Below are 109,473 nucleotides of genomic sequence, written 5' to 3'. Positions count from 1 at the left end.
CAGCGCTACGACCAGGCGCGGGTGATGATCGGCATCCTGCCGGCGGGCAGGGCGCGGGTCGGCGAGAAGGCGCGCGTCGCCTTCTTCTGGAGCCTGAGGGTCGCGGATGCGGACGCGGTGCGCATTGCCGGGCTTGAGCGCTGGAAGGCGCGTATCCTCGACTACTGGCCGGATTGTGCGCCCTTGCTCGATCAGGTCGCCGACTGGGAGCAACTGACGCTGGCGCGTTATGCGCATCGCACCATGCGCCCGCCCGTCTCCGGCCGTATCGCCTTCGTCGGCGACAGTGCCCATTCGACGAGCCCGCAGCTCGGGCAGGGGGCCAACATGGCGCTTCTCGACGTGGCGGCGCTGGCGCATGCGCTGGAGACCGCGCCGGATCTTGATTGCGCCCTTGCCACCTATGCTGCCGCGCGGCGCAATCATGTCGCGCTGTTCCAGCTTCTCTCGCTGGCCTTCACGCCGTTCTACCAGTCGGACTCGGCGCTGCTCGCCTGGCTGCGCGACCGGCTGGTCGCGACGATCGCCCGCACGCCGCCGATGCAGGCGCTGCTCGCCTCGATCGTCTCGGGCACGCTGATCGACCCCTTCGCGTCGGCCGGGCTTGCCGAATGCGATTGGCAGGCGTTGGGCGCGCGCCCGGACGGCCTGTTCCGGTCCGCCTCGGATGCGATTTCCGCCTGAGGCAGTCGGCGAATCCTGTAACGAGAGGGCCGGATGGAGGGATGGAGAAATTGCGATGACCGAAAGCGTGGCGGCCATACTGGTGCATGTTCCCGACACGGAAGCGGGACTCGCCTGGTATCAGCGTGCTTTCCCAACGGCCGAACGCCAATGGCTTCAGGCGTTCGACTTCGCCTATCTCAAGGTCGGCACGGTGGATCTCGAAATCGTTCAGGCGGACGAGAAGGTGGCGAGTGGTGCCGCAGGTTCCGTCGTCTACTGGGCGGTCGAGGACTTCGACCGGGCGCTTGCCCATTTCGAAGCGCTCGGCGCACCTCTCTATCGTGGACCGATGGCGATCCAGGAGGGGCTCTGGATGTGCCAGGTGCGCGATCCCTGGGGCAATTGCATCGGCCTTCGCGGTCCAAGATCTGGACACAAGGGAGAGGAAGCCTGATGCCGGATGGTCCCGTCACCTGTGAAATCCGCTACCGGCTCGCGCAGGGCCGGATGACGGAGTTCGATGCCTATGCCCAAACCTGGATGACGCTCATCGAGCGTCACGGCGGCACGCACCACGGCTATTTCATCCCGCGCGAAAAGCCCGAGGGCATCGGCACGAGCTTTCCGGGTGTCGGCGAGGAGGGCGCCGGCGATGTCGCCATCGCGCTCTTTACCCTTCCGGACGAGGCGGCTTACCGCCGCTATCGCCGTGACGTTGCCAGCGATCCGGACGGCATCGCTGCCAATACACGTTACGCGGACGATCCGCCGTTCATCAGCTACGAGCGCATCTTCCTGCAACCGCTGCCAAGAAAATGACTGGACGCAAAGCGGAGGGCGGATTGCCCGCCCTGCGTTTGCACCCGTTTCTCGGTTCTGTTCAGGCAGCCCGTGCCAGCGCGGCGTCCATCAGCGCGAACTCGACGGCGGCGTCCGCGTGGATCGCGGTGGAATCGAAGCCCGGCAGCGGCAGGGCCCTGGGGTCGAGGGTCAGGCAGATCTCGGTGCAGCCGAGGATGACGGCGTCCGCGCCTTCCGCCTCGGCCTTGTCGATCAGGTCGATCAACGCCCTGCGGGAAGAGCGCAGCACCTTGCCGGCGCAGAGTTCGTCAAAGATGACGTTGTGGACGAGCGTCCGGCCATCCGCGTCCGGCACCATGATGTCGATGCCGTGGCTCCGCATGCGCTCTGCGTAGAAGCCGTGCTCCATGGTATAGCGGGTGGCGAGCAGCAGCGGCTTGCGGCTGCCGGCGGCCTTGAGGCGAAGGGCCGTCTCGTCGATGATGTTGATCAGCGGGATGTCGACGGCCGCCTGCACCGCGTCTGCGATCAGGTGCATGGTGTTGGTGCAGATCAGCACGCAATCGGCGCCGGCCGCTTCCAGGCCGCGGGCGACATCGGCAAGCCGCTTGGCGGCATCATCCCAGCGGCCGGCCTTCTGCAGGTCGACGATCGACTGGAAGTCGACGGAGTGCAGCAGCACCTCGGCCGAATGCAGGGCGCCCAGACGCTCGCGAACGGCCTCGTTGACCATGCGATAATAGACTGCCGAGCTTTCGAAGCTCATGCCGCCGATAAGACCGATCTTGCGCATCGCCATTCCTCTTTCCCTTTATGGCGCGCCGGGGCACGCCGTTGTTCGATGGCCAGAACTATGCGGCCGAAGCCGCCGGAATGGTTCGCTTTGTTCGCGAGAGGAATGCCGTTCGGCGCGAAAAATTTGCGCATAGAGGTAAATTTGTGCAAATATATACGGCATTGAATCGCAATGGGTGGAGGGATCGGCGTGCTTGACGAGAGAGACAGGAAGCTGCTTGGGCTGTTGCAGCAGGATGCCAGCGTCGCGGTCGGCGAATTGGCAGAGCGGGTCAATCTTTCGCTTTCCGCCTGTTCGCGCCGCATCCAGCGGCTGGAGGAGGCAGGTTACATCGCCCGGCGCATCGTCGTGCTCGATCGCGAGCGCATGGGCGTGCCGACGACCGTCTTCGCGCTGATCAAGACGGCGCATCATTCGGACGAGTGGATCGAGACGTTCCGCCGCGCGATCAGCGATATCCCTGAAATCGTCGAGGCACATCGGTTGACGGGGAACTATGACTATATCGTCAAGGTCGTGCTGCCGCGCGTCGAGCACTACGACGTGGTCTACAAGCAGATCGTGCGAAAGGTGGAGCTCTTCGACGTTTCCGCCTCGATCTCGATGGAAATCCTGAAGAGCGGCACGGCGGTGCCGGTCGATTATGCGGAGTAAGAATCAATGACGGATGAGGCAAACGACGCGAGCATGGCGAACGAAGGCGACGTTGCCGATGCGCTTGTGGTGGTCGATGTTCAGCGCGCCTTCATCGCCGGACCGGAGGCGGTGCCCGGCCACGTCGACCTTCAGCGTGCCGTCGGTCTTCTGCTGAAAAAGGCTCGTGCGGCAGGCGTGCCGGTGATCTTCCTGCAGAATGACGGACCCGAGGGTGCCTCCGACGAGCCGGAGACCGACGGCTGGCAGCTCTTCTTTTCGGCGGAGGCGGAAGAGGCGGTGGTGCGCAAACTGAAGGACGACGGTTTCGATGGCACCGACCTTGAGGATCTGTTGCGGGAGCGAGAGATCGAAACGATCGCAATTTGCGGCATGCTCTCGGAGATGTGCCTGGCGGCGACGGCCCGCACGGCGATCGCCAAGGGCTTCACCGTGATCCTCGCCAACGACGCCCATGCCACCTATGACGTGCCGCCCGGTCCCGGCCGCTCGCCGATGGTGCCGGCGCGTCTGGCCGCGCGCGCGGCCGAATGGTCGCTCGGTGACGAGATCGTGCTGGTGGACGCGGCCGACGAGATCACCTTCGCGACAAGGCCTTGATCGCCGGCCGTTCTTGACTTTTTGCAAGGGTGACATGAGGTGGCTGCGCTTGTCCTTGCTGACCACAACCCCAATCTCGTGGCATGTCCAATAGAAGGCCGGCTGGGAGCCAGCTGGAAGCAAACATGCAGGACAGGCATCATGTGGTCGTCGTTGGCGGCGGGTTCGGCGGATTGCAGCTCGTCAAAGGGCTCGCCGGCGCGCCGGTTCGCATCACCCTCATCGACCGGCGTAACCACCATCTTTTCCAGCCCTTGCTCTATCAGGTGGCAACGACGCTGATCGCCACCTCGGAAATCGCCTGGCCGATCCGCAGCCTTTGGCGCGACCGGCCGGAGGTGACGACGCTGCTCGGCGAGGTGACGGATGTGGACGCGGCCGAAAAGGCGGTCGTTCTCAGGGACGGCAAGCGCATCGGCTACGATACGCTGGTGTTGGCGACCGGGGCGACGCATGCCTATTTCGGCCATGACGAATGGGAGCCCTTCGCCCCCGGCCTGAAGACGCTGGAGGACGCGACGACGATCCGCCGCCGCGTGCTGCTCGCCTTCGAGCGCGCCGAGCTGGAAGAGGATCCGGATGCCCGCGCAGCGCTCCTGACCTTCACCGTCATCGGTGCCGGCCCGACGGGCGTCGAGCTTGCCGGCATCATCGCCGAGATGGCGCATCGCACGCTTCCAGACGAATTTCGCCGCATCGATACGCGGCAAACGCGCGTGCTCCTGGTCGAGGCGGGTCCGCGCATTCTCGCTGCGTTCAGCGAGGATCTCTCGGCCTATGCGGTCAAGGAACTGGAGCGCCTCGGCGTCGAGGTTCGCACCGGCACGCCGGTGACATCCTGCACCGAAGAGGGCGTGATGATCGGCGAGGAATTCGTCGGCAGCCGCACGCTCGTCTGGGCCGCGGGCGTCCAGGCGTCACCCGCTGCCCGCTGGCTGGATATCACGGCTGACCGCGCCGGCCGGGCGATCGTCGGCGCCGATCTGACTGCGCCCGATCATCCCGATGTCTTCGTCATCGGCGACACGGCTTCGGTTACCTATGACGGCGGCAAGCCGGTGCCGGGCATTGCGCCCGCCGCCAAACAGCAGGGCGCCTATGTGGCCGACGTCATCCGCGCGCGGCTTGCCGGCGACAAACCGCCCGCCGATTTCCGCTACCGCCACCAGGGCAGCCTTGCCACCATCGGCCGCCGCGCCGCGATCATCGATTTCGGCCGGTTCAAGCTGAAGGGCGCGCTTGCCTGGTGGATCTGGGGCATCGCCCACATCTACTTCCTGATCGGCACGCGCAGCCGCTTCGCCGTCGCCTGGAGCTGGTTCTGGACCTATCTCAGCGGCCAGCACAGCGCCCGGCTGATCACCCAGAAGGAGACGCTGAAGGAGAAGGGGTAGGAGGGGGAAGCCAGCAAGTCGCTATGCTGGTGGCATACGGCTTTGACCCAGTATGCCCTCATGCGCTCGGCTATGGTCTTACTCTTCGCCAATGCGATCCAGGGCTTCCCCAATTATTTGGTTGGCTGGGTCCTGCTCGCTCCGCGTTTCCCAATGTAACGCCTGTTCCGGATCTTTCGGCATTCCCACGCCTTCGCGGTAGTGGCGTGCTAGAGACAATTGAGCGAGCGAGAACCCACCTTCTGCTGCCTTCTTAAGCCAGTGAACAGCGGCTTGGGTATCTTGCTCGATACCGAGACCGGTCTCGTACGATTGGGAAACGGCATATTGTGCGCTGGGATCACCTTGATCAGCTGCGCGTTTGAACCAGTGATACGCCTTGGAGTAGTCTTGTTCCACTCCGCGGCCATATGAGTATAGGGATCCCACCATGCTCTGTGCCGCAACATTGCCGCGCTCGGCCTCTGGCAGAGACTGGCGATATGCTTCTCGATATTCCGCTCGCCTGAACGCTTCGATCGCTTCTTTCATCCCAGCCGCCGCAAAGTCGCCACTACCCAGCCCCAGCCCGATGAGCGTCGCGACTGTTAGGAGCGCACTTGTCGCTGTCTTCCGGAAATTTTGCATGCGGATATCGTGCCTATGTTGAGCAAGGATTTTCAAATCAGCGCGAGACATTCTCGTCGCCCCGGAGGCGGCCAAGCGGCCGGCAACTCCGGCTGTGGACTACTTCTGCACCTTCACGATCAGGATCATCGGCCGGTCGACTTCTTCGGCAAGGGCGGGGATCTCCGCGATCTGCGCTTCCGTCGGCCGCCATTCCTGAACGTGGCGGATGGCAAAGCCCGTTGATATCAGCGTGTTGAGCGTCGTGCCTGTCGTGCGGTGGTGCTTGATCACGCCCTTCGCCAGCCAGTCGGTGGTGCGCGGTCCCTCGGCCGAATAGTGATCGACCGGCCAGGTGCGCTCGCCGTTCTCAAGCCGCCAGCCGGGATTGAGCGACGCCATATAGATCGGGTGCTCGATGGTGAAGACGAAATGCGCGCCGGGCACGAGCGCCCCATGGATGGTCGTGACGAGCCGGCCGAAATCCTCGACATAGTGGAAGACGAGCGAGCTATAGGCGAAGTCGAAGCTCTCTTCGGGGAGGTCGAGCTGGTCGAGGTCGGCGATCCGGTAGTCGATCGCCGGATCGGACGTATCGGTCCTGGCGCGGGCGATCATTTTTTCCGAGAGATCAAGTCCGAGCACCTGGGCCGCACCAGCCTCGCGGGCATAACGCGAAAACCAGCCGAAGCCGCAGCCGAGATCGACGACGCGTTTTCCCGACAGATCCGGCAATTGGGCGCGAATCGCCGGCCATTCGGCAGCGCCCGCAAGGCCATGCACCGAGCGTCCGAGCTGGCTGTAGCCTTCGAAGAATTCCGGCTTGTCGTAAATGTTCTGGGCCATATCGGTCTCCTTCGGGGCAATGGGCAAGAGCGCGGTCGTCTGCCGCGCGCGATAGGGCGAGCGGGCATCGTTTGCCGTTACCTTGGGAACAGCATGCCGGCAAGGATCCTGCTCGAAACCTCCGGCATTTCAAAGTGCTAGCGCGTTGATCTGATAGGGCGTCGAGCGCCGCAAGGTCAAGTTGCGGCTGAGGTGCAAGGTTTTACTTGTGTTTTTTGGGGGTGTGTTAATGTACGATTCTCTTGGTCCAGTCCGTTTTGTGGAGGCGTAATGTCCGAGGCCATCCATCCCACTGCAATCCATCATTTGCCGGCATTCATCACGGCGCCGGGACAAAGCGACGTCCTGTTCAACGTCGTCGTCGTCTTCATGATCCTGGCGATCTTCGCCCTCGGCACCTTCTATCTCAGGCTGCATTCGCTGCCGGAAACCATGGCGCACAAGAGCCACAAGGTTCAGTACGAGCTGGTGGCGGTGCTGGGGCTGATCTCGCTGCTCACGCACAACAACATCTTCTGGATCGCGGCGCTGATCCTGGCGCTGATCGACCTGCCGGACTTTTCGTCGCCGCTCTCGTCGATCTCCCGCTCCCTGGAGAGGATCGCCGGCAAGGTGGATGCATCAACTGAACCGGTGCCGGCCGAGCCCGAGCCGGTGGCGAGCCATCCGGCCGCGCCTGCAGATCAGCTGTCGGTGGAAGGGAAGGCCTGAGCCATGTTCGAATTCATGCTTTGCTCGATGCTGACGATCCTTCCTGACTATCTCTTCCGCCGCTATGTCCAGGGCAAGAGGTTCGGGCGGGAGATCACGCTCTATTCGGTGTGGTTCGAACTGCGCTGGGGCATCACCGCCTGCATCATCCTGACGATCTCGCTGATCACGCTGATCTTCTACTTCCACCCGTCGACGAAGAATGTCACCGCGGCGTTCCGCACGGTCGCAATCCTGCCGGAAGCCGGCGGGCGCGTTTCGGAGATCTATGCGACGCGCTTCGAGAAGGTGGAGGCCGGCCAGCCGTTGTTCAAGCTCGACAGCTCCGAACAGGAAGCCGCCGCTGAGGTTGCCCGCCGCCAGATTGCCGAAGTGGAAGCGGAGATCACCGTCGCTCGCACCGAGCTGGTCGCCGCCGATGGCGCGATCGTGGAAGCCCAGGCGGCCGTGCAACAGGCCCAGGACGAGTACGACACCCAGGTCGAACTCAACAAGCTGAACCCCAATGTCGTTGCACGGCGCGAGATCGAGCGCCGGCAGGTCAACCTCGAAGGGCGCAAGGGCGCACTCACCGCTGTCCTTTCCAACAAGCAGACGCTGGAGACGAAGCTCTCGTCGCTGCTGCCCTCGCAAAAGGCGAGCGCCGAGGCCGCCTTGAAGGAGGCGGAGATCGATATTAGCAAGACCACCGTGCGCGCCGGTGTGGCCGGCAGGGTGCAGCAGTTCGCACTCCGGGTCGGCGAGGTCGTCAATCCGCTTCTGCGGCCAGCAGGCGTTCTCGTCCCTGAAGACGCCGGCCGGGCGCGGCTGGTTGCCGGCTTCGGGCAGATCGAGGCGCAGGTGATGAAGGTCGGCATGATCGGCGAGGCAACCTGCATCGGCAAGCCCTTCACCATCATTCCCTTGGTCGTTACCGACGTGCAGGAGGTGATCGCCTCCGGCCAGGTGAGGGCGAGCGACCAGCTGATCGACGTCACCCAGATCTCGCAACCCGGTACACTGACTGTCGTCATGGAGCCGCTCTATCCCGGCGTGCTCGAGGACATTCCGCCCGGCAGCAGCTGCATCGCCAATGCCTATACCAACAGCCATGACGAGCTCGAGTCGCCCGATATCAGCACCGCCCGCTGGGCCTATCTGCACGTGGTCGACGCCGTGGGCCTCGTCCATGCGATGATCCTGCGCATGCAGGCTTTGATGCTGCCGGTGCAGACGCTGGTGCTCGGCGGGCATTGAGGGGGCGGCGTAGCCTCTGAGGTGCCCCTACGGCAGTCAATATAAGGGCCCCGACCGGAACTGGTCGGGGCCCTTTCTCTTTTCCTGTTCCTCAAATGAACTGAGCCTCCGCGGGGAACGGAGGCTCAGGCGCGCAATAAAAACAAATAAAGCAACTGCACGGCAATAAAAACGCAACCACACTACTCTTCCGGGGATTGTATGTTCGCGGTGTGCAATTACAGGTGCAGTGTGACAAAAGCGGGGTCTGAAATCAATCAAATTTAAGGAGCATTTGAGTAGTCAATTCGAGCTAGGCAGGGCCGCGCGGCGGCCTGCCCAAGCGGATTAGAAAGGCTTTGCCGGGGTTAGATGCCATTTTTGGGCCCCATGGCCAGGCTGATCGCTAGCTTTCGCCGCCATCCGCGGTGATCTCCACCGGCATCGTCCAGGGTTCCCAGATCGCGTCGTGGCTGCCGCCTTCGCGTCGGTAAAAACGCTTGGCGGCGTCGTTGGTCGCAAGCACGGTCCAGTTGATGCGCGGCGCGCCGATCCTGGCGGCGTGGCGCTTCAAAGCTGCGATCAATGCGGCGCCTCCGCCCGAGGAACGTGCTGTTTCATCAACGAAAAGTTCCTTCAGCACCAGGGTCGGCTTCAGATCGTAGGTCCACGGGATGACATAGTGTACGGCGATGCCGACTGCACGACCGCCGAGATCCGCGACGAGCACGCCGAAGCGCGGGTTATCGCCAAGCCCGTGTTCGATGAGATCCGCTTCGGTCACGAAAAATTTGTCGATGTAACCTTCGAAGATTGCAAGTCCGCGCATCAGCTCCAGCACATCAGTCACGTCGTGGCGTTCGAAGGGGCGGACGGTGAGGGGTGATGCGTTCATCTCGACATCTCGTGCAAGGGGGGTACCCGTTAGGTGTGGGTTACTGAAGGCCGGCGGGGACGCCGGCCTTGCTGCAGATTCTTTGGATAGCAACCCATTTAGGGACAATTATCCAGCGGTCCAAAGTGCGTAGCGATTTTGCGCTGACCGGCGCTCAGGCGGCGAGCAGGGCCTGCGCTTCGCCCGGTGCTGCCCCGGTGGCGAAGGCGAAGCCTTCATCTTCCCAGCCGGTGATGCCGCCGATCATGATCTTCACGGGGCGGCCGAGCCGCGCGAGCTTGAGCGCGGCCTGATCGGCGCCGTTGCAATGCGGGCCGGCGCAGTAGGCGACGAAGATGGTATCTTCGGGCCACTCGGCCATGCGCTCGGCGCTGATCTCGCGGTGGGGCAGGTGGATCGCGCCCGGCACGTGGCGGCGAGCGTAAGCCGCGTCCGAGCCGACCACATGCAAGAGCACGAAATCCTGCTGCCCGCTCCTCAGCGCATGGGCGACGTCGGCGCAGTCGGTCTCGACGCTGAGGCGCCCGGCGAAATGGGCAATGGCAATCTCGGGGGAAGCGGCGGGGGTTTCGGTGACGTAGCTCATCGGGGCTCTCCTTGGCTCGGTGCGTGTTGGCGAAGAGATATGTAGCAGCGCCTGAGGAGGGCTGGCAGTTGGCAACATTGCCATATATGCTCAAGATCATGCCAAAGTCGTTTTCCGCTACCCAATCGCTCCAAAATCCGCTCGTCGTGGCGCTCGCCTATGACGGGCTCTGCACCTTCGAGTTCGGCGTCGCCGTCGAGATGTTCGGCCTGCCGCGCCCGGAAATGGGCGAGGGCTGGTACCGCTTCGCCGTCGCCTCGGTCGATCCCGGCGAGCTCAGGGCAACCGGCGGCGTGCGCTTTGTGGCCGATGGCGGCATCGAGCTTCTGGCCGAGGCCGGCACGATCATCGTGCCCGGTTGGCGCGGAGCGGACCAACCTGTGCCGGAGGCAGTCTGCCAGGCGCTGCGGGATGCGCATGATCGTGGCGCGCGCGTCCTTTCCATCTGTTCCGGCGTCTTCGTGCTGGCGGCGGCAGGCCTGCTTTCGGGCCGGAGGGCGACGACCCACTGGCGCTATACCGACAAGCTTGGGGCGTTATATCCTGACATCGAGGTGGTGCCCGATGTGCTCTATGTCGATAGCGGGCAGGTGCTGACGTCTGCCGGCAGTGCCGCCGGCATCGACCTCTGCCTGCATCTGATCCGCCGCGATTTCGGCAGCGAGGCGGCCAACCGCGTGGCTCGCCGCCTGGTCGTGCCGCCGCACCGCGACGGCGGCCAGGCGCAGTTCATCGAGCGGGCGGTGCCTGATGTGCATGAGAGCGCCCGGCTCGGGCCCTTGCTCGATCGCATGCGCGAACGGTTGGGTGAAGACTTCTCGATCGCCGTGCTGGCAAAGGCGGCGGGCATGAGCGAGCGCACATTCCTTCGCCGCTTCGAGGCCGCGACCGGCACGACGCCGGCGCGCTGGCTTTTGAACGAGCGGCTTTCGCGCGCCCGGCAATTGCTGGAGGAAACCGCGCTCGGCATGGAGCAGGTGGCCGAAGCTTCCGGCTTCGGCTCGACCCAGACGCTGCGCCACCACTTCCGCCAGCAGCTTTCGACGACACCTGCCGCCTACCGCGCGGCGTTTGGGCGGATGGCGGGGCAGGCGGGTGTGCCTGCCGAGGTCGCCGCGGAGTGAACCGGACGCCTTCCCTGGCCGCTACGCTTCCGATAGGGCAGGTTCGGTACCGTCCCTGCGGAAGAAGGACCGGAAGAACACGGCGTCCGGGGCCGAGACGATGACCCGGGCGACGATGGCTGTTGCCGCAATGGCAAAGACGAGACGCCCGACGAAGACGCTGGTGAAATCCGCGCCCAGCGCGACGACGACCAGCGTGTCCTCGATGAGGCTGTGGCCGAAACCCATGAAGACGCAGGCGAGGAAGACCTGGCGTGGCTCCACCTTGGCCTCACGCGCCTCGCGGATCAGCAGCGCACCGCCGTAGGAGATCCCGAGGAGCACGCCGACGGCGGCAAACGGCACCGTCTCAGGCTTTATGCCGGCGAGACGGAAGAGCGGCGCCATGCCCCGGTTCAGCCAGCCGAGGATGCCGACGAGCTTGAGAATCTCGATCGTCCAGCTCAAGGCGAGCAGCACCACCAGCATGGTGGCGAGCGTCTTCAGCGTGCTCAAGCCGAAGGCGAGCCAGCCGGAGCCCTCGTTGACCGGTATCCATGTGGGATACAGCGGCGTGGCAAGCCATCCGGTTACCGCGAAGACCTGGTGCAGCAGTGCCGCGAAGACGAGCCCGCCGCCGATCCTGAGTGCGCCTGTGACGAGGAAGCTCGGCCCGGCCTTTTGGATGATGCGCTGCTCGATCGGGATGGCATGCGCCACCAGCATCAATGCCGAAAAGACGGTCATGTCGGCAGTCGTCAGCTCCGAGACCGGGACCAGCGCGAAGACGACGACGACGGCGCCCCAGATGCCGACAAGCAGGCCGGTCAGCCAGGCGAAGGCAAGCTCTGGCGGCAGGCCGACGAGCGTCATCAGCGGCTCGAAGGCGGGTGCGACCGCGCGGATGACGCCGAGTTCCTGCAGCACATGGGTAACGATCGTGACCGGCACGATGATGCGGACCAGGTCAAAGTAGACTTCGAGTGTGGCGAGCGTCTTGCGGTAGAAAATGATGTGAACGGCCATGACGGTGTCTCCTTGAATGTGTTGTCCAAGGACTAGCGCGAGGCCCTTCGCAGTTGTGGTCAAAATATGCACTTTCATGCAATAAAATTGCACGGCGCCACAAGTGGGAGGATTCGGCATGGACAAGATCGACAGCAAGCTTCTGAGGCTGCTGCAGGAGGATGCGTCGCGCACCAATGCCGAGCTTGCGGCTGAAGTTGGCCTGTCGCCGTCAAGCTGCCTGCGCCGCATAAGGCGACTTCATCAGGCCGGCGTCATCGACCGGATCGTCGCTGTCCTCAATCCGGCAAAGGCCGGCCGAACGATGAAGGCGATCATTACCGTGGAGCTCGAGCGTCACGGCGAACAATTCGTGCGCCGCTTCCTCGACACGGCCGCCAAGGAGCCGGCGGTCGTCCAGGCCTATAGCGTCAGCGGCGAGACCGACGCGCTTTTGATGCTGCGACTGAAGGACATGGATGAGCTCGACGCCCTGACCGAGCGGCTGTTTCGCGAAGAGAGCAACGTTGCGCGCTATTACACGGCGTTCGTGATCCGCACCGGCAAGGAGACGACGGAGATACCGCTGGGGTAGCGTCGCTTCGGGACACACGGTATCGCCGCGCGCTTGGTTCGCGCCGGGGCAACGTGCCCCGACGCACAAGACTGTCGCGACCGTCACTTCACCGCAGCATTGCCACCGTCGGCAAAGAGCGCCGCACCGGAGACGAAGCTTGCCATCGGGCCGGAGAGGAAGAGGGCGGCCTGGGCGATCTCTTCCGGCTGGGCAATGCGCTTCATCGCATGCAGGCCGGCGGCCCATTCCTTCTGCTCCTTGCTGCCGCCCGCCGGCGTATCGACTCCACCCGGGAGCAGGGCGTTGGCGCGGATGCCCTTTGCGCCATAGTCGGCGGTGATGCCCTTGACGAGGCCCATTAGTCCGGCCTTCGCTGCGCCATAGGCGGCCATGCCGGGAATGCCGACGCTGGTGCCGACGAAGGTGGAGGTGAAGACCAGCGATCCGCCATCACGCGCAAGCATCGCCGGGATCTGGTGGCGGGCGCCGAGAAAGGCGGAGGTGAGGTTGGTGGCAAGCGATTGCTGCCATTCCGACGTGGTGATCTCGGCGACCGGTTTCATGACGTTGACGGCGCCGGCATTGTTGACGGCGATGTCGAGGCCGCCGAACTGTTTCAGCGCCTCCTCCACCAGCCGGATATGGGTGGCTTCGTCGGTGACGTCGCCGCTGACGGCGATCGCTTCGCCGCCATCCTCGCGGATCGCTTCGACAACTGCCATAAGCTGCGCTTCGCCGCGGGCATTGGCGACGATCTTCGCACCCTCGGCGGCGAAGAGCTTGGCGACCGCCCGGCCGATGCCCGAGGAGGCACCGGTGACGATAACGATCTTGTCTTGCAGCATGGTCATGGTCTTATCCCTTCTCTTAGTTGAAGTGCGCCCTGACTACTGAAGGGGGGCGGCAGCGCCCACCCGATTTCCGCCCACTCAATTCGGAAGACGGTTGAGGGACGACGATTTTCAATCGGCGGGGCCGGTGGCATAGTCCGAGCCGACAAGAGAGCGGGGAGGAACGGGATGCTGAAGACCTATCGCGGGAGCTGCCATTGCGGCGCGGTGCGCATCGAGGCGGACATGGACATCAGCGCCGGCACCGGGAAATGCAATTGCACCATCTGCTTGAAGATGCGGCTCTGGTCGGTGGTGGTGAAGCCCGAGGCTTTCCGCCTGATCGCCGGCGAAGAGGCGTTGACGGACTATCGCGGGCGCAACCCGGTCGCCCATCATTTCTTCTGCAGCCAGTGCGGCGTGCGGCCGTTCGAGCGCATCGACGCGCCGAACATGACCGACGAGACCTACTACAACATCAACGTCGCCTGCCTCGATGGCGTCGACATCGACGAGTTGGTGGCAGCCCCCGTGACCTATTGCGATGGGCTCAACAACAACTGGGGTTCGACGCCGGCCGAGGTGCGGCATTTGTAGGGCTGGAATTGATTGATGGTGGAAAAGACGTTTCCTGAGGCTTTCCCGATCGCACTTCGCTGTCAGTCCATGAATGCTGTTTCGGCACTCAGGTTGAATTCCGACTATGTATCCGGCCAGTTTTCGGTCAACGTTCTCGGCGAGACCTTGCGCATACCCAACCGAGTTCATCTATCGGCAAGGCCGGAGTTCCCGGGACTGAGCCTGTTCGAGCGGCAGATGGCCCTTTGCTTGCTCACGCGCAGCACGGACGGCTTCCAACGCCAGGCCGCTCTGCGAGAAATCCTTCACATCAACAAGCCCTGGTCCATTCCGTTCGTCATCGCGCTGATCGGCGAATACGTCGTCGAAATCATCCGGGATATCCACGCGGCTCTGCCCGGCCTGGAGCGGGACGTCGTCTCGGCATTTATCAGGGCGAACCCGGTGTTTTATAAGCTCACGTGTGATCGGGTGATGAGCTATTGGGACTGCTACTACCGCTGGCAGTTTTCGCGCAGCGATTACGTGGGCTTCAAACTCTTGCGGGAACTGGATGCAATGCGTGATCTCGAATAGCGGGTTGCCGCCCGCGAGAGGCGGCATCGATAGGGGCTGGTAGGCCCTTGTGAAACTTCTCAAGGACGATGAAGCTAGTCTTCGTCCAGATCCGCCAGCGTCCTCAATGCGGCCAGCGTTTCGCGCAGCGCCCGGTCGAGCCGCTTGTCGCGGCGAAGCACCAGGGCGGAGCGGCGTGAGAAGGGCGGCGTAACCTGCCGCACCTCCAGCCGTTCGCGATCCCCGGCGCGCAGCGCGATCTCCGGAACGAGGGCAGCACCCAGGCCGGCGGCGACCATTTCCTTGATCGCATCGACGCTGCCGAACGACATCAGCGGTTTGACGTCAGTGCCGCCCGACGCCAGCCATTCATCGGTAATCCGACGGGTGTTGGCGCCCGGTTCGTAGAGGATCATCGGGTACTTCGCCAGGGTTTTTGCGGTCACGCTCTCAGGCAGATCGGTTCCCAGAGGGGCGATTGCGACGAAGCGTTCGTCGAAGAGCGGCGCGACATCGAAGATGCGGCCGGTGACGGGCAGGGTGACCAGCCCGATATCGAGCAGGTTTTCATCGACCGCCCGGACGATGTCGGCGCTGTTGCCGGTCGTCACCGTGATGTCGAGGTCGGGGAAGCGGCGCTTCAGGTCGGCGAGCAGCGGCGGCAGCAGGAAGGCGCAAGGGGTGGCGCCGGTGCCGAGCCGCACCCGGCCAAGAACGCCCTTGGCATGGCGCGCCACCGCTTCGATGGCCTGGCTGGTTGCAGCCTCGATGCGGCCGGCATGGGCAAGCAGTTCCTCGCCGGCGGCACTTGGCCTTGCCGTGCGGCCGACGCGCTCGACCAGGCGCACGCCAAGCTGCTTTTCCAGCACCCGCACCTGCAGGCTGACCGCCGGCTGCGTCAACCCCAGCCGCTCGGCGGCCGCCGAGAAGCTGCCGAGTTCGGCGACCAGCGCAAAGGTTTTGAGATAATCGAGATCGAGGGTGCCCATATCAAAGTTTCTCTTATGCTTTGAATATGAATGCTAAGCTTCTTTTATGCAATGTCGAGGCGCAGACTGTGCCCATGGTGAGAAACAAAACATGGGTATTCGACATGTTCCGGGAAATCGGCCTCTATCTCGTCGCCTCACCGCGCTCGCGGTACTGGCAATTGCAGCAACTGCGCGAGCTGGACGCGGAGCGGCTGGCCGACATCGGCATCACACAGGCCGAGGCGCAGCTTGGAAGGCGCAAGGCAGCGCCGGTATGGGCGCGAGAAAGCGCAATGCCCACACGGCATGCCGAAGCTGTGCGGGCAGCGGCGATGTAGGCGCTGCAGGTATGGGCGACCAATTCGCCTCTTGGGGCGGTGGGGCGAGGGGCGCCGGCCAAACGCGTGAAAGCCTTGGCTCAATCCGACGCTAATCCCAGCTTTTGATCGTGAGGCCCGGCCAAAGGGCGCGCCAGCGATTGACCTTCCGCTCGTATATCTCTTGTGTGATCTGGCTCCTGTTGGCCCGCACGATGGGGGCCAACAGATCATCAAGTCCGAAGGGTGCACATGCATCCAGCCCGTCGCCGGCCGGGCGAATGCCGACGGCGGTTGCCGTGGTCGGGAATGTCGCGATGGCCTCTTCCATCGAACTATAGGGCTTGATCGGGCTGCCGAATTTCTCCTGATACCAGAGGTGAACGCGCGCCTCGTTCTTGACATCGATCCGGACGGGCAAGTCAGTGAACAGGTTTCCGATCCGGGCGGCGTGCGCGGCCTCCGCCTCTTCGGAAAGGTCGTCACCGTCGAAATAGACGACGTCGATATCGCTGATGCCGTGCGTGGGCGGCAATCCGAAAGCGTGGTTCCAGACGGTTTGCGCGATTGCCCCGGCCACCAGCCAGCCATCCAGCAGGGCAATCTTCTCCCAGTTTGCGAGGATCGGGGAAAGCAGCGGACTCTTGAGGACGATGGCCCGCAGCTCCTCGCGCTCGCGCATCGGAGGTTGCCTTCGGTATGAGAGGATCTCAGGATCTGCCATGTCGCGCCGTGGATATCGAGAATCCGTCGAGCCTGATATCGCCCGTTGTCTGCACGGTTCCAGCGGCGATCCACACGGGATCTCCAAAACATTCGATCTGCCCGCCTGTGACGACGATGCCGTCGCCGTCGTTGCAGGCAACGATCGGCCGCGGCGTCGATGTGCTGTAGCGAATGAGCGTGGGCAGGTAGGTGTCGTCGTCGCTGAGATGCGGGAAGAACTCGAACGGCACGAGATCGAGCGCATCGCCGTCCGTGATCTCCTCGGGCCTCAGGCCAATGAAGAGCGCATCGGTTGCGATCGTCGGGGCCATGAGAATGGCGCCGGCGCTGACGCCGATCAGGATGCCGCCGGCGAGCGCCCAGTCGCGGAGCGGCCTGAGCATGCGGCTTTGCTTCAGCCGTTCGAGAAAGCCGCCGGTATGTCCGCCCGAAAGATGAATGGCATCTGAGGCGAAGAGTGCTGTGATGTCTTCTGCCGAATGCGGCCCGTCGAGATCGTAGAACAGCGCGAGATCGAGGCCGTATCGGCCGTAATAGGACCGGGCAGCAAGGAAGAAGCTGCGGTCCGGTTCCGGGCCGGAGGCCATATAGGCGATGCGGTTTGCACCGTTACGGGCCTTCAGCATCTCTGCGAGCCTGAGGTCGATCGCCGAGCAGTCGGGGGACAACTGATCGCTGTAGAGGACGAGGTTGAACATGTCTTTCCTGTCGTGACGAAGGGGTACAGCCCGTTTCCCTCGTGGTCTAACCCGCGACCGCCTTCATCCGGCGACCGTAACGCCAGACACCGAGCCAGCTGAAATAATTGACGAGAAGCGACAGGGAAAGCCAGAGCAGGCTGGTGAGATCATCGCTCCTTTCGAACCGGGCGACGAATTGCACCACGCTGATCAACGACAGGCCGCCGAGCAGGATGCCGAGAAGCCAGCTGTACGGTCGCCAGAGACCGAAGGGCGGGAGTTGCAGGTTGAAGGCATAGGCGACGAGGCCGATTGCCGCGAGCGTTGCGATGGCCGTGCTCACGCCGCCCAGGATCACAATGGCCAACGACATCTGCCCCCATGAACTCAGCAGCAGGTTGGCAGCGATTACCAGGCAGAAAACCAAGCCAAGCACATAAAGAACCGCAAACGCCTTCCACATCGCGAATCATCCCCGGTTTACGCTGGTTCTATCCTGGGTGGTGACAGGCGGCCTGTCCATCGTCCAGCGACGAGATGTGTCACAACGAGGTCAGGCGTGTCTGAGGTCGCCCTCCTTCGCCCGGATGCTGTCTTCTGTGGTGGCACTCGATTTGTCCACGGCCCCGCTGAGGGCTGCGCGCCGCGCTTTAGTCCGCACTGAGCGCCACCGCCGGCTGCAGCCGTGAGGCGTTGCGGGCGGGCAGGAAGCCGAAGGCGAGGCCGGTGAGGAAGGCGCAGGTAAACGCGAGCGCCACGGGTCCGAGGGTGAAGGAAACGGGCATGCCGAACTGGCCGGCAAGCGCGCCGGTGCCGAGCCCGAGGAGCACGCCGATCGCGCCGCCGATCGCCGAGACGACCAGGGCCTCGATGATGAACTGCAGCAGGATGTCGCGCTGGCGGGCGCCGGTCGCCATGCGCACGCCGATCTCGCGGGTGCGCTCGCTGACCGAGACGAGCATGATGTTCATGACGCCGATGCCTCCGACCAAGAGCGAGATCGCGGCGACGGAACCCAGGAACAGCTTCAGCGTGTTGGAGGTCTCGGTGAAGGCCTCGCGCACCGAGGACATGTTGGTGATCTGCGTGTCCTGGCGCTTGTGGCGCTGGTCGAGCAGCGCCTGGATCGTCTGCTGGGTTATGTCGATCGCCGAGCCGTCCTTCACCTGCACGGTGATGGTTCTGATGTTGCGCTGGCCGAAGAGGCGGATGCTGCCCGTCGTCAGCGGCACCAGCACGACGTCGTCCTGGTCGTTGCCGAACGACGTTGCGCCCATTTCCGCCATCACGCCGATCACCTGGAAGGGGATCTTGTTGACGAGCACATATTGGCCGATCGGATTGTCGCCATCGGGGAAGAGCGTTTTCACCACCGTCTGGCCGAGGACCGCGACCGGCGCATAGGTGTCCATGTCGTTCTGGTTGATGAACTCGCCGCTCGCCATTTTCCAGGATTTTGCCGTCGTGAACTGAGGCACGGTGCCGTTGGCGGTCGTCTGGTAGTCGATATTACCGTGGCGAAGCGTGACGGAGCTCGTCATCTCGGGCACGGCGAAGGCGACGTTCGGCACTTCGAGGATCGCATCGGCATCGGCCGGGACCAGCGTCACGTTGCTGCCGCCGGCGCTGCCGCGAAAATTCGCCATGCTGGGGCGTACCACCAGCAGGTCCGAGCCCATGGAAGAGATGCGGCTCAGCACCGAATCCTGCGCGCCGGTGCCGATCGCCAGCATTGCGACGACAGAACCGACGCCGATGACGATGCCGAGCAGCGTCAGGATGGTGCGGAAGAGATTGGCCTTCAGCGCCCGGAACGCCATCTTCACCGCTTCGGTGACATCGGCGATCGCCGCCGAACCCTCGCTGACATGGTGGGCAAGGGCTGCTGCGCCTTCGGCATTGCTGCGGCTCTTCTTGGCGCGGTCGGCGACGATGCGGCCGTCATGGATCTCGATCAGCCGGTCGGCCTGTTCAGCGACCTCGCGCGAGTGGGTGATGACGATGATCGTGTGGCCCTGGTTGTTCATGTCGCGCAAGAGCGCCATCACGTCCGAGCCGCTCTGGCTGTCGAGCGCGCCGGTCGGCTCGTCGGCGAGGATCACCCGGCCGCCGTTCATCAGGGCGCGGGCAATGGAGACGCGCTGCTGCTGGCCGCCGGAGAGCTGGTTCGGCCGATGGTCGAGCCGCTCGCCGAGCTTCAGCGCTTCGAGCAGCGCCTCGGCGCGGTCGTGCCGGTCGCGCGCCGACATGCCGGCATAGACGGCCGGCACCTGGACATTCTCCTTCGCGCTTGCCGTCGGGATGAGGTTGTAGCTCTGGAAGACGAAGCCGAAGGTGCGGCGGCGCAGGGCGGCCAACTCATCGGTATCGAGGTCGGCGACGCTCTCGCCGTCGATCAGATAGTCGCCGCCGGTCGGCTGATCGAGGCAGCCGAGAATGTTCATCAGCGTCGACTTGCCGGAGCCGGACTGGCCGACGATCGCCACGAACTCGCCCGCCTCGATATCGAGGGAGAGGCCGTGCAGGACCTCGACGGCGAGATCGCCGTTGAAATAGGTCCTGCTGACGTGCCTGAGCGAGATGAGCGGGGACATGGCCAACCTCAGAACATCGGCGGCATGCGCATGCCGCGCTGGCTGCGGCCGTCCCGGGCGTTGCCGCTACTGCCGGAGCCGGTGGTGACCACGATCTTCTCGCCCTCTTTAAGGCCGCTCCTGATCTCGGCGCTGACGCGGTTGCGGATACCCACTTCGACGTCTCGCGTTTCGAGCGCGCCGGAGGCGGCGACGACGGTGACCTGATCCTTGCGGCCTTCACCCCGTGCGCCGCCCGCCTGGCCATTGCCCTGGCCGTCGCGTCGGCCGTTGCCCTGGCCGGCCGCTTCGCCGGTACCCTTGGCGGGGTGGCTCAGCGCGGCACTCGGCACGATCAGCACGTCCTTGGCGGCGGCCTGCACGAAGAACACCTGCGCGCTCATCGACATCATCAACTCGCCGTCGGGATTGGGGACGTCGAAGAGGGCGTAATAGAGCACGACGTTGTTGGTGGTGTCGGGCATCGGCTGGATCTGCCGGAGCTTGCCGACGAAGCGTTTGCCCGGCTGGCCGAGCAGCGTGAAATAGGCATCCATGCCGACCTTCAGCCTGGTAACGTCGGCTTCCGAAACCTGTGCCTTCACCGTCATGGTCGAGAGGTCGGCAATGGTGACGATGGTCGGCGTCGTCTGGTTGGCGTTCAGCGTCTGGCCTTCTTTCGCCGGGTTGGCGACGATGGTGCCGGTCATCGGCGCATAGATCTTGGTGTAGCCGAGATCGACCTTGTCGCCGGCAAGCGTCGCCTGCTGCTTGCGGATCTGCGCCTCGATGGCGTTGACGTCGGCTTCAGCGGCAGCGAGATCGGCGATCGCCTGGTCGAGCGTCGATTGCGCCACGCTTTTGGTTTCGACGAGATTGCGCTGACGGTCGATATTGGCCTGTTTCAGCACCAGCTGCGCCTTCTTGGAAATCAGCTGCGCCTGGAGATTGGCGAGCTCCGCCTGGTCGATCTCGATGCGATTCTCGATCGTTGCCGGGTCGATTTCGGCGACCAGTTGATCTTGAGTGACCTTGTCGCCGATCTCGACATGCAGCGCCTTCAACTGGCCGGAGACCTGCGCGCCGGCATCGACGGATTTGACCGCATCGAGCGTGCCGACGGCTGTGACGCTGTTTTCGATGTCGCCGCGCGTCACCAAATCGGTCACCATGGCAGCCGTTGCCGGTTCCTCGCCGTAGCGCACCCAGCCGTAATAGCCGGCACCGGCAACGGCGAGCACGACCGGCAGCCACAGCCAGCGGCGCGTGCGGCGCTTGCGCTTCACCTTCTGCACCGCACCGGGAATGAAGGTGACGTTGGGGGTCGCGTCGTCGCGGGGCGTGGCGTCGGCTCGCGCCGTCTTGGCTGTCTTGTTCATCGCATGCGCCTAACCGGCATCGTCGATGCCAAAATGGATAGGTCAAAAATAGAAGCGAATGGACGCGGCGAAAAGCATTGAGATCATTATATTTTCGTAATCTTCGTCATCGGCCGTGCGGCAAAGGCGCCCATGACAGGTGGACGCCCTCGGGTTTCGATTGCGAAGGGCGGGTTTGTCAGCCGCACGGGCCAATCAATGCGGCGACATCCACGACGGCGCCGTGGTGATCGGCAAGGCCGGCGAGCTCGGCATCATGCAAGGCGCGCGCCGGGACGGTTCCGTTCGGCGAGGGCAGGTCGCGGGTGGTGCAGGCGTCGGCTGCAATGGTGATGCCGCAGCCCAGGTCCTTGGCGGCGCGGGCTGTCGAGGACACGCAATTGTGCGTCATGAAACCGGCGATGATAACAGGCGTGCCGGCCGGACCGACGATCTCGGCAAGGTCGGTACCCGAAAAGGCGTTGGGCCGCGGCTTCTCGACGACGGTTTCACCTGCAAGCGGCGCCAGCGCATCGACGATCGCGCCGCGATGCTGCGCCCGGTCGAACACGCCGCCGGCCGAACCCCGATGGGCGACATGGATGATCTTGGCGCCCGCGGCACGGGCTGCGAGCAAGAGCTCGCGCGCCTTCTCGACGGCGGCTTCCGGTTCGAAAAGCCGCAAGGGGCCGGCCAGGTATTCGTTCTGATAGTCGATCAGGATCAGCGTCGCATCACCCAGCGGCGGCGGGGTGAGCGTGACGCCGGCGAGCGTGAAGAGGGTTGCCGGGGCGGCGGGCGAAGGGGTGGCGGAATCGGACATGGGAAGGCTCCTTGGTTTGGTCGAAGTGGCCGTTGTGAACCGGGTCGTCAAAGCGGTCTGTCGATGGGCTTGATCTTAGCGACTGCATTGATGCAGAGTGACCCGAAGTTTTCGGAGGATGATCTGCATGAATGCAGGGACGTGGGCAGATCTCGAGCTGCTGGATCATCTGGTGCGCGGCGCGACGCTCAGCCAGGCCGCCCGTTCGCTCGGCGTCGACCAGACGACGGTTTCGCGCAGGCTCGCAGCGCTGGAGCGGCGGGTGGGGGCAGCACTCTTCGACCGCATCGACGGCCGGCTGACGCCGACGCCGGTGCTTGCCCCTGTTGTCGAGCGGTTGCGGACGATCTCCGAAGAAGCGTCGCTGGCGCTCGCGACGCTTTTGCGGCGGACGGCGGAATTGAAGGGCCAGGTACGGGTGACAAGCATCGGCTTCGTGCTGAGCGCCATCCTGGCGCCGTCGCTTGCGCGCCTTGAGCAGCGGCATCCGGGCCTCACCCTTGATCTCGTTGCCGACAACCAGATGCTGAGCATTGAGCGGCGCGAGGCCGATATCGCCATCCGCATGGCGCGCACGGGCGAGGATTCGGTGCGGGTGAAAAGCCTCGGCACGCTTCGCTTCCGGCTTTTCCGGCCAAAGGGGCTGGGGACGGGGCCTTGCCCGGTCGTGCGCTATGGTCCGGCGCTTGCCCACGTGCCGGAGATGCAGGCGCTTGACCGGCTGCGGCCGGATGCGCGCGTAGCGCTGACCGCCGACAAGCTGGAGATCCTGATGGAGGCGGCGCTTGCGCTCGGCACTGAGTTGATGTTGCCGGAGGTGTCGGCCTCACGTGATTCTCGCTTCGAGGCGGTGGACGAGCCCGGTGCGACAGCGGAGCGCCCGGTCTATCTGATGATGCATCCGGAGCGGGCGCGCGTGCCGAGCGTGGCCGCGGTGGCGGCCTTTATCGAGGAGGCGATGCGGGGCTGGAGGTAGGCGTTCGGCTTTGCCACCCTCTGCAACTCTTCCGAGCTAGGCTTGAAAGTTCTATGCCAAATGGGACAATGTCTTCAGTACGCGGCAAAGGAAGCGCCTGGACGGTACAGGCGATAATTGCTGCACAGCCCGGACACGGCAATGGATACCAACACCCCCAGCGGCCAGCTTGCTGCACTGTCTTTTCTGGTGTTCTGGGTGCTGTTCGCGATCCTGCTCTTTAGCGCTGTGCGTGCTGGACTCGGTGCGGGGCCCAGCGACGATGATCTGGCCCGCGCGCGGGACCGTTCCGGCGGACGAATAACCCGCTATATGAATGAAAATGCCCGGCAGGCTGGAGCCGCAGGTCGAGCCATCGAGGCGAGAGCCAGCTCCTATTTCGCGCGCCGCATCGGCAAGATCCACCTGGCAGCGCTGGCCTTTTTTGCCGTGACGACATTGTTTCTGACGATGTGGAATCTGCATGAGGCGAAGTTGAAACGGCCATCTCAGATCCAAGTCCCATTGCCGTCTCAGCGCGTTCAAATGACCGATTTGGCGGCGATTGCTACATAGTTCCGCTTTTGGGCCCGGACTTGTGGCCGCCCTTGTCCCCGCGGGCGGGGAGAAGATGCCGGCAGGCAGATGAGGGGCCTTTAGCTCTGACCGGCACCGTGCCCCAGTGACCGCCGACGGCCCAAGCGGCCATCACTCTTCGGCGATCAAGCCGCCGAAAACGCTTTCATCAACTTGTCAAGCGTTCCGGGTGCTGCGACATCGACACACCGGATGTTGGCCGCTTGGGCAGCCTCAAGCATGTCTCTATTTTCTCGGATCGAGCGCTCGATGAATTTCGCGATAATCGCGGCTGTCGCCTCGTCCGCATCTGAGTGTCCAGCTTCTTCCATCATCCGTCGACGCAGGAAATCCTCATCCGCGTAGAGGAACACGGCGGCAACGCTCCCCGGTTCGAGTTGAGCCACATATTCCGGTCTAAGCGCGGCGCCCTCCAGCACGAACGGCTTTGCCAGTTGGCGATGGCTTTCGATGATCTGGCGTATGCGCGGCCACATATTCTCATGGTGATCCTTCAGGAACCAATGAATGGTCTCGTCGGACAGGCTGGCATAATATTCGGCGACCTGCGGGCGGACCGATGGCCACGGCCTGCCGGGATGGCGCCCCAAATCGTCCGTCGAGATCAACTCGCGGCCGAGCGAACTTGCCAGAGCCCTAGCCAATGTCGACTTCCCGACATGCGAGCTTCCTGCAATCAAAATACCCAGGGGTGGCTGCTGCATGCGTTGAACTCCATCCATATCGAGTGGTTATCCGGTCAGCAGGCGTGGCATCTCTTTCGCCGCGGAAGTGCCGAAGGCCTTTGATGCATAAAGGCGCATAGCACGATCAGCACATAGCATTTTGATGTGGGGGCAAGTCGACCTCCCGCGGCGCCAATGGCCCTTGATAGCCCAAGGGCGATCCGATCGGATCTCACTACCTTGCGGTGTGGCCCCACTTCCGGCACGTTCCCGAACATGCAAACCGCCAGTCCGACTTGGCCCAACGAGATCAGTAAAAATGGCTTCGATCAACGACGCGCTTCCACAACCAAATTACAAACTGGCCAAGAAGCTTTCGAGGTCCCCGGCACTGAACAGGGCTATGTTGGCCGTCCTCTTTTCGCTCATTGCTTGCATGCGTCCGGCATCGGGAATGCAGCCATGCCCCAGCGAGAGCGAGTTGTTTTCACGGGCAAAGATTGTGGTCGAGGCGCGCGCAAAGTCGTTCTCAATCAGCGAGTCGGGTTTGCTGGTGGACGGTGAAATACCGACGAGAATGATAAGAACGGATTTGGAGATCAAGCGGGTCATCAAAGGCAGTTTTTCCGCCAAGGAGGCAACTCTATACGGGTCACCGCTTCTTCCCGGACCAGTAAGAGAATTGGCCGTTATGGCGACCATCTTCGGATTTGGTAACGAAGATACGTTCGAGATGGAGTTATCACGCCATCAATTGACTGATGGCTTCGCCGCATTCTCTCTAAGCGACTGCATTTATTACAAATTTGCAGATTTTGCCTCCGGGCGAAACTGAGCCGGCGCAAGCGCTCAACCCCAGGCAACATAGACGAAGCGGGCAAGAACAAGTGCCCCGCCAATGCCGGCGAGGCCGCAGCACCATGCGGCGATTGCGTCCCGTTCGTGCCGGAAATACCGGACACCCTTGATAGAGGCCGCGAGGAAGACGCACAGGGTCACCAGGATGTATGCCTTGTAAAATGGCGGCAAGGTCGACCTCTCTCCAAATCCGGGTCTTCAGCCTATGGGGTTCGGCTTTCGCCGTCACCGCCGAAATTTCGCCCCGTTGTGAGAATCGTCTTGACGCCTCCGGGGTGCTTCACTAGAAGAGTGCGAACCGTACCGTACGGTACTGATCGGGAGCGAGGCGACGTGCAGATGACTGCGGCGATAAGGGAGGCGAATGCCGGGGAGGGGCTGACGGAACGTCAGGGCGCCGTTCTCGAACAGGCATTGCGTCTTCTGGTCGACGGCGGCGAAAAGGCGCTGACGACGGCCGGCATCGCGCGGGCGGCCAATTGCTCCAAGGAAAGCCTCTACAAGTGGTTCGGCGATCGCGACGGGCTGATCTCGGCGATGATCGGTTTCCAGGCGAGCAAGGTGCGCACCCAGGACGTCGCCGCCAGGGCGCTCGACGCCGAGAGCCTTGAGCGTCATCTGATCGTGTTTGCCAAGGACCTGCTCGAGGTGCTCGCGGGCGACGTGTCGCTGGCGCTGAACCGGCTGGCGATCGGCCAGGCGAGCCGCGACGGCTCCAAGCTCGGCCACATGCTGCAGGAACGCGGGCGCCGGCAGATCGGCCGCCGCGCGGCGGCATTGCTTGAGGCCGGGCGCAAGGCGGGGCTGCTCACCTTCGACGATGCCGACGAGGCCTATGGTGCGCTCTACGGGCTTGTTGTCTCCGATTGGCATCTGAAGATGCTGCTCGGCGAAGAGGCCGGCGAGATGAAGAAGAGTTTCAGCCGCAAGGCGGAGCAGGCGGTTTCGTCCTTCCTCGCGCTTTACGGCACGAAAAGGTAACTGCAGCGCCGCGCTTCGCAAGAAGCGCAAAGGTCGCTGCAGCATAAGGAATGGCAGCGCCGCGCTTCGTAAGAAGCGCAAAGGTCGCCGCAGCATAAGGAATGGCAGCGCCGCGCTTCGTAAGAAGCGCAAAGGTCGCTGCAGCACAAGGAATTGCTGCATGGTTCCTGAGCCATGCAGCGGAGACAACTGACAACAACGGGAAGGACCACTAAAATGCGCGTCTATTACGATCGTGATGCCGATATCAACCTGATCAAGTCGAAGAAGGTCGCCATCGTCGGCTACGGCAGCCAGGGCCGCGCCCATGCGCTGAACCTGAAAGATTCTGGCGCCAAGGAAATCCGCATCGCGCTGAAGCCGGGTTCGGCAACGGCTGCCAAGGTCGAGGCCGACGGTCTCTCGGTTCTGTCGGTTGCGGAAGCCGCCAAGTGGGCCGACCTCATCATGATGGCAACGCCGGACGAACTGCAGGCCGAAATCTACAAGGCCGACATCGCCGGCAACATCCGCGACGGCGCTGCGATCGCTTTCGCCCACGGCCTCAACGTTCACTTCGGCCTGATCGAGCCGAAGGCTTCGCTCGACGTCGTCATGATCGCGCCGAAGGGCCCGGGCCACACGGTTCGCGGCGAATACCAGAAGGGCGGCGGCGTTCCCTGCCTCGTTGCCGTTCACCAGGACGCTTCGGGCAACGCCCTTGACCTCGCGCTCTCCTACGCCTGCGGCGTCGGCGGCGGCCGTTCGGGCATCATCGAAACCAACTTCAAGGAAGAGTGCGAAACCGACCTCTTCGGCGAACAGGTCGTTCTCTGCGGCGGTCTCGTCGAACTCATCCGCGCCGGCTTCGAAACGCTGGTTGAAGCCGGCTACGCTCCGGAAATGGCCTATTTCGAGTGCCTGCACGAAGTGAAGCTGATCGTCGACCTGATCTATGAAGGCGGCATCGCCAACATGAACTACTCGATCTCGAACACGGCCGAGTGGGGCGAATACGTCACCGGCCCGCGCATCATCACCGAAGAAACCAAGGCCGAAATGAAGCGCGTCCTCAAGGACATCCAGACCGGCAAGTTCACCTCCGAGTGGATGCAGGAGTACAAGTCGGGTGCCGCCCGCTTCAAGGGCATCCGCCGCGTCAACGACAGCCACCAGATCGAGGAAGTCGGCGCCAAGCTTCGCGGCATGATGCCCTGGATCGGCAAGAACAAGCTGGTCGACAAGGCGAAGAACTAAGCCTTATCGAACGATTGAATGAAGGAAGCCGGGGCAGTGCCCCGGCTTTTTTCGTGACGTGGGCAGGCCATTTGCAAAACCGCGTCATTGCTGCCGGATCGGCGCGAGATTGGTCGAGGCAGACGGGTGGCAGCCTGACGGCGTGCGGCGGCAAGATGCAAGCAGTCGGCCTGGAGCATCCTGCCTGAAGTGAAACCAGTTGAGACAGAAAGATGGGCTACTGCATGTTTCCTTTAATCGTGGCCGGTTAAAGGACAAAAACATGCAGCACTTCAAAGTGCTACAGCGACCTTTGCGCGTCTGATAAGACGCGCGGCGCTGTAGAACCAAAGCACTCGAGCGTGATTGGTGCGATCATCTGAACGCACGGCGCCCTAGACGACTTCCCAGAGAAACCGAAGCAGATCCAAACAGAGACTCCCAAGCAGATCCAGCCAAAAGCCAGGGAAGGCGACAAAGGCCGAACCGGCGCCGAAGCCGACCACGCCGAAACCGAGCGCTCCGTCCCAGCCGTGACCTTGCCAGCCGAGCAGGGCGCCGAAGGCGGTCGCCGCACAGACGACTGTGACCCGAACGATAAACAGGAACGTCTCGCGCATGCTTGCCTTCCTGGCTGAGAGCAGAACAATCTATGGTTCACTTCAGCATATAAGTTCGCGTATGCGTAATCGCCAGGGGCCAGGAGCGAGGAGGTCCGAAGAGAGGGCCGTTCCGTTTCGGCTACCGCATGTCTCCTTTAATCGGCTTCGATTAAGGGACAAAGACATGCAGCAAATCAAAGTGCTGCAGCGACCTTTGCGCGTCTGATAAGACGCGCGGCGCTGTACCTCGGGTGTCAGTCCCGCTGCGCCGCCAGGATGAGATCGCAGGCGGCCGTAATGTCGTCGACAACCGCCGAAGGCGCCGGCTGGAAACGCTGCTCATCGCCATCGCGATATTTGCCGCTGCGCACGAGGATCGCGGTGCCGATCCCGGCGGCAAGCGCACCGGCGGTATCGCTTTCGGCATCGTCGCCGATCATGGCCAAATCGGCCGGGTCAAGGCCCATGCTCGCTGCTGCTGCCAGGAAGAAATCGGCAGAGGGTTTGCCGAAGAGCTTCGCCTTGATACCGCTCGCATGTTCCAGCGCCTCGACAAAGGGGCCGGCATCGAGGCTCAGCTCGCCGTCGCGATCACGGAAGAACCGGTTGCGGGCGAGCGCCAGCAGCGGCGAGCCAGCCATCAGGGCGCGAAACGCGGCGTTGAGGCCCTCATAGCTGAGGCGCTCCGCGGCATCGCCAAGCACGACGGCGACGGGGCCGTCCATGCGGCAATCGGCGAAGTCTTCCTCAAGCGCGGGATGAATGAGCAGGTGCGGCTGGTGGCTGTTCGCCTTGAGCCAGGCGCGCGCGGCGGCAACCGGCGTGAACACCTCGTCGGCAGCGCAATCGAAGCCAAGGCGCTGCAGGTGAGCGACGATCTGGCGCTTCGACTGGCGGGTGGTGTTGGTCAGGAAGCGGACGGGGAGGCGAGCTGCGCGCAGCCGCTGCACCGCCGCGATGGCACCCGGCAACACGGTGTCGCCGTCATAGAGCACGCCGGAGAGATCGAGCAGCACGCCTCTTGCCATGGCAAGAGACTGCCTGAGCGCCAGACCATGGTCAACGTTGGGCGGCGGACGCCTCCCAATCGGTTCCCCTTTAGCGCTGGCACCTTGGGGACTGGTTGCTGTCTTCCCACGGCAGGCGAGCAGGGGCGGTGCCGCCTAAGGATCAGGCCTGCCAGGCCTGCAGCCGTTCGACGGTCGTCGTTGCGCCGCCGCAGACGATCATCAGCACGCGCTCGAAGCGCAGGAGTTGATCGGCGTGTTCGTAGGCGATGGCCAGGGCGGCGCCGCAGGCGGGTTCCACCAGCACGCGGTGGTCGTCGAGGAAGCGGGTGCAGGCGTCGACCGCCGACTGGTCGCTGACGACAACGCATTCGACCGGCCGGATCTGGCTGATCTCGAAGGCACGCTTGCAGACCTTTCGGGCGCCGAGCGAAGTGGCGACGCCGCTGATCGAGGGAAGCTCCACCAGCGCTCCCGCCTTGACGGAGGCGAGGTAGGACGCGGTGCCTTCGGTCTCTGCGGTGACAATAGGAATATCCCGTAGCCCGTTGCGCTCCAGTCCCTCGGCGACGCCCGACAGCAGCCCGCCGCCGCCGACAGAGAGCACGACCGCATCGAAGGCGAGGCCGGCCTTGACCACCTCGTCGATCATCGTCGCGTGCCCGGCCCACAGCAGCGGATCGTCGAAGGGATGGATGAAGGCGGTCTCGGCATCGGCGGATGCGAGCGCGCGGGCATTCGCTTCATCCCAAGCGGCGCCGTGGACGATCACCTCGGCGCCTTCCTGGCGGATAAGCGCCTTTGCCCGTTCGGTGGTCGTTTCGGGAACGAAGACGGAGACGGGGATCGAGAGCTGGCGGCCGGCATAGGCAACCGCCATGCCGGCATTGCCGCCGGAGGAGGAGACGAAACGCCGCTTGCCGTTTCGCGCATGGTGCTCGCAGGCAGCACCAACGCCGCGGATCTTGAACGAACCGGGCGGCTGCAGCGCCTCCATCTTCAGCCAGATGGAGCAATCGGATGCGAGGCTTAGCGGGCGGGATTCAAGGAGGGGAGTTTCGAGGTGAAGTGCCATGGGATGTTCCGTTGAGCGCGCGGTGCTGGAGGCCGGTTTGTTGCAATGGCTCCTGCGGGAGAATCTTGAAGCAATTTGCCCCTGATCGCTAGTTCAACGCAACACGGGAGGGGTACAGTCGCGGATGGCCGTGTCCTGTCGTGGGATACTATGGGTTTACGGCGCCCGTCACCAGAGAAGGCCGCTCAATGTCATGAGCGTGATGAAGAGAAGGGACAGGACGAGCGATGCCTTGATGGCTGCCAGAGTGTAGTCGTATCGGCGAAGTCTGTGTGTGAGCGTCTGGAACATGTGTTCGTCCAATCGTAAGGGATCTGCGGCTCCTCGCCGTTCGTTCAAGCGCAATGCGGCGCCCGTAGAATGTAGCGCCCGTAAATTGGCTGTGGCGAGAATGTCTGCTCAGCCCCCGAACACACCCGTTACACACCCGTTCGGCTCACGGTTGCCTCTCGCCTCCACGCAACGTCGCGGACGTACTGCTGTCGATAAAGGAGGAAATTGGCGGTCGGGAGCCCCCCACCGCGATATGCCAAGTCGGCCAGTGTCGATCGTCGAACCATGCGCCTCAAATGTGTCCAGCACAAGGGAGATCCCCTTCGAAGGGCATTCCTTCGACGTTCCGGCACTGATGGCCTGTCCGGATTTCGGGCCTATCAGGATTTCGGGGCCTTGCCGGATTTCGGGCGCTTGCCGGGACGGGGTGTCGGGTTCAGGGGCGATATCGCGCCCGGCCAGGGGAGGCGTCGGGCACCGGTGTAGCGGGTAATCGCGCTGGGTCTTTGCGGCGCGCCGCCGTCGTTTTCCCACTGTTCGAGATTTGCGGTTTCAATCTGCCGCGGGGTGCGCTGCCCATCCCGGTTCTGCAGTTCAGCAAGCAGGATATCCGCGGTGGTAACGCCCGCCTGGAACCTTCTGACAAGGAAGACGGCGGCAAGGCGAAGGCTGTCTTGATCGTCAAGGTCGACGCGCTGATGAAAGCCCGCGCGCCGCAACACGCCATCGAGCATTGCCAGGTCGGAGGGAGCCAATGGATGCCGCTGAGCGGGTGACATGAGCCACCTCCTGTTGACGGGAAACGTCGTTTTCGGAGCGTCCAGGGCGCCGTACGTTCATCTGAACGCACAAAGGACGCTCCGACAATTCTCTCCTACTGCATGTCTCCTTCAATCGATCTCGATTTAAGGACGAAGACATGCAGCAAGTCAAAGTCTACGGCGGCCTTTGCGCGTCTGATAAGACGCGCGGCGCTGTCGGTGCTTGCGCAAGGCCTTATGCCCATGTCCGGGCTTGCGCGTTCGGTTTCAGTCGATATTACGGCCGGCGCGATTTTCGGGATGGTTTGCTTGCGGGCACCTCCGCAGGCGGTTCGGCGGCGGCGCGCTCAAGGCGCTGGGCCTTGAGCTTCTCGGTCTTCTTGTCGCGGGCGATCTTTTCGGCAGCAACGATTGCTCTCGCCGTGTGATCGGTGGCGGAAGCCTTCTCGCTCGCGGAGGTCTTGGCCGGTTTAAATGCCGTGTTGGGGTGTGGCGTCATGACCTGTCTCCTGAAACGGGCGGATTTTTGCCGACCCCAAGCCTCAGCGCGATGGTCGCGCTGCCTTCTTGGGTCCCGGCAGCAGGCCTTCGCGCTGGAGCTTCTTGCGCTGCAGCTTGCGCTGGCGCCGTACCGCTTCTGCCTTTTCGCGGACGCGCTTTTCCGAAGGTTTCTCGTAGCTGCTGCGCGCCTTGAATTCACGGAACAGACCCTCGCGCTGCATCTTCTTCTTCAAGATGCGCAAGGCCTGGTCGATGTTATTGTCCCTAACGAGTACCTGCAAAAGATGTTCTCCTGTTGTCGGTCGCGGCTTTCCCTGCATCCGCAATTATCTGCCGGGTTTGGTGCTCAATTTTTTGAGCCAGGGCCCGGTGATGGCCGCCTGGGGGGCGTCCTCTTTCGAAGTCTCGGCATGCTCGATGTCAGTCTCCAGCACGCAGCGTTCGAACGTCTCGCCTTCGACCCTTACGCGAAAGCGCGCCTCGCCACGATCATTGGGCAAAAGGCCGACGATCAGACCAAGACGGCTGTTCAAGGTCGACTGGGCGGCACTCGCCCTCAGCGTGACCTTGTCGCCAATCTCATAGCTTTTGCGGCTCATGGTGGTCTCCTGAAAAGGGCCCTGAGACGCAAAAAGGCCGGGTTGTTCCCCGACCTCTTCCCGTCATTCAAGCGCCTCCCTGCCAGTACATCCGTGGTCAGAGGAGGGCGAATGACAAATTATTCGGCCCTGAGATTGTCGGCCGAGCTCTTGCCCGTTCTGCGGTCGGCAACAACGTCAAAGGTCACTTTCTGACCTTCGTTGAGCGAGCGCATGCCAGCGCGTTCGACTGCGGAGATGTGAACAAACACATCCGTGCTGCCGTCGTCGGGCTGAATGAAGCCGAAGCCCTTGGTGCCGTTGAACCATTTTACCGTGCCTGAAGCCATGACGATTTCCTTTCAATCGCTGAATTTACCAGAAATATTTCTCTGGCGGTGATCGATATTTGAGAGGAGATCTGGCCGCGCGGAAGCGCCGTGTCAAAGGTCACAAGCAATATTCGATGAGGTGATATATAGACGATACTTTTTGAAACTCAATGAAAATATTAAATTATTTGATTTTGAGCGATCGCGAAAACATCTGCAAAGGCCTGAAATGGCGGGTTTTCGTCCATTTATTTTTCTTGTTATTCAAGCTGATACGGCTTCTCGAGAGCCAGACGCTGTGCGCGTGAGCCACGCCGCGACCCGTCGTTGCGCGGTGCTCCGGACGCACAGCTGCTGAATGAAAAGGCAGGCGCTGCTTCGAGAGCGGGCGAGCGGATTCTTGGATGTTTCGGCAAGCGGGCTGTCGCTGGCCATTTCGACCAAAGCGGCCGGTCGCGACAGGAGGCGCGAGGGTAGAAGGCGGCGGCGCGCTGTCTTCGGCGCACCGCCCCCGCTTGTCAGGCGCTTGTAAAGGTCTGCGGCGAGACCTGCAATGCGGCGGCGATGCGCTGCAGCTTGGCGGGATCGGTATCGGCGCCAAGCTCGATCTTTGAGATTTCAATTTCCGTCAGGCCAGTCGTGACCGAGAGATCGTCGACCGTATAGCCGGCGGTTTCACGCGAATGCTTGATGGCGGCTCCGATATTGACGCGGGACAGAGATGCGCCGGGGGCCTTGGTTAGGTCTTTCTTAAAGGACATGAAGTGTCTCCTTCGTTGGTCCACCGACAAAGAACATTGTCGGTTGAAGGGGGCCCAAAACTGAAATGCGACTCGGACAGATGAGCGCGAACCTAGGGCGCCGCTAATATAAGCGAGAAGTTTCCGGGCGCAAGTTTGCGGCCGAAGTTTTGTGAAATGCCTATTTAAATCAATCGTTTGTCCTGTGATTTCCGCGCCCGGAGGCCGGTAAACCCCATGGGCCAGGGGCATCATCTCTACGACGCGCCGGTGCTCGACGCAGTGCAAAGCGGCACGGAAATTCACACGAGGCGAGCCTCGATCAGAAAGAGTCCACGCCGCGAGAGCGCGGCATCGAAGAGGGCGGCGAAGGCTTCGCAGGAGGTCGCGACGGCAGCTTCGACGCCGAAGCCGCGGGCGAGCGAAACCCAGTCGAGCGCAGGGTTGTCGAGGTTCAGCATGCGGCGCGCGTTGGTGCCGATCTCCTCGACGCCGACATTGCGCATTTCGGCATGCAGGATGGCGTAGGTGCGGTTGGAAAAGATGACGGTGACAATGTCGAGGTCTTCGCGCGCCTGCGTCCACAGGCCCTGAATATTGTACATGGCGCAGCCATCGGCCTGCAGGCAGATCACCTTGCGGTCGGGACAGGCGATCGCGGCACCGGTGGAAAGCGGGATGCCTTCGCCGATGGCGCCGCCGGTCTGCATGATGAAGTCGTGCGGCGCAGAGAAGGCCGAAAGGGCGAAGTAACGCCGGGCCGAAGTGGCCGCCTCGTCGCAGACGATCGCATTCTCCGGGACCTTATGGGCGACGATGAAGGCGATTGCGTCTTCCGTCAGCGCGCCCGAAGGTTCGCCTTCGTCTGTGGGGACGCTCGGTGTCGGCAGAGGGTGGGACGGGCTGATGCCGAGTTCGTCGCGCAGCGCTTCGAGCGTTCCCTTCAGGTCTTCACCGTGGCGGGCAAGCGTGACCACCGCGCAGCCTTCCGGCACCAGTCGGCCGGGCTTGCCCGGATAGGCGAAGAAAGCCACCGGTTCCGGTGCGCCGACAAGCAGCAAAACCTTGACGTCGCGCAGCGTTTCGAGCGCCATGTCGATCGGGTAGGGGATGCGCCGCGGCGCCACCCGCCCGCGGCCGCGCTGGGTGTGGGCGACAAGCACCTCGTTGAAAAGCTGGACGTTGCAGGCGGCCGCGATCCGCCCGGCGATGGCGAGGCTCTCGGCCTTTGCGGCGGCGCCGCTTACCACCATTGCCACGCCTTCCGGGTTTGCTCGGATGAGGCGGGCCACCTCGCGGACCGTCTCGGGGCTTGCCGGCGTCTCCGCTTCGACAAGCACCTTTTGCGCAGGCGCATCGGTGGAAAGCGCGCCCCAGGACGCGTCTGCCGGCAGGATCATGGTGGCAACGCCCGGTGGCGTCAGCGAAGCGCGATAGGCGGCCGCCGCCGTCGGTCCCACGTCGGAGGGGTTGTTCACCCGCCGCACCCAGTTCGACATCGGGCGGGCCAGTCCCTCGATGTCGCTCGTCAGCGGGGCATCGAGCGCAAGATGGTAGGAGGCATGGTCGCCGACAACGTTGATGACAGGCGTGCGGGCGCGCCGCGCATTGTGCAGGTTGGCAAGACTGTTGGCGAGGCCGGGGCCGGTGTGCAGCAGGGTCGACGCCGGCCGACCCGTCATGCGCGCATAGCCATCGGCCGCACCGGTGACGACGCCTTCGGAGAGGCCGAGAATACAGCGCATCTCCGGCTTGCGATCAAGGGCGGCGACGAAGTGCATTTCCGACGTGCCGGGATTGGCAAAACAGACATTCACGTCGTTTGCCAGAAGTGTATCGACGAGGATGTCCGCACCTGTGGTGCGAATAGGTTGGCCGCCTTCTCCCATGCGCGTGTCCCCCCGATGGCGTTCGCGCATGATAGCTGCAAGAGATGCGGGTGCAAGGTAGGCTTGCAGCGGCGCTCGATGCGCCGCCCAAGTGAGGTTACGTCCGCTGCCAGGCAAGATGGGCGCCGAGCCCGATCAGCACCGTGCCGCCGGCGCGCTGCAGCAGGCGCTGTGCCCGGGTGGAGCGGCGCATCCTGACGACGACGGCATCGGCGAGAAACACGCAGACGAGATCGGCGGAGGAGAACATCAGGTTGACGACGGTGCCGAGCAGCAGAAACTGCACCCACACCGGGAAGGCGGCGGAGGCATCGGTGAACTGCGGCAGGAAGGCGACGAAGAAGATCGCGGTCTTCGGGTTCAGAACCTCGACGGTGATGCTCTCGAAGAAGGCGCGGCGGGCCGATTTCGCCTCGACTGCGGGCAGGTGACCGTCGCCGCTCGCCTTGGCACGCATCAGCGTGAAGCCCAGCCAGACGAGATAGGCGGCACCGGCAAGCTTCACCACGAGATAGAGTGTCGGCACCGCATGAAACAGGATCGAAAGACCGGCGGCGGCCGCAAGGACATGCACGTAACCACCGAGATGGATGCCGAGCGAGGCCATCAGCCCGGCAAAACGGCCGCGCGCCATCGTCTGCGCAGCGGCGTAGAGCGTCGCCGGTCCCGGGATATAGGCGAAGATCGCCGTGGTGACGAAGAAGGTGAGGAGAATGTCGAGCGATGGCATGGGGTGCACCTCATCTGCTGATGCGAAGCCTCTTTCGAGAGTCGTTCTAAGGTCTTGCGCGGGAAAGTTGAAGGAAAATCGGAATGTCTCATCCATCGGGTGAGATGCTAGACGAGGCGCCCGTTGAGCGTCAGACCGGTATCTCCCCGGAGACGAGGCGATCCTCGGGCCGCGCGCTGGCTGCGAGCCCTGCGGCCACGCCCTGACGATCTTCAATGCTGCGGTTCTGACTGAACTTGCGCTTGCCGTCGAGGCGGTCGATCGGCAGCCGCAGACCGATGATGCCGCGAAGCTGGGCCTTGACGAAGGCGGGTGGTGCGTCGCTCACCTGCCAGGGTTCGGCACGCGCCGCCTCGTGACGATTGGTCAGGCGGGTGACGACATCGAGAAGCCGGTCCTCGTCGGTGAAGAACTCGACCTCGCCATAGGCATGCACGGCCGAATAGTTCCAGGTCGGCACGACCTTTCCGTGCTCGCGCTTGGAGGCATACCAGGAGGGGGTGACATAGGCATCCGGTCCCATGAAGGTCGCCATGGCTGCGCCGATCGGCGCGGTCGTCCCTTGCGGGTTGGCGCGGGCGAGGTGGCCGTAGAGTGTGCCATAAGGACCTTCGTCGCGATCGAGCAGCAGCGGCAGCGGCGTGGCCAGCAGGCCCTCGGCCGTTGCGTTGACGAAAGTGGAAAGCGATGCGGCCTCGATGATCGCGTGCAGCACGCTCAGTGTTTCCTCCTTGAAGGCCGGGGGTGTGTACATGACCTTGCTCCTTGTGCTTGTCCTGTCATAGATGCAAACTGGACCGGAACGAATATCCAGTTTTCGTATAAATGCGTGGGCCAGTTGGTGACGGAGAAGGACGAGGCGAGGGGCGGGACCACCCGGCGGATCTACGACGCGCTGAAGGCGCAGATCCTCGGCGGCACCTATGGCCCCGAAGATCGGCTGCCATCGACGCGGGCGCTGGCGGCCGAACTCGGCGTCTCGCGCACGACCGTGACTGCGGCCTATGAGCAGCTTCTTTCCGAGGGGTTTCTGGAGAGCCGGCAGGGTGCGCCTTCAAGGGTGGCGCTGCTGCATGCGCCAGAGGGTGCCAGGCCGCTTCCCGGCGGGACGGCTTCCCAGTCTGCGCCGAGACCGGCAGCCCCCGTTCGTCTGTCGCGCTTTGGAGCGGCCCTTGGCGACGGGCCGACCTGGGTGCCGCCGCAGTCCGGTGGGTTGATCGCCGATTTTCGCTATGGCGACCTGTCGGCCGCCGATTTTCCGGCGGAAGCCTGGCGGCGGTCGGTCAACGTCGCACTTCGGCGACGCCAGCCGCGGCTCGCCTATGACGACCCCGGCGGCTCGGCGGAGCTGCGGGCAGCCCTGCAGGCCTATCTCTGGCGGGCGCGCGGGCTCAGATGCGCGCCGGACCAGATCATCATCGTCAACGGTTCGCAGCAAGGACTGGATCTTGCCGCCCGCGTGCTCCTGGATCCCGGCGACCGCGTTGCGATCGAGGATCCCGGCTACGTTATGGCGCGCCGGGTGTTTGCGGCCGCCGGCGCTGAGGTGGTTCCGATTGCCGTCGACGAGGAGGGGCTGCAGACCGATGCGCTCGCGGGGCTCGACGCCGTCAGGCTTGCCTATGTCACGCCCTCGCATCAGTTTCCTCTCGGCGGCGTGCTCTCGGCCCGGCGCCGGCAGGAGCTTCTCGCCTGGTCGGACCGCAGCGGCGCCTTTGTGATCGAGGACGATTACGACGGCGAGTATCGCTATGACATCCGGCCGATCCCGCCGCTGCAGACCATGGCCCATGTGGAGAACGTCCTCTATCTCGGCACGATCTCGAAGAGCCTGTCGCCGATGTTGCGCCTTGGCTATCTCGTCGTGCCGCCGCCGCTTTACCCCGTCTTCGCCGCCGCCAAGCAGCTCGTCGACCGCCATTCGCCCAGCCTCGAGCAGGAGGCGCTGGCGGCGATGATTGCAAGCGGGGCCTATGAGCGCCACATCCGCCGGAGCCGGCGCAGCAATGGCCGCCGCCGCGAGGCGCTGCTCGCGGCGCTCAAGGCGGAACTCGGTAGCCGCGTGACGATATCGGGCGCCGATGCCGGATTGCACGTCGTCGTCTGGTTCGAGCGGCTGGACCGGACGCAGGAAGGTGAACTGATCGCGCGGGCGCGGGAAGCGGGCATCGGCCTTTATCCGATCTCGCCCCTCTACGGCGCCGATGAAGCCGTTCACCGGCCGGACCGCGCCGGCATCGTCATGGGCTACGCAAGCCTCGAAGTGCCGCAGATCGGTCAGGGTGTCGCGGCGCTCGCGAAGCTGCTGGGTGATTGGCTCGATTAGCACCGGCGGCACAAAACGCCATGCAGATCACCATTCGGCGTGGGCCGTTCGTCCACCTGTGATAGGGTGGGGCTATCTTCCGCCATCGCCCGGCTTCCGGGCGGGCGGCAATGGGAGCGAAAATCACGGGCAGGGACAGAGCGGCGCAGGGGCGTCGACTGGGGGAGCAGATGGCAGACCGGACAGTGCAGCCGTTGCAGCCGGGACAACCCGCACCCGCCTTCGAGCTTGCAAGCGCCAATCGGGACGGTCCGGTTTCGCTTGCGAGCCTTCGCGGCCGGCCGTTTCTGATCGGTCTGTTTCGCGGCCTGCACTGCCCGTTCTGCCGGCGCCAGATGCGGCAGTTTTCCTCCGTCGAGCCGGCATTGCGTGCCGTCGGCGTGGAAACGCTGGCGGTGGTCAACACCCCGGTCGAGCGGGCGCGCCTCTATTTCCGCTTCCAGCCGACGCCGGTCACGGTCCTTGCGGATCCGGACTGCCAGACGCACAGGGATTTCGGCGCGCCACAGGCCGCGCTGCTTCCGCCCGAAAGCACGGAGACGCCGGAATGGCCCCATCGCACACGGCCCGCCGATTTCGCCGCAGCGCGCATCAACCCGACAGGCGAGCTCGCCGAACCGATGCATCCGATGGAGGCCAATGAGCTGCTCAATGCACGCGAAGGCTTCGAGCCGGACGAGACCGATCTGCGCATCTTTGCCGAACACGGCACGCAACTGGTCGGCCACTTCCTGGTCGATGCAGCCGGCATCATCAGCTGGAGCGAGATCGAGGCGCGCTTCGGCCCCGACGAACTGGGCGTGTTCCCGAGCGCCGCGGAGATCATGACGGCCGTCAAGAGGGTCGCAACCTAGTACGGGCAACCGGCTTGCAAGCCGGGGCCTGCAAACAGGGTGCAGGCCAAGGTCGCAACCGGCCGCGCGTTACGGTTAGCCGCTTGCGCCCTGGCTGCGTCCGCTCACAGTGGCCAACTCTTCAGTATGGCGGTGTGGCCTTCATGAGATCTCTTCGCATCCATCCCCAGCTTCACGACGTGTTCGGCGAGGAGCAGCCGCCGGCCTATCTCGTGGTGATCCTCCTCTTCGGCGTTGGTGTCGCGGCCACCTTTGCCCTGTCGGCGGGGCCGATGCTGGTGGAGCTTGCCTGGTGGCGGGCGGCACTGGCGCTTGTCCTCGTCCTCGATATCGCCGCCGGCTGTGTCGCCAACTTCACGCCCTCGACCAATGGTTTTTATGCGGCGCGGCCGCGCAATCGCTGGATCTTCATCGCGATCCACTTCTATGTGGTCATCGTCGCGCTGCTCGTCGGCACCGGGGTCGGTGCTGCGGTCGCCGTCTGGGCCTATACGATCGCTGCGGCCGCGGTCGTCAATCTGCTTGCGGGACGCGCCGCACAGACCTTTGTCGGCGGGCTGCTGCTGGCGGTCGGCCTCACTGGCTTGCCGCTGTTGCCGGGCTTGACGCCGGCGATGGCGGCGGTGTCGGCCCTGTTCATGCTGAAGGTGCTTTTCAGCTTCGCGGTCGATCACTACCGCACTGTCGTTTCCAGCGGTGGGTAGCCGCGCTGGCATCCTTGCCTTGCAGGACCGCATTCAATAGCCTCGGAAGTGGCAAGCTCAGGGAGAGGCTCATGGCAGTTTCAGCGGCAGAGGCGGCATTGCGCCTTCCGACATTCGACGACGTGCAGGCGGCACGGGACCGCATCGCCGGCATGGCGCATCGAACGCCGGTGCTGACCTCGCGCACAGCCGATGCCGCCACCGGCGCGCGGCTTTTCTTCAAGGCGGAAAATTTCCAGCGCGCCGGCGCCTTCAAATTCCGCGGTGCCTACAACGCGATCGCCGCCTTGCAGGAAGGCGGCCAGAAGCGGGGCGTCGTCGCCTTCTCCTCCGGCAACCACGCGCAGGCGATTGCCTATGCCGCACGGCTGCAGGGTGTTGCCGCGACGATCGTGATGCCGAAGGATGCGCCCGAAATGAAGGTGGCGGCGACCCGCGGTTATGGCGCCGATGTCGTGTTCTATGACCGCTATACCGAGGACCGGTCGGCGATCAGCGCGAAGCTGGCGGCCGAGCGTGATGCTGTCCTCATCCCGCCCTTCGACCATCCTGATGTGATCGCCGGGCAGGGGACGGCGGTGCTGGAACTGATCGAGGAGGTGGGCGAACTCGACCTGATCGCCACGCCGCTCGGCGGCGGCGGCCTGCTCGCCGGTACGGCTCTCAGCGCCAAGGAGCGTTCGCCCGGCGCGGTCGTCGTCGGTGTCGAGCCGGAGGCTGGCAATGACGGCCAGCAGTCGCTCAGGAAGGGCGAGATCGTCCATATCCCGGTGCCGAAATCGATCGCCGACGGAGCGCTCACCAATCATATCGGCGAACACAATTTCCCGATCCTCAAGCGCGATGTCCGCGAAATCGTCACGGTGAGCGACGCCCAACTCGTGGAGACCATGCGCTTCTTTGCCGAGCGCATGAAGATGATCGTGGAGCCGACCGGATGCCTGGCGGCGGCGGCCGTGCTGCAGGGCGTGCTTCCCTGCGCCGGGCAACGAGTGGGCATCGTGATCAGCGGCGGCAATGTCGATCTCGCGACGTTCTGCGCCCTGCTGCGGTAGAGAGCGGCGGTCCCAGAGCAATTCCAGGAAAAGTGTGCAGCGGTTTTCCGTCCGGAATTGCGAAATTCCAAACCAGAACAACACGAAAGCGTGAATTGGGGGGGTGAATTTTTTGCGTGTATTTTGGTTGGGTTTCGTCATGCCGCTCAACCGCAATCCAGAGGGTTTGCTCATGAGAACGCTCATTCTTGCCATCGCCGCACTCGCGCTTACGGGCTCCAGCGCCTTCGCTGATCCAATTGCAGATCGCAAGGCTATCATGAAGGAGCGCGGTAGACTGGTCGGCACCGTCGCTCCCATGGTCAAGGGAGAAAAGCCGTTTGACGCTGCCGTTGCCATGACCGCCCTCAAGGGCCTTAGCGAGAACGCAGAAAAATTCGACGTGGACGTCTTGTTTCCCGCCGGCAGCGAAACCGGAGACACGGCCGCCTTGCCGGCAATTTGGCAAGATATGACCGCGTTCAAGGCGGCTGCCGAGAAATTCCGGGTGGCTGCGGCCGCTGCCGTCGCTGCCAATCCGCAGGATCTCGAAGCATTTAAGACGCAGTTCAACGCGGTAACCACGAATTGCGGCAGCTGTCACGAGAAATTCCGAATGAAGAAAGAGTAGCAGCGACAGGCATACGAGCCTGCTCAAGTCGCCCGTCGGATGCGAACCTTCCGGGATTGGCGGATGAAACCGGCGAGCGATGTCCGCATTGTCGAATTGCCAAGAATAAGATCAATGGCGCTTGGCGCGTCTGCACACGCGTGCAGCGGCGAGGCCGGCGTTGCGACAACATTTCGACGCGTGGCTGGCCTGCCGCGGCGACCGACGATCGATGATGCAAGCCTCGATCCGGCCGGTTGCAAGGCTGCGTCTTTCCGGTTGCCTTAAGCGGCAAAAGTGGCACACTGGACATCGCGCCTTGGCGCCGGGCTTCCCGGCGTGCTCCAGGGCTGCTGTAATGATTTGATTTTCTAAAGGAATTTTTCCTCCGGACGGTTGTCGCCGGAGCGTAAACAATGGACGAAAGCAGAGGATTGCAGCGGCCGTTGGGCGCCTTGCCGGACGCGGCGCTGTCAAGAAAATAGAGTGCTCCCATCGCGCCCGGCGGGCGCGGCGCTCACACACATTGGAGGGTATCGTGACGCTTGCAATCAATGACCTCGCACCGGACTTCGAGGTCGGAACGACCGATGGCACCATCCGGTTTCACGACTGGATCGGCGACTCCTGGGCGGTCCTGTTCTCGCACCCCAAGGACTACACGCCCGTCTGCACCACCGAGCTCGGCTACATGGCGCGCATCAAGCCGGAATTCGACCGGCGCGGCGTCAAGATCATCGGCCTCTCCGTCGATCCGCTCGACCGGCATGCCGGCTGGGCCGCCGACATCGAGGAAACGCAGGGCCATGCGCCGAACTTCCCGATGATCGCCGACGTCGACTACACCGTCTCGAAGCTCTACGGCATGCTGCCGGCGCCTGTTTCCGGCGACCCGACCAAGCGCACGCCAGCCGACAACCAGACGGTGCGCAACGTCTTCGTCATCGGTCCGGACAAGAAGATCAAACTCGTCCTCATCTATCCGATGACCACCGGCCGCAACTTTGACGAGGTGCTGCGCGTCATCGACTCGCTGCAGCTGACCGCCAAGCACAAGGTGGCGACGCCAGTGAACTGGAAGCAGGGCGACGACGTCATCATCGCCGGTTCGGTCAGCGACGAGGACGCCCGCAAGGTCTATCCGGAAGGCTGGCGCGCACCGAAGCCCTATATCCGCATCGTGCCGCAGCCGAAGGGCTGAGGCGTCGCATCGGCAAAGGGGTGAGGCAAGTGCCCCTCATCCGCGCGGTGAGGGGCAAACCTCCTCACCTGTGCGGATGAGAGGCGACCACCTCTCTTTGCCATCGCGCCCCGATTGGAAGCCGCGTTATCGTCAGCCAAGGAGCCGCCGATGATCTTCCGTCAATTGTTCGACAGCGTGTCCGGCACCTATACCTACCTGATCGCCAGCCGCCAGGGCGGCGAGGCGCTGATCATCGATCCGGTGCTGGAAAAGGTCGAGCGCTACCTGCAGCTCGTCCGCGAACTCGACCTCCGGCTGGTCAAGGCCGTGGACACCCATCTCCATGCCGATCACATCACCGGCCTCGGGGCGCTGCGCGACCAGACCCATTGCATCACCGTGATGGGCGAGCAGACGGCGGCCGACGTCGTTTCCATGCGGGTTGCGGAGGGCGACCGGGTGTCGATCGAGGGTCTAAGCCTCGACGTGCTCTATACGCCCGGCCATACCGACGATTCCTATTCCTTCCTGATGGGCGGTGACATGGGGCGGCGGGTCTTTACCGGCGACACGCTCTTGATCCGCGGCACCGGCCGCACCGATTTCCAGAACGGCGACCCGCGCCAGCAATATGACTCGATCTTCAACAAGCTCCTGAAGCTGCCGGACGAGACGCTCGTCTACCCGGCGCACGACTACAAGGGCGACACGGTTTCGACCATCGGCGAAGAGAAGCACTTCAATCCACGTCTCAGGGTGAAATCCGTCGACGAATATGTCGACCTGATGAACAACCTCAAGCTGCCGAACCCGAAGATGATGGATGTGGCGGTGCCGGCCAACGTCCACATCGGCCTGCACCAGGACGAGATCGCGCGGCGTGGCTGGGCGCTTTCGGCCAAGGAGGCGCTGGCGCTCTGCGGCCGGGCGAAGATCGCGCTGGTCGACCTGCGCGAGAAGGCCGAGCGGGAAAAGCACGGGGTCATTCCCGGCTCGCTGCACGCGCCCTATCCGGACCTCGAGCAGAACATCGCGACCGGCGGCGTGCTGCACGAACTGGCGGAGGCAACGGGCAAACGCATCGTCTTCTACTGCGCCTACGGCGAGCGCTCCGCCATGGCCGTGGAGGCCGCCCAGGCCGCCGGCCTCACCACCACCTGCCACATCGAGGGCGGCATCGCCGCCTGGAAGAAGGCGGATGGGCCCGTGACACATTGATGCCGACGCATTGACGCCGGGCGCGGGCGCGCCATCTCATAGGAGCGTTCAAAGAGCAGGGGTCGGCCATGCGCAAGTTTTCCGTCAGCGTTGTCAGGGAGTTCGAGGCCGATAGCGCCGAGGAAGCAGCACTTCTGATGTACCAGTATCTGACGCGCGAGCCGGCGCCGCTCACCTACGCCGTCACCGATGAGGCGAGGAACGCCACCAGCCAGACGCTCGACCGGGAAAAGGCCGACGAATTCGCCAGCATCGATCACAGTGCTGATCCGGGCAACTGGTAGCACCCGCTGGCAGCGGCGGCTGTGGGCAACAGCCACGAATCCGACATTTTCGGTTGCAAATCCTCAAGCATTCACGTCTCGACTGCGGGTGTGAAAGACGCGGTTCCGCGGGATTGCGCTTCAGGAGGAAACCTGCCTTGTTCATTGCCCATCTGCCGGCAGGCTATCTGCTGAGCCGCCCCTTTGCGCGTCGCAATCCCTCGCAGGCCCGCGCCATCTTCGGCATCGGGCTGCTCTGTTCCGTTCTGCCGGATTTCGATCTCGCCTATTTCTACCTGATCGACCAGCGCCGCACGCCGCATCACGACTACTGGGTGCATACGCCGGTCTTCTGGCTGGTGCTGGCGGCGGCGATCGCGCTTCTCCTCATCGCCACCGGGCGACGCAATCAGCTCGTCCTCGTCAGTGTCGGGCTCATCAGCGTGCTCCTGCATCTGGTGATGGATTCGATCGCGGCAGATATCCGCTGGCTCTTTCCCTTCGCCGATCTCCGGGTGAACCTGGTGCATGTGCAGGCGGTCTATAAGCCCTGGTATCTGAACTTCCTGCTGCACTGGACCTTTGCGCTTGAGCTGGCGATTTGGTTGGTTGCAGGCCAGTTCGCCCTGCGCGATTTCAGGGCGCGGCGCGCCATCGGGAAAGAGGCTGCCCGTGCGGCAGAGCCGTAGGCTCCACGAACTCCGGCATGCAATGCTTGCGGTCTCGCGCGGTGCTGCGACGTGAACGCCGATGAAGAGGCCCTCCCCATGCAACGTGCGGTGTAGCCGGATCGTTGACGAAGGCCGTCGTTCTATGCATCCTGCCGGCCAAGAAACGAAGATGCCGGCAGACGGCACAGGGAACACTGCAGCGCCGCGGTCTTACCGGACCCGCAAAGGTCGCTGTATCACTTTGATAGCATTCGCATAGCCGTGGCGCGCGCCTCGTGTTGCCCCGGAACTTGGACGCATTCCTGATACGCATTCACGACGTCATTCGCATCGATTAATCGAGGCCGGAGGGGACTGTGAAGGGAAAGTCGAGGTATCTGCCAGCGGCGCTGGCTGTCATGCTTGCCGCATCCGTGACCGTGCCGGCCACTGCCGCCGACCTGGTGATCGCCATGCCGAACTGGCCGTCGGGCCAGGCGACGGCCAATATCCTGAAGGTCGGCATCGCCAAGAAGTTCGGCCTCGATGCCGAGGTCAAGGAGCTCGGCACGCTCAATGCCTTCGTCGGCTTCGAGACGGGCACGGTCGATATCCAGCCCGAAGTCTGGCGGCCGAATTTCGAGGATGTCGTGCGCAAATACGTGACCGACAAGGGTGTCGGTCAGCTGACGGAACGCAGCGTGCCGGCCTGGCAGGGGCTTTGCGCCACGCCGGAAGCCGCCGCGACGATCAAGACGGTCGCCGATCTCAGCGACCCCGAGAAAACCAAGATCCTCGACACTGACGGCGACGGCAAGGGCGAGATGTGGATCGGTGCTGCGACCTGGCTTTCGACCGGTATCGAACGGGCGCGGGCGGCGGGCTACGGCTATGGCGAAACCCTGACGCTGTTCGAGGCGGAAGAGGAAGTGGCGATGGCGGCGGTGGACGCGGCGGTCGCGACCGGGCGGCCGATGGTGTTTTACTGCTACGCGCCGCACCATGTGTTCGAGCTGCACCAGATTGCCAGGCTCGAAGAGCCGCCGCACGATGCCGCCAAGTGGAAGATCGTGCCGCCGAGCGACCCGCTCTGGGTGTCGAAATCCAGCGCCTCGACCGCCTGGGAGGCGGCGCATTTCCAGATCGCCTATGCCACCGCCTTCGGCAAGAAGCACCCTGACATTGCGAAGTTCCTGGAGAAGGTGGATTTCTCGCCGGAGGAAGTGACGAAGATGAGCTACGCGCTGGAGGTCGAGCGGCAGGCGCCGGCCGACTATGCGAAGAAATGGGCCGAGGACAACGCAGCGCGCATCGACGGGTGGGCCAAGCCATGACCGCGACATCCGACCATAACCGTCCTGTCAGCAAGGATCAGCCGGCATGGACGCGGCGCAAGCTCGGTGCTGCCGTTCTTGCCGCTGCGCTCTGCCTCGGTCCGCTGGCCGCACTGGCACAGACGCAGATCTATGATGCCCGCACCAAGAAGTGGGTGAATTACGACAAGAAGAAAGCGCGGCAATACTTCGCCCGCAACAACCAGCTGCCGGAAGCCTTCCGCCGCCAGGTGGTGCCGTTCCGCACGGCGGAGCAACCCGGCACCATCATCATCGACGGCAACCAGCATTTCCTCTACCTGGTGCAGCCGGGCGGCCAGGCGATCCGCTACGGCATCGGCGTCGGCCGCGAGGGCTTCGGCTGGGCCGGAATCGTGCGCGTCGGACGCACGGCGGAATGGCCGACCTGGACACCGCCGGCCGAGATGGTGGCCCGCGACCCGAACGCCGCCAAATGGGCGGCCGGCATGCCCGGCGGGCCGGACAATCCGCTCGGCGCCCGCGCGCTTTATCTCTACGAGGGCGACCAGGACACGATCTACCGCATCCACGGCACGGTCGAGCCCTGGACGATCGGGCTCGACGTTTCGTCCGGCTGCATCCGCATGAACAATGACGACGTCACCGACCTGCATTCCCGCATCGAGATCGGCGCCAAGGTGATCGTGCTGATGCAGGGGGCAGCACTCTACAAGGGGGTATGACGTCGCTCGAACAGGGGTGGCGAGTGCTTTTAATTGGCCGCAGGGTCAGGCGTGGCCAATCCGTCCCGCAGGACCCAGTGACAGGCAAATACTCAAAGGGGAGAACAGATAGTGAGCGAGGGGATGTTGCGTTCGAAGGGGTTTGTTCCCGTGGCTTTGGCGCTGGCCATAATCGGTGGCTGCCAGTCAGCGCCCAAACCTGAGGATATGGCGCGCACGAGCCTGCAGACGGCGCCGGCCGACCTGCAGCTGATCTGCGCCAACGCGGTCGCGGGCACGGCGAAGCTCGAAAGCACCAAGGTGCTACCGACGAGCTCCCGGGCGCTCGACGCGACAAGCTACCGCGTCGATCTCGACGCAGGCGGCCGCAAATACAACTGCGTCGTCGATAGTACCGGCAGCGTGAAATCCGTGACGCCGGTTTAGGCGGGCAAGCGCCCGCGCTTGCGCGACCTTCGCTGATAATCAATCTCCAAGGCTGAACAGCGTCGCAGGGTCGGCGACGACCGGCGGTGCATAGAAGGTCAGCCGCGCGGCATCCATGAGAAGAAGCGGCTGGACCATTTCGCCGGCGAGCCTGGTGATCCAGTCCTGAAGTTCGCGCAGCTTGTCGCCGTTCTCTGCCGAGAGATCCTTCGTCTCGGACGGGTCGGCGGCGATGTCGAAAAGCTCCAGCCTGGAGGGCAGGGCTGCCTTCCAGACGAGCTTCCAATTGTCCTTGCGCACAGCACCAGCGGATCGACATTGTAGACGAGCTCCCCGCGCGGCGAAGGTTTGCCTTCACTCAAGGCCGGCCAGAGGTTCATGCCGTCGAGCGGCTTGTTCTTGCCGAGCGGCGCACCGGCGATGGCTGCGAGCGTCGGGTACATGTCGACGACATGGACCATGCCGCCGACCTTGCCCGGCTTGATCCTTCCCGGCCAGTTGGCAAGCGCTGCGACGCGGGTGCCGCCTTCGTAGAGCGTGCCCTTGCCGTCGCGGTAGGGGCCGTTGTTCGCCGGCAATCCGCCGCTGACCTTGTTGTCGCCGGCAAAGAGCGAGCTTGTCACGCCGCCATTGTCGCTGTGAAAGACAATCAGCGTGTTGTCGCGCATGCCGCGCTTTTCGAGTGCCGTCAGCAGCTTGCCGATGCCATCGTCAAGCACGGAAATCATCGCCGCGTAGGCGCGGCGGTTTTCATCCGCGATGTGCTTGTAGCGGTCGAGATAATCCTCAGGCGCCTGGAACGGCGTGTGCGGCGCGGTAAACGCGAGGTAGAGGAACAGGGGAGCAGCGGGATCGTGCCCTTCCACCACCCGCGCCGCCTCGTCGCCGAGGAGCGTGTTGTCGAAACCGCTTTCCTCGAGCGGCTTGTTGTCCCGGTACCAGTCCTTCACGCCGTGGGAGGAATGCTTGAAGTGATCGATTTCGCCGACCAGCGCGCCGTAGAACGTGTCGAAGCCGCGCTGCTTCGGCCAGTATGCCACCTTGGCGTGGCCGAGATGCCACTTGCCGACAAGCGCGGTTCTGTAGCCGGCTTCCTTCATCGCCTGAGGCAGCAGATATTCGTCGAGCGCCAGCCCGTAGGAGCCGGGCGAGGGGATGACCCCGGTCTGCAGTCCGTAGCGCAAGGGGTAGCGGCCGGTGAGGAAGGCGGCGCGCGTCGGCGTGCACATGGGCTGGGCGTAGAATTCGTCGAAGGTCACGCCGGTTTCGGCGAGCTTGTCGAGATTGGGCGTCCTGATGTCGGAGCCATGGAAGCCGACATCGGCCCAGCCGAGATCGTCGGCGATGATGTAAACGATGTTCGGCGGCGTCGTGCCATTGGCAAGGGCCGGGTTTGCGGAGAAGGCGGCAAGGCCGGCCGGCATGCCGGCGGCAACGGCAAACGCCGCGCCGCTCATGAGCGCCTCGCGCCGCGTCAAGCCGCTTTTGTCCTTGTCGGCGACAGCCGTTTCGCCGCCGCCCGCGCGGGCGTTGTTCGCTTGCAGGTCAGACATGCGCACCCCCTGGAAAATAGACCCGCCAGCCGGCGGATCTTTTTATTCGATATTACTAATATCTACATCTTCCGGTAGCGCCGTCAATCGGTTTGCCGCGCCGCCGGCGCTGGGCTTTTTCCTCAGAGCCGTTCGTCAACGAAGGCGACTGAAGGCCGCCACGGGCAGGACTGGCGTCACCTCCAAGCGGGCTGGCGCGTCTCGGGCAGTTTGAAGGAAATCAAGTCGTTCGGCACTCCGATCGAGAGCCGAATCTTCAAGTTGTGCCGGGTCTCGATGTTGAAGTCGCTATTGTGCGGTGCCGAAATAAATTTGCTGCGGAGCAATAATAATGCCGAGTAATATCAATTGAACGTCAGTATAGCCCGGTATTCTTCTTCCAAACCGTGGAAATATGTGCTCTCATAGGTTTAGTTGGAAGGAGGAAATGCCATGCTCTCGTTCTTCGAGCATTTTGCACTTTTCGACGCCTTGATCGTTGCAGCGATCTGCACGCTTTTGATCCTGAGTTACTTTAGCAGCGAGGCCTGAGGCGGCAAGCAGGTGAGCGGACCTGCCGGTCCGGGTGGGCCGCAGGGCAATGCCCGCGAGCGACGGGGCGCTTCAGGCTGAGCGGACTGCCGCCACATGCAGCCAGCGCGTCGGCTCGCCGTCGTAACCGCCGCCGTCCGCTTCGCGCATCTGGATGTCCGACCAGCCGGCATCTTCGAAACGGTCGCGCAGCCATTCTGCCGAAGGATAGTTGTAGTAGCGGCCGAAACGGTCGTGGCCTTCCACTTTGCCCGCCTTGAAGCTCGCTTGCAGAAAACCGCCCGGCCGGAGCGCCTGGCGAATGCGGGCAAGCACATCGGCAAGTTCGGCGCGCGGCACATGCAATAGCGATGCTTCCGCCCAGATGCCGTCGAAGCGCTCCTGCCAATCAATCTCCTGAAACCTGACGACCTCGACCTTGCGGTCGATCCGGTGTTCCGCTTCACGCGCCAGTTCCGCCGAGCCGTCACAGGCGGTGACGTCGAGACCGTGCCCCAGCATGGCAAGGCTGTCGTGCCCGCCGCCGCAGCCGAGGTCGAGCACGGCGGCACCCGGCGGAAGTTTGCGCATGAAGGCGTCGAGCCGGGCGGTCGGCGGTTTGCGTTCGCGCGCCGCATAGGTCGCGGCATTGTCGCGGTAGAAGGCAAGGGTATCGTCGGTGTCGGGTTTTGTCATGAATGTTCCCGGCTGTCGGTGCTGGGTCTGAGGTGAAGAGTGGGAGGGAGCAGCGACCTGAAACGGTAGAAGGGTTGCGTCGCCGCTTCGGCTAAGCTTTCCCGCCGATCAGCGGCAGCGCCCGCAGCATGTTGCGGATGGCGATCGCGTCCCAGGGCAGGTGTTCGGTGATGCCGAGCCCGACGACCTCTGCTTCGGCTGCCACGTCGTTCAGCAGGCGAACGACCTCGGGGATCGTCATCCGCCCCTGAGGGATGCCGGCGAAGGCGCCGGGGGCAGCATCCGGCCGTGAAAAGTAAAGCGAACGGAGACCGGTCGGGTCGAGGACATCAAGGTCGAAATGGATGGCCACATGCCGCGCGCCGGTGGCGTGGAGCCAGTCGAGCACCGGCTTGCTCGACCCGATCAGTTCGGACGGTGTCGCGATGTTGAGCCCCAGGCGGTCGACGGGTGCGCGTTCGGCCGGCGACATGTCGTAGAGGCCGGCATACATCACCCTTTCGGGTTTTATCGGTCTCGTGACCCTTTTCGTAAAATCCGGGTCGCCTTCGCCCATCAGTTGGGCGAGCACCATGGTATGCGCATGCGTGCTTTGATCGGGCGTCCTGATATCCGGATGGGCGTCGACCCAGAGAACCGCAAGCTCGCCTTCATAGCGTTCGTTGAGATAGGCGAAGGGTGCAAGGTCGACTGCGCAATCGCCGCCGAGGACGACGATCTTGTCCGGCGCTTCTTTCTTCAGGATCTCTTCAGCCGCATCGAGCTGACGGAGGAGGGCAGTGCGGGCGACGATGCCGTCCTCCACGGCAAGCTCGGTGCCATCCGGTTCCGGCACCTCGACGGTTGCCACCGGCCCGGTGGCGGCGGGCGCCAGAAAGGCGAGCAGTTGCGCGCCAAAGTGATAGGCTTCCAGTGTTCCGCCCTGCCATTGCGGGATCTGCAGGCGCAATGTCTTGCCGCTCAAGGCTGCCTCCTGTGCTTTGTCCGGGCCTTTCCACCACCCTAGGTCGTTCAAGTCTATCGCGCAAATCGACATATCCGCCGGTTCCGCGTAAGCATTCCGCATTCACATCCGGAACGCCCATGGCCGATATTGCTGTTCTCCTCACCTTCGTCGCTGCGCTGTTCGTTCTCGAAATCACGCCCGGTCCGGACATGATGCTGGTTCTTGCGCGCGGGATCGGGCAGGGGCGTCGGGTTGCGCTCTTGACGGTCGTCGGCATGGTCTTCGTTGCCGGCGTGGTGCAGGTGGGCCTGCTGGTGCTCGGCGTCGCCTCGCTGCTCAGCGCCTATCCGGCCGGGCTCATGGTGCTGCAATGGGCCGGTGCCGGCTATATGCTCTATCTCGGCGCGCGGATGGTCTGGTCGAGCTTCGGCGACCGGAAAAAGAAGAAGCTTGCGGCGGCCTATGTTTCCGATTGGACCGCAGTCCGCCAGGGAACGATCAACAGCCTGACCAATCCCAAGTCGCTGCTCTTCATGTTTGCCTGCCTGCCGCAGTTCGTCGATCCGTCCGCCGGCCCCGTTTGGCTGCAGCTTGCCGTGCTCGGCACCGTCCAGAAGCTTGCGGGCATCCTGTCGCTCGGGTCCGTGGCGCTCGCCTCGGGAACGGTTGGGCAGATGCTCTATCGCGCGCCGCGCCTGCTCGTCTGGCAGGAGCGTTTCACCGGCGCCGTCATGCTCGGGCTCGGTTTCCGGCTCCTGTTCTCGGGCAGCGGCGGCGCGCCGGCGGTCAGAACATAAAGCGTCCTTGCCCCGCTTGTGGCGAGGTTCGCGCGCTCGACTTGCCGCAATGGGCAGAGTGCGCCGGGCCGGGGCCGGGGCTCTGTCTCGTCGTGTCGATCGTGGCCGTGTGCGAGACCGGCTCCTTAACGTCTCACTTGGCGGCTTGGGTGGCGCCGAGGACGTAGCCTCCGTCCCAGTGCCAGATCTGCTTGTCGTCGACCGTGACCTTCACGATCGCCTGGAAACCGGCGAGCGTGCCGCTGCCCGCATGAAACGCACAGGTTCCAAGCGGCGGACTGGCCGATTCGTAGACGATGCAGTATCCGAGCGCCGAGTCGCCGTTTCCGACGGCGATGACCGCGTTGCTGCTGGAAAAGAGCGGATTGGTGATCACCGGTCCGTAGTAGAGGATCTTGGTGCCCGCCGGGATCGCCTCAAGGTTCGATTCCGTGATGGTGCAGAAGCTCGGCGTGTCGCCGGTGAACTGGCTGCACTCCTTGGAGATCTTCAGGGGTTGCGTCGCGGGCGCCGTGGGTGCCGCAAAGGCTGCGGATGCCAGCGCCAGGGTGGCGCCAGCCGACAGGATAAACAGTCTCATGGCCTAGTCCCTCCGGTCGAATGAAGGGCGAAATTCTACTCTTCAGCTCCTCTGTCCGCAATTTCGTTCCTTTGAACTCTCCGGCAACGGGTGCGGCTTCTTCCGCCGCCGCCATCCCGCAGAGGCTGCCCTGCGAGATGGAAGCGGCGAGGGGCATCATGCCTATTGTTTGCCGCCGGTCGAGAGCTTGTCCATCACCTCGTCGAGATTGAAGCTTGCCGGCTTCTGGCGGATCGGGAACTCCCTGAAGCTTTCCAGCCACTTGGCGACCAGCGCCTGCGAGGGCACGAGGATGAAGGCGCGCTCTGCCATCCAGCGGTCGTATTCGAAGGATTCCGGGCCGCGCTCGAAGGGGTCGGCGCGGATGTTGATGATCCAGGGGACGCGAAGGCTGGTGAATTCGCGCTGCCAGACGCCGATGCCGGTGTGTTCCTGGATCTTGAAGTTGACCTTCCAGTCCTGCACCCGGATCGCCACCAGTTCGCCGTCGTCGTTCCAGTAGAGGAATTCGCGCCGGGGCGAATCCATCACTTCGCCGCGGAAGAAGGGCATCAGGTTGAAGCCGTCGAGGTGGACCTTGAAGGTCTTGCTGCCGGCCTCATAGCCGGTGAGGCACTTCGCCACGATATCCGGCTCGCCCGCGGCGGCGCAGAAGGTCGGGATCAGGTCGTAATGCGAGAACATGTCATTATAGACCGTGTTCGGCTTGATGACGCCCGGCCAGCGGATCAGCATCGGAACGCGATATCCCCCTTCCCAGTTGGTGGCCTTCTCGCCACGGAAGGGTGTCGTACCGCCATCCGGCCAGCTCATCACTTCGGCGCCGTTGTCGGTCGTGTAGATGACGATGGTGTTTTCGAGAACGCCAAGATCCTCGAGCTTCTTGAGCAGCTCGCCGACATGGCCGTCATGCTCCACCATGCCGTCGGGGTAGAGACCCTTGCCGGTCTTGCCTTGAGACTCTGCCTTCAGGTGCGTGAAGATATGCATGCGGGTCGAGTTGAAATAGCAGAACCACGGCTTCTGGGCATTGTGCTGGCGGTCGATGAAATCGAGGGCGGCCGCCAGGAACTCGCTGTCGACCGTTTCCATGCGCTTCTTCGTCAGCGCGCCGGTATCCTCGATCCGGCCATCGGCATAGGAGTGGATGACGCCGCGCGGGCCGAAGCGCTTGGCAAATTCCGGGCTCTTCGGATAATCGGGATTTTCCGGCTCCTCCTCGGCATTGAGGTGGTAAAGGTTGCCGAAGAACTCGTCGAAGCCGTGGGCGGTCGGCAGGAACTCGTCCTTGTCGCCCAGGTGGTTCTTGCCGAACTGGCCGGTGGCATAGCCCTGCGCCTTGAGCAGTTCGGCAACGGTCGGGTCTTCCGGCTGCAGGCCGAGATCGGCGCCGGGCAGGCCGACTTTCGTCAGGCCGGTGCGGATCGGCGACTGGCCGGTGATGAAGGCGGCGCGCCCGGCGGTGCAGCTCTGCTCGCCATACCAATCGGTGAAGAGAGCACCCTCATTGCCGATGCGATCGATGTTGGGCGTGCGATAGCCCATCATGCCGCGGTGATAGATGCTCGGATTGAGCCAGCCGATATCGTCGCCCATAATCATCAGGATGTTCGGCTTGCCGCCGCCGGCGGCAGGCGCTGCTGATTGCTGCGCGTGCGCTGCGGGGGCGGAGACGGTCAGCGCCGCTGCGGTCAATGCACTGCCACCAAGCAGCAGGTCGCGGCGGCTGACACTCAAAAGCGGTTCGTTCTGAGGCTGTCCGTTCTGTTCGGGTTGATCGGATATTGGATGCTTGCTCATGGCATGTCGCTCCATATCGCCAGTGGATCGGGACCTTTGTGCCGCGTCATTGCTGCGATCGGGCCTGCGATCGGATCGAGCCGAGGGCAAATCATGCGGCACGTGAAAGCGCTGCAGCGGCCGTTGACGTCCGTCCGGACAGACGGCGCTGCCATGAAACACAATCGGTGGACGCATGACTGTGCGCCCGGCAGAGGCAGGCGGCAAGAGCGTAACAGTTACGCAGTGGCTTGCTTTGCCCGGGGCCGCGTGGCATTCGGCTTGGACTGACGTAACGTCAGGCCCCGGACGCAACGTGCAAAGAGCCCAAAAAGCCCGAAAAACGCACGGATTTAGGTCAATAATATTGACATAAATTAGCCATCGTGGTCCTGTCGCTTCGCCGTCCAGAGCGTCGCGCTCTCAAGTGGGATCGCTTGAAGTGGAAAGATGCTCTAGAACGAAAATGCCCGAGCGTCCTTTGTGCGTTCACCTGAAAGCACGGCGCTCTACAACGACGCGGGAGAAAGCGGAGAACCGCTTTCCGCACCAATAATCTCTGAGGAAACACCCCATGCTGGATTGGGAACACATCTTCGCGACGCGCTCGAGCCGGATGCGCGCCTCGGAAATCCGCGAACTTTTGAAGCTGCTCGATCGTCCTGACATCATCTCGTTTGCCGGCGGCATTCCCGACCCCGCGCTGTTTCCGGATGCGGAATTCAAGGACGCCTATGCGGAGATCTTCGCAGGCCCGGCCGTTGGCGCGGCGCTGCAGTATTCGGTCAGCGAAGGCTACAAGCCACTGCGCGAATGGCTCGCCAAGCAGATGGAAAAAATCGGCATTCCCGCAGGCGCCGACAACATCTTCATCACTTCGGGTTCGCAGCAAGGCCTCGATTATCTCGGCAAGCTGTTCCTGTCGCCGAACGATACCGCACTCGTCACCTGGCCGACCTATCTCGGTGCGCTGCAGGCCTTCAACGCCTATGAGCCGACCTACGACCAGCTGAACCCGAACGGCAACCGCACGCCGGAAGCCTACCGCCAGGCGGCAGGCGAAGCGGGCGGCCGCGTCAAGTTCGCCTATCTGTCGGCCGATTTCGCCAACCCCACCGGCGAGACCGTCGACCGGGCCGGCCGCGAGCGCGTGCTGGCGCTTGCCGAAGACCTCGACATCGCCGTCATCGAAGACGCGGCCTACCAGTCGCTGCGCTACGACGGCGAGCCGGTGCCGCCGATCCTGGCGCTCGAAATCGCGCGCAAGGGCGACATCAACAACACCCGCACGATCTATTGCGGCTCGTTCTCGAAGACGCTGGCCCCGGGCCTTCGCGTCGGCTGGGTCTGCGCCTCGGAAAAGGTGATCCGCAAACTGGTGCTTCTGAAGCAGGCGGCCGATCTCCATTCCTCGACGATCAACCAGATGGCGATCTGCACGGTTGCCGAGCGCGGCTTCGACCAGCAGGTGGCCAAGATCCACCGGGTCTACAAGCAGCGCCGCAACGCCATGCTGGGGGCGCTCGAAAAGTACATGCCCGAGGGTGTTTCCTGGACGAAGCCGGAAGGTGGCATGTTCGTCTGGGTGACGCTGCCGAAGGGCATGGATGGTGCGGCACTGCTGGCGAAATCGATCGAGACGGTGAAGGTCGCCTTCGTGCCCGGCCGCGCCTTCTTTGCCGACGGCTCGGGCGAAAATACGCTGCGCGTCTCCTTCTCCTGCGCCAACGACCAGATGATCGACGAGGGCATTCGCCGCCTCGGCGATCTCGTCCGCGGCGAAGCGGCGGCGCTGGCTGCCTAAGACGCCAAGCTTCCGGTCCAGAAAAAGAACGCGTCCGCTTCGGCGGGCGCGTTTTTCTTTTGGCTGGAAAACCTTCGTGTTTTGGTCAAGATGACGCATTGATCGAAGCGGCGTCCTCCGATAGACAGAAAGCGTGACATGACCGGGCGTATCCCGGCCACGTAAGCGTTAACGTCACTCAACGCGTATGATCGAACGGCTTGAAGCGGCTTCGATCTGCGCGACTGTGTCCTGCGGATCGAGGTTTTCGAGCCCCCTAAGGGATGCAAATGGACAATCCTCTCAACTATTCCAACCTTGCTGCGCCGCGCATCGAGCGTGTTCGCCATGAGCTCAGGCGGCGGTCTCTCGTCGTCTCCGGCATCGAGCGTATTACGCCCGGCATGCTCAGGATCACGCTTTCCGGCGAAGATCTCGCGGACTTCGTCAGCCTCGGGGCGGACGACCACATCAAGATCTTCGTGCCCGGAGTCGACGGCACCGTGGAACACCGGGACTATACGCCCCGGCGCTACGACAACGACGCACGCATCCTGGCGCTCGATTTCGCGCTGCACGAGGCGGGGCCCGTGACCGCCTGGGCGATGAATGCTGCGGTCGGCGATCACCTCGAAATCGGCGGGCCGCGCGGTTCGGCCGTCGTCTCGGGAGATTTCCGGCGCTGGCTGCTGATCGGCGACGAAACGGCGCTGCCGGCCATCGGGCGGCGGATCGAAGAGACGCCTGATGGCCACGAGATCACCAGTATCGCGGCTGTCACCGGGCCGGACGAACGCCAGGCCTTCCGCACCGAAGCGGCGCTCACGACCCATTGGGCCTATCGTCCGCTCGATAGGGCGAGCGACCCTTCGGCGCTGCTCTCGGTCGTGCGTTCGGTGAAGCTCGAGCCCGGCACCTTCGTGTGGATTGCGGCTGAGGCCGCGGTGACACGGGCGATCCGCAGCCATTTCGTCGAGGAGCGTGGCCTGCCGCTCACCTGGCTCAAGGCCTCCGGCTACTGGGTGAAGGGTAAGGCGGACAGCACCGAGAAGTTCGACTAGCGACCGCGAGAACGGAGGGCCACCGGTTCGAAAGATCCGCGCGGCCCTTCCGTCGCGGCGCCCTCATGCCCGCGCCCGCCTTTCGGTGCGCTCGCCGCCATTCCAACGGAACAACGCCCGCGAAAACTGTGAGCCGGGTTGGCTGCGGAATTGCCTTGTCCGGGAGAGTCAGGTCATTTCGCATTTCGATGCGGCGCTGGTCCGATCCCTCGGATCGCGATCGGCTGTTGCTGACTGTGGTCACTACGAGGGTAGGGCAGGCTTGAACCTCAACGACGAGACAGAGCAATCGGATCAGCCGACGCCACGCATGTATGCCTGGGCGCGCAATTCCGCGGCCTATCGGCTTCACCGCCAGATGCTGACGGAGAAGCAGCTTTTCGATGCGATCGCGCGCAAGGCGCGGGAGAAGTTCGAGGATATCAGCACCACCCAGGTAGAGTTACTGGCCGCTGCCGCCGTGACCTTCGCCTATGACAACGGCGCGCTCAACGATCAGGCCTATGCCGAGATCAAGACCCGCTCGGGCATGCGCGGCGGCAAGTCGAAGCGGGCGATCGCGCAGAAACTGTCGCAGAAGGGCATCGCGAAAACCGATGTCGCAGCGGCGGTTGCGGAGGCCGACGATCTTTATGCCGCCGTCGTTCTTGCGCGGAAGCGCGCTTTCGGCCCGTTTCGCAAGATCGATCTCGACGAGAAGCGCACGATGAAGGAGCTTTCCGCCTTTGCGAGGGGCGGTTTCAGTTTCGAGCTGGGCAAGCGGGTTTTCGCAATGTCCTTTGACGAGGCCGAGGAAATCCTGATCGCAGGCCGCTTGCTCTGACGGCAGGGCAAAGCCCGGTCGTTACCCGCGCTTCAGCGCGGGGTCGTCGAGGGCGGGATTGTAGAAGAGGGAAAGCGTCAGGCTGCGGGCAATACGCTCGGCCGTCGCCATGAACCAGGCCTTGGCCTCCTGGTTGGGCGCGATGTCGTCGAGGGTGGTGGAGAAGAGTTCCAGCCATTTCGGGAAGAGATCCGGCGTCAGTTTGGCGACGCCGACATGGGCCTGCACCGGCTTGCCGCCATAGGCGCCGTTGCGGAAGGCGACGGCCGACCAGAAGCTCTTCATCTTTTCCATATGCTCCGGCCAGCGGCCCGAAAGCCTGGCGTCGAAGACGGGCCCAAGCTCCGGATGGGCGAGCACGCGCCCGTAGAACGTATCGACCAGATGACCGATGAAAGTCTCGTCGACGCCGATCGCCTTCATCTCGGCTTCCGCCCGTTCGCGGATCGCCGCGACATGGACGGCGCGGCCCTGCAGTTCGTCGTTCATCCTATTACCCCGGCTTCGGCCCTCGGCTTTGCCGGCCTCATATAGGCGCTGTTGCGCCGGCGCCAAAGACCGAACCGCCGATTGCGGCAATCTGTCGTCAATGCGGGGGCGAGTGTTTGCGGTTTGGACGGGACCGCAGGAAGCCATCGTTCAGCGCGGCACGAATTCGACCAGCAGCGACTTCAGCTCGATTTCGCGGACACGGCGCGCCGCTTCGTCGGGACTGACCCAGGCGAGAACGCGCTCGCCGCGCTCCTTGAAATCATCCGCGATTTCATCGACTTCGATCTGAAAGATATCGACCACGCAGGGCACGACGTCGCCGTCATCGAGCGATTTCAGATAGGTGTAGCTGCCGACCGGCTTTTTCCGGACCTTGCCGCGTACGCCGGCCTCCTGCCAGGCCTCGATTTCCGCCGCCTCGTATGGCTTCTTGCGCTTCATCGGCCATCCCTTGGGAATGACCCAGCGACCGCTCTCACGCGAAGTGACCACCAGGATTTCGATGCCGCTGCCATTTTTCGTTGGGCGGAAGCAAAGCGCGGCGATTTGCTGGCGAAACGACCCTGAAAACAGCTTCTCGGGCGATCTTGCAAGTTGTTGCAAGAGCGTTCCGGCCTTGCCGGTCTTTTGCCCGCTGTCCTTCTTGGTCGATTTCATGCGTCCCTTTTCTGTCGCGCCCTTGTTGCGAGCGCCGGCAGTTTCGCGGCGAGATACTAATGGCAACCGCTTGTTACGCGGAAGCGGTGGCGGATGGCAATCCGATGATCGGGCGTGCTTCATCCACCGAATATTTGCCGCCGCGAGGCGCGCAACTGCGCGCGCCAAGCGTCCCACTTCGTAACCGTTACGTACAACTGTCGCCGCGCTAAGGCGCCATCCCCGCCGCCGGCGACCGCTGGCGGCGGGGATGGCGCCCTTTTGGGGCCCGCATTCCATCGTCATTGCGTGGATCGCTCAATCGCCGTAGGTTCCCGCGAAAATTGCGGAACCGGGCCATGCGAATTCGACCTGCGGTCAAGGATGACCATCCGGCGCTCTGTGCGATCGACACCGTTGCGGCGGGCGACCCAACACGATGCGCTGATATCGCCGGCTGGCTGGAAAATGGCTGCTGCCATCTGGTCCAGATCGATGGCGAGGTTGCGGCCTATGGCGTGCTGACCCGCCACTTCTTTGGTCACGCCTTCATCGAGATGCTGATGGTCGGAGCCTCCCATCGCCGGCGTGGTCTCGGCGCGGCGTTGATCGGGCATTTCCAGGCGATGTGCGCCGGCTCAAAACTCTTTACCTCGACCAACATGTCCAACCGCGTCATGCAGGATCTGCTGATCAGGGCCGGTTTTCGGCCGAGTGGCTATATCGACAATCTGGACGAGAACGACCCGGAGATCGTTTTCTACAGCCCTCTCAAGCCGATCGCGAGTTAAGGAAGCGGGACACAGGCAGGACCTATGCGGCTTCGCCGAGCTGCGTAAGGTGGCCGGCAAAATCGATGCCTTTGCCGCCGGCGTTGATCGTGTCGAAATACTCATGCCAGCCGGATTGCGCGATACCCGAAACGAGCGCTTCCAGCGCCGTCGCATCCGGACAGCGCCACACCGCGAAGAAGGTCTGCGAGGCCGCGTGCAGCTTGGACTGGTCGACCTTGCCGAAGGTGATCAGCTCCACGCCGAGCGCCGTCAGCGCCGGCATGGCGGAGCCGATCGCGGTGAAGAACTGCTGGCGTCCCTGCCTTGAAAGGGCAAGCCACGCCGGCTTGGCGCTGTAAAGTTCGGTCAGGTAGTGAGGCATAGTCTGCTTTCGTGTCTGCTTGTCAGTCTGAAATCGGAGTGTTCGGTCGGAGAGCCGTTTCATGCTCCTGCAATTTCAGAGTCAACACGTTGCCTGTTGTTGGCTGTGGATGGAGATCCCGGTCGTTGACTGAAGCGGCGCGCCTGCAACCGCGCTGATGGCGCATAGCGCCGCGTGCCTTAGCTGGCGCACCTGGCCCTCCGTCATGCTCGGGCTTGACCCGAGCATCCAGAACTGTGGCCTGAGTGTTTTACGTTGCGCGCATGGATCCTCGGGTCGAGCCCGAGGATGACGGGTGGGGATGTGGCGGACTAGAGCATCCTGCCTCCAAGCCGCATCACTTGAGGGCAGAAGGACGCTCCACGGCAACAGGGCAGCAAGATTGTGTCTACCGTCCGATCATCCGCTCCTGCATCTCCTCGCCGATGAAGCAATTGTAGCCGCTGCCGGCCTGAACCGGCCGCACGGTGGCCGGCTCCATGCGACTTACCTCCAGGCCGGAGATCTCGGTGATCAGCTTGCGCAGGATGGCGCTGGCGAACTCGCCGCTATCGGACACCTTCACCAGAAACGCACCGTCGCCGCCGATCACGCATTCGCGGTAATAGGCGTCGAGGTCGGGGATGGAGGCTGAGTCCGAGGCTGCGTGTGTTTTCAGCATGATCGGCAGGCCATCGATGACGATGCCGCGGGCGACGGTGGAATTGCGGGCGACCGGCGCCGGGACGCCGGAATTGTTGGGGCCGTCGCCGGAGATATCGATGACGCGGCGGCTGCCCTCGAAGGGGCTGAAATCGAACAGCCGTCGCGTGAACGCAAGGGTGTTGGAGATCGAGGTGAAGGCGATCCGCCGGATCGGTTGCCGACGCAGGAGCTCGGAATATTGCGCCGCCGTGCCGCGACCGTCGATCAGCGTCCAGGGGGTGACCTGCACCGCCGAGCCGCCCCACTCGACATAGGTGACGGCGATGCGGCCGAGCGGGCCGTTCTCGATGGCCTCGATTAGCTCGGGCTCGAGAAAGGCGGCGACATAACCCTGCCGCTGCAGCCGCTGCTCGTCGAGGTCCATGGAGTAGGAGACGTCGACGGCGAGCACCAGTTCGAGATCGACCGATAGCGGCTTGGCGGAGGCGCTTCCGCCGAGCAGACAGGCGCAGGCAAGAAGGACCGATCTGAGCGTCATTGCAGCCGATACCGAACGCAAGCAGGAGGATCATGCTACGCCCAAACCGGCTGTCCGCAATGAGGAGCGTTGGCAGCCTGCCGAGGGCGAGGTCAGCGGCGCAGCTTTTGCAGAAGCGGTTCCAGTGCCTCGATCAACGGTTCAGGCGTCACCGGTTCGCCGCCCTCCGACCAGGCGTTCTGAAACTCTGCGATCTCCAAGCCGACGACTTTGCTCTTGGCAAGGACTTCGCAGGCCGCGCGCAAGTCGTCGAGCGACAGCCCGTCGTCATGCTGATAATCGGTCGGGACGATGCCAGGGTTCAGCACGTCGCAGTCGAGATGGATATAGACAGGCCTGCCGGCGACGGCCTCGGCAAGCTTCTGCGCAAGGTCGGCGCCGGGGCGGATATGCGGGATGTGCCCCACAGCGATGAGGCTAACTTCGAACAGATCGAGGTCGCGCTGCCCGACCAGGACGACATTGCGAACGGAGACACCGTGCCCAAGGCCGGATTTCCAGAGGCCGCACGGCCCCGAAAGCGCCAGCCCGCCGAGATAGCCGGTGCTGCTGGTATCAGGTGTGTTCAGATCGCCATGCGCGTCGAACCAGACGACGACGGCATCGTCATGGTGCCTGGCGACGGCAGGCAGGGTTGCTAGCGACACCGCGCAACGGCTCGTCGCCGCCAGCGAGAACGATCCTTCGGCGTAAACCGCGTCGAAGCGATCCTGCATGCGCCGGAGTGCCGGCATCGCGGCTTCGAGCTCGACCGTCCAATGGCCGTTCAGCGCCGGTTCCGGCTCTCCGATCACGACGGTTTCAAGACCGAGCCTTCGAGCGAGATGGGAGGCGATCGATCGGGCGCCCGGAATGGCCAGGTCATTGTGGTCGCCGGCGCGACCCTGGAAGCAGGTGAGGGCTATTGCCATCGATCACTCCAACTTACGTTCGGACCGAACGAAGCACAGGGGCAGTCGATTTGACAAGGCTGGAAGCCGAACGACGCAGGGCGGATGCGTCCGTTCGGCTTCCACCGCAGGCCCTGCGGTGGCTGCTCTCTATCCGAAAACCAGCGAGCGGTGCAGTTGCGCCCCGGCCCAGGCGCCGTCGCCGACGGCGAGCGAGACGGAGTGGGGAACGCGGCCGACGTCGCCGCAGGCATAGGCGCCGGGAATGGTCGTTTCCTTGGCGGCCGTGGCCCGGATTTGCAGCCCCATCGGTGTTTCCTCGATCTCGCAGCCGAAGCGTTCGGCGATGTCGCTGGCGGGCGTCGTGCGGGTGGCGACGAAGAGGCCGGAGAAGGGCAGGCGGCGGCCGTCTGTCAGCACCACTTCCGCGAGGCCTTCGAGCCTGACGATCGGGGTTTCGTCGATGGTGACACCGCGTTTGACGAGGTCGGCGCGGCCCTCCTTGTCGAGCGCGATGGCGCCATTGGTGAAGAAGGTCACCTTGCCCCATTCGGGAATGAGCTGCGCCTGGTGGATCGACATCGGGCTTGCCGCGATGACCGCGATCTCGCCCTCGTTGAGCTCGTAGCCGTGGCAATAGGGGCAATGGAAGGCGCTTCTGCCCCAGCGCTCGGCCAGCCCCTCGATGTCAGGCAGGCCGTCCTTGACGCCGGTTGCAAAGAGCAGGCGTCGGCCCTCGAAGGACGCACCGTCGGCGGTGGTGACGACGAAGGCGTCCTGCTTGCCGCTGGCGGTCACGGCGCGGCCCTCGATCCAGGTGAGCGTCGGATAGGCGGAGAGCTGCGCCCGCGCGGTTGCGGCGATCTCGCCGGGCGCGATGCCGTCCTGGCCGAGGAAGCCATGGGAGTGGCTGGCAAACCGGTTGCGGCGAATGCCCTCGTCGATGATAGCCACGCGCCGGCGGGCGCGCAGAAGCTGGAGGGCGGCGGCCATGCCGGCATAGCTGCCGCCTATGATGATGACGTCCTGTTGCATCGTTCAAGTCCTTTCGGTTGCGCGCGGACCAGCCCACCGGTTCACGGAACCAGCGCCTCGACCCGAGCCTTTGGGCAATAGAATTCCGGCCGGAAAACCGCGTTTTAAGCGGTTCCGGGAGCCGCTAAATGCGGTTCCGGGAATGCCGGATGTATCGGGATCGATCACGTCATAACGTGGATCGATCGGCTGCTGTCATTGCGATCGAAGCCGGTGCCGCCTTGCGAAATCCTCGGCGAGATCGGCGAGTGTCACATGCGCGAAGCGCTCGAGCAGCAGTGCCTCGGCCTCGGCAAAGGCAGTGTCGAGGGCGGCATTGACCGCCTGCTCGACGAGACATTCCGGCATTTCCTGCCGGTTGCCGATGGCAAAGATCGCGGGTTCGCCGAGCGTCTCATGCAGTTGCCGGAGCGTCACGGTCTTGAGATCGGCGGTGATCGCCCAGCCGCCCGCATGGCCGCGGGCGGAGGAAACGATGCCGGCGTCACGCAGGAAGCCCATGGTGCGGCGGACGACCACCGGATTGGTGCGCATGCAGAGCGCAAGCTCGTCCGAGGTCAAAGGTTCGCCGCGCTCGGCCATGTGGAGAAGCGCGTGCAGAACGGAGGAAAGGCGGCTGTCTTTTTTCATGTAACTTCAATTATTACGAATCGAAGCGTGATGCAAGGGGGGTGTGACGGGCAGCGGGCCTGACGGTGTGGCAAGGCGTTTCTCCAGTCCTCATTCCTGTGCTTGTCACAGGAATCCAGCCGCGCCGCGTCCGCGACGCGAGGGACTTCTTCCCACAAAGCTAGAAGGCATCGCGCCGGGACCGCCTATTACGCCGCGCCGACGCACGGCTGCTGGATCTCTGTGACGAGCACAGAGATGAGGGTGGGTGGGGCTCCCTCACTCCAAACAGCCAGAGAAACTTTGGACGCAACTGACGCCAACAACACCTCCCTCATTCCTGTGCTTGTCACAGGAATCCAGTAGCGCCGCGTTCGCGGCGCTAGGGGCTTCTCCACAAATGTGGGAGTCAGCGCCGGGGTCACATCTCGCGCCGTGCCGACGCACGGCTGCTGGATCTCTGTGACGAGCACCGAGATGAGGGTGGGTGGGGGTCTCTCGTGGCAAGCAGACAGGGCAGCGATGGGGACCATGCTGACCCCAGGCTAAGGCGCCAGATGGATGGCGCCATAGGGGTTGTATTTGAACTCGTCCTCGTCATAGGCATCCACGGGCAGCAGTTTGGCGCCACGGCGCGCCACGACCTTTTCGACACCCTCGGCGAAAACCTCCTCGGCAACGCTGTCGATGATCGCGCTCAGCGCCAGTTCGTCGTCGGACAGGCTTCTTGGCGCGTAGACGTCGGGGATGCCGACCAGATGGAAGCCGATGCTGTAGAGGTATTCGGCGGTGCCGACCGGCCGCTTGCCGAAGGCGAGGCGGCAGGGGCGGGCGAGGGCGGCACCCGTCCAGCCTTCCGCGTCGCGGGCAAGCTGCTGCCATCTGGCAACACCGTGCGCGACGCCGGCGCTCTCGCCCTTGGCGGCCACGATGCCGTTTTCGAGCGTATGAACGACCAGCCGAAGCGCCACGGCCGAAGTCTTGACCGTATCCTCCGCCGTCATCGGCGGGCCGAGCACATAGATGACAGAGCGATGGTCGCCGACAGCCTCTTCGTCGTCTTTAGTCCACGCACCCTTCTGCACGCGATCCCAGCAGACCTCGAAGGACATCGGCATGCGGTCATCCGGCGCGTCCTCGGAAAACGTATAGTCGATCTCGAAGCCGCGGGCGAAACTGTCGATCGCCGACTGGATCATGCCGCACAGCTCGGAGAAGGGCCGCTCTCCGCCGAGCAGGCAGAGCACGTGACGTGGTTTGACTTCGGAAAAGCTCATGGACGTGACCGCTGCCCTGATTGTTTGGTGGAGAGCTTTCGCAAGGACCACCGCAAGATGCAAGCCGTCCTGTCAGCCGAGAACCGGCCGTTGTGCCCGTGCGACGATGATGATGCCGAGAAGCGAGACGGTGAGCCCGGCGGCCATGGCCCAGGAGAGAGGCTCGGCGAACATGACGAAGGCCCAGATCATCGTCACGGGTGGGCTCAGATAGAGGATCGCGGTGACGCGGGCGGGCGAGGACTTCTTGAGCGCCAGGTAATAGAGGCTCCAGGCGCCGAAGGTGGCGATGAAGACCAGCCAGAGGATGCCGCCGACGAAACCCGGATCGAGAACAGGCAGCACGCCGCCTTCGTGCCAGGCGAAAAGGGCAAAGATCGCGGCAGCCGACAGGCACTGGATGCAAAGGCTCTGGTGCACCGGCATGGCGCCTGCCGGGCTGCGTTTCTGCAGAAGTGTGGCCAGCGCCAGCGACAGGGTGCCGAGAACAGGCAGGCCATAGGCCCAGAGCGGAACTTTGCCGAGATCGAGCGACCAGCCGGAGGCGATGAGCACGCCGGTCAGGCCGATGAGGGAGCCGAGCCATTGGCGGGCGTTGAGCGCCTGGCCGAGAATGGGCCAGGAGAGGATCGCGACCGCCAGCGGCAGCATGTCGGCGATCAGCGCCACGAGGCCGGTCGGCACGCCGTAGGAGATGGCGAGCGCAAAGCCGGCGAGATAGCCGGACATGGCGAGTGCGCCGAAGAGCATCTGCGGCGCCGCATTCTTCAGCCGGATTTTCGGCCCGATCGTCAGCGCGAAGGGCAGCAGCAACAGGCCGGAGACGAGGCTGCGCCAGAGCAGGATCAGGAAGATCGGCGCATGGTCGATGGCAAATCGGATGCCGACGAAGCCGGCGCTCCAGGAGACCACCAGCGCCGCTTCGAGCAAGATCAGAATGACGATCGCGGAGAACCGGTTTGCCTGGCGTTGGGGCAGCGCAGCAACGTCGCTCATCTCAAGGCTTCCGGCTTCAGCGGGTGTGGAGCGCCGCGTCGATCGCGGCATCGGATCGCTCAGGCTTGGCGCGGCGATGCCGCCCCGGCACCGGAACGGTCAGGACGAAGAGCGAGCCGACGATCAGGCCGATACCCACCCAGCCCTCGGCCGGCAGGCGCTCGCCGACGATGACGACCGCAAGCACGGCGGCAATGACCGGTTCGAGCAGCGACAGCGTGGTCGCCATGGTGGCCGACACGCGGGCGAGACCATAGGCGAAGAGCACATAGGCGACGAGCACCGGCACGAGCGCCATGTAGACGCCGACGGCGATGTTCGTCCACGACGCGAGCAGCGGCGCGCCGGTGAAGGCGAGCACCGGCAGGAGAGCCACGCCGCCGACGCCGAAGATCGAGCCCATGGCGGCGCGCGGCGGGATGCCCGCCTGCATCAGCCGGCGCGCTACCCAGGAATAGAGCGCATAGAGCAGGCCGGAGACGAGGCCGAGCAGAACGCCGTAAAGGACCGCCGCCGCGTCCTGAGCGTTTCCGCCGCCGTGGCCGGCGCTTTCGGAAAAAGTGAGAAGCACGGCGCCAGCAAGGCCGGCGGCAGCGCCCAGTAGCCAGCGGGTCGTGAGCTTCTGGCCGTCGAAGATGCGCTCGATCAGCGAGGCTGCCAGCGGCGCCGAGCCGATGGAGATGACGGTGCCGATGGCGACGCCGCGAGGTGCATGGAACTGTAGAAGGCGAGTGGATAGATCGCGACCGAGAGCGAACCGAGGACCAGCATCGGCCATTGTGCAGCGATCCGGCTGCTGCTCTTGACGATCGAGTGCAGCGCCGTCAGCGCCAGGAGCAGGCCGCCGAAACCCATGGCGACGGCGCCGATGCCGAGCGGGCTGACACCTGCGGCAAAGGTGGCAGTGGTGCCGGTCGTGCCCCAGAGGGCGGAGGCGATCAGCACGCAGGCAAAGCCGACGAAAGAAACGGAATTCTGGGAGGTCATAGCTGGTCCATGATGGAGATGGCGATCCTGCGCGCGGATTTCAGCCTGATGTCGTTGCCGTCAAGGCCGGCGCGGGACATCGCGCCTTCGAGCAAGAAGGAGAGATGCTCTGCGGTTTCGTCGATCGCGGCCCCGGCGTCGGGCCGCATCTCGCTGAGATACTGCTTGAACAGCGTTTCGACCTCGTCCTTCTGCAGGGCGACGATGGCGCGGGCGGGGTCACCGACGGAAAGCTCGGCTGCGGCATTCAGCAGCCCGCAGCCGCGGAAGCCCCAGGAGTAAGCCATCTCGGCGTGGTCGACATAGCTATCGAAGATCGCCAGCACCCGGTCTCGCGGCGTTGCCGCGTGTGCCAGGCGCTCACGGTAAAGCTCCTGCCATTCCTTGTGCCGGGCCTCGATATAGGCATTCACCAGATCGGTCTTGGACGAGAAGTTGTTGTAGAGGCTCATCTTGGCGACGCCCGCATGCGCGGTGATTGCATCGATGCCGGTGGCACCGACCCCATCTCGATAGAACAATTCGGCCGCGGCCTTCAGCAGGCGCTCGCGCGCCGGCGCTTTCTCGCTCATCGCTTTCTCCAAAACGTTAGGTAGACCGATCTACCTAATTTGTCCTGATGTCAAGGGCCGGATGTAAGGGGCCGGATGCCAAGGGCGCTATGCCAAGGGCTCAATGCCAAGGCAGTGTCCGGTCTGAGGAGGAGCCGGCGATCACGGGCCTGGTTTTCTGATTTAGGTAACTGTTACGTACTTCCGCGGCGAAAAGGCGGGAGGTCTACTTCCCAGCGGTTCATCGCGGTGGAAAGATGCGGCCTGGCGTCACGCCGCATTGCGTTTCGCGCTTCAGATGGACATTGCCGAAAGTGAGGATCCACATGCTTCGGGTTGCCTTTACAGCGCTTGCGCTCCTTGCCGGAACGGCGAGTGTCGTCGCACAGGACGTTTCGCCGGAAAGTCTTCAGCGCCGCGCCGTCGAGCGCCGGGCGACGGAGGCGGTCATCTGGGGCATGCCGGCGGTCAACGCCGACCTGATGCTGCAGGAGGCGCTTTCGAAGACCAAGGCCAAGGTCAACGAGATCGTCTACTGGTCGCGGCCGGTCAACTGGAAGAACCAGACGCTGACGCCGAACCCGGACGCGATCTACTTCATGTCGTTCTGGAACGTGAAGGACGGACCCATCGTCATCGAAATCCCGCCGGCAGAAGGCGGATCGATCGCCGGCAACATCGTCAATGCCTGGCAGATGCCGCTTGAGGATGCCGGGCCGGAGGGAGCGGACAAGGGCAAGGGCGGCAAGTACCTGATCCTGCCGCCGGACTACATGGGCGAGGTGCCGGAGGGCTTCATTCCGCTTCGCTCGGACACCTTCACAGGTTTTGCGCTGCTGCGCTCTAACCTGAAGAGCCATGCCGACGCCGATATCGAAAAATCGGTCGCCTATGGCAAGAAGATCAAGATCTACCCGATGCCGGTGACCGACAAGCCGCCGGAAACGGTCTTTACAGACGCCTATGATGTGCTGTTCGACAGCACCATCCGCTACGATGCGAGATTCTTCGACAACCTGAACCGCGTCGTGCAGACGGAGCCCTGGCTCGAACGCGACCGGGTGATGATCGATCATCTGAAAACGCTCGGGATCGAGAAGGGCAAGCCCTACCAGCCAAGCGACGAGACGAAGAAGCTTCTCGACGCGGCGGCCGCCGAGGCCAAGGCCGAGCTTTCCGCACGCTATGACGCTGGCTTCCCTGTGATCAACGAGGGCATCCGCTGGTTTCCGGCCGGCCTGCCGGACATGGTGGCGGCCGCCACGGACGCCTATGCCGACCCGAACAGCTATCCGGTCGACGCCCGCGGCGTGACCTACACGCTCGGCTTCACCGGCATCAAGCATATCGGCACGGCGCAGTTCTACCTGACGGCCAACAAGGACAAGGACGGCAACGCCTTCGACGGCAGCGCCAATTATCGCCTCGTCGTGCCGAAGGATGCGCCGGTCAAGCAATACTGGTCGGTGACGGCCTATGACCGCGAGACCCATGCTCTGATCCGCAACATGGACAAGGCAAGTGTCGCCTCGATCGGGTCAGGCGTTCAGAAGAACGCCGACGGCTCGGTCGAGGTCTTCTTCGGCGCCAAGGCGCCAGCGGGCAAGGAGGCCAACTGGGTGCCGGTCGATCCGAGCCGCAAGTTCGAGCTGCTCTTCAGGCTCTACGGCCCGGAAAAGCCGCTGTTCGAAAAGAGCTGGAAGCTGCCCGATGTCGAGAAGATGAAGTGACGCGCTAGAAGAGGGCGCTGGCGCCAAACTTCTTGGAGCCCGGAGAGGGCCATGGGCTACGGCCGTTGACCCGGAGCGGCCGGGCTATACCTTTTGCCTGCGGCTCCGGCGCCTGTTGAATGCGCAAAGCCGATGCTGCCGTTCGTTTTGCCGCCGGTTCCAGAGGAGCGATCATGTGCGGACGCGTCTATCTGAAGACCAATCTCGAGGGATTGCTGCGCGCCTTCGGCTTTGCGACGCGCGGCGGCGTCGAAGCGCTCGCCAACCAGTTTCCGCGCTATAACGGCGCGCCGACGCTGATCTATCCAATCATCATCCGCGACGTGATCCGCGATCCCGATCTCTTCGGCCCGGTCTTCGTTTCGGCGCGCTGGGGGCTGATCCCGAGCTGGACGAAGGATCCGAAGGCAGGGCGGCCGCTCGTCAACGTGCGCAGCGACACGATCGCGACGAAGTTCCGTTCGTCCTATCAGCGGCGCCGCTGCCTGGTGCCGATCGACGGCTTCTTCGAGTGGAAGGACATTCACGGCACCGGCAAGGACAAGCAGCCCTATGCCATCGCCATGAAATCGGGCGAACCCTTCTGCCTTGCCGGCATCTGGGAGACATGGCGCGACCCGGCAACCGACGAAGATATCCGCACCTTCGCGATCGTCACCACCGATGCCAACGCCATGATCGCCGATATCCACGACCGCATGCCGGTGATCCTTCACCCTGAGGACTACGAGCGCTGGCTTTCGCCAGAGCCGGAAGCCCCTGACCTGATGAAACCGTTTCCGCCTGATCTGATGACCATGTGGAAGATCGGCAGCAAGGTGGGCTCGCCGAAGAACGATACGCCGGATATTCTCGATCCGGTGGAGTGAGAGAATCATCTTGCTGAAGAACGAAGACCCCGTTTACGTACTGTACTTGGTCGTACCTGTACTCGCCGCATTTCTGATCCGGGAAACCTATTGGTTCATCTGGTCATTGCGCTTTTACAAAGGCAATGGCTGGGATTTTACCGTCGATTTCGGGCCGAAGATGTACAAGGGAGATTCGACCGATCCTGACTTTGAGATGTCGCCTCGGGAAAAATTACTCTATGGCTATCCTATGGGCATACTTATTTGGGCTACCTTGTTAGCCGGTTTCTCCATCCCTTTGTTCTGAGCGAAACTCCGGTGGACCGAACCAACGCTTCCCTTTCAAAGTCGGCTGTGCCGACCGTGATCTACCTTCTGCGCCACGGCGAGACCGTCTGGAACACCCTTGGCCGCTTCCAGGGGCAGCAGGATTCGCCACTAACCGGACGCGGGCTTGAGCAGGCGGATTTCGTTGCGCGGCTGCTATTGGAGGAAATGACGGACGATCCGCATACTGTCGAGTTGCACGTCAGTCCCCTCGGCAGAACACGGGAAACAGCGGAGCGGGTGCAGCGCGTGCTGCCGCTGGCGCGTCGCGAGGACGCACGCCTGATGGAGGTTTCCGTCGGTTCCTGGGACGGTCTGACGATGTTCGAGATCGACAACGAGTTTCCGGGCGTGCTCGACGGTTCCGACGCCTTCGACTGGTACTTTCGATCGCCGGATGGAGAGAGCTTCGACGCAGCCTGCGCCCGGGCAAAGAGCTGGCTCGCCGATATCAAGGGGCCGACGGTCGCGATATCCCACGGGCTCTTTGGCCGGCTGGTGCGCGGCGTCTATGCCGGCCTCTCGCGGCGGGAAATGCTGGAACTGCCGGTTCCGCAGAACGGATTCTACCGCCTCTGTGACGGGACGTTCAGCCTCGTCAGCGGCTCGCCGGTGCGTGCCCCATCACTGCAAACGCAGTAAACGGGTGCGCCCGGCGGGACGACATGGCCTTCGGCCTTCTGTCGCGTGCAAGCCGCCGGCAAGATCCTCACAGATCGCGTGCCCACGTCTGGCCGGTAAGATCCTTGCCGAAACTGTGGTGCTGCTCTTCCTCGATCAGCGCGAAACCGGCCTTCTCATAGATGTGGCGGGCAGCGTCGAGGCCGGCATTGGTCCACAGCACCATGCGCCTGTAGCCCTGAAGGCGGGCGTGTCGCATGCATTCCTCGACCAGGCGGCGGCCGATACCGAGGCCCCGCGCGCTCGGCTCGACATAGAGTAGCCGGAGCTTTGCCGTCGTTGCGTCGTGCCGGACGAGAAACACCGAGCCGACCACCTTGCCATCCTTTTCAGCGATCCAGCACCGGTCCGAAGCGGGGTCGTAGTCGCGCATGTATTTGACGATGATTTCCGCGACCAGGGCCTCGAACTCGGTGCTCCAGCCGTATTCCTGCGCATAGAGCGCGCCCTGGCGATGGATGATCCAGCCCATGTCGCCCGGTTGCGGATCGCGCAGGATATAGCCTGGCGTCCGCTCGTCCCGCAGCAGGCTCTCGATCTCGCCCATCGCGGCGACCAGTTGCCGCTGTTCCGGCACCGAGAGCTTTTCCAGCATGGCGACGACTTCGCGCTGGGAGGCATCCTCCAGCGGCTGGAACGTCGCGCGCCCCGCTTCCGTCAGTTCCAGCTGTGCGACCCGGCCGTCCGCCGGCGAGCGTGTCTTTTCGACCAGTCCCTTCTTCTCGAAGCCGGCGATGACCCGGCTCAGATAGCCGGCATCGAGGCCAAGTTCGCGGCAGAGGTCGGTTGCCGTCAGCGCCGGCCGGTGCGCCAGTTCATAGAGAATGCGAACCTCCGTCAGCGAGAAGGCGCTGGCGAGCAGGTGCTCGTGCAGCAGGCCGATCAGGCGGGTGTAAAACCGGTTGAAGCGCCGCACCGTCTGGGCGCGGTCGTCGATTTGTTGCGGAGACATGCGGTGACGCCTTCATAAAGTTGCCGTGAGCATATAAATAGTTGCCTAAGTCAATTAATGTCAAGTGGAGACGGCACCGTAGGCCCCAAGGCTCGACGACCTGAACGGGAATCTGCTCTGACCCAGGCTTGCTTCGCGAGCAGCTTTCGAGAAGCCTCGACCGCCTGGTTCGTCGCTCGATGCCGCAATCGAATGATGCGCAGCGCCGGGTTGCTTCCGGACACTTGCTCCCTCTTGATTTGGTGAGTGCTAATTTAGGTAGGCGATCGCGTCGCCGTACGATAGTATTCTGCGGTGATCTCCTTGGTCCGGAAGCCCGGAACGGGCCGCTTTTCAAAGTGTTTGGCAAGCCCATGGAGCAGAGACTCGCCGCAGTGCTGGCGGCCGACATGGCCGGCTACAGTCGGTTGATGGAGGCCGACGAAGCGGGCACGCTTGCGCGGCTCAGAACCCACCGCATCGAGCTCATCGATCCGGCGATCGCCAAGAACAAGGGCCGGCTGATCAAGACCACCGGCGACGGAATGCTGGTCGAGTTCCAGAGCGTGACCGATGCGGTCAAATGCGCGGTCGAGATCCAGCAGCGCATGAAGCGGCGCAACAGCGACGTGCCGGAGGACCGGCGGATCGAATTCCGCATCGGCATCAATCTCGGCGACATCATCTTCGAGGACGACGACATCTTCGGTGACGGCGTCAACATCGCCGCGCGCATCGAGCAACTGGCCGATGTCGGCGGCATCTGCGTGACCGCCGCGGTGGCGACACAGGTGGCCGACCGCCTCGAACTGCCGATCGAAGACCTTGGCGAGAAGATACTGAAGAACATCAGCCGCCCCGTGCATCTCTATCGCATCGGGCCCGAAGGCGTGATCCTGCCGGCTTCGCCCGACGAGGCCGATGCGAAAAGGGCCGTCTGCAAGCCGACGATCGTGGTGCTGCCGTTCGACAACATGAGCGGCGACCCGGATCAGGAGTTCTTCGCCGATGGCCTGACCGAAGACATCATCACTGCGCTGTCGCGCCGCCATGAGCTCTTCGTCATCTCGCGCAATTCGAGCTTCGTCTACAAGAACCAGCCGGTCAACGCGCGCGAGGTGGCCGCACGGCTCGGGGCGCAATACCTGGTGGAAGGCAGCGTTCGCAAGATCGGCGAGAGGGTGCGCGTCACCGTCCAGCTCATCGACGCGCTCAACGACGCCCATATCTGGGCCGACAAATACGACCGGCAGCTGGACGACATCTTCGCCATTCAGGACGAGGTGACGGCGGCGATCGCCGCCACCTTGCCGGGCCGCGTCGAGGCCGCCCAGCGCGACCAGCTCTCCCGCACGAAGCCGGCCAACATGGCGGCCTATGAATGCGCGCTCGCCGCCAAGGTGCTGCACCATCGCAGCACCGTCGCCGACAACAGCCAAGCCCAATCGCTGATCGACCGGGCGGTGGCACTCGACCCCGGCTATGCCCATGCCCATGCCTGGCGGGCCTGCATCCTCGGGCAGGCCTGGGTCTACGGATGGTGCGCCGACAAGGACGCGACCTGGGTGGAGGTCAACGCCGAACTGGAACGGGCGCTGGCGCTCGACGACAACGACGCCGACGTGCACCGCATCCTTGCGGCCGTCAACGTCAACAACAACGAGCTGACGATGGCGCGCTATCACCAGGAGCGGGCGCTCTTCCTCAACCCCAACTACGACCTTGTCGTGGTGCAGCAGGGCGAACTCCTGACCTGGCTCGGACGGCCCGAAGAGGGGGTGGAATGGATCCTGAAGGCCATGCGCCTCAACCCGCATCATCCGGAGCGGTTCTGGAGCCACCTCGGCAAGGCCCATTTCGCCGCCCGCCAATATGGCGAGGCGATCGAGGCCTTCATGCATCTTACGAGCATGGACGAGACGCAACACGCCTTCGTCGCCGCCTGCCACGGCTGGCTCGGCGACAACATTGCGGCGAACGCGCATATGGAGAAGGTTCGGACGCTGGCGCCGACGTTTGGGATCGAGACGTTTCTTTCGACGCTGCATTATGCGCAGGAGAGCGATGCGCAGCATTTGCGTGAGGGGCTCACCAAGGCTGGGGCGGGGTGAGCTGTCTCGACGCCAGGCGACGGGCATTGCGCGATGACGGTCGCCCTGGTGGCGCCCGGAAAAACGACTGTAGCTCGCCACGATTTTCTGGAATTTTGACCGCCAAAGCCGGAAAAACTGCAATTCCAGTTAGCGACGCTGGTCGCGTTTCTAGCGACCAGCCCCAGTTTCAGAGGCCGCTCAAATGGGCAGCCTTGAGAATTCGCCACGGATCAGCCTGCGTTGCTCGGTATCGGCGTGTTGAGCAGTTGTTGCTCCCACAGGAACGCGATGCCGCTACCAGCGGCATGATGCTTGAGCACGTCCGTCAGCTCGGCGGCATGCTGGGTGCGGGCCCAGTCGCGCTGCCATTCGGACGCCAGCGCCAGCCAGGTCATCATGTTCGCACCGGCCGCGATCATCCGTTGGATAGCGACCTCGTGAGCCTCGACCGAAGTCCCTCCCGAAGCGTCGGTGATGACCGTCACGTCCCAGCCTTCGCCGAGGGCCTGGATCACCGGCATCGCGACGCAGATCTCGGTCCACAGGCCGGCGATGATCAACTGCTTGCGGCCCGTCGCCTTGACCGCATCCACCACCTTCCGGTCCTCCCAGGTGTTGATGAACGTCCGGTCGATCACTTCCTGGCCCGGGAACACATTGGTGATTTGCGGGAAGATGAGACCGCCACGCTCAGCGATCACGCTGGTCAGGATGGTCGGTACGCCGAAGGCCTTGGCGGCCTTCGCCAGAGCCGTCGAATTGTTGACCACCATCTGCGGATCGTGGCTGTTTAGGTTTGCGAGCTGGTAGGGCTGATGGTCAATCAGAACGAGTACGGAATCCTCCGGGCGAAGAAGCGAAGCAAGGCCGTTACGAAAGGTCATGAATACATCCTCTGCTGGCGTTTTGTGTGAGGTCGGCTTACCGGCAGACATGCGCTGACAGCGGCGCTGCCTACGAAACGGACACTGCCATTCCCATTTTTGATACGGTAGCCTTCGTTTGTGCCAAGCTGTGTCGCGAAATGGGGAACGCCAAAGTGGATATCGAAGATCTGCGGACATTCGTGGAAGTGGCTGATGCTGGGGGCGTTTCGCCCGCCGCGCGGCGGCTGGGCGTCTCCAAGTCAATGGTCAGCCGGCGGCTCGTCCGACTTGAAGCGGAACTTGGCGTGCAACTTCTTGCACGAACAACCCGCGGCGCAGCTCTCACAGAAGCCGGGATCACGTTTCGGGACCATGCAGCCAGAGTCTGTGCCGAGATCGACATGGCAAGGGAAACGATCCTACCCGCCGGTGACCTTTGCGGCCGCTTGAGAGTTGCTGTGCCGCTTTCTTTCGGCCCGACCCACTTCGCGCCCGTACTCGCGCAAATGGCGCAACGCCACCCGCAGCTCCATATCCATGCCGCCTACAGTGATCGCTTCGTCGATCTCATCGCGGAGGGCTTTGATTGCGCGATCCGGGTTGGGTATCTCCAGGACTCTAACCTGGTCGCAAGACGCGTCGGGCCGATCTACGGGAAGTTGGTCGCGAGCCCGGACTATGTCAAAACGCATGGTTCCCCCGAGACGCTGGAGGAACTCGTCGCCCATCAGGCCCTCATGCAAGGAACGGAGGGCTGGCAATTTATGGATGGCGACAAGATCATTACGGTTTATCCGCGGGGGCGCTTCAAGGCCGACAACGCCCTAGCTCTCGCCGCCGCTGCATTGACAGGACTCGGCATCGCGTGGCTCCCCGATGGCGTCACCCATGAATATATAGCCTCCGGCGCGCTGGTTCCGGTCATGACACGCCATCCGCCACCTCCGGCAGGTGTATATGTTATCCGTCCGCCGGGGCAGCATCCCGCAAGGAAGGTACGTGTCCTCACCGAAATGCTGATCGAGTGTTTCGAACAAACTCCGGACCCTGCGGGCGTCGGTCTCTAAGACACGACCGGTGCGCAGCCCCGGCCGATCTCAATCGATGTCAGGATGCGGGGATGATCGGTCGTGGCGAATGTCCACGTTGGTTTGGGGGCACTACGGCGCCGCGTTTTTTATCAGACGCCCAAAGGTCGCTGTAGCGCTTTGATTTGCTGCACGTCTTTGTCCTTAGATCGAGGTCGATTTAAGGAGACATGCAGTAGGGATAGCGCGGGATCTTCCGCTGACGATTCATCATCGCTGGCTCGACCTATTCCGCATCCGTTAGTCTGACGTGACCTAATTCCTCGAACATGCAAGTGATACGTCCATTGGTCAGGTGAGATCAGCCGCGGATCCCTCCAGCTCCACCCCCACACACCTCCCGCACACACAACCTTAACCACCGGTGCGCTGGATCCGCGTCGAGGCGGGGGTGCCAGATCAGCGAGATGGTGATCTCGGGCAGGGTGACCGGCAGGGGGAAGGTGAAGAGGTTTTCGCGGAGTGTTCCGGTGTAGCGTTCGGGGACGCTGGCGATGAGGTCGGTGGCGCGGGCGAGCGCTAAGGCCTCGGAGAAGCTGCCGACGGATGTGGCGATCTCGCGTTTGAGGCCGAGGGGCTGAAGGGCGGCGTCGATCGGGCCGGTGTCGTTGCCGCGTCGGGAGACGTGGACGTGGCGGCCTCTGGCGTAGCGGGCGGCGGTGATCTCGCCGCTCGAAAACGAGTGGCCTGATCGCACCACGCCGACGAAGCGGTCGTGGAAGAGGGCCTGCGCCCGAAGCTCCGGGCCTGTCGCTTCCCCAATCACGCCGGTTTCGAGGTCGACGCTGCCTTCGCGCAACGGGCTGCTTTCCCGGTCGAGTTTCTGCACGAAGCGAAGGCGCACGCCGGGGGCTTGCCTGGCTACGCGGGCAATCAGCGCCGGGCCGAAATTCTCGACGAAACCCTCGCGGTTCCTGAGCGTGAAGGTGCGGGTAAGCGTCTTCAGGTCCAGGCTTTCGGCGGGGCGGAGGCAGGCTTCGGCCGCTTCGACCAGCGGGCCGACGCGGGCTGCGAGTTCGAGGGCCCTTGGCGTGGGCACGAGGCCACGGCCGGCGCGCACCAGCAGCGGATCGCCGGTCGCCTCGCGCAGCCGGGCCAGCGCCCGGCTCATGGCGGATGGGCTGAGCTGCAGGCGCCTGGCGGCGCGGGCGACGCTGCCTTCCGAAAGCAGCACATCAAGGGTCACGAGCAGGTTGAGGTCGGGTCTGGTCATGGCCTTTCATAGCATGAGTTCGACCATGATGTGGCGTCAAACGCACGAATGAAGTGCAAATGCTGCGCCTTCCGCCCTATGTTTCAGGAGATTAGGTTCTCGGGGAACCGAATTTGGAGGGTTTCCCGATGCTTACACGCCGACTGGCGCCCATGGCCCTTGGCCGTTTTCCGATGTCCCCGATGCCCCGGTCCAATCGCATGGGATTGCCGCATAAACAGAGTCACGAAGTTGCTCTAACTCTTTATTTTCAAGGGATTTTCTGTGCGAGAACTGCGCGTCGCGAAGCCTTGTGCGCGGGAGGTGGCCGATGACCTCGACAGACACCACCATGCCCCCGGCCGCTCTAGCGCCTTCCGTTCGCTGGGTGCTCGCCAGCCTCTCGCTTTCCATGCTGCTCTCCTCGCTTGGCACCAGCAGCGCCAATGTCGCCCTGCCGGCGCTGGCGGACGCTTTCGGCGCGTCCTTTCAGGCGGTGCAATGGGTGGTGCTTACCTATCTGCTGGCGATCACCACGCTGATCGTCAGCGTCGGGCGGCTTGGCGATATCGTCGGCCGGCGGCGGCTGCTTATTGCCGGTATCGCGCTCTTTACCGCGGCTTCCGTCCTTTGCGGCCTCACGCCAGGCTTTGCACTACTGATTGCGGCGCGGGGGGTGCAGGGGATCGGCGCCGCTATCATGATGGCGCTGACCATGGCCTTTGTCGGCGAGGCGGTGCCGAAGGCGAGGACCGGCAGCGCCATGGGCCTGCTCGGCACCATGTCGGCGGTCGGCACAGCACTCGGGCCCTCGCTTGGCGGTGCGCTGATTGCCGGTCCGGGCTGGCGGGCGATCTTTCTCGTCAACGTGTCGCTTGGTCTCGTGGCGCTCTTTCTCGTCCGTCGGCATCTGCCGGCCGACCGGAAGACTGAGGGCGGGCAGCGCCCGCGCTTCGATGTGCCGGGCACGCTGCTGCTGGCGTTTTCGCTCGGCGCCTATGCGCTGGCGATGACGCTGGGGCGCGGCAGTTTCGGCGTGCTCAATGTCGTGCTGCTCTCGGCCGCGGCTCTCGGGCTTGGGCTGTTCCTGCTGGTCGAAACGAAGGTCGCCTCGCCGCTCGTCCGGCCGTCGATGTTTCGCGACCCCGCTTTAAGCGTCGGGCTTTCGACCAACGTGCTGGTCTCGACGGTGATGATGGCGACGCTGGTGGTCGGGCCGTTCTATCTCTCCCGCGGGCTCGGGCTCGATGCGGCGACGGTCGGGCTCGTCATGTCGGTCGGGCCGGTCATCTCGGCCTTCGGCGGCGTGGTCGCCGGCCGGATTGTCGATCGGCTGGGGGCGCGATCGGTGGTGACGGCCGGTCTCGTGGCAATGGTCGCGGGGTGTGCTGCTCTTGCGCTGCTACCGGATCTCCTTGGCGTCGCCGGCTATATCGCGGCGATCGCGATGCTGACGCCCGGCTACCAGCTGTTCCAGGCGGCCAACAACACGGCCGTCATGGCCGACGTCGGCCCGGACCAGCGCGGCGTCGTTTCCGGCCTGCTCAACCTTTCGCGCAATCTCGGTCTGGTCACCGGTGCATCGGTCATGGGCGCGGTCTTCGCCTTGGCCGTGGCCGCAAGCGATATCGCCAAAGCCGCGCCGGAGGCGGTCGCGGGTGGCATGCGGGTGACCTTTGTGGTCGCGGGTGTGCTGACCGTGATCGCACTGGCGATCGCGGCCGGGAGCCGGGTGTTGGGCGGAGCGAGCATGGGCTCTCGTAACGCCTCGTGACAAGGGACGGATGCGGGATCACGATGGTTTGGTCGTGCCAAACCACGTGCTCGTTCTCCTATCCCTTGCCGGCCCGGGATCAGGCGACCGGCGCGCTCGCAAGCCTGGCGCTGAGCGTCTCGAAATCCGGGACGAACCAGATGGAATTTCCCTTGTTCGTCTCGCGCACGAAATCGGTCAGCGCCTTGCTGCCTTCGAGCCTGGCGCTGATATCGCCGACGATGGCGAGCCGCATGCGGTAGTTGACGAACTTCTGGAACACGTCGCCGGCAATACGGGTCGAAAGATCGAGGAAATCGGCCCCAAGCCGTTCCACAGGGATCGCCACCAGGGTGGCCTCATGCGCCCAGGCGTCGCCGAGAAAATCATTGGCGTCGCCCGGCACCTTGAGAAGGGGGCCATCATTTGCGCATTTCAGCACGCGCGCGGTTCCGATTTCGAGAAGCTGTGTCATGCGTTCGGGATAGGGGATAAAGCCCTGGGTTGCAAGAGGGGTCGTGTCAGGCGCTGCGGCCGAGCAAGCGCCGCGTTCACCGTCCGTGAAATTCGCCCGACGTTTGCGCTGTTTGACTGGCTCGGGCGATCGGTCCTGAATCGATGTATTCTTTTAAACATAACGAATCTCGTAAAATTGTTTGTTCTTCGCGAGTTATTTCGGCGCGCGATCCGAGAGTTTCGGACGATTTTCCCGTTGGAATCCTGTTGTTTTGACCCAGATCAATGACCCGCTCAGTTCGCTATCTATTCTGCAACAGGATACATTCTTGTCATCTGCCGGTTACGGGATTGATTTTTATTTCGGGTGGCGCATCTTACCTTAGATTGTGTTGGGGGACGCAGAAATGCCAGAACTCGTTCAGCCACAGCCGATCGAAAGGCCGCCGCGCTCGCGGCGTGCGGAGCTGCTCACCTTCCTGGTGCTCGCCTTCGGCATCTGGCCGATCGTCGCCGTCGGCATCGTCGGCGGCTATGGCTTCCTCGTCTGGATGCTGCAGATCATCTTCGGGCCGCCTGGTCCTCCGGGACATTGAGGTTGGCCATGGGCATCGAACCTCTTTCCCGCCGTGAACTCTTTACCGGCCGCGCCGCCGCAAAGCCCGCCCGCATCCGGCCGCCCGGTGTTTCGGAGGCAAGCCTTGCGGCCTGCACCGGCTGCGGCGCCTGCGGGGAACGATGTCCCACCGGCATAATCCGTCTCGCAGACGGTCTCCCCTTCGTCGACTTTTCGCGCGGCGAATGCACCTTTTGCGGCGCCTGCGAGGAAGCCTGTCCTCAGCCGGTGTTCGAGGCAAAGGACGTGCGGCGCTTCCCCCATGTCGCCGCGATCACCGATACGTGCCTGGCGCGCCGCAACGTCGCCTGCCAGTCCTGCGGCGAAAGCTGTTCGGAGCAGGCGATCCGCTTTCGCCCGCGCATCGGCGGGCCGTTCCTGCCTGAGATCAACGAGGCCAAATGCACCGGTTGCGGCGCCTGCCTCTCGGGCTGCCCGGTCAGCGCGATCGCGGTCAAGGCAATGGAAGCGGAGGTGGCTCATGTCTGAGGCCGCAACGGCAAAGGCGGGCACGCCCTATCACATTTCGAGCGCCGTGGTCGCCACGATGCCTGACAGCACCGAGAGCATCCTTCAGACGCTGCAAGGAATGGAAAACGTCGAAATCCACGGCCACGGCGGCGGCAAGATCGTCGTCGTCATCGAAGGCAGAAGCACGGGCCAGCTCGGCGAGTGCCTGACGAAGATCTCGCTGCTTGATGGGGTGATCTCGGCCAACATGGTTTTCGAGCATGTCGAAATGGAAGAGGAAAGGCAGGAGCCATGAGCGGACAACTGACGCGGCGTGACATTCTGAAAGCCCACGCAGCCGGCATCGCCGCCGCCACGGCCGGCATAACGCTGCCTGCCGCCGCACAGCCGGTGCCGGGCGGTGTAAACGCGCTGGAGATCAAATGGTCCAAGGCGCCGTGCCGCTTCTGCGGCACGGGCTGCGGCGTGATGGTGGGGGTGAAGGAGGGCCAGGTCGTCGCCACCCACGGCGACATGCAGGCGGAGGTCAACCGCGGCCTCAACTGCATCAAGGGCTATTTCCTCTCCAAGATCATGTATGGCAACGACCGGCTGACGACGCCGCTCCTGCGCAAGCGCGGCGGCGCCTACGCCAAGGACGGCGAGTTCGAGCAGGTGAGCTGGGACGAGGCCTTCAACGTGATGGCCGAGCAGGCGAAGAAGGTGCTGAAGGAGAAGGGGCCGACGGCGGTCGGCATGTTCGGCTCCGGCCAGTGGACGATCTTCGAGGGCTATGCCGCGACGAAGCTGATGCGGGCGGGCTTCCGCTCCAACAACCTCGACCCCAATGCCCGCCACTGCATGGCCTCTGCCGCCGTCGCCTTCATGCGCACCTTCGGCATGGACGAGCCGATGGGCTGCTACGACGATTTCGAGAACGCCGATGCCTTCGTGCTCTGGGGCTCGAACATGGCGGAGATGCACCCGATCCTCTGGACGCGCGTCGCCGATCGTCGCCTCGGACAGCCGCATGTGCGGGTCGCCGTGCTTTCGACCTTCACCCATCGCAGCATGGACCTGGCCGACATCCCGATCGTCTTCAAGCCAGGCACGGATCTGGCGATCCTCAACTATATCGCCAACCACATCATCGAGACTGGCCGCGTCAACGAGGACTTCGTCAGCAAGCACACCAAGTTTGCCCGCGGCGTCACCGACATTGGCTATGGCCTGAGGCCCGACAATCCGGTCGAGGTCAATGCCGCCAACTCCAAGGACCCGGGCAAGACCGAGCCGATGGATTTCGAGGCGTTCAAGGAATTCGTTTCGGAATACACGCTGGAAAAGACCGTCGAACTGACCGGCGTCGAGCCGGAATTCCTGAAGCAGCTTGCCGAGCTCTATGCCGACCCCAGCCGCAAGGTCATGTCGCTCTGGACCATGGGCTTCAACCAGCATGTGCGCGGCGTCTGGGCCAACCAGATGGTCTATAACCTGCACCTTCTGACCGGCAAGATCTCCGAGCCCGGCAACAGCCCGTTCTCGCTGACCGGCCAGCCTTCGGCCTGCGGCACGGCGCGCGAGGTCGGCACCTTCGCGCACCGCCTGCCGGCGGACATGGTGGTGACCAATCCCGAGCACCGCAAGCATGCGGAGGAGATCTGGCGCATCCCGCACGGCATCATCCCGGAAAAGCCCGGCTATCACGCCGTGCAGCAGGACCGGATGCTGAAGGACGGCAAGCTCAACTTCTACTGGGTGCAGGTCAACAACAACGTCCAGGCGGGACCCAATACCGCCAACGAGACCTGGCAGGGCTATCGCAATCCGGACAACTTCATCGTCGTTTCCGATGCCTATCCGACGATCACGGCGATGAGCGCCGACCTGATCCTGCCCGCGGCCATGTGGGTGGAGAAGGAAGGGGCCTACGGCAATGCCGAGCGGCGCACTCATGTCTGGCACCAGCTCGTCCAGGCGCCCGGCGAGGCGCGCTCGGATCTCTGGCAGATGGTGGAATTCTCCAAGCGCTTCGTAACCGACGAGGTGTGGCCGAAGGAAATCCTCGACGCCAGCCCCGAATATCGCGGCAAGACGCTGTTCGAAGTCCTGTTCAAGAACGGCGAGGTCGACCGCTATCCGATCACCGACGTCAGCGCCGAGTACGACAACAACGAGGCGAAGGACTTCGGCTTCTACATCCAGAAGGGCCTGTTCGAGGAATATGCCACCTTCGGCCGCGGCCACGGCCATGACCTGGCGCCCTACGACACCTATCACGAGGTGCGTGGGCTTCGCTGGCCCGTCGTCAACGGCCAGGAGACGAAGTGGCGCTACCGCGAGGGCTTCGACCCTTACGTGAAGGCGGGCGAGGGCGTGAAGTTTTATGGCAACAAGGACGGCAAGGCGATCATCCTCGCCGTGCCCTACGAGCCGCCGGCCGAATCCCCCGACGAGGAGTACGACACCTGGCTGGTGACCGGCCGGGTGCTCGAACACTGGCACTCGGGCTCGATGACCATGCGGGTGCCGGAACTCTACAAGGCGTTTCCGGGCGCGCGCGTCTTCATGAATGCCGAGGACGCGCGCAAGCGCGGCATCAACCAGGGCATGGAAGTGCGCATCGTCTCGCGGCGCGGCGAAATCCGCTCGCGCGTCGATATCCGCGGCCGCAACCGCATGCCGCCTGGCGTCATCTTCGTTCCCTGGTTCGACGCGAGCCAGCTCATCAACAAGGTCACTCTCGACGCCACCGATCCCATCTCCAAACAGACGGATTTCAAAAAATGCGCGGTCAAGATCGTTCCCGTCACCCTCTAGGGTTTTCTCGGCTGAAGCGGATTTGCGGAAACGTCCTGTCTCTTTGTTTCGGGGCAGTTCCTCAGGCAAGTCCGCTTCGCACCTTTGCTGGCCCGAAGCGGCCCGTCTGGATGGCGATGGCCGCCGGGCTGATGGTGTTCGTCACCACCGCCGCCGTGGCTCAAGTTGCGGAAAAGCTGGTGCCGCAGCTCGAAGGCCCGACGCCGCAGATGGCCACCGAAGCCGCGGCACCGCTGCCGAAATGGGTGGTCGACGACAAGCGCAAGATGCGCGCCTATCCCGACCAGCCGCCGGTCATCCCGCATTCGATCGAGGGCTACGAGCTTTCGGTCAATGCCAACCGCTGCCTTTCCTGCCACAAGCGCGAATTCACCCAGGATTCGGGCGCGCCGATGATCAGCGTCACCCATTACATGACGCGCGACGGGCAGATGATCGCCGACGTTTCGCCGCGGCGCTATTTCTGCACGGCCTGCCATGTGCCGCAGGCGGACACCAGCCCGCTGGTGCCGAGCACTTTCAAGGATATGAGCGAGTTGGGTTTCAAGCCGGCCGGAAGCGAGTGACATCATGATCGCATGGATCAGGAAACTTATCCTCTGGGCCTGGCACATCATGGCGACGCCGGCCGGCACGCTGGGCTTGGGCTTCCTCACGCTCGGCGGCTTCATCGGCGGCGTGATGTTCTGGGGCGCCTTCAATACCGCGCTGGAGATCACCAACACCGAGAAGTTCTGCACCTCCTGTCACGAGATGCACGACAACGTCTACCAGGAGCTGACGCGCACCATCCACTTCTCCAACCGCTCCGGCGTGCGCGCCACCTGTCCGGATTGCCACGTGCCGCACCAGTGGACCGACAAGATCGCCCGCAAGATGCAGGCGTCGAAGGAGGTCTGGGGCAAGATCTTCGGCACCATCAACACAAGGTCGAAATTCCTCGAAAAACGGCTGGAGCTGGCGCAGCACGAATGGGCGCGCATGAAGGCCAACGACAGCCTGGAATGCCGCAACTGCCATTCCTCCGTCGCCATGGACCTGCAGAAGCAGACGCAGCGGGCGGCCGAGATCCATACCCGCTATCTGCTCTCGGGCAAGGCCACCTGCATCGACTGCCACAAGGGCATCGCGCATGAGCTGCCCAATATGGAAGGCATCGACCCCGGCTGGAAGATGCCGCCGGAGCTGGAAGGCAAGAAGATGGCGAACCAGACGCCGATCGACGATCTGAGGCAGGCGCTGGCGGAGCTGCATCAGCAGGTGCAGTAGGGTGCTGTGGCCGAGGTTTTCGGTCGGAGAGAACGCACGATGACAGGGGCCATGCTGGCGCGGCGTGGCCCTTGTTCGTTCATTGGGCAGTGGGACGCCCATCAAGGCCTCCTCATTCCTGTGCCTGTCACAGGAATCCAGCCGCGCCGCGTCGGCGGCGCGAGAGATCTTCCAAATGTCGAGTGTTGGCACTCCATCTCCCGCCGTGCCGACGCACGGCGGCTGGATCTCTGTGACGAGCACAGAGATGAGGGTGGAGGGTGCTGCGACCGCCGAGCCTACGGAGCCTACGAGGACGGGCGGCAATGGACAGGCTGGCCTTGGCTTTCCGTTCGCCTCCCTCCACATCATCATTTTTCCTGAAAAATTTCGCCAGCGATGTCGGACCCATCGTTGCCCGTTCGTCATTTAGCCAGGGAGGCCAATCTGGCTTCCTCCACCGGAGCGGGATAGGAAAAAAATCCGCGCGGGCCTTTCGCCCGCAAACCGCTCTCACTATCTGGGTTTCACCGCGCCGATACCCCCAGGGGTCGCAACGACCGGGACCGGCGTGACAGAGGAGATTGGACGATGCGCGTAGTGGTTTTTGTAAAGGCGACCGAGGACAGCGAAGCGGGCAAGATGCCGACGACCGAGCTTCTCGAAGCCATGGGCAAGTACAATGAGGAACTGGTCAATGCCGGCATCATGCAGGCGGGCGAAGGCTTGCATCCTTCCTCCAAGGGCGCCCGCGTCGCCTTCGACGGGCCCAATCGACTGGTCATCGACGGCCCCTTCGCCGAGACCAAGGAACTGGTCGCCGGCTTCTGGATCTGGACGGTCAAGGACATGGACGAGGCGATCGCCTGGGTGAAGCGCTGCCCGAACCCGATGCCGGGCCCGAGCGAAATCGAAATCCGCCCGGTCTTCGAGGCCGCCGATTTCGGCGACGCACTGACGCCCGAGATCGCCGCACAGGACGAGCGCCTGCGCGAGAAGATCGCCAAGCAGTAGGGACGTCACTCTGCTGACGGTTAAGGGTGGGCTTGCCCCTCTCCTCGGGTTTAACCCGAGGACTAACCCTCTCCCTGCCAAGCGGGGAGAGGGGACGAGCCCGGTTCGCGGCGTTTTCGAACGCGGCCGCAGTCAGGGTCAAACGGGGTTTAGTCGGGGGCAAACCAATTAGCCCGGAGTGAAACTGTGGCGCTTGTTGTCGAGGCGAGCGGGCGCCACGCGTGCCCTTCTCCCCGCGCGGGGAGAAGGTGGCCGGCAGGCCGGATGAGGGGCAAGCCCTCACCGGGCGGATGAGGGGCAGCCGCAAGTGTTGGGCGGTGAGCGGGAAGAAAGCAGCCCGCATGCCGGATGAGCGGCTACCACAGTGTCCGAACCGTGGCGCCGTTAGCGGTCCCCGCTCGGTCGGTTTCCCGTAGAGATTGTATTAACCATATTTGCTTACCTGTTCTCAGGGGTTTTAACCGGAGTGGGGCAATGGTCAGGGCGAGCGGTTTCGTCATTTTTCTTCTTTCAAGCGTTCAGCTCGCGGCGGCTGCCGATATCGACGGTCCGCTGGTCGGGACGCAGGACGCCTATGAAGTGCCGGTGGAGCAAGCATCCGGCGGCATCGTCGGCTACATCGAGGGCTCCTATGGAGCCGGCGTCGATACACCCGGTGATATCGATACGGATGCATGGGACCTGCGCGGCGCCGTGAACTTCGATGCCGGTGCCGGCCTGAACCTGCAGGTCGATCTCGGCTACACGCGCGCGTCCTATGAAGACGTCGATACCAACAGCTATGACGGCGCGCTGCACGGCTACTACCGCAACGATCTCTATGCGGCCGGCGTCTTCGTGCAAGGCGCACGCCTCGACCCGGGCATTGGCGTCGATCTCAACGATTACATGGGTGGCGTCGAAGGGGCCTATTTCCTCGATACCTGGACGCTGCATGGCGCGGTCGGCTACGGCCAGGCGAGCGTGGAAGACTTCGACGACATCGACGCCGATCATTATATGGGCTCGCTCGGTGCCCGCATTTACGCGACCGACAACCTGCGCTTCGACGTCGACGGCTCGCTTCATCGCATGAGCGAAAACGACCTGGATTACGATCTGCGCAGCCTGAAGCTGACGGCCAACTACCGGCTGGACGCTTTCCCGGTCACGCTCTTTGCCGGCTACAAATACACCAACGAGGAGCTGTCGGGGCTGAGCGCATCGGTCTCCGGTGACACCAGCACCATCTTCGGGGGCCTGCGCTTCTCCTACGGTTCCGCGACGCTTAAGGAAGAAGAGCGCCTCGGCCCGGTCTGGTCCAACAACCGCCTGTCGTTCTGATCGGCTGTTTCGCAGTCTTGGGTATCCATTGCTGCTACGGCATCCGGGGCAGCCGCCGCTCGGATAAAACGACCTTCATCCGAGCGAGCTTGTGGGCGCAGCGACAAAGGGGGCCCTCGAAGCCATGCCTTTGAAGTCATGTTCAGGGTGGCCTTGCCGCTCAACCCCAACGCTTCCCCGCGCCAAGCGGGGAAAGCGAAACCTCCGCATTATTCGCCGGGCAAACGGGTCCTTCGAGCCTCACCGCAAGCTCCTCAGATAATCGGCCCGATCGAAGGGGTTGCTGCCCAATCGGGGGTGGGACGGCTGCGCGCCTGAGATCGGCGCGTAGTGATCGAACGTGCTTTCAAGCACGCCGGCTCCGCTCGTGAGCCCCGGCAATTGTCGCTGGACGCTCTGGACGATTACCGATGGCACGATCCCCGTCAGCCTGGCGATACCGCCATCGATCACCGCATCCGTCGTCGATGCGCCAGACTTTGCGAGGAGCGCATGGATGGCCGTCAAGGTCGATGCGGGCGCTTCGAGGTGGAAGCGGTCGATCGGCTCGCAGACGACCGTGCCGGCGGATGATAGCGCCGCGGCGAGGACCAGGGGCGTCAACCTGCGAAAATCGACGGCGGTGCTGGCGGGCGATGTCTGGCGCGCAGCCGTCATGGCGACGTGGCAATCGATCACCTGCCAGCCGAAGAGGCCTGCCTTCAGCGTCTCTGTAACGGCCTCCTCGACGGCCCTGTAAAAGCTCGCCGGCATCTGGCCCACGTCGACTTCCAGCGCGAAGCTGTTGCCCGCTGCTGCCGGCCGCGGTTCGATCCTGAGCCCGACCGTGGCAAGGAAAGGGTTCGGCTCCCGGAAGATGATCTCGATGCCGCTTCCGGTTCCGACTGGTCTTTCGACGCGGATGACGGTGCTTTCCTCAAAGATGACGCCGAGGCCGAAATCGACGGACAGGGTGGCCTCAATCACCTCTTTCTGCACCTCACCATAGAGCGAGACGAACATTTCGCTGGCATCGTCGTTGGTGCGCAGGTTGATGAACGGGTCCTGTTCGGCCAGCTGCTGCAGGGCAAGCCACAGCGCCGTGTTGTCAGAGGGGCGCGTCGGCCGCACGAGGGTTTCGAGCGTCGGCGGCGCGAAGTGAAACCCGCCGGAGGTGCTTGTGCCGGTCCCGACCTGATCGCCGATGCGGGGCTGGGCGAGCCCACCGATCTTGGCAATGCGGCCGGCCGTGAACTGATCGACCTTTTGCAAGCGGCCCTGATCGAAGAGCTGGATGCTCGTGACCTTCGCCGCACCGGCGGGAAGGGCGAGATAGTCGCGCGCAACCACCGTGCCCGACGTCAGGTTGAGGAAGGCGAGTTTTTCACCGCCCCAGCCGCGCTCGATCTTGAAGATCCTGCCCGCGACCGGCGCATCCGACGCCGGCTGCTTGCTCGGCAGAAGCGTCTCGATCGCGGCGATCAGGTCCTTCACACCGACGCCGGTCATGGCGATGCCGCAATAGACCGGATGCAGAAGGCCGGCGGCAAGCTGCGCGGCGAGCGCCGTCCTCAGCCGCTCGACGGTCAGGCGCTCGGGCGCCAGCACATAGTCGTCGAGCAAGGTCTCGTCGTTGGCGGCAAGCGCTTCTGAGAGCGCGGAGAAATATGGCTCCTCTTCAAAGTCGATTGCCTCCGCTCTCGCGTTCCGGCTGCCGGCGTCGATCGCCACCGACATCGCGACAGGGCGGACCGCGAGCTGGCTAGCGATCTCGTCGATGACCTCGGCGGGACGCGCCCCGAGGCGGTCGATCTTGTTGACGAAGAACAGGAAAGGGACGCCAAGCCGACGCAAGGCGCGCACCAGCACGCGCGTCTGCGCCTGCACGCCTTCCACCGCCGAGACGACCACCACGGCGGCATCGAGTGTTTGCAGCACCCGCTCGACTTCGGCGATGAAATCCGGGTGTCCGGGGGTGTCGATAAGGTTGACGACCAGGTCGCCAAGGTTGAACGACACGACGGAGGCGGCAATCGTTATGCCGCGCTGTCGTTCCAGTTCAAGGCTGTCGGTCTGGGTGTTGCCGCTATCGACGCTGCCGAGCTTGTCGATCGCGCCGGTATCAAAAAGCAGTCGTTCCGTAAGGCTAGTCTTTCCTGCATCTACATGGGCGAGGATGCCCAGATTCAATGTGCGCATAATCCATCAGCTTCTCAAAAATTCGGATCTGGGTTTCTTGAGAAGTGACTCGGTGCATTGGGACCTCCAGCTTCGGCTTCTTTCCGGTACCGCGCCCTTTAATCGGCGAGGAGTACGCGTCGAATCTAATGACGCGCGGCTGCAGGCGTCAAGCGCTGCCGGCCAACTCTGAATTGGTGTTGCAGATTTGCGAGGGGGCGTGGAGGACGGAGGCACCAGGCATGACGTCGGGCTCGGACGCGGCCTGTACACTTGAAAGCGGTAGCCCCCAACGAAGGCTTCGCTTCAGCTCATCGAGCACTCTGCGCACCGCAAACCCGGTGCACATGTCGCGAAATACAATGCCTAGTAGCATTATTTAGTATGTGCTAACCTCTCGTCGCCATGAGGGCAAGAGGGAGGCGAATATGGACATGACACGCCGTGCCGTCGCTTTGGGAGGCGCTGGCCTGCTCGCAACGGTTTCAACTTTACCTGCGAATGCTCTGGAATCTCCGCTGATCGATCCGGTCGAGGCGGCTGACGAATTCTGGTTGGCGGTGGAAGCCTATATCTACGGCTATCCGCTGGTGACGACGGAAATGACCCGCCGCGTCGTCACCAATGTGGCACAGCCTGAGGGCAGCAAGGGGCCGATGGGGCATATCATCAAGCTTAGGGAGTATCCGAACGCTTCCTTCAAGGACGTGACCGCGCCGAACGCCGATACGCTTTATACGACGGCCTTCGTCGACGTCAGCAAGGAGCCCTGGGTGCTGTCGATCCCGGACATGAAGGATCGCTACTTCCTGTTCCCGATGCTCGACGGCTGGACGACGGTGTTTCAGGTGCCGGGCAAGCGGACGACCGGCAACGGGGCGCAGTCCTACGCGATCACCGGGCCCGGCTGGCAGGGCACCATTCCCGACGGCGTGACCGAATACAAGTCGGCAACGAGCGTCGTCTGGATCCTCGGTCGCATCTATTGCGATGGCTCGCCCGAGGACTATGCGGCGGTTCACGCGCTGCAGGATCAGTGCAAGCTCTCGCCGCTCAGCGCCTATGGCAAGGACTGGACGCCACCGGCGGGCAAGATCGACCCGACCATCGACATGAAGACGGCGGTGCGCGAACAGGTCAACCGCATGGACGCGGTCGAGTACTTCACATTGCTCTGCGAACTGATGAAGACCAATCCGCCGACGGCTGCGGATGCGGAAGCGGTCGCCAAGTTCGCCGAGATCGGCATCGTGCCCGGCAAGGATTTCGACAAGAGCAAGCTGGATGCCGCTTTCATCTCGCGCATTCCCGCCATGGCGTTCCATCGCATCATGCTGCATTTCAAGTTCAGCGATGGCGACGTCCAGGACATCAATGGCTGGGGCTTTACCACCAAGACCGGCATTTACGGCACGGGCTACCTGCAGCGTGCACTGATCACGGCGATCGGTCTCGGCGCCAATCGTCCTCAGGATGCGATCTATCCGACGTCGCTGAAATCCAAGGACGGCCTTTTCTCCCGCGCCTACCATGGCGCCAACAAATACGTCATCACCTTCCCGAAGGGGCAATTGCCGCCGGTGCGCGGTTTCTGGTCGATCACCATGTATGACGAGGACTATTTCTTCGTCGACAATCCGCTCAATCGCTATTCGATCAGCGCACGCGTCAGCCCCAAGGCCAATGCCGACGGGTCGACGGAGATCTACATCCAGAACGAAACGCCCGGAGCTGACAAGGAGAACAACTGGCTGCCCGCGCCGAAGGGCAAGTTCATCCTGATGATGCGGCTCTACTGGCGCGACGACAGCCCGCCGTCCATTCTCGATGGCTCATGGGTCATCCCGCCGGTGAAGAAGGCGGGATGATAGAGGCGCTATAGCACTTTGAATTGCTGCATGTTTTTGTCCTTTAATCGGGTACGATTAAAGGAAACATGCAGTAGCGCCGCGCGTCTTGTCAGACGCGCAAAGGTCGCTGTAGCACTTTGAATTGCTGCATGTTTTTGTCCTTTAACCGGGTACGGCTAAGGGAAACATGCAGCAGCGATCAGGCCACGGATACGCGCTTCGGCAGGACGAGATCGCCGACCGAGTAGGTGTGAAACTCGCTCCGGGAGACCTCGTCCAGCTTCCGGAACTTCTCCACGAACACCGGGTCGGAGAAGAACTCACCGACATTTCCGGTTCCCTGGATTGCCTCGACATTGACGACCGTCTGTCCGTCCGTGCTCTTCGCCAAGGTGCTCCACAAAAAGCCTTCCTTCCGTTCGGCGACGTAGTGCACGACGTCCTGGATGATCGCGAAGGCTTCCTCCTGCTTGCCGGGGTGAGCGTGGATGACGTTGACGACAAAGGTCGTCGGAGCGGGGGAAGCTGAGAAAGTGGGGGTAAGGCTCGTATTCATGGGGCTCTCCATTTGAACGTCGCAGCGCATCGACCGCGACGACATCTGGATATCGACGGAGAAATAGCGGATAAACGAGCGGGTATTCTCATCACTTCGGAAATTAATTCCGCAATCGGCAGACGATGGACAAGCTCGGAACGCTCAGCATTTTCATTCAGGTCGCAGAGGCAGGCAGCTTCGTGGCCGCCGGCCATCGGCTCGGCCTTTCGGGTTCTGCGGTCGGCAAGGCCATCGCGCGGCTCGAAGACGAGATGGGCGTGCGTCTCTTCAATCGGTCGACGAGAAGCATGGCGCTGACCGAGGACGGGAGCTTCTTTCTCGATACCTGTCGCCGCATCCAATCCGAATTCGAGGCAGCCCAGGCGCAGCTGTCGCGGTCGCACGCGACACCGCGCGGCCAGCTTCGTGTCAGCCTGCCCTTGGCCGGCATGCTCCTGATGCCGACCATATCGGATTTCATGCGAGCCTACCCATTGATCAACCTCGACCTCGATTTCACCGATCGGCTGGTCGACGTCATCGAGGAGGGCTTCGATGCCGTCATCCGAACAGGCGAGGTCAAGGATACGCGGCTCATGAGCCGCAAGCTCGGGACGTTCCGGCACAGGATCGTCGCGGCTCCGGAGTATCTCGCCGCGCACGGTCGGCCGAAGGTGCCGGAAGACCTGCTCGGGCATCGCTGCCTCCATCACCGGTACGCGAACTCCGGCCGCCTCGAACCCTGGCCGCTCTTTCGTCACGGGCACGAGGTCAAGCTCGATCTGCCCGTGACCACGGTTGCGAGCACACTCGAGCCCCTGATCTTCCTGGCGGAGCGATCCTTCGGCATCACCTGTCTGCCCCCGTTCGCCGTGTCGTCGGAACTGGCGGAAGGCAAGCTGGTATCGCTGCTGGAGGATTGCCTTCGCGAAACGGGCACATTCCGCGTGCTGTGGCCGACCAATCGATATCTCTCGCCAAAGGTCCGTGCCTTCGTCGACTTCATGGCCGCGAACCTGTTTGCCGAGTGACGGCCGGGCCGCACGGCAGGCGCCTTGTGTTATTCCAGCCGTTGCTAAAGCGCGACAAATGGCAGAAGCTCCGTCTACGCCCCTTTGGCCATGTGAGCCGGAGATGCAGACCATGACCGAAGCCTCTACCATGCAGCCGGCCAATCGCGGCGACGCCAGGATCTGCCGCGGATGCTGGGACCAGATGCACATGCCGATCCCCATTCGCGGGCCGCTGGCGCTGCCGTTTCGTGCCTTCGGCATCACCCGCAGCAAGATGAACCCGAACATCTGCACGATCTGCGAACGCTCCTTCCGTTACGTCAAGAAGCAGAGTCACGTTGCGGCAAGCGCGACCATTCTTTTTGCCGACATCCGCGGCTTCACCCATTTGTCCGAGCGCATCGAGCGCATCCGGCTCAGCGAAATCGTCAGCCTGTTTCAGGACCGCTGCGCCCAGGCGATCTGGGCGCATGACGGCATCGTCAACAAGCAGATGGGCGACGGGCTGATGGCGATCTTCAATTTTCCCATTATCAGGAAGGATCACGCGGAAGCCGCGATCCGGGCCGGGAGGGACATCCAGCGGCTCTGCGCGGCGGCACTTGGCAGCCTGCAGTTCGACGACCTCAAGGGAGAGACGCTCGGCGTCGGTGTCGGCATCCACTCGGGCGAGGTCGAGATCGGCGAGTTCTCGAGCTTCCGCAGCGATTTCACCGCGATCGGCGGCACGGTCAACCTGGCCTCAAGGCTCGAATCCCAGGCCGAGGCGGGCGAGATCCTGATCTCACCCGAGACCGCCGCCGAGGCGGCAGCGCTCACGATGGGCGCCGGAACCCGGCTGCTTGTCCTCAAGGGCATCGACCAACCGGTGGAGGCGCGGGTGCTGGCGGCGCACTGATCCGGCGCACCGTTGCAACTGGAGGGAGCCCACTCGCCGAAATGGTGTGTAGAGGGAGATTACACTGAGGCGATAGGGGTGGGCCCGGAGCAAGCTGCCAGCAGTTGGCGCGGATTTGCGCGACAACGTCCTTTGTGCCGCTGCCGCTGCGCCCTTGGGTGTCTCGTCGGGAAGGGAGCGCCTCGATGACCATTGCACACCATCAAGGCCCGGAACAGATGAAGGCCGAGCTGGAAGACAGCGAGCGGCTGCAGGCCATCAGCCTCGAACTGATCAAGGACGGGCGACCGCAGGCCGTCTACGAGACCATTTTGGATGGTGCGGCCGCCATCATGCGCTCGCAATTCGCCAGCCTGCAGATGCTGGATGCCGACCGGGGCGCCGCTGGAGAGCTACGCCTGCTTTCCCATCGCGGCTTCAGCGACGAGGCCGCGCAATTCTGGCATTGGGTCAGCATGGACCGGGCTTCCACCTGCGCGCTCGCCCTGCGCACCGGGCGGCGCGTCGTCGTTTCGGATGTCGAAACCGCTGCGTTCATGCAGGGTACGGCGGATCTGGCCCATTACCGGCAGAGCGGGATACGCGCCGTGCAGACCACGCCGCTCCATTCCCGCGTCGGAACGCTCATCGGGATGTTGTCGACCCATTGGGCGCATGTGCACCGACCGAAGGAGCGGGAACTGCGTCTCCTCGACGTGCTGGCACGACAGGCGGCCGACCTGATCGAGCGCGAGAAGACGGAGACGGCGCTTCGGGCGAGCGAGGAACGGTTGCGGACGGCGGTGGAGGTCGGCGGTCTGGGGCTCTGGGACTGGAATGTCCTAACCGGAGAGGTGCATTGGAGCGACGAGTATTTTCGCATGCTGGGTTACGGGGTGGACGAGGTGACGCCCAGCTATGAAAACTGGTCCGCGCGCATCCACCCGGATGACCGGGCGGAGACCGAGGCCTTGCTGCAGCACGCGCGGGAGGCCCGCACAGAGTTCGTCACGGAGTTTCGCACCCTGCATCCGAATGGCGCCGTTCGCTGGCTGCACGGCCGCGGCCGTTTCTTCTACGATCAAGGCGGGCAGGCGATCCGCATGGTGGGCGCGATGACCGACACCACCGAGCGGCGGCAATGGGAAGACCGCCAGAAGGCGCTGGTTGCCGAGCTGCAGCATCGCACCCGAAACCTCATGGCGGTTGTCCGGGCCGTTGCCGAAACCACCGCCCGCAGAGCCAAGGACCTGCCGGATTTCAGCGCGCATTTTCGCAGCCGCCTGTCGGCGCTGGCCAGGGTCCAGGGCCTGTTGTCGCGCCTGGCCAACCAGCAGCGGGTCACCTTCGATGAGCTGCTCCGGGCAGAACTGGCGGCGGTGGATGCGGATATGGGGCGTGTGCGGCTGGACGGTCCCAGCGGCGTGAAGCTGCGTTCGTCGACGGTGCAAACGCTGACCATGGCCCTTCATGAACTGGCCAACAATGCCGTCAAGTACGGTGCCTTGGGTCAGGCCGGTGCAGCACTTTCCGTTCGCTGGCATGTCGAGGCCGGGCAGGATCAAAAGCTCTGGCTTCACATCGACTGGCACGAAAGCGGCGTGCGCATGCCGCCGGCAACCGGTGCCGGCGAGGGCATCGGGCACGGGCGCGAACTGATCGAGCGGGCGCTGCCCTACCAGCTTGAGGCGAGAACGAGCTTCGCCCTTGGGCCGAATGGCCTGCGCTGCACCATCTCCATGCCGGTCTCCGAGCTCAACATGGCTCGATGAGGCAGGCTTCGACACTGTTCTGCAACCTTGCTCTGCCACTGCGAAGACACATCGCGAGGGGGGACGCGACTACCCGGCCAGAGGGGCTTCCATGAAGATGAGATGGTTGCGCAGTTCGGGAGGTGCTTTGTAGTAGGGTGCGATCTCCTGGAATCCCAGGGAGCGGTAGAGGCTCAACGCCTCATCGTGGTTGCGGCCGGTATCCAGCCGCATGGCGGCATAGCCCCGCTCGGCAGCCACGCGCACGGGGGCCTCGGCGAGACGGCGGCCCAGCCCCAAGCCTCGGCCCTCCGGGCTGATGAACATTCGCTTCATCTCGCATGTACGTTCGTCGATCCGCTGCATCATCACACAGCCGACCACCTTTCCGTTCAGGCGGGCAACAAGAATCTCCCCATCTGGAGCCGAATGGATTTTCGGCAGGCTGTCCAGGAGTGCGGCCCATTGTTCCGGCGTGTAGTACCGGTCGACGAACCAGGCGTTTTCGCCATAGCGCGATCGGCACCAGTCGAGGAAGCCGTTGCACAAGGATCGAATGGCAGGAAAGTCGTCAGCTTCGGCCGGGCCGATCTCGGAGTTCTGTTCCATCGCTGCGCTCCACTCACGAATTCTGCATCGGAAAGCGGGCGCTCCGTCCCGAGTTCCGCGGCCACCGAAAGGGAGGCCACAGTCGGGCCGGGCTCAAGGACTTGTCCGCTCTGACGAATGTCGTGGTTTCTGCCGCAACTGTAGTCGAAAAAGGCCCTGTTGACCATTTGCCGGTGCTGAGCGCGGCGCGCTTCTGCTTCCGCAAAAACGTGGGGCTTGCCGCGTCCCGCCATCCGGTGTTAATTGCATGCCATCGCGAAAAGCGACTGCTTCCCTTGATCCGCTCAGTGGCGGAGTAAACAGGTGGACGAATCCACGTCCAGGCAGTCAAGCACACGCCATCCCTGCCGTTTGAGCACGGATCGGCCAGCGTTTCCCAAAACCTATCGCCTGCATCGTCAGGTCACCCAATCGCAAGGCATCGGCGCCTCTTGGCGTGGGCGTGCTTGCGTTGATCGGAACGCATCATGAAGAAATCCCTCATCGTCATTTTTACTGCCATTGTGCTCGATGCCGTGGGCATCGGCCTCATCTTTCCCATCCTGCCTTCGCTGCTGAAGGACGTGATCCATGCCGACAACGTGGCGCCCTATATCGGCACGATGACCGCGCTCTACGCGGTCATGCAGTTCATCTGCGCGCCGGTGCTGGGTGCGCTCAGCGATCGGCTGGGCCGCCGGCCCGTGCTCTTGATCTCGCTCGCGGGTGCTGCGGTCAACTATCTGTTCCTCGCCTTTGCGCCCAATCTCTGGATGCTCTTTGCGGGCCGTGCGATCGCCGGGCTGACGAGCGCCAACATGTCGGTCGCAACCGCCTACCTCACCGACATCACGCCCGAGGACAAGCGTGCGCAGCGCTTCGGCCTGTTCAACGCCATGTTCGGCATCGGCTTCATCATCGGCCCGGTTCTCGGCGGCGTGCTCGGCGACCACTGGCTGCGTTTGCCCTTCGTCGCCGCGGCGGTCCTGAACGGCTGCAATTTGGCTCTGGCGTACTTCGTGCTGCCGGAGTCGCGCGCACCGAGCCGCGAGAGGATCGACCTTGCCGCGCTCAACCCGCTTCGGCCGCTGCGCTGGGTGTTCTCGGTGAAGAGCGTGCTGCCGATCGTCTTTCTCTTCCTGATCTTCAGCGCCACGGGCGAGGCCTATGGCACCTGCTGGGCGCTCTGGGGCAGCGAGACGTTCCAGTGGAACGGGCTCTGGATCGGCCTATCGCTCGGCGCCTTTGGCGTCTGCCAGACGTTTGCCCAGGCGGTTCTCCCGGGACCGGCCGTAAAACGCTTCGGCGAGCGCGGCGCCATTCTGGTGGGCGTCGCCGGCGTCTGCGTTGCCCTGACCGTCATGGCCTTTGCGACCGAGGGCTGGATGATCTTCGCGATCATGCCGGTCTTTGCGCTCGGCGGCATCGGCGTGCCGGCGCTGCAATCGCTCGCGACCCGGCAGGTCGACGAGAACCAGCAGGGCCAGTTCCAGGGCGTGCTGGCCTCGGCCGTGAGCCTGGCATCGATCATCAGTCCGCTCGCGTTCTCGAGCATCTACTTCGTCGTTCGCGCGCAATGGCCGGGCGCGATCTGGCTTTCGGTCGTCGTCGTTTATGCGCTGGGCGGGCTGCTGGTTCTCGGCCTGCGCCTGACGAAACCGGTGGCGGCCTCAGTCGCGTCATAACGCCCCGCGGGGCATGTGGATGGGATCGCAATGATCCCATCCGCTGCCGAGCGGGACGATGCTCCGAGGGGCTATTTCGATGGGCGATCCAGCCGCATCACCTTCTCCTCGCCGAGCATCATGCCGGTCTCGCGGAAACCGAAGCGGTGATAAAGGGCGTGGGCGCGGGTGTTTTCAGGGTAGACGCCGAGATAGATGTCGCCGCATTCGGGGATGCCGGCCATATGTTCCAGCAGGGCGGCAAGCGCCTTGACACCGTAGCCCTTGCCCTGGTGGCGGGCGTCGATCATCAGGCGGTAGATCCAGTGGTTGCCGTCATCCGGATCGAGCGCATACATGGCGAAGCCGACGGGGGCGCCTTCGGCTATCACAGCAAAGCCGACGCATTCGGGGCGTTCGGCGAGTTCTTGCAGCGACTCCTCGTTGCTGGCGATGAAGTCCATCTGGTTTTCATGCACGTCCAGTTTTCGGATGGTGTCGGGATCGACGGCATCGACTGGCAAAAGTGTGATCGTCATTCGTTTCCTCGTGTTTGACGCTCGGTGCCGGTATCCGGCGCGGCGTTTGCAGCACGCCCCTCATCCGCACGGTGAGGATTGCCCCTCATCCGCACGGTGAGGATTGCTCCTCATCCGCCTGCCGGCACCTTCTCCCCGCCTGCGGGGAGAAGGGACGCTGTGGCGCCTGCCTGTGTCCATCTCTAGCGTTCGCAGGTCGGGCCAATACGGTCTGGTCGCAGCCTTCAACCGGCTACGGCGAGGCGGGACGCTTACCGTTTCCCTCTCCCCACAGGCGGGGAAAAGGGGAGGGTGAGGGGCAGATTTGCGCGACGCGTGGCGCGTGTTCCGCCGGGAAAAGGCGTCAATAACAATTTGATTTATAAGTTGTTTCTGTTCAGGCCGAATCCGGCCCCCGGCAAGTCTAGCGCGGGAATCCGGAAAGGCGAGTCCTTGTCGTTAGGCTGCATTGCGGGAACATTGCGGGGCCGCTCTCGGCACTTCCGCCGGCTCCTGAGGATCAGTCTTCGTCCAGGATGCGCGGCTCGGGCGCGCCCGACCATTGAAAGGTGATGGTGCGGCCCTGGCGGATGTTCTGGATGACGGCGGGGCGGAAGACGGCGAGGCATTCGCCCTCGGGGTCGCGGGCGGAAGGGTAGATCAGGCCGTTGCCGCCTTCCGCCAGAATGGTGGCGGCGAGCGCCTGGCCGGCGGGGTAGGCGACCGTGGTATCGGGATCGAGATAGGCGGCTCCCTTTTCTCCGCGCGCATCATGAAAGCGGCAGGTGAAGCCGGCGATCAGTTCGCGGTAGCGGCCGATGTCGTGAAAGCTGCCGGCTTCGCTGAGCGCCCGGGTGCGGTGATAGACGATTTCCGCCTGGCAGGTTTGAAGCGCGCGCGGGCCGAAGGCGCAATACCAGGCGCCGCGCTCCTCGCCGTTGAAGCGGTTGCCCGGCGGGCGCGCATGGCAGAAGGCGGCATTGATCAGCGACCAGCCGTAGCCGAAGGTCTCGTTCAGCAGTTCGGCCGGATCGACGCCGACAGGCAGGGCGAGGGGGCTGAGGCGCGCCGAGGTGATCGCCTCCAGCCGGTTGAGGATATCGATCTCGTCGTCATCGTCGGCCAGCGGCTTGACGGCGGGCTCGTCAATATAGGCGGTCGAGATCAGCCGGACGGTCGCCGGCTCGTTGAAGTCGTTCTCTGATATCATAGGCCGCCGCGCAGGCCATCGAGATAGCGTCGCACCTTCAGCATCACCGGAATGCCGCCCTCGATCATGAGATCGACGGGCGAGTGGCCATTGAACAGCGGACCGGTATTGACCGCCTTCGGCCATTGATAGGTGAGCGGGCCGTTGAAGAAGAGCCGCAGCCCCTTGAAGATGCCGACGATCAGGCTCGCGCGCATGCGCTTGTCCTGGTCGAGCCTGCCCTTGAAGTCACCGGCCTTCATGCGGTTCCAGGTGGCGATCGGCACGTCGAAGAGCTGGGCGGCCTCCCTGTTGGTGAGGTTCCAGAAGTCGCAGGCTTTGACCACGGCCTTGACGATAACCGCCTCTTCCTGCCGGGCCGCTTGCCGATCGGGGGCGAAAGCCGGTTGAGCGCTGGCCATTTTTGTCTCCTATGCCGCGACTTAGTGTATCATATGATATGAAATGGCGATGCTGGGCGAGAAGTCAAGGGGCGATGGCGACGTTTGCTGTGCGGGGTGCTGCCGGAGAGACATCACCGCCGTGGCTCCGGCTGGATCGGAATTTTCCTGCGTGCGTGCCTCTGATGGGGAGCGATCGGTTCTCGAGGTCGATCCAACCCGTCAATTCAGGCCGGCACGGGCAAGTCCCTCGATGAGACGCGCCCGATCCTCGGCGCGAACGAAAGAAGATGTTGCTGCGACGGCGTCCCGTGAGATGTCAGGGACTAGCGACTTGAGCCGTCCGAGCAAGTCCGTGGCAGCCTCCTGGTTGTCCAGAAGTCCGGCACAGGCCGTGCCGATGATCAGCGGAACCGCGTGGCCGGACCGCAAGCGATGCGCCTCCCGTGCGTAACTCAATCCAAGTTCGTAATTCGCGCCCTGGAAATAAGCCATGGCGTAGTAAAACTGAAAGTCGCCGAGAAAAGCCTCGCGGGGGCTCAGTCTGAGGGCGTAGTCGATGCAAGGAATGGCGTCCGCCGCGCGGCCCCCGTTGGCATGCGCAAGCCCCAACTGGCCGTGCGCAAACGCGGAGTTGGGGTTGATCGCGACAGCCTGGCTGATCGCTGCCATCGCCAGGACATTGTCACGCGTCGCAAAGGCTATCATCGCCTGCGCAAGGTAAGTCCACTGTTCCTTATCGTCCGCGGCAATGGCTTGTTGGACGAAATCCCTGGCAAGGGCCAGGGCGTGTCCCATGTCCTCCCACCCCTGGAACGCGCGCCACACGGTAATCCAACCTTTCATCGCGAGCGCCTGGGCATAACCGGGAGCCAGTCCGATTGCCCGATCGAGCAGGGGGAGCATCTTGCCGCTGCTCTCCTCAGACAACTGGGAACACAGGAACACCGCCCGCACGACACATTCCCAAGCATCAAGGCCATGATGCGGCTTGGGGCTTTCGCGGGCATGCTCTGCCGCCAGGAGTTCCGGCCCGATGCGGCCGACGACGCTTGCAGTGATTTCGTCCTGAATGACGAAGATGTCGCCGAGGTCGCCGTCGTACCTCTCGGCCCAGAGTTGGACTTCGGAGGCCGCATCGATGAGCTGCGCGGTCACCCTTACCCGGTTGCCGGACTTGCGCACACTCCCCTCGAGAATATAGCGGATCCCGAGTTCGCGCCCGATGGCGCGCACATCCACGGGCTTTCCCTTGTAGGTGAACATCGTGTTGCGGGCGATCACGAAGAAGCCCTTGAGCTTGGATAGCGCGGTGGTGATGTCCTCGGTGAGTCCATCGCTGAAGAAGTCCTGCTCCGGGTCGGCGCTCATGACGTTGAACGGCAGCACGGCAATGGATGGTCGATCCGGAAGTGCGGGCCTGGGCGATACCGTTCCTGCGGTCGTCCTTTCCAGAAGGGGGCGGTACAGTCGCACCGGCCGCTCCATGTTCTTGAGCGCGCGTTCGCCGAGGTACTCATAGCCGCAGTCAAGCTTGCCCGGGAGGTGATCGTACGCCGTGCCGGAAATGCAAATGCCGCCTGGATCCGCCAAGGTCTGGAGGCGGGCCGCGATGTTGACGCCATCGCCGTAGAGATCCCCATCAACCTCATGGATCACATCACCGAGATTGACGCCGATCCGGAAGATGATGCGTCGCTCCGTCGGGATATCGGCCTGGTTCTCGGCAACCCCCTTCTGGATGGCGACCGCGCACGCGACGGCATCGACGACCGAGCCGAACTCCACGAGCGCACCGTCGCCCATCAGCTTGACAATACGGCCCTGATGGTCGGCCAGCAGCGGATCGATCACCTCCCGGCGCAGAACCTTGAGGGCCGACACCGTCCCAGCCTCGTCATGTTCGACGAGGTGGGAATAGCCGACGACATCAGCGGCCAGGATCGCGGCCAGCCGCCGCTCTGCTCTTGCAGTTGCCATGGCTGTCTCCCCCTCAGGAGATCCGCCGGATGAAGCCAGGCAATTGACGCGACATGCACCATCCGGCTGCCCGACACCGCGACCGTGCTGGTTCATGATACCACTGAGACGGTCGTATAGCGACGCTTCACGAGAGTACCGCCTTCAACAGGAACAGGATCCGCGAAGCGGTCACTGCAAAGGTCTGTTGCGGTCCAATGGAGAAGGGAGGTCGGTTTTCCTCACGAGATCGCGTCGGCCTTCATCGGAATCTTGTGGCACTTGCTCCATGATGCTGAAGAGGCGTTGGCGAGCCGGATAGGGCACCTTCCTCTACAAATGCGGCCCCAGCAGCGACAGATCCGCTTCGCCGAGCCGGTCCTTGGCGCTCCGGAGCTGGTGCCAGTAGGGGTAGATCACCGGCGGCAGGCTGACGGCGTCGAGCAGTTCCTTTTCCTCGTCGGAAAGCTTCAGGCCGGCGGCGGCGAGGTTGTCGCTGAACTGTGCTTCCGTGCGGCCGCCGATGATGACGGACGTGACGCCCTTGCGGCCGATCAGCCAGGCGAGCGCCACCTGCGCCGGGGAGACGCCGCGCTCGCCTGATATCGCCACCAGCATGTCGACGATCTTCCACAGCCGCGCCTCGTCGCGGATCGGCGGCTCGTTCCAGCCGGCGAGCTGGCGCGTTCCCTCTGATGTCTCGCCCGGCCGATGCTTGCCCGAGAGCAGGCCGCCTGCAAGCGGGCTCCAGACGAGCACGCCGAGCCCCTGATCGATCGAGATCGGCATCAGTTCGTATTCGGCCTCGCGGGCTTCCAGCGTATAGTGGATCTGCTGGCTGACGAAGCGCTGCCGGCCCTCGAGCGCGCTGATGCCGAGCGCCTTCATGATGTGCCAGCCGGAATAGTTGGAGCAGCCGATGTAGCGGACCTTGCCGCTTCGGACGAGGCTGTCGAGCGCTTCCATCGTTTCTTCGAGCGGCGTCTGGCCATCCCATTCATGCACCTGGTAGAGATCGATGACGTCGGTCTTCAGCCGCTTCAGGCTCGCCTCGCAGGCGGCGATCAGATGGTGGCGCGAGAGCCCGCCGTCGTTCGGTCCGGGCCCCATGGAGAAGCGTGCCTTGGTGGCGACCAGCACGCCGTTCTTGCGCTTGCCGCCAAGCACCTCGCCGATGATCTGCTCTGAGTAGCCGGTCGAATAGATATCGGCGGTGTCGATCAGGTTGACGCCGGCGTCGAGGCAGAGATCGACGTAGCGGCGGGCGTCCTTGAGGCCGACATTGCCGACCTCGGCGAACTTGCCGCGGCCGCCAATCGTCATCGTGCCCATGGTGATAACAGAGATTTTCAGGCCGGAGCGGCCGAGCAGCCGGTATTCCATGGTCTCGGATCCTTTGCTGATGCGCTGGGAAAGCAACGAAAACGCAAGCCTCCGTTGTGGAACAAACCGAAGGCGACAGGCGGTAAGGTAGCGGCCTGTGCCGGGCGGGCAAGATGTGTATGCCTGCACCGTCCTGCAATCGGATGTTGCGGTTCTTGAGGCTCCTGTTTCTTAGGGCTGGCTTGAAGATGGCGGAATGCTATCGTCTCTGCCGAGAGATGAGGGGGGTCACTCGATGAGCGTTGCCAAGAGTTTGCTGTCCGCATAGGCAATCGCTGCCGGCCTGTGTTGCGTGGTCGCGCCTTCGACGGCGAACGCGGCTGAAAACGGTGCCGGCTTCTATCTGCTCGGTGCCCGTGGCCCGATGGCCGGCCTTCTCGCACCGCCCGGAACCTACTTTCAGAACGACACCTATTTCTATGTCGGTGAGCTCAAGGGCAACAAGCAGCTTCCGCTCGGCGGCCAGATCGTCGGCGAAGTCGACGCGACCCTGATCGGCGTCTTCGGCACCGGCCTCTGGGTCATGCCCGAGGAGGTGCAAGGCGGCAATCTCGGCTTTACCGCGATCGTGCCTTTCGGCGGCCCCGACATCGATGCAACGCTGTCAGCGCCGAGGGCCGGCCGTTCGGCCTCCGCAAGCGACTCGATCTTCACCATCGGCGACCCGGTGGTTGGCGTCGTGCTCGGCTGGCACGAAGGCGATTTCCACTGGACGGCGAACGCCAGCCTCAACGTGCCGATCGGCGACTACCAGAAAGGCGAGCTCGCCAATCTCTCCTTCAATCGCTGGGCAGGCGACTTCACCCTTGCCGGCACCTGGTTCAACCCGGAAGCCGGTTTCGACCTTTCGGGTGCCGCGGGCTTCGCCTTCAACGGCGAGAACCCGGCGACGGACTATCGCACGGGTACGGAATTCCACGCGGAATGGGCGGTTACCAGGCACTTCGGCCAGGAATTCTCCGCCGGCGTGGCGGGCTACTTCTACCAGCAGGTGACGGGCGACAGCGGTCCCGGTGCAAGCCTCGGCGACTTCAAGGGCCGTATCGCCGCAATCGGCGGCACCATGGGCTACAATTTCAAGATGGCCGAGACGCCGGTCTCTCTGACGCTGAAGATTTTCCAGGAATTCGGCGCCAAGAACCGGCCGGAGGGTTCCGCCGGCTTCGTCACCATCGCCTTCCCCATCGGCACGCCGCCGGCGCAGGTGAAGTAGCATCGACTATAGAGGGAAGCCCCTCATCCGCCTGCCGGCACCTTCTCCCCGCGGGCGGGGAGAAGGGACATGTGGCAACCGCTCGTCTCAACAGCAAGCATCTTCGATTTTTCTCTGACGGCGGCTCCGCTCGACAACGCTGCGAAGGGGCACGTTCCCTCCCCCCGCAGACGGGGAGAGGGTTAGTCCTCGGGTTAACCCCGAGGAGAGGGGCAAGCTTCGCTCATGCTGGCGCTTTCAGGAGCGGACGGGGCGGTGGAAGGCGTCACCGCGTCTTTCCCATATCGATTCACGAAGGCGCTCTATCTCCCTGTATCCCCTTGTGTTTCTAGCGCTTGGCTCACATCTCGAAAAACCGCTCGGGCATCAGGTTCCGGTAGGGAAACATATGGAAATAAGGCCGCGCTTCGGTGAGCACGCGGCGCACGGAGGCGCGCTCAAGCAGGCGCTCGAAATAGGCTGCGAGATGCGGGTATTTCTCATCGAAGGGCTCGACGATGCCGCCATAGAAGAGCGCAGGCGTGGCCGCGCAATCGGCAAGGCTGAAGGCATCGCCGGCGGCGAAGGTGTTCTCAGTGAAATGCTTGTCGGCCATGCCATAGGCAACGGCAAGGGAAGCGCGGGCGTCGGTGACGCCGCGATGGTCGTTTTCGCCTGATGCACGCAGCGTATCGGTGACGATCTTCTGCATCGGCACATGGATGTAGAGATCGAAGAAGCGATCCCAGAGGCGCGCCTTGAGGGCCGTATCCTGATCGTCGGGGATCAGCCGCTGGCGGCCGGGATAGTGGCGGTCGAGATATTCGATGATGATGGAGGTTTCGGGCATCACGACATTACGGGCGCTGTCGGTCAGAACCGGCATCTTGCCGACCGGCCAGAGTGCTGCAAAGCGGGCCGCTTCCTCAGGATCGAGCAGATCGACAAGGCTGCTCTTGAAGGGGGTATCGTTCTCGTAAAGCGCGATCAGCACCTTATGGCAGAAGGACGCAAGCGGATGCTGGTAAAGCGTGAGGGACATGCGGACGGTCTCCGGCTCGGACGGTTCCAATGAATGGATGGCGCTTCGATAGAACTAGCGCCGCGCTTTCGATTGTCGATCTCGACAATGATATAATTTCACAACCGGTTTAAATTGACAATCAGATTATGGGCATCCGGCGACGCCGATTGTCGACGCAGCGGGCACCGGAACTGTGCCGAATTTGCGCATAGCCATTGAAAGCGCAAAAGCTGCCCTAGAATTAATAGAGTAAGGGCGTCGCAACGCTCGGCGCCTTCTGGCAATCGCGACAGGGGAGGATCGCCGATGCGCTGCTTCACGGTACTTGGGCCCTCACAGACCGGAAAAACCACGCTGGCAGAAAAGCTGGCCGGTCTGGAGGGGGCCTCCAGAAAAGCTGTTTCGCCCTATGGACTGAACCTCACGGAATTCGAGTTTGGCGGCGAACCCTGGTGCGCGCTCGATGCACCCGGCGGAACCGAGGCGCTTGGCCACGCGCAGCATGCGCTGATTGCCAGCGATGCCTGCGTGCTCTGCGTCTCGCCGGCGCCGGAGGAGGCGGTGCTGGCCGCGCCCTATCTCAAGGTGATCGAGGCCTCGGGCACGCCCTGCATTCTCTTCATCAACCGCATGGACGAGCCGCGGGCGCGGCTGCGTGACGTGATCGCCGCGCTCCAGGACTATTCCGGCCACATGCTGCTCCTGCGCCAGGTGCCGATCCGCGAAGGCGACAAGATTGTCGGCACCTGCGACCTGATCTCCGAGCGCGCCTGGCGCTACCGCGAAGGCCAGACCTCGGCGCTGATCGAGATCCCCGATACGGTGATGGAGCGCGAGAAGGAGGCGCGCACCGAACTGCTGGAACATTTCTCCGAGTTCGACGACTGGCTGCTCGAGGAGCTGATCGAAGATCGGGCACCGGCAAGCGACACGATCTACGCGATCTCCACGCGGCTGCTTAAGGAAAACCGGATCATCCCGGTGCTGGTCGGCTCGGCGAGCCATGCCAATGGCATCATGCGGCTGATGAAGGCGCTGCGCCATGAGGCGCCCGCTGTCGATGCGCTTCGAAACCGGCTGGCTGCGGCCGGCTCGATTGCCGAAACCACCCTTTCGGCTGTCAGCTTCCATGCCTACCACCGCGCCAATGTCGGCAAGACCGTGCTGGTGCGGGCGCTGACATCGGGGATCAAGCAGGGCGCAACGCTCGGCGGCGGCAGCCTCGGCTCGCTGCAGGACCCGGCGACCGGAAAACCGCTGCCAAACGCCACGCCGGAGGCGGGCGCGATCATCGCGGCGGTCAAATCCGAGCATCTGCCGGTGCCGGCGCTGCTTGCCGGCAATAGCACGGCCGAGGCGCCGGACTGGACGGTGCCGCCGACGCCGATGCTGGAGCGCATCCTGGTGCCGGACAGCGAGCGCGACGAGACCAAGCTTTCCGGCACGCTCGCCAAACTCGCCGAGACCGACCGCGGGCTTGCGGTCATGCAGGAGGAGGGAACCGGCGCCCAGCTCGTCTGCGTGCAAGGGCCGATGCACCTGCGCGATCTCTGCAAGACGCTCGCCGACGTCTTCCACGTCGGCGTCACCGACAAGCCACCGAGCCCGACCTATCGCGAGACGGTGCTGAAACCCTCCGACGTGCATTATCGCCACCGCAAGCAGACGGGTGGCGCCGGGCAATTTGCCGACGTCAAGCTCAGCGTGCACCCGAACGAGCGCGGCACCGGCTTCTCCTTTGCCGAGACGGTGAAGGGCGGGGCGGTGCCGCGCAACTTCATCCCGGCGATCGAGGCCGGGGCGCGGGAGGCGATGGAGAAAGGCCCGCTCGGCTTTCAGGTGATCGATGTCGGCGTGACCTTGACCGACGGCCAGCACCATTCGGTCGACAGCAACGACTTCGCCTTTCGGGCGGCGGCCAAGATGGGCGTGCGCCAGGCGCTGTCGCAGGCCTCCGCCGTGCTGATGCAGCCGGTCATCCGCATCGAGATCCACATCCCCTCGATCTATTCCGGCAGCCTGGTGCCGATTGTCTCCACCTACAAGGGCCAGGTGCTCGGCTTCGACCGCGACGAGACCGCCAAGGGCTGGGACATCTTTCGCGCACTGGTGCCCGGATCGGCGCTCGACGATCTCGCCCGGGCACTGCGGGCGGCCACGCAGGGGATCGGCTACTTTTCCAAGAGCTTCGACCATTTCGAGGAGCTCTACGGCAAGGAGGCCGATGCGGTGATCCACGCGCATGGGGCGCAGCAGGCGGGGTGAGGCGAGCGGCCCTTCGGGCAGATGTCGGTGTTCATGGGGTGGTGCGGACGGCTCAACTCGATTGCCGGGCTCTACGGCGCCGCGCGTCTTATCAGACGCGCAAAGGTCGCTGTAGAACTTTGCTTGGCTGCATGTCGCGCAAGAGCGCCGCGCTTCAGGCTGCCAGGCTGGCGATCCTGGGAATGAACCAGAGCATCGCGCTGGTGCCGATGCCGTAGGCGATTGCCCGGCGCGCGAAGGCGGCGTGGTAACCAACCACCGCGCGCCCCGCCCAGGCAACCGCCAGAGCCGCGGCAACGAAGATGATCTGTCCCGCCTCGACACCGAGGTTGAAGGTCAAGAGGCTCAGCGGCACATCCGATTGCGGTAATCCGATCTCCTTCAGCGCGCCGGAGAAGCCGAAACCGTGCAGCAGGCCGAAGGCGAAGGCGACGACCCAGGGATAGGTTTCCGACAGGCGCGCTTCGTTCGGTCTGGCCTTGAGCAGTTCGCTTGCGACGAAGGCAATGCTGAGGGCGATCGTTGCTTCGACCGGCTTCTGGGGAAGGCTGAAATAGCCGAGCGACGCTCCGGCAAGCGTGATGCTGTGGGCGACGGTGAAGGCCGTGATCGTCTTGAACAGCATCCAGCGGTCATGGATCAGCAACATGAGCGCGAGCACGAAGATCAGATGATCGAAACCCAGGAGTATGTGCTCGACGCCGAGCAGGAAATAGGTCCGGGCCACTTCAAGACTGGGCTGGGTGCCGGCCGCAGTGAAGGTGGGCGCCTCGGGCATGAGGCGCCCAACCTCGGTGCCGCCATTCTCGTATTCGATGCGCACCAGTGCTTCGGTCAGCGTGGCCTTGAGCCCGTCGATGACGATCGTGCCATTCCGCAATCCCCCCGCGCAGTCGACGGTCCACCGCTCCAGATAGGCGCTGCCTTCGAACCACCGGATCGGCGTGGCCCTTTCGATGCACTGTTTTGGCAGATGCGCGTCGAGCGCCAGCCGCATCCTGCCCTGCGCCGGCACCTTCCAGAGAACGGCGAAGGTGTCGTGCGCCGTTTCGCGTATGTCGAGATATGCCGGCCGAACCTCATGAGCGATAGCGGAAGCGCCGAGCAGCAGGAGGATCGGCAAGGCGAGAAGCGCGCCAAGCGGTCTCATCAGTTGTCTCCTGCAGCGGTGGCGGCTTCGACGCTCACCTGGTAGCGAGCGAGCAATTCACCGAAGCGTTGCTGCTCAAGTTGGGCACGCTTGGCGTTTTCCCACTCCCTTGCCACTTCGTCGCGGACGTCCTTGAGTTGCGGCACCCGGCCCGGCGCATGCTCGGACACCCGGACCAGATGGAGGCCGAAGCTGCTGGCGATCGGCCCCGTCCACTGACCGAGCGGAGCCTTTTCGAGCCCGTCCGCAAGGTCGCCGCCGAAGGTCTGGTCGATCGCCGCCTTGCTTGTGAGCAGAACTGCCGCGGGAAGCAGGGAGACATCGCCAAGCGAAGCAGGGTCGGCCATTTCGTTGCTGCGGAGCTCCGCGAGCAAGGCGGCGGCGTCCTCAGCAATCGTGTCGCCGTGCCGGGCGGGATTGAGAAACACCTGCTCGAATGCCAGCTTCGCATCGGTGGCGAAGGTTGCCGGATTGGCCTCGAGATAGGCTTCCAGTTCCGGATCGGTGACCGTCACGGGGACGGCGTCGGCGGCGTTCAGGAACTCCATTTTCTGGCGCAGGCGGCGGCGCACGACCGTGTCGTCCCGGTCGAGCCCGAGTTCCAGCGCCTGGCGGACCAGAATTTCTTCCTTCACATAGTCGTCGATCATGCCTTTCAGCTCGTCCGCCGTCGGCGAGCGCTGCCAGGTCTTGGTGAAGACCTTTGCCATCTGCTCGATCTTCGACGCACTGACGACGATTTTTTCCGGCGCATCGGCGCCGGTGCGCAGAAGGCCGTGCGCGGCGAAAATCAAAAGTGCAAGTGCCAGGAAATGGACCAGCGGCTCTCGTAAGATGCGTTTCAGCATGGCCGTGCTCGCTCGCTTGACGGAGGGCGGCGGGCGCATGGTCTTCGTGCGTCCGCCCGCATGCGGTCATCCATCTCCCGGATTATGGCGTGTACCAGATCGGAGAGGTGTAGGCGCGCTCGGTCACGGTCATGCGCGTGCCTTCCAGCGGCCTCGTCCCGAAACGCTTGGCGTCATAGGCCGTCCACCGGGGCGTCGGGATCTCGATGACGCGGCCGTAGTAGAAGGCCTTCTGCTTCGGGTCGAACTCCGGGTCCTTCCAGACGGCGATCAGCTCGGGCGCGCCGATGGTGTTGGTCCATGTGGCGTTCTCGATGTCGACCGTATCGCCGACAGACGGCACTTTGCTGTCCGGGCCCGGCTTGCGGTCTCCGCCCCAGGCGACATCGTAGACCT

Annotated in this window: 119 protein-coding genes (2 of these 119 only partly in view); 57 read left to right on the top strand and 62 right to left on the bottom strand. The window is 63.5% G+C overall.

The features are described 5' to 3' along the window. The 3 genes in view from AC070A_RS02075 to AC070A_RS02065 are tightly spaced (at most 55 nt apart) and all read left to right on the top strand, a layout consistent with a single transcriptional unit that may run on beyond the window. Positions 1-684 carry the 3' portion of an FAD-dependent oxidoreductase gene (locus tag AC070A_RS02075; RefSeq protein WP_113479406.1) on the top strand. 597 nt of this gene lie to the left of the window's left edge, so only the last 684 of its 1,281 coding nucleotides appear in the window; the start codon falls outside the window, past its left edge; the stop codon is at positions 682-684. Positions 685-739: 55 nt separating this feature from the next. Further along, on the top strand, positions 740-1,120 hold the full coding sequence (locus tag AC070A_RS02070; protein ID WP_113479407.1) for a VOC family protein: 381 nt from the start codon (positions 740-742) through the stop codon (positions 1,118-1,120). Then, positions 1,120-1,485, top strand: coding sequence for an NIPSNAP family protein (locus AC070A_RS02065; protein ID WP_112994510.1), 366 nt, complete (start codon positions 1,120-1,122; stop codon positions 1,483-1,485). Before AC070A_RS02070 ends, AC070A_RS02065 begins: the two co-directional genes overlap by 1 nt. A 61-nt stretch (positions 1,486-1,546) precedes the next feature. On the opposite strand, the gene AC070A_RS02060 is transcribed toward AC070A_RS02065, so the two are convergent. Next, positions 1,547-2,266: an aspartate/glutamate racemase family protein gene (locus tag AC070A_RS02060; protein WP_082663464.1), complete on the bottom strand. Its 720-nt coding sequence runs from the start codon at positions 2,264-2,266 to the stop codon at positions 1,547-1,549. A gap of 186 nt (positions 2,267-2,452) precedes the next feature. Between AC070A_RS02060 and AC070A_RS02055 the strand changes: the two genes are divergently transcribed. From AC070A_RS02055 to AC070A_RS02045, 3 genes are all read left to right on the top strand, one after another. After that, positions 2,453-2,917 carry an Lrp/AsnC family transcriptional regulator gene (locus AC070A_RS02055; protein WP_065374885.1) on the top strand — a complete coding sequence of 155 codons (465 nt, stop codon included), beginning with the start codon at positions 2,453-2,455 and terminating at the stop codon, positions 2,915-2,917. A 6-nt stretch (positions 2,918-2,923) separates the two neighbouring features. Then, on the top strand, positions 2,924-3,517 hold the full coding sequence (locus AC070A_RS02050) for an isochorismatase family protein (protein ID WP_113479408.1): 594 nt from the start codon (positions 2,924-2,926) through the stop codon (positions 3,515-3,517). A 125-nt stretch (positions 3,518-3,642) separates the two neighbouring features. Beyond that, positions 3,643-4,911 (top strand): NAD(P)/FAD-dependent oxidoreductase, encoded by a 1,269-nt coding sequence (locus AC070A_RS02045; protein WP_112994507.1) that lies wholly within the window; start codon positions 3,643-3,645, stop codon positions 4,909-4,911. A 78-nt stretch (positions 4,912-4,989) separates the two neighbouring features. Here AC070A_RS02045 and AC070A_RS02040 read toward each other — a convergent pair whose 3' ends face one another. Together AC070A_RS02040 and AC070A_RS02035 are read right to left on the bottom strand one after the other, a co-directional pair. Continuing rightward, on the bottom strand, positions 4,990-5,589 hold the full coding sequence (locus AC070A_RS02040) for a tetratricopeptide repeat protein (RefSeq protein ID WP_112994506.1): 600 nt from the start codon (positions 5,587-5,589) through the stop codon (positions 4,990-4,992). A gap of 48 nt (positions 5,590-5,637) precedes the next feature. Further along, entirely contained in the window at positions 5,638-6,363 is a 726-nt protein-coding gene (locus tag AC070A_RS02035; protein ID WP_112994505.1) for a class I SAM-dependent methyltransferase, read from the bottom strand. A 270-nt stretch (positions 6,364-6,633) separates the two neighbouring features. On the opposite strand from AC070A_RS02035, the gene AC070A_RS02030 reads away from it, so the two are divergent. After that, on the top strand, positions 6,634-7,074 hold the full coding sequence (locus AC070A_RS02030; RefSeq protein ID WP_112994504.1) for a hypothetical protein: 441 nt from the start codon (positions 6,634-6,636) through the stop codon (positions 7,072-7,074). Between the two features lie 3 nt (positions 7,075-7,077). Beyond that, positions 7,078-8,310 carry an HlyD family secretion protein gene (locus tag AC070A_RS02025; protein ID WP_113479409.1) on the top strand — a complete coding sequence of 411 codons (1,233 nt, stop codon included), beginning with the start codon at positions 7,078-7,080 and terminating at the stop codon, positions 8,308-8,310. Between the two features lie 385 nt (positions 8,311-8,695). Here AC070A_RS02025 and AC070A_RS02020 read toward each other — a convergent pair whose 3' ends face one another. Beyond that, entirely contained in the window at positions 8,696-9,184 is a 489-nt protein-coding gene (locus tag AC070A_RS02020) for a GNAT family N-acetyltransferase (RefSeq protein ID WP_112994502.1), read from the bottom strand. 154 nt (positions 9,185-9,338) lie between these two features. Then, positions 9,339-9,770: a rhodanese-like domain-containing protein gene (locus AC070A_RS02015; RefSeq protein WP_112994501.1), complete on the bottom strand. Its 432-nt coding sequence runs from the start codon at positions 9,768-9,770 to the stop codon at positions 9,339-9,341. Between the two features lie 86 nt (positions 9,771-9,856). Between AC070A_RS02015 and ftrA the strand changes: the two genes are divergently transcribed. Further along, complete coding sequence (gene ftrA, locus AC070A_RS02010) at positions 9,857-10,894, top strand: transcriptional regulator FtrA (RefSeq protein WP_375374106.1); 1,038 nt, start codon at positions 9,857-9,859, stop codon at positions 10,892-10,894. A gap of 21 nt (positions 10,895-10,915) precedes the next feature. Here the strand turns inward: ftrA and AC070A_RS02005 are convergent, their stop codons facing one another. Beyond that, positions 10,916-11,899: a nucleoside recognition domain-containing protein gene (locus AC070A_RS02005; RefSeq protein ID WP_112994499.1), complete on the bottom strand. Its 984-nt coding sequence runs from the start codon at positions 11,897-11,899 to the stop codon at positions 10,916-10,918. A 118-nt stretch (positions 11,900-12,017) separates the two neighbouring features. Here AC070A_RS02005 and AC070A_RS02000 point away from each other — a divergent pair, with 118 nt between their 5' ends. After that, positions 12,018-12,473: an Lrp/AsnC family transcriptional regulator gene (locus tag AC070A_RS02000; RefSeq protein WP_112994498.1), complete on the top strand. Its 456-nt coding sequence runs from the start codon at positions 12,018-12,020 to the stop codon at positions 12,471-12,473. 83 nt (positions 12,474-12,556) lie between these two features. Here AC070A_RS02000 and AC070A_RS01995 read toward each other — a convergent pair whose 3' ends face one another. Further along, on the bottom strand, positions 12,557-13,306 hold the full coding sequence (locus AC070A_RS01995) for an SDR family oxidoreductase (RefSeq protein WP_112994497.1): 750 nt from the start codon (positions 13,304-13,306) through the stop codon (positions 12,557-12,559). Between the two features lie 168 nt (positions 13,307-13,474). On the opposite strand from AC070A_RS01995, the gene AC070A_RS01990 reads away from it, so the two are divergent. Both AC070A_RS01990 and AC070A_RS01985 read left to right on the top strand, forming a co-directional pair. Then, positions 13,475-13,882 (top strand): GFA family protein, encoded by a 408-nt coding sequence (locus tag AC070A_RS01990; protein WP_112994496.1) that lies wholly within the window; start codon positions 13,475-13,477, stop codon positions 13,880-13,882. 15 nt (positions 13,883-13,897) lie between these two features. Continuing rightward, entirely contained in the window at positions 13,898-14,440 is a 543-nt protein-coding gene (locus AC070A_RS01985; protein ID WP_112994495.1) for a hypothetical protein, read from the top strand. A 74-nt stretch (positions 14,441-14,514) separates the two neighbouring features. On the opposite strand, the gene AC070A_RS01980 is transcribed toward AC070A_RS01985, so the two are convergent. Further along, positions 14,515-15,408 carry a LysR family transcriptional regulator gene (locus AC070A_RS01980; protein WP_112994494.1) on the bottom strand — a complete coding sequence of 298 codons (894 nt, stop codon included), beginning with the start codon at positions 15,406-15,408 and terminating at the stop codon, positions 14,515-14,517. Positions 15,409-15,512: 104 nt separating this feature from the next. Between AC070A_RS01980 and AC070A_RS01975 the strand changes: the two genes are divergently transcribed. After that, positions 15,513-15,728, top strand: a complete 216-nt coding sequence (locus AC070A_RS01975) for a YjiS-like domain-containing protein (protein ID WP_162770861.1) — start codon at positions 15,513-15,515, stop codon at positions 15,726-15,728. A gap of 91 nt (positions 15,729-15,819) precedes the next feature. Here AC070A_RS01975 and AC070A_RS01970 read toward each other — a convergent pair whose 3' ends face one another. The 6 genes from AC070A_RS01970 to AC070A_RS01945 all read right to left on the bottom strand — a co-directional run bounded on the left by AC070A_RS01970 (position 15,820) and on the right by AC070A_RS01945 (position 21,867). Continuing rightward, positions 15,820-16,389, bottom strand: coding sequence for a nucleotidyltransferase family protein (locus AC070A_RS01970; RefSeq protein ID WP_112994492.1), 570 nt, complete (start codon positions 16,387-16,389; stop codon positions 15,820-15,822). Positions 16,390-16,417: 28 nt separating this feature from the next. Beyond that, a complete protein-coding gene (locus tag AC070A_RS01965) occupies positions 16,418-17,131 on the bottom strand; it encodes a Type 1 glutamine amidotransferase-like domain-containing protein (RefSeq protein WP_113479410.1) in 714 nt (237 codons plus the stop codon). Between the two features lie 46 nt (positions 17,132-17,177). Further along, entirely contained in the window at positions 17,178-17,576 is a 399-nt protein-coding gene (locus AC070A_RS01960) for a hypothetical protein (protein ID WP_112994490.1), read from the bottom strand. Between the two features lie 187 nt (positions 17,577-17,763). Continuing rightward, positions 17,764-19,707 (bottom strand): MacB family efflux pump subunit, encoded by a 1,944-nt coding sequence (locus AC070A_RS01955; RefSeq protein ID WP_492384647.1) that lies wholly within the window; start codon positions 19,705-19,707, stop codon positions 17,764-17,766. An 8-nt stretch (positions 19,708-19,715) separates the two neighbouring features. Then, complete coding sequence (locus tag AC070A_RS01950) at positions 19,716-21,065, bottom strand: efflux RND transporter periplasmic adaptor subunit (protein WP_057253707.1); 1,350 nt, start codon at positions 21,063-21,065, stop codon at positions 19,716-19,718. Between the two features lie 178 nt (positions 21,066-21,243). Continuing rightward, the gene (locus AC070A_RS01945; protein ID WP_113479412.1) at positions 21,244-21,867 is read right to left on the bottom strand and encodes a cysteine hydrolase family protein; all 624 of its coding nucleotides are present in this window, start codon (positions 21,865-21,867) and stop codon (positions 21,244-21,246) included. A 127-nt stretch (positions 21,868-21,994) separates the two neighbouring features. Between AC070A_RS01945 and AC070A_RS01940 the strand changes: the two genes are divergently transcribed. Then, the gene (locus AC070A_RS01940) at positions 21,995-22,843 is read left to right on the top strand and encodes a LysR family transcriptional regulator (protein ID WP_162770862.1); all 849 of its coding nucleotides are present in this window, start codon (positions 21,995-21,997) and stop codon (positions 22,841-22,843) included. Between the two features lie 141 nt (positions 22,844-22,984). Further along, positions 22,985-23,398: a hypothetical protein gene (locus AC070A_RS01935; RefSeq protein ID WP_058322373.1), complete on the top strand. Its 414-nt coding sequence runs from the start codon at positions 22,985-22,987 to the stop codon at positions 23,396-23,398. 146 nt (positions 23,399-23,544) lie between these two features. On the opposite strand, the gene AC070A_RS01930 is transcribed toward AC070A_RS01935, so the two are convergent. Beyond that, on the bottom strand, positions 23,545-24,123 hold the full coding sequence (locus AC070A_RS01930; protein WP_112994538.1) for an AAA family ATPase: 579 nt from the start codon (positions 24,121-24,123) through the stop codon (positions 23,545-23,547). Between the two features lie 280 nt (positions 24,124-24,403). Between AC070A_RS01930 and AC070A_RS01925 the strand changes: the two genes are divergently transcribed. Then, positions 24,404-24,919 carry a hypothetical protein gene (locus AC070A_RS01925; RefSeq protein ID WP_255571033.1) on the top strand — a complete coding sequence of 172 codons (516 nt, stop codon included), beginning with the start codon at positions 24,404-24,406 and terminating at the stop codon, positions 24,917-24,919. A gap of 14 nt (positions 24,920-24,933) precedes the next feature. On the opposite strand, the gene AC070A_RS01920 is transcribed toward AC070A_RS01925, so the two are convergent. Next, positions 24,934-25,113, bottom strand: a complete 180-nt coding sequence (locus tag AC070A_RS01920; RefSeq protein WP_112994484.1) for a hypothetical protein — start codon at positions 25,111-25,113, stop codon at positions 24,934-24,936. Between the two features lie 168 nt (positions 25,114-25,281). Here AC070A_RS01920 and AC070A_RS01915 point away from each other — a divergent pair, with 168 nt between their 5' ends. Then, complete coding sequence (locus AC070A_RS01915; protein ID WP_255571032.1) at positions 25,282-25,923, top strand: TetR/AcrR family transcriptional regulator C-terminal domain-containing protein; 642 nt, start codon at positions 25,282-25,284, stop codon at positions 25,921-25,923. 174 nt (positions 25,924-26,097) lie between these two features. After that, entirely contained in the window at positions 26,098-27,159 is a 1,062-nt protein-coding gene (gene ilvC, locus AC070A_RS01910; RefSeq protein WP_162727976.1) for a ketol-acid reductoisomerase, read from the top strand. Positions 27,160-27,533: 374 nt separating this feature from the next. Here ilvC and AC070A_RS01905 read toward each other — a convergent pair whose 3' ends face one another. The 13 genes from AC070A_RS01905 to AC070A_RS01845 all read right to left on the bottom strand — a co-directional run bounded on the left by AC070A_RS01905 (position 27,534) and on the right by AC070A_RS01845 (position 36,380). Continuing rightward, on the bottom strand, positions 27,534-27,758 hold the full coding sequence (locus tag AC070A_RS01905) for a hypothetical protein (protein ID WP_057253719.1): 225 nt from the start codon (positions 27,756-27,758) through the stop codon (positions 27,534-27,536). 236 nt (positions 27,759-27,994) lie between these two features. Next, positions 27,995-28,768, bottom strand: coding sequence for a TIGR01458 family HAD-type hydrolase (locus tag AC070A_RS01900; RefSeq protein ID WP_113479414.1), 774 nt, complete (start codon positions 28,766-28,768; stop codon positions 27,995-27,997). 142 nt (positions 28,769-28,910) lie between these two features. Then, positions 28,911-29,822: a pyridoxal-phosphate dependent enzyme gene (locus tag AC070A_RS01895; RefSeq protein ID WP_112994481.1), complete on the bottom strand. Its 912-nt coding sequence runs from the start codon at positions 29,820-29,822 to the stop codon at positions 28,911-28,913. Positions 29,823-29,990: 168 nt separating this feature from the next. Further along, positions 29,991-30,113, bottom strand: coding sequence for a hypothetical protein (locus AC070A_RS01890; RefSeq protein ID WP_255571031.1), 123 nt, complete (start codon positions 30,111-30,113; stop codon positions 29,991-29,993). 362 nt (positions 30,114-30,475) lie between these two features. Next, on the bottom strand, positions 30,476-30,874 hold the full coding sequence (locus AC070A_RS01885) for a hypothetical protein (protein WP_162727975.1): 399 nt from the start codon (positions 30,872-30,874) through the stop codon (positions 30,476-30,478). 259 nt (positions 30,875-31,133) lie between these two features. Next, positions 31,134-31,355: a hypothetical protein gene (locus tag AC070A_RS01880; RefSeq protein WP_057253726.1), complete on the bottom strand. Its 222-nt coding sequence runs from the start codon at positions 31,353-31,355 to the stop codon at positions 31,134-31,136. A 43-nt stretch (positions 31,356-31,398) separates the two neighbouring features. Next, positions 31,399-31,638 (bottom strand): 30S ribosomal protein S21, encoded by a 240-nt coding sequence (gene rpsU / locus AC070A_RS01875; protein WP_057253728.1) that lies wholly within the window; start codon positions 31,636-31,638, stop codon positions 31,399-31,401. A gap of 45 nt (positions 31,639-31,683) precedes the next feature. Beyond that, positions 31,684-31,956 (bottom strand): cold-shock protein, encoded by a 273-nt coding sequence (locus AC070A_RS01870; protein ID WP_113479415.1) that lies wholly within the window; start codon positions 31,954-31,956, stop codon positions 31,684-31,686. 119 nt (positions 31,957-32,075) lie between these two features. Next, positions 32,076-32,285: a cold-shock protein gene (locus tag AC070A_RS01865; RefSeq protein WP_057253733.1), complete on the bottom strand. Its 210-nt coding sequence runs from the start codon at positions 32,283-32,285 to the stop codon at positions 32,076-32,078. 500 nt (positions 32,286-32,785) lie between these two features. Then, positions 32,786-33,028 (bottom strand): helix-turn-helix domain-containing protein, encoded by a 243-nt coding sequence (locus AC070A_RS01860; protein WP_058322381.1) that lies wholly within the window; start codon positions 33,026-33,028, stop codon positions 32,786-32,788. Between the two features lie 281 nt (positions 33,029-33,309). Continuing rightward, positions 33,310-34,896: an acetolactate synthase large subunit gene (locus tag AC070A_RS01855; RefSeq protein ID WP_113479416.1), complete on the bottom strand. Its 1,587-nt coding sequence runs from the start codon at positions 34,894-34,896 to the stop codon at positions 33,310-33,312. A 97-nt stretch (positions 34,897-34,993) separates the two neighbouring features. After that, positions 34,994-35,626 carry a LysE family translocator gene (locus tag AC070A_RS01850; RefSeq protein ID WP_112994479.1) on the bottom strand — a complete coding sequence of 211 codons (633 nt, stop codon included), beginning with the start codon at positions 35,624-35,626 and terminating at the stop codon, positions 34,994-34,996. A 130-nt stretch (positions 35,627-35,756) separates the two neighbouring features. Further along, positions 35,757-36,380 (bottom strand): FMN-binding negative transcriptional regulator, encoded by a 624-nt coding sequence (locus AC070A_RS01845; protein WP_113479417.1) that lies wholly within the window; start codon positions 36,378-36,380, stop codon positions 35,757-35,759. A gap of 87 nt (positions 36,381-36,467) precedes the next feature. Between AC070A_RS01845 and pdxR the strand changes: the two genes are divergently transcribed. The 12 genes from pdxR (at position 36,468) to AC070A_RS01785 (ending at position 46,932) form a co-directional block, all read left to right on the top strand. Then, complete coding sequence (gene pdxR, locus AC070A_RS01840) at positions 36,468-37,952, top strand: MocR-like pyridoxine biosynthesis transcription factor PdxR (RefSeq protein WP_309239024.1); 1,485 nt, start codon at positions 36,468-36,470, stop codon at positions 37,950-37,952. A gap of 170 nt (positions 37,953-38,122) precedes the next feature. Continuing rightward, positions 38,123-38,806, top strand: a complete 684-nt coding sequence (locus AC070A_RS01835) for a redoxin domain-containing protein (protein WP_113479418.1) — start codon at positions 38,123-38,125, stop codon at positions 38,804-38,806. 143 nt (positions 38,807-38,949) lie between these two features. Continuing rightward, a complete protein-coding gene (locus AC070A_RS01830) occupies positions 38,950-39,510 on the top strand; it encodes a hypothetical protein (RefSeq protein ID WP_112994475.1) in 561 nt (186 codons plus the stop codon). Positions 39,511-39,581: 71 nt separating this feature from the next. Then, positions 39,582-40,565 (top strand): threo-3-hydroxy-L-aspartate ammonia-lyase, encoded by a 984-nt coding sequence (locus AC070A_RS01825; RefSeq protein WP_112994474.1) that lies wholly within the window; start codon positions 39,582-39,584, stop codon positions 40,563-40,565. A gap of 139 nt (positions 40,566-40,704) precedes the next feature. Beyond that, positions 40,705-41,175 carry a c-type cytochrome gene (locus tag AC070A_RS01820; RefSeq protein ID WP_309239023.1) on the top strand — a complete coding sequence of 157 codons (471 nt, stop codon included), beginning with the start codon at positions 40,705-40,707 and terminating at the stop codon, positions 41,173-41,175. A 517-nt stretch (positions 41,176-41,692) separates the two neighbouring features. After that, positions 41,693-42,355, top strand: coding sequence for a peroxiredoxin (locus tag AC070A_RS01815; protein WP_112994473.1), 663 nt, complete (start codon positions 41,693-41,695; stop codon positions 42,353-42,355). Positions 42,356-42,505: 150 nt separating this feature from the next. After that, entirely contained in the window at positions 42,506-43,555 is a 1,050-nt protein-coding gene (locus tag AC070A_RS01810) for an MBL fold metallo-hydrolase (protein ID WP_112994472.1), read from the top strand. Between the two features lie 68 nt (positions 43,556-43,623). Then, the gene (locus AC070A_RS01805) at positions 43,624-43,839 is read left to right on the top strand and encodes a hypothetical protein (protein ID WP_112994471.1); all 216 of its coding nucleotides are present in this window, start codon (positions 43,624-43,626) and stop codon (positions 43,837-43,839) included. A 137-nt stretch (positions 43,840-43,976) separates the two neighbouring features. Continuing rightward, entirely contained in the window at positions 43,977-44,507 is a 531-nt protein-coding gene (locus AC070A_RS01800) for a metal-dependent hydrolase (RefSeq protein ID WP_057253755.1), read from the top strand. 380 nt (positions 44,508-44,887) lie between these two features. After that, positions 44,888-45,802 carry an ABC transporter substrate-binding protein gene (locus AC070A_RS01795; protein ID WP_057253758.1) on the top strand — a complete coding sequence of 305 codons (915 nt, stop codon included), beginning with the start codon at positions 44,888-44,890 and terminating at the stop codon, positions 45,800-45,802. Further along, a complete protein-coding gene (locus AC070A_RS01790; RefSeq protein WP_057253759.1) occupies positions 45,799-46,506 on the top strand; it encodes a L,D-transpeptidase in 708 nt (235 codons plus the stop codon). The genes AC070A_RS01795 and AC070A_RS01790 overlap by 4 nt, the downstream gene beginning before the upstream one ends. A 123-nt stretch (positions 46,507-46,629) precedes the next feature. Then, a complete protein-coding gene (locus AC070A_RS01785; protein ID WP_255571056.1) occupies positions 46,630-46,932 on the top strand; it encodes a hypothetical protein in 303 nt (100 codons plus the stop codon). A 98-nt stretch (positions 46,933-47,030) separates the two neighbouring features. On the opposite strand, the gene AC070A_RS01780 is transcribed toward AC070A_RS01785, so the two are convergent. From AC070A_RS01780 to AC070A_RS01770, 3 genes are all read right to left on the bottom strand, one after another. After that, a complete protein-coding gene (locus AC070A_RS01780; RefSeq protein ID WP_255571030.1) occupies positions 47,031-48,485 on the bottom strand; it encodes an arylsulfatase B in 1,455 nt (484 codons plus the stop codon). Between the two features lie 603 nt (positions 48,486-49,088). Further along, positions 49,089-49,691, bottom strand: a complete 603-nt coding sequence (locus AC070A_RS01775; protein ID WP_112994466.1) for a class I SAM-dependent methyltransferase — start codon at positions 49,689-49,691, stop codon at positions 49,089-49,091. A 91-nt stretch (positions 49,692-49,782) separates the two neighbouring features. Further along, positions 49,783-50,655 carry an arginase family protein gene (locus AC070A_RS01770; protein ID WP_255571029.1) on the bottom strand — a complete coding sequence of 291 codons (873 nt, stop codon included), beginning with the start codon at positions 50,653-50,655 and terminating at the stop codon, positions 49,783-49,785. 119 nt (positions 50,656-50,774) lie between these two features. On the opposite strand from AC070A_RS01770, the gene AC070A_RS01765 reads away from it, so the two are divergent. Next, a complete protein-coding gene (locus tag AC070A_RS01765; protein WP_112994465.1) occupies positions 50,775-51,434 on the top strand; it encodes a LysE family translocator in 660 nt (219 codons plus the stop codon). A 133-nt stretch (positions 51,435-51,567) separates the two neighbouring features. On the opposite strand, the gene AC070A_RS01760 is transcribed toward AC070A_RS01765, so the two are convergent. After that, the gene (locus AC070A_RS01760) at positions 51,568-52,014 is read right to left on the bottom strand and encodes a hypothetical protein (RefSeq protein WP_057253765.1); all 447 of its coding nucleotides are present in this window, start codon (positions 52,012-52,014) and stop codon (positions 51,568-51,570) included. A gap of 162 nt (positions 52,015-52,176) precedes the next feature. Beyond that, positions 52,177-53,814, bottom strand: a complete 1,638-nt coding sequence (locus tag AC070A_RS01755; protein WP_492384644.1) for an arylsulfatase — start codon at positions 53,812-53,814, stop codon at positions 52,177-52,179. 553 nt (positions 53,815-54,367) lie between these two features. On the opposite strand from AC070A_RS01755, the gene AC070A_RS01750 reads away from it, so the two are divergent. The 3 genes from AC070A_RS01750 (at position 54,368) to recX (ending at position 57,460) form a co-directional block, all read left to right on the top strand. Further along, positions 54,368-55,597: an aminotransferase-like domain-containing protein gene (locus AC070A_RS01750; protein WP_113479420.1), complete on the top strand. Its 1,230-nt coding sequence runs from the start codon at positions 54,368-54,370 to the stop codon at positions 55,595-55,597. A gap of 269 nt (positions 55,598-55,866) precedes the next feature. Then, the gene (locus tag AC070A_RS01745) at positions 55,867-56,637 is read left to right on the top strand and encodes a siderophore-interacting protein (protein WP_113479421.1); all 771 of its coding nucleotides are present in this window, start codon (positions 55,867-55,869) and stop codon (positions 56,635-56,637) included. 262 nt (positions 56,638-56,899) lie between these two features. Beyond that, on the top strand, positions 56,900-57,460 hold the full coding sequence (gene recX / locus AC070A_RS01740) for a recombination regulator RecX (protein ID WP_255571028.1): 561 nt from the start codon (positions 56,900-56,902) through the stop codon (positions 57,458-57,460). 21 nt (positions 57,461-57,481) lie between these two features. Here the strand turns inward: recX and AC070A_RS01735 are convergent, their stop codons facing one another. Both AC070A_RS01735 and AC070A_RS01730 read right to left on the bottom strand, forming a co-directional pair. Further along, positions 57,482-57,949, bottom strand: coding sequence for a group III truncated hemoglobin (locus tag AC070A_RS01735; protein WP_113479422.1), 468 nt, complete (start codon positions 57,947-57,949; stop codon positions 57,482-57,484). Positions 57,950-58,099: 150 nt separating this feature from the next. Then, complete coding sequence (locus tag AC070A_RS01730) at positions 58,100-58,609, bottom strand: NUDIX hydrolase (protein WP_113479423.1); 510 nt, start codon at positions 58,607-58,609, stop codon at positions 58,100-58,102. Positions 58,610-58,947: 338 nt separating this feature from the next. Here AC070A_RS01730 and AC070A_RS01725 point away from each other — a divergent pair, with 338 nt between their 5' ends. Further along, complete coding sequence (locus AC070A_RS01725; protein WP_112994464.1) at positions 58,948-59,379, top strand: GNAT family N-acetyltransferase; 432 nt, start codon at positions 58,948-58,950, stop codon at positions 59,377-59,379. 22 nt (positions 59,380-59,401) lie between these two features. Here AC070A_RS01725 and AC070A_RS01720 read toward each other — a convergent pair whose 3' ends face one another. From AC070A_RS01720 to AC070A_RS01675, 10 genes are all read right to left on the bottom strand, one after another. After that, the gene (locus AC070A_RS01720) at positions 59,402-59,743 is read right to left on the bottom strand and encodes a DUF6616 family protein (RefSeq protein ID WP_057253779.1); all 342 of its coding nucleotides are present in this window, start codon (positions 59,741-59,743) and stop codon (positions 59,402-59,404) included. A gap of 388 nt (positions 59,744-60,131) precedes the next feature. Further along, a complete protein-coding gene (locus tag AC070A_RS01715) occupies positions 60,132-60,926 on the bottom strand; it encodes a DUF1194 domain-containing protein (RefSeq protein ID WP_057253782.1) in 795 nt (264 codons plus the stop codon). Positions 60,927-61,018: 92 nt separating this feature from the next. Next, positions 61,019-61,837: an arginase family protein gene (locus tag AC070A_RS01710; protein ID WP_057253784.1), complete on the bottom strand. Its 819-nt coding sequence runs from the start codon at positions 61,835-61,837 to the stop codon at positions 61,019-61,021. 129 nt (positions 61,838-61,966) lie between these two features. After that, the gene (locus AC070A_RS01705; RefSeq protein WP_057253786.1) at positions 61,967-62,851 is read right to left on the bottom strand and encodes an NAD(P)/FAD-dependent oxidoreductase; all 885 of its coding nucleotides are present in this window, start codon (positions 62,849-62,851) and stop codon (positions 61,967-61,969) included. Between the two features lie 195 nt (positions 62,852-63,046). Beyond that, positions 63,047-63,481, bottom strand: coding sequence for an Rrf2 family transcriptional regulator (locus tag AC070A_RS01700; RefSeq protein ID WP_057253788.1), 435 nt, complete (start codon positions 63,479-63,481; stop codon positions 63,047-63,049). A 524-nt stretch (positions 63,482-64,005) separates the two neighbouring features. After that, on the bottom strand, positions 64,006-64,737 hold the full coding sequence (locus AC070A_RS01695; protein ID WP_057253792.1) for a hypothetical protein: 732 nt from the start codon (positions 64,735-64,737) through the stop codon (positions 64,006-64,008). Between the two features lie 72 nt (positions 64,738-64,809). Continuing rightward, on the bottom strand, positions 64,810-65,733 hold the full coding sequence (locus AC070A_RS01690; protein ID WP_057253794.1) for a DMT family transporter: 924 nt from the start codon (positions 65,731-65,733) through the stop codon (positions 64,810-64,812). Positions 65,734-65,749: 16 nt separating this feature from the next. Beyond that, positions 65,750-66,304, bottom strand: coding sequence for a DMT family transporter (locus tag AC070A_RS01685; protein ID WP_309239026.1), 555 nt, complete (start codon positions 66,302-66,304; stop codon positions 65,750-65,752). A gap of 74 nt (positions 66,305-66,378) precedes the next feature. Next, positions 66,379-66,720 (bottom strand): EamA family transporter, encoded by a 342-nt coding sequence (locus AC070A_RS01680; protein ID WP_255571027.1) that lies wholly within the window; start codon positions 66,718-66,720, stop codon positions 66,379-66,381. Beyond that, a complete protein-coding gene (locus AC070A_RS01675; protein WP_058327140.1) occupies positions 66,717-67,292 on the bottom strand; it encodes a TetR/AcrR family transcriptional regulator in 576 nt (191 codons plus the stop codon). The genes AC070A_RS01680 and AC070A_RS01675 overlap by 4 nt, the downstream gene beginning before the upstream one ends. A gap of 305 nt (positions 67,293-67,597) precedes the next feature. Here AC070A_RS01675 and AC070A_RS01670 point away from each other — a divergent pair, with 305 nt between their 5' ends. The 4 genes from AC070A_RS01670 (at position 67,598) to AC070A_RS01655 (ending at position 70,821) form a co-directional block, all read left to right on the top strand. Continuing rightward, positions 67,598-69,001, top strand: coding sequence for a DUF1254 domain-containing protein (locus tag AC070A_RS01670; protein ID WP_057253800.1), 1,404 nt, complete (start codon positions 67,598-67,600; stop codon positions 68,999-69,001). Between the two features lie 173 nt (positions 69,002-69,174). Beyond that, positions 69,175-69,870, top strand: coding sequence for an SOS response-associated peptidase (locus tag AC070A_RS01665; RefSeq protein WP_057254411.1), 696 nt, complete (start codon positions 69,175-69,177; stop codon positions 69,868-69,870). A 10-nt stretch (positions 69,871-69,880) separates the two neighbouring features. Beyond that, positions 69,881-70,159, top strand: a complete 279-nt coding sequence (locus AC070A_RS01660) for a hypothetical protein (protein ID WP_057253802.1) — start codon at positions 69,881-69,883, stop codon at positions 70,157-70,159. Positions 70,160-70,215: 56 nt separating this feature from the next. Beyond that, positions 70,216-70,821, top strand: coding sequence for a histidine phosphatase family protein (locus AC070A_RS01655; protein ID WP_057254414.1), 606 nt, complete (start codon positions 70,216-70,218; stop codon positions 70,819-70,821). A gap of 67 nt (positions 70,822-70,888) precedes the next feature. Here AC070A_RS01655 and AC070A_RS01650 read toward each other — a convergent pair whose 3' ends face one another. After that, the gene (locus AC070A_RS01650; protein WP_057253804.1) at positions 70,889-71,812 is read right to left on the bottom strand and encodes a bifunctional helix-turn-helix transcriptional regulator/GNAT family N-acetyltransferase; all 924 of its coding nucleotides are present in this window, start codon (positions 71,810-71,812) and stop codon (positions 70,889-70,891) included. A 353-nt stretch (positions 71,813-72,165) separates the two neighbouring features. Here AC070A_RS01650 and AC070A_RS01645 point away from each other — a divergent pair, with 353 nt between their 5' ends. Next, on the top strand, positions 72,166-73,902 hold the full coding sequence (locus AC070A_RS01645) for an adenylate/guanylate cyclase domain-containing protein (RefSeq protein ID WP_057253806.1): 1,737 nt from the start codon (positions 72,166-72,168) through the stop codon (positions 73,900-73,902). A gap of 212 nt (positions 73,903-74,114) precedes the next feature. On the opposite strand, the gene AC070A_RS01640 is transcribed toward AC070A_RS01645, so the two are convergent. Then, complete coding sequence (locus tag AC070A_RS01640; protein WP_057253807.1) at positions 74,115-74,768, bottom strand: hydrolase; 654 nt, start codon at positions 74,766-74,768, stop codon at positions 74,115-74,117. Between the two features lie 155 nt (positions 74,769-74,923). On the opposite strand from AC070A_RS01640, the gene AC070A_RS01635 reads away from it, so the two are divergent. Next, a complete protein-coding gene (locus tag AC070A_RS01635) occupies positions 74,924-75,817 on the top strand; it encodes a LysR family transcriptional regulator (protein ID WP_057254416.1) in 894 nt (297 codons plus the stop codon). A gap of 322 nt (positions 75,818-76,139) precedes the next feature. Here the strand turns inward: AC070A_RS01635 and AC070A_RS01630 are convergent, their stop codons facing one another. Further along, on the bottom strand, positions 76,140-77,051 hold the full coding sequence (locus AC070A_RS01630; protein ID WP_057253809.1) for a LysR family transcriptional regulator: 912 nt from the start codon (positions 77,049-77,051) through the stop codon (positions 76,140-76,142). Positions 77,052-77,361: 310 nt separating this feature from the next. On the opposite strand from AC070A_RS01630, the gene AC070A_RS01625 reads away from it, so the two are divergent. After that, complete coding sequence (locus tag AC070A_RS01625) at positions 77,362-78,804, top strand: MFS transporter (RefSeq protein WP_113479424.1); 1,443 nt, start codon at positions 77,362-77,364, stop codon at positions 78,802-78,804. Positions 78,805-78,883: 79 nt separating this feature from the next. Here AC070A_RS01625 and AC070A_RS01620 read toward each other — a convergent pair whose 3' ends face one another. Continuing rightward, the gene (locus AC070A_RS01620) at positions 78,884-79,258 is read right to left on the bottom strand and encodes a DUF4180 domain-containing protein (protein ID WP_057253813.1); all 375 of its coding nucleotides are present in this window, start codon (positions 79,256-79,258) and stop codon (positions 78,884-78,886) included. A 388-nt stretch (positions 79,259-79,646) separates the two neighbouring features. Between AC070A_RS01620 and napE the strand changes: the two genes are divergently transcribed. The 8 genes from napE to AC070A_RS01580 all read left to right on the top strand — a co-directional run bounded on the left by napE (position 79,647) and on the right by AC070A_RS01580 (position 86,710). Then, positions 79,647-79,835: a periplasmic nitrate reductase, NapE protein gene (napE, locus tag AC070A_RS01615; protein ID WP_057253815.1), complete on the top strand. Its 189-nt coding sequence runs from the start codon at positions 79,647-79,649 to the stop codon at positions 79,833-79,835. A 2-nt stretch (positions 79,836-79,837) separates the two neighbouring features. After that, a complete protein-coding gene (gene napF / locus AC070A_RS01610; protein WP_375293055.1) occupies positions 79,838-80,344 on the top strand; it encodes a ferredoxin-type protein NapF in 507 nt (168 codons plus the stop codon). Then, on the top strand, positions 80,337-80,621 hold the full coding sequence (locus tag AC070A_RS01605) for a chaperone NapD (RefSeq protein WP_057253819.1): 285 nt from the start codon (positions 80,337-80,339) through the stop codon (positions 80,619-80,621). The genes napF and AC070A_RS01605 overlap by 8 nt, the downstream gene beginning before the upstream one ends. Then, a complete protein-coding gene (napA, locus tag AC070A_RS01600; RefSeq protein ID WP_057253821.1) occupies positions 80,618-83,125 on the top strand; it encodes a periplasmic nitrate reductase subunit alpha in 2,508 nt (835 codons plus the stop codon). Before AC070A_RS01605 ends, napA begins: the two co-directional genes overlap by 4 nt. A gap of 110 nt (positions 83,126-83,235) precedes the next feature. Beyond that, positions 83,236-83,691, top strand: a complete 456-nt coding sequence (locus AC070A_RS01595; protein ID WP_057253823.1) for a nitrate reductase cytochrome c-type subunit — start codon at positions 83,236-83,238, stop codon at positions 83,689-83,691. Between the two features lie 4 nt (positions 83,692-83,695). Beyond that, a complete protein-coding gene (locus AC070A_RS01590; protein WP_057253825.1) occupies positions 83,696-84,394 on the top strand; it encodes a NapC/NirT family cytochrome c in 699 nt (232 codons plus the stop codon). Positions 84,395-84,964: 570 nt separating this feature from the next. Then, positions 84,965-85,387, top strand: coding sequence for a YciI family protein (locus AC070A_RS01585; protein ID WP_057253827.1), 423 nt, complete (start codon positions 84,965-84,967; stop codon positions 85,385-85,387). A gap of 474 nt (positions 85,388-85,861) precedes the next feature. Further along, entirely contained in the window at positions 85,862-86,710 is an 849-nt protein-coding gene (locus AC070A_RS01580) for a porin family protein (protein ID WP_057253830.1), read from the top strand. A 240-nt stretch (positions 86,711-86,950) separates the two neighbouring features. On the opposite strand, the gene AC070A_RS01575 is transcribed toward AC070A_RS01580, so the two are convergent. After that, positions 86,951-88,888, bottom strand: a complete 1,938-nt coding sequence (locus AC070A_RS01575; RefSeq protein WP_112994459.1) for an elongation factor G — start codon at positions 88,886-88,888, stop codon at positions 86,951-86,953. 407 nt (positions 88,889-89,295) lie between these two features. On the opposite strand from AC070A_RS01575, the gene AC070A_RS01570 reads away from it, so the two are divergent. Beyond that, on the top strand, positions 89,296-90,735 hold the full coding sequence (locus AC070A_RS01570; protein WP_492384642.1) for a DUF1254 domain-containing protein: 1,440 nt from the start codon (positions 89,296-89,298) through the stop codon (positions 90,733-90,735). Positions 90,736-90,916: 181 nt separating this feature from the next. On the opposite strand, the gene AC070A_RS01565 is transcribed toward AC070A_RS01570, so the two are convergent. Further along, on the bottom strand, positions 90,917-91,273 hold the full coding sequence (locus AC070A_RS01565; protein ID WP_057253833.1) for an antibiotic biosynthesis monooxygenase: 357 nt from the start codon (positions 91,271-91,273) through the stop codon (positions 90,917-90,919). 125 nt (positions 91,274-91,398) lie between these two features. Between AC070A_RS01565 and AC070A_RS01560 the strand changes: the two genes are divergently transcribed. The 3 genes from AC070A_RS01560 to AC070A_RS01550 all read left to right on the top strand — a co-directional run bounded on the left by AC070A_RS01560 (position 91,399) and on the right by AC070A_RS01550 (position 94,917). Then, positions 91,399-92,286, top strand: a complete 888-nt coding sequence (locus tag AC070A_RS01560) for a LysR family transcriptional regulator (RefSeq protein ID WP_057253834.1) — start codon at positions 91,399-91,401, stop codon at positions 92,284-92,286. 112 nt (positions 92,287-92,398) lie between these two features. Further along, complete coding sequence (locus AC070A_RS01555) at positions 92,399-93,166, top strand: adenylate/guanylate cyclase domain-containing protein (protein WP_057253836.1); 768 nt, start codon at positions 92,399-92,401, stop codon at positions 93,164-93,166. A gap of 185 nt (positions 93,167-93,351) precedes the next feature. Continuing rightward, entirely contained in the window at positions 93,352-94,917 is a 1,566-nt protein-coding gene (locus AC070A_RS01550; protein WP_057253838.1) for a sensor histidine kinase, read from the top strand. A gap of 69 nt (positions 94,918-94,986) precedes the next feature. Here the strand turns inward: AC070A_RS01550 and AC070A_RS01545 are convergent, their stop codons facing one another. Further along, positions 94,987-95,505, bottom strand: coding sequence for a GNAT family N-acetyltransferase (locus tag AC070A_RS01545; protein ID WP_113479425.1), 519 nt, complete (start codon positions 95,503-95,505; stop codon positions 94,987-94,989). A gap of 467 nt (positions 95,506-95,972) precedes the next feature. On the opposite strand from AC070A_RS01545, the gene AC070A_RS01540 reads away from it, so the two are divergent. Beyond that, a complete protein-coding gene (locus AC070A_RS01540; RefSeq protein ID WP_057253842.1) occupies positions 95,973-97,169 on the top strand; it encodes a TCR/Tet family MFS transporter in 1,197 nt (398 codons plus the stop codon). Positions 97,170-97,240: 71 nt separating this feature from the next. On the opposite strand, the gene AC070A_RS01535 is transcribed toward AC070A_RS01540, so the two are convergent. From AC070A_RS01535 to AC070A_RS01515, 5 genes are all read right to left on the bottom strand, one after another. Next, on the bottom strand, positions 97,241-97,687 hold the full coding sequence (locus tag AC070A_RS01535) for a GNAT family N-acetyltransferase (protein ID WP_057253844.1): 447 nt from the start codon (positions 97,685-97,687) through the stop codon (positions 97,241-97,243). 499 nt (positions 97,688-98,186) lie between these two features. Then, positions 98,187-98,876, bottom strand: coding sequence for an RES family NAD+ phosphorylase (locus tag AC070A_RS01530; RefSeq protein WP_057253846.1), 690 nt, complete (start codon positions 98,874-98,876; stop codon positions 98,187-98,189). Beyond that, entirely contained in the window at positions 98,873-99,277 is a 405-nt protein-coding gene (locus AC070A_RS01525; RefSeq protein WP_057253848.1) for an antitoxin Xre-like helix-turn-helix domain-containing protein, read from the bottom strand. The genes AC070A_RS01530 and AC070A_RS01525 overlap by 4 nt, the downstream gene beginning before the upstream one ends. A gap of 201 nt (positions 99,278-99,478) precedes the next feature. Further along, entirely contained in the window at positions 99,479-101,236 is a 1,758-nt protein-coding gene (locus AC070A_RS01520; protein ID WP_057253850.1) for an adenylate/guanylate cyclase domain-containing protein, read from the bottom strand. 312 nt (positions 101,237-101,548) lie between these two features. Further along, the gene (locus AC070A_RS01515; protein ID WP_057254418.1) at positions 101,549-102,598 is read right to left on the bottom strand and encodes an aldo/keto reductase; all 1,050 of its coding nucleotides are present in this window, start codon (positions 102,596-102,598) and stop codon (positions 101,549-101,551) included. A 292-nt stretch (positions 102,599-102,890) separates the two neighbouring features. On the opposite strand from AC070A_RS01515, the gene AC070A_RS01510 reads away from it, so the two are divergent. Beyond that, positions 102,891-103,811, top strand: a complete 921-nt coding sequence (locus AC070A_RS01510; RefSeq protein WP_309140278.1) for a SphA family protein — start codon at positions 102,891-102,893, stop codon at positions 103,809-103,811. Positions 103,812-104,151: 340 nt separating this feature from the next. Here AC070A_RS01510 and AC070A_RS01505 read toward each other — a convergent pair whose 3' ends face one another. After that, positions 104,152-104,832 carry a glutathione S-transferase family protein gene (locus tag AC070A_RS01505; RefSeq protein WP_057253852.1) on the bottom strand — a complete coding sequence of 227 codons (681 nt, stop codon included), beginning with the start codon at positions 104,830-104,832 and terminating at the stop codon, positions 104,152-104,154. Positions 104,833-105,120: 288 nt separating this feature from the next. On the opposite strand from AC070A_RS01505, the gene AC070A_RS01500 reads away from it, so the two are divergent. After that, the gene (locus AC070A_RS01500) at positions 105,121-107,079 is read left to right on the top strand and encodes an elongation factor G (protein ID WP_112994454.1); all 1,959 of its coding nucleotides are present in this window, start codon (positions 105,121-105,123) and stop codon (positions 107,077-107,079) included. A 154-nt stretch (positions 107,080-107,233) separates the two neighbouring features. Here the strand turns inward: AC070A_RS01500 and AC070A_RS01495 are convergent, their stop codons facing one another. The 3 genes from AC070A_RS01495 to AC070A_RS01485 all read right to left on the bottom strand — a co-directional run. Next, positions 107,234-108,229 (bottom strand): HupE/UreJ family protein, encoded by a 996-nt coding sequence (locus AC070A_RS01495; RefSeq protein WP_112994453.1) that lies wholly within the window; start codon positions 108,227-108,229, stop codon positions 107,234-107,236. After that, a complete protein-coding gene (locus AC070A_RS01490; RefSeq protein ID WP_112994530.1) occupies positions 108,229-109,077 on the bottom strand; it encodes a peptidyl-prolyl cis-trans isomerase in 849 nt (282 codons plus the stop codon). Before AC070A_RS01490 ends, AC070A_RS01495 begins: the two co-directional genes overlap by 1 nt. Positions 109,078-109,159: 82 nt before the next feature. Continuing rightward, on the bottom strand, positions 109,160-109,473 hold the end of the coding sequence (locus AC070A_RS01485; RefSeq protein ID WP_057253858.1) for a DUF3604 domain-containing protein. It continues 1,627 nt past the right edge of the window; 314 of the gene's 1,941 nt are visible here — the last part of the coding sequence; the start codon falls outside the window, past its right edge — the gene reads right to left on this strand; the stop codon is at positions 109,160-109,162.

The sequence above is a fragment of the Ensifer sp. GW101-20A05 genome (assembly GCF_059424735.1).
This window is presented reverse-complemented; position numbering and strand designations above follow the sequence as displayed.

Coding starts and splice junctions, on each gene's coding strand:
- AC070A_RS01885 (WP_162727975.1), bottom strand. CDS start 30,874: ATGTCACCCGCTCAGCGGCATCCATTGGCTCCCTCCGACCTGGCAATG.
- AC070A_RS01650 (WP_057253804.1), bottom strand. CDS start 71,812: ATGTCTCCGCAACAAATCGACGACCGCGCCCAGACGGTGCGGCGCTTC.
- AC070A_RS01530 (WP_057253846.1), bottom strand. CDS start 98,876: ATGATATCAGAGAACGACTTCAACGAGCCGGCGACCGTCCGGCTGATC.
- AC070A_RS01900 (WP_113479414.1), bottom strand. CDS start 28,768: ATGGCAAGAGGCGTGCTGCTCGATCTCTCCGGCGTGCTCTATGACGGC.
- AC070A_RS01630 (WP_057253809.1), bottom strand. CDS start 77,051: ATGACCAGACCCGACCTCAACCTGCTCGTGACCCTTGATGTGCTGCTT.
- AC070A_RS01575 (WP_112994459.1), bottom strand. CDS start 88,888: ATGCGCACATTGAATCTGGGCATCCTCGCCCATGTAGATGCAGGAAAG.
- AC070A_RS01720 (WP_057253779.1), bottom strand. CDS start 59,743: ATGCCTCACTACCTGACCGAACTTTACAGCGCCAAGCCGGCGTGGCTT.
- AC070A_RS02025 (WP_113479409.1), top strand. CDS start 7,078: ATGTTCGAATTCATGCTTTGCTCGATGCTGACGATCCTTCCTGACTAT.
- AC070A_RS01585 (WP_057253827.1), top strand. CDS start 84,965: ATGCGCGTAGTGGTTTTTGTAAAGGCGACCGAGGACAGCGAAGCGGGC.
- AC070A_RS01865 (WP_057253733.1), bottom strand. CDS start 32,285: ATGGCTTCAGGCACGGTAAAATGGTTCAACGGCACCAAGGGCTTCGGC.
- AC070A_RS01670 (WP_057253800.1), top strand. CDS start 67,598: ATGCTTCGGGTTGCCTTTACAGCGCTTGCGCTCCTTGCCGGAACGGCG.
- AC070A_RS01715 (WP_057253782.1), bottom strand. CDS start 60,926: ATGACGCTCAGATCGGTCCTTCTTGCCTGCGCCTGTCTGCTCGGCGGA.
- AC070A_RS01945 (WP_113479412.1), bottom strand. CDS start 21,867: ATGTCCGATTCCGCCACCCCTTCGCCCGCCGCCCCGGCAACCCTCTTC.
- napE (WP_057253815.1), top strand. CDS start 79,647: ATGCCAGAACTCGTTCAGCCACAGCCGATCGAAAGGCCGCCGCGCTCG.
- AC070A_RS01745 (WP_113479421.1), top strand. CDS start 55,867: ATGGACAATCCTCTCAACTATTCCAACCTTGCTGCGCCGCGCATCGAG.
- AC070A_RS01970 (WP_112994492.1), bottom strand. CDS start 16,389: ATGCGCGAGCGCGAGGAGCTGCGGGCCATCGTCCTCAAGAGTCCGCTG.
- AC070A_RS01730 (WP_113479423.1), bottom strand. CDS start 58,609: ATGAAATCGACCAAGAAGGACAGCGGGCAAAAGACCGGCAAGGCCGGA.
- AC070A_RS01590 (WP_057253825.1), top strand. CDS start 83,696: ATGATCGCATGGATCAGGAAACTTATCCTCTGGGCCTGGCACATCATG.
- AC070A_RS01550 (WP_057253838.1), top strand. CDS start 93,352: ATGACCATTGCACACCATCAAGGCCCGGAACAGATGAAGGCCGAGCTG.
- AC070A_RS01805 (WP_112994471.1), top strand. CDS start 43,624: ATGCGCAAGTTTTCCGTCAGCGTTGTCAGGGAGTTCGAGGCCGATAGC.
- AC070A_RS01700 (WP_057253788.1), bottom strand. CDS start 63,481: ATGAAAAAAGACAGCCGCCTTTCCTCCGTTCTGCACGCGCTTCTCCAC.
- AC070A_RS01490 (WP_112994530.1), bottom strand. CDS start 109,077: ATGCTGAAACGCATCTTACGAGAGCCGCTGGTCCATTTCCTGGCACTT.
- AC070A_RS01735 (WP_113479422.1), bottom strand. CDS start 57,949: ATGAACGACGAACTGCAGGGCCGCGCCGTCCATGTCGCGGCGATCCGC.
- AC070A_RS01925 (WP_255571033.1), top strand. CDS start 24,404: ATGGCTTCGATCAACGACGCGCTTCCACAACCAAATTACAAACTGGCC.
- AC070A_RS02015 (WP_112994501.1), bottom strand. CDS start 9,770: ATGAGCTACGTCACCGAAACCCCCGCCGCTTCCCCCGAGATTGCCATT.
- AC070A_RS01935 (WP_058322373.1), top strand. CDS start 22,985: ATGGATACCAACACCCCCAGCGGCCAGCTTGCTGCACTGTCTTTTCTG.
- AC070A_RS01760 (WP_057253765.1), bottom strand. CDS start 52,014: ATGAGACTGTTTATCCTGTCGGCTGGCGCCACCCTGGCGCTGGCATCC.
- AC070A_RS01710 (WP_057253784.1), bottom strand. CDS start 61,837: ATGGCAATAGCCCTCACCTGCTTCCAGGGTCGCGCCGGCGACCACAAT.
- AC070A_RS01830 (WP_112994475.1), top strand. CDS start 38,950: ATGAGATCTCTTCGCATCCATCCCCAGCTTCACGACGTGTTCGGCGAG.
- AC070A_RS01850 (WP_112994479.1), bottom strand. CDS start 35,626: ATGCCATCGCTCGACATTCTCCTCACCTTCTTCGTCACCACGGCGATC.
- AC070A_RS01860 (WP_058322381.1), bottom strand. CDS start 33,028: ATGTCCTTTAAGAAAGACCTAACCAAGGCCCCCGGCGCATCTCTGTCC.
- AC070A_RS02065 (WP_112994510.1), top strand. CDS start 1,120: ATGCCGGATGGTCCCGTCACCTGTGAAATCCGCTACCGGCTCGCGCAG.
- AC070A_RS01755 (WP_492384644.1), bottom strand. CDS start 53,814: ATGAGCAAGCATCCAATATCCGATCAACCCGAACAGAACGGACAGCCT.
- AC070A_RS02045 (WP_112994507.1), top strand. CDS start 3,643: ATGCAGGACAGGCATCATGTGGTCGTCGTTGGCGGCGGGTTCGGCGGA.
- AC070A_RS01505 (WP_057253852.1), bottom strand. CDS start 104,832: ATGTCCCTCACGCTTTACCAGCATCCGCTTGCGTCCTTCTGCCATAAG.
- AC070A_RS02030 (WP_112994504.1), top strand. CDS start 6,634: ATGTCCGAGGCCATCCATCCCACTGCAATCCATCATTTGCCGGCATTC.
- AC070A_RS01645 (WP_057253806.1), top strand. CDS start 72,166: ATGGAGCAGAGACTCGCCGCAGTGCTGGCGGCCGACATGGCCGGCTAC.
- AC070A_RS02000 (WP_112994498.1), top strand. CDS start 12,018: ATGGACAAGATCGACAGCAAGCTTCTGAGGCTGCTGCAGGAGGATGCG.
- AC070A_RS01775 (WP_112994466.1), bottom strand. CDS start 49,691: ATGACAAAACCCGACACCGACGATACCCTTGCCTTCTACCGCGACAAT.
- AC070A_RS01605 (WP_057253819.1), top strand. CDS start 80,337: ATGTCTGAGGCCGCAACGGCAAAGGCGGGCACGCCCTATCACATTTCG.
- AC070A_RS01940 (WP_162770862.1), top strand. CDS start 21,995: ATGAATGCAGGGACGTGGGCAGATCTCGAGCTGCTGGATCATCTGGTG.
- AC070A_RS01515 (WP_057254418.1), bottom strand. CDS start 102,598: ATGGAATACCGGCTGCTCGGCCGCTCCGGCCTGAAAATCTCTGTTATC.
- AC070A_RS01625 (WP_113479424.1), top strand. CDS start 77,362: ATGACCTCGACAGACACCACCATGCCCCCGGCCGCTCTAGCGCCTTCC.
- AC070A_RS01950 (WP_057253707.1), bottom strand. CDS start 21,065: ATGAACAAGACAGCCAAGACGGCGCGAGCCGACGCCACGCCCCGCGAC.
- ftrA (WP_375374106.1), top strand. CDS start 9,857: ATGCTCAAGATCATGCCAAAGTCGTTTTCCGCTACCCAATCGCTCCAA.
- AC070A_RS01665 (WP_057254411.1), top strand. CDS start 69,175: ATGTGCGGACGCGTCTATCTGAAGACCAATCTCGAGGGATTGCTGCGC.
- AC070A_RS01705 (WP_057253786.1), bottom strand. CDS start 62,851: ATGCAACAGGACGTCATCATCATAGGCGGCAGCTATGCCGGCATGGCC.
- AC070A_RS01525 (WP_057253848.1), bottom strand. CDS start 99,277: ATGGCCAGCGCTCAACCGGCTTTCGCCCCCGATCGGCAAGCGGCCCGG.
- AC070A_RS01535 (WP_057253844.1), bottom strand. CDS start 97,687: ATGACGATCACACTTTTGCCAGTCGATGCCGTCGATCCCGACACCATC.
- AC070A_RS01955 (WP_492384647.1), bottom strand. CDS start 19,707: ATGTCCCCGCTCATCTCGCTCAGGCACGTCAGCAGGACCTATTTCAAC.
- AC070A_RS01495 (WP_112994453.1), bottom strand. CDS start 108,229: ATGAGACCGCTTGGCGCGCTTCTCGCCTTGCCGATCCTCCTGCTGCTC.
- AC070A_RS01795 (WP_057253758.1), top strand. CDS start 44,888: ATGCTTGCCGCATCCGTGACCGTGCCGGCCACTGCCGCCGACCTGGTG.
- AC070A_RS02070 (WP_113479407.1), top strand. CDS start 740: ATGACCGAAAGCGTGGCGGCCATACTGGTGCATGTTCCCGACACGGAA.
- AC070A_RS01980 (WP_112994494.1), bottom strand. CDS start 15,408: ATGGGCACCCTCGATCTCGATTATCTCAAAACCTTTGCGCTGGTCGCC.
- AC070A_RS01560 (WP_057253834.1), top strand. CDS start 91,399: ATGGACAAGCTCGGAACGCTCAGCATTTTCATTCAGGTCGCAGAGGCA.
- AC070A_RS02060 (WP_082663464.1), bottom strand. CDS start 2,266: ATGGCGATGCGCAAGATCGGTCTTATCGGCGGCATGAGCTTCGAAAGC.
- AC070A_RS01895 (WP_112994481.1), bottom strand. CDS start 29,822: ATGGCACTTCACCTCGAAACTCCCCTCCTTGAATCCCGCCCGCTAAGC.
- AC070A_RS01695 (WP_057253792.1), bottom strand. CDS start 64,737: ATGAGCTTTTCCGAAGTCAAACCACGTCACGTGCTCTGCCTGCTCGGC.
- AC070A_RS01500 (WP_112994454.1), top strand. CDS start 105,121: ATGCGCTGCTTCACGGTACTTGGGCCCTCACAGACCGGAAAAACCACG.
- AC070A_RS01690 (WP_057253794.1), bottom strand. CDS start 65,733: ATGAGCGACGTTGCTGCGCTGCCCCAACGCCAGGCAAACCGGTTCTCC.
- AC070A_RS01780 (WP_255571030.1), bottom strand. CDS start 48,485: ATGTCTGACCTGCAAGCGAACAACGCCCGCGCGGGCGGCGGCGAAACG.
- AC070A_RS01845 (WP_113479417.1), bottom strand. CDS start 36,380: ATGTACACACCCCCGGCCTTCAAGGAGGAAACACTGAGCGTGCTGCAC.
- AC070A_RS01540 (WP_057253842.1), top strand. CDS start 95,973: ATGAAGAAATCCCTCATCGTCATTTTTACTGCCATTGTGCTCGATGCC.
- AC070A_RS02040 (WP_112994506.1), bottom strand. CDS start 5,589: ATGTCTCGCGCTGATTTGAAAATCCTTGCTCAACATAGGCACGATATC.
- AC070A_RS01915 (WP_255571032.1), top strand. CDS start 25,282: ATGACTGCGGCGATAAGGGAGGCGAATGCCGGGGAGGGGCTGACGGAA.
- AC070A_RS01545 (WP_113479425.1), bottom strand. CDS start 95,505: ATGGAACAGAACTCCGAGATCGGCCCGGCCGAAGCTGACGACTTTCCT.
- AC070A_RS01790 (WP_057253759.1), top strand. CDS start 45,799: ATGACCGCGACATCCGACCATAACCGTCCTGTCAGCAAGGATCAGCCG.
- AC070A_RS01835 (WP_113479418.1), top strand. CDS start 38,123: ATGGCAGACCGGACAGTGCAGCCGTTGCAGCCGGGACAACCCGCACCC.
- AC070A_RS01975 (WP_162770861.1), top strand. CDS start 15,513: ATGTTCCGGGAAATCGGCCTCTATCTCGTCGCCTCACCGCGCTCGCGG.
- AC070A_RS01785 (WP_255571056.1), top strand. CDS start 46,630: ATGTTGCGTTCGAAGGGGTTTGTTCCCGTGGCTTTGGCGCTGGCCATA.
- AC070A_RS01855 (WP_113479416.1), bottom strand. CDS start 34,896: ATGGGAGAAGGCGGCCAACCTATTCGCACCACAGGTGCGGACATCCTC.
- ilvC (WP_162727976.1), top strand. CDS start 26,098: ATGCAGCGGAGACAACTGACAACAACGGGAAGGACCACTAAAATGCGC.
- AC070A_RS01680 (WP_255571027.1), bottom strand. CDS start 66,720: ATGACCTCCCAGAATTCCGTTTCTTTCGTCGGCTTTGCCTGCGTGCTG.
- AC070A_RS01810 (WP_112994472.1), top strand. CDS start 42,506: ATGATCTTCCGTCAATTGTTCGACAGCGTGTCCGGCACCTATACCTAC.
- AC070A_RS01765 (WP_112994465.1), top strand. CDS start 50,775: ATGGCCGATATTGCTGTTCTCCTCACCTTCGTCGCTGCGCTGTTCGTT.
- AC070A_RS01555 (WP_057253836.1), top strand. CDS start 92,399: ATGACCGAAGCCTCTACCATGCAGCCGGCCAATCGCGGCGACGCCAGG.
- AC070A_RS02035 (WP_112994505.1), bottom strand. CDS start 6,363: ATGGCCCAGAACATTTACGACAAGCCGGAATTCTTCGAAGGCTACAGC.
- AC070A_RS01890 (WP_255571031.1), bottom strand. CDS start 30,113: ATGTTCCAGACGCTCACACACAGACTTCGCCGATACGACTACACTCTG.
- AC070A_RS01820 (WP_309239023.1), top strand. CDS start 40,705: ATGCCGCTCAACCGCAATCCAGAGGGTTTGCTCATGAGAACGCTCATT.
- AC070A_RS01580 (WP_057253830.1), top strand. CDS start 85,862: ATGGTCAGGGCGAGCGGTTTCGTCATTTTTCTTCTTTCAAGCGTTCAG.
- AC070A_RS01620 (WP_057253813.1), bottom strand. CDS start 79,258: ATGACACAGCTTCTCGAAATCGGAACCGCGCGCGTGCTGAAATGCGCA.
- AC070A_RS01960 (WP_112994490.1), bottom strand. CDS start 17,576: ATGTGGAAGGCGTTTGCGGTTCTTTATGTGCTTGGCTTGGTTTTCTGC.
- AC070A_RS01990 (WP_112994496.1), top strand. CDS start 13,475: ATGCTGAAGACCTATCGCGGGAGCTGCCATTGCGGCGCGGTGCGCATC.
- AC070A_RS01595 (WP_057253823.1), top strand. CDS start 83,236: ATGGCGATGGCCGCCGGGCTGATGGTGTTCGTCACCACCGCCGCCGTG.
- AC070A_RS01880 (WP_057253726.1), bottom strand. CDS start 31,355: ATGACGCCACACCCCAACACGGCATTTAAACCGGCCAAGACCTCCGCG.
- AC070A_RS01825 (WP_112994474.1), top strand. CDS start 39,582: ATGGCAGTTTCAGCGGCAGAGGCGGCATTGCGCCTTCCGACATTCGAC.
- AC070A_RS01995 (WP_112994497.1), bottom strand. CDS start 13,306: ATGACCATGCTGCAAGACAAGATCGTTATCGTCACCGGTGCCTCCTCG.
- AC070A_RS01750 (WP_113479420.1), top strand. CDS start 54,368: ATGCTGGATTGGGAACACATCTTCGCGACGCGCTCGAGCCGGATGCGC.
- AC070A_RS02005 (WP_112994499.1), bottom strand. CDS start 11,899: ATGGCCGTTCACATCATTTTCTACCGCAAGACGCTCGCCACACTCGAA.
- AC070A_RS01570 (WP_492384642.1), top strand. CDS start 89,296: ATGGACATGACACGCCGTGCCGTCGCTTTGGGAGGCGCTGGCCTGCTC.
- AC070A_RS01930 (WP_112994538.1), bottom strand. CDS start 24,123: ATGCAGCAGCCACCCCTGGGTATTTTGATTGCAGGAAGCTCGCATGTC.
- AC070A_RS01965 (WP_113479410.1), bottom strand. CDS start 17,131: ATGTTCAACCTCGTCCTCTACAGCGATCAGTTGTCCCCCGACTGCTCG.
- AC070A_RS02020 (WP_112994502.1), bottom strand. CDS start 9,184: ATGAACGCATCACCCCTCACCGTCCGCCCCTTCGAACGCCACGACGTG.
- AC070A_RS01520 (WP_057253850.1), bottom strand. CDS start 101,236: ATGGCAACTGCAAGAGCAGAGCGGCGGCTGGCCGCGATCCTGGCCGCT.
- napA (WP_057253821.1), top strand. CDS start 80,618: ATGAGCGGACAACTGACGCGGCGTGACATTCTGAAAGCCCACGCAGCC.
- AC070A_RS01870 (WP_113479415.1), bottom strand. CDS start 31,956: ATGAGCCGCAAAAGCTATGAGATTGGCGACAAGGTCACGCTGAGGGCG.
- AC070A_RS01640 (WP_057253807.1), bottom strand. CDS start 74,768: ATGACCTTTCGTAACGGCCTTGCTTCGCTTCTTCGCCCGGAGGATTCC.
- AC070A_RS01985 (WP_112994495.1), top strand. CDS start 13,898: ATGGTGGAAAAGACGTTTCCTGAGGCTTTCCCGATCGCACTTCGCTGT.
- AC070A_RS01565 (WP_057253833.1), bottom strand. CDS start 91,273: ATGAATACGAGCCTTACCCCCACTTTCTCAGCTTCCCCCGCTCCGACG.
- AC070A_RS01905 (WP_057253719.1), bottom strand. CDS start 27,758: ATGCGCGAGACGTTCCTGTTTATCGTTCGGGTCACAGTCGTCTGTGCG.
- AC070A_RS02050 (WP_113479408.1), top strand. CDS start 2,924: ATGACGGATGAGGCAAACGACGCGAGCATGGCGAACGAAGGCGACGTT.
- AC070A_RS01675 (WP_058327140.1), bottom strand. CDS start 67,292: ATGAGCGAGAAAGCGCCGGCGCGCGAGCGCCTGCTGAAGGCCGCGGCC.
- AC070A_RS01725 (WP_112994464.1), top strand. CDS start 58,948: ATGCGAATTCGACCTGCGGTCAAGGATGACCATCCGGCGCTCTGTGCG.